The organism is Methylomarinovum caldicuralii (genome assembly GCF_033126985.1).
GTDB classification, from domain to species: domain Bacteria; phylum Pseudomonadota; class Gammaproteobacteria; order Methylococcales; family Methylothermaceae; genus Methylohalobius; species Methylohalobius caldicuralii.
In genome coordinates this window covers 2,457,703-2,566,680 of sequence record NZ_AP024714.1, presented here as the reverse complement: position 1 = coordinate 2,566,680, position 108,978 = coordinate 2,457,703, and the positions used below count along the sequence as shown (strand labels likewise).

At 65.0% G+C, this 108,978-nt stretch carries 104 protein-coding genes and 3 pseudogenes (2 of these 107 cut by a window edge); 46 read left to right on the top strand and 61 right to left on the bottom strand.

Annotation, left to right across the window (positions count from 1 at the left end; all coding sequences use genetic code 11):
• Positions 1 to 153 carry the 5' portion of a hypothetical protein gene (locus tag MCIT9_RS12960; protein ID WP_317705292.1) on the bottom strand. 72 nt of this gene lie to the left of the window's left edge, so only the first 153 of its 225 coding nucleotides appear in the window; its start codon is at positions 151 to 153; its stop codon lies beyond the left edge, outside the window.
• Positions 150 to 899, bottom strand: coding sequence for a HesA/MoeB/ThiF family protein (locus MCIT9_RS12955; RefSeq protein ID WP_317705291.1), 750 nt, complete (start codon positions 897 to 899; stop codon positions 150 to 152). Before MCIT9_RS12955 ends, MCIT9_RS12960 begins: the two co-directional genes overlap by 4 nt.
• Before the next feature lie 136 nt (positions 900 to 1,035).
• Here MCIT9_RS12955 and groES point away from each other — a divergent pair, with 136 nt between their 5' ends.
• The 3 genes from groES to MCIT9_RS12940 all read left to right on the top strand — a co-directional run bounded on the left by groES (position 1,036) and on the right by MCIT9_RS12940 (position 3,383).
• A complete protein-coding gene (gene groES / locus MCIT9_RS12950) occupies positions 1,036 to 1,326 on the top strand; it encodes a co-chaperone GroES (protein ID WP_286292619.1) in 291 nt (96 codons plus the stop codon).
• A gap of 54 nt (positions 1,327 to 1,380) precedes the next feature.
• Positions 1,381 to 3,018: a chaperonin GroEL gene (groL, locus tag MCIT9_RS12945; protein WP_317705290.1), complete on the top strand. Its 1,638-nt coding sequence runs from the start codon at positions 1,381 to 1,383 to the stop codon at positions 3,016 to 3,018.
• Between the two features lie 83 nt (positions 3,019 to 3,101).
• Entirely contained in the window at positions 3,102 to 3,383 is a 282-nt protein-coding gene (locus MCIT9_RS12940) for an acylphosphatase (protein ID WP_317705289.1), read from the top strand.
• On the opposite strand, the gene purM is transcribed toward MCIT9_RS12940, so the two are convergent.
• A complete protein-coding gene (gene purM, locus MCIT9_RS12935) occupies positions 3,359 to 4,408 on the bottom strand; it encodes a phosphoribosylformylglycinamidine cyclo-ligase (protein WP_317705288.1) in 1,050 nt (349 codons plus the stop codon). The genes MCIT9_RS12940 and purM overlap by 25 nt on opposite strands.
• Before the next feature lie 80 nt (positions 4,409 to 4,488).
• On the opposite strand from purM, the gene MCIT9_RS12930 reads away from it, so the two are divergent.
• Genes MCIT9_RS12930 through bufB form a run of 3 tightly spaced genes read left to right on the top strand, consistent with a single transcriptional unit; the run spans position 4,489 to position 6,400 of the window.
• Complete coding sequence (locus tag MCIT9_RS12930; RefSeq protein ID WP_317705287.1) at positions 4,489 to 5,043, top strand: CDP-alcohol phosphatidyltransferase family protein; 555 nt, start codon at positions 4,489 to 4,491, stop codon at positions 5,041 to 5,043.
• A 57-nt stretch (positions 5,044 to 5,100) separates the two neighbouring features.
• Positions 5,101 to 5,526, top strand: coding sequence for a BufA2 family periplasmic bufferin-type metallophore (bufA2, locus tag MCIT9_RS12925; RefSeq protein ID WP_317705286.1), 426 nt, complete (start codon positions 5,101 to 5,103; stop codon positions 5,524 to 5,526).
• A gap of 37 nt (positions 5,527 to 5,563) precedes the next feature.
• The gene (bufB, locus tag MCIT9_RS12920) at positions 5,564 to 6,400 is read left to right on the top strand and encodes an MNIO family bufferin maturase (RefSeq protein ID WP_317705285.1); all 837 of its coding nucleotides are present in this window, start codon (positions 5,564 to 5,566) and stop codon (positions 6,398 to 6,400) included.
• A 9-nt stretch (positions 6,401 to 6,409) separates the two neighbouring features.
• On the opposite strand, the gene MCIT9_RS12915 is transcribed toward bufB, so the two are convergent.
• Both MCIT9_RS12915 and MCIT9_RS12910 read right to left on the bottom strand, forming a co-directional pair.
• A complete protein-coding gene (locus MCIT9_RS12915; protein WP_317705284.1) occupies positions 6,410 to 6,763 on the bottom strand; it encodes a helix-turn-helix domain-containing protein in 354 nt (117 codons plus the stop codon).
• The gene (locus MCIT9_RS12910) at positions 6,747 to 7,001 is read right to left on the bottom strand and encodes a type II toxin-antitoxin system RelE family toxin (RefSeq protein WP_317705283.1); all 255 of its coding nucleotides are present in this window, start codon (positions 6,999 to 7,001) and stop codon (positions 6,747 to 6,749) included. The genes MCIT9_RS12915 and MCIT9_RS12910 overlap by 17 nt, the downstream gene beginning before the upstream one ends.
• Before the next feature lie 203 nt (positions 7,002 to 7,204).
• Between MCIT9_RS12910 and MCIT9_RS12905 the strand changes: the two genes are divergently transcribed.
• Positions 7,205 to 7,933 (top strand): HvfC/BufC family peptide modification chaperone, encoded by a 729-nt coding sequence (locus tag MCIT9_RS12905; protein WP_317705282.1) that lies wholly within the window; start codon positions 7,205 to 7,207, stop codon positions 7,931 to 7,933.
• A 75-nt stretch (positions 7,934 to 8,008) separates the two neighbouring features.
• On the top strand, positions 8,009 to 8,668 hold the full coding sequence (locus MCIT9_RS12900; RefSeq protein ID WP_317705281.1) for a hypothetical protein: 660 nt from the start codon (positions 8,009 to 8,011) through the stop codon (positions 8,666 to 8,668).
• 5 nt (positions 8,669 to 8,673) lie between these two features.
• Here MCIT9_RS12900 and MCIT9_RS12895 read toward each other — a convergent pair.
• Positions 8,674 to 9,440, bottom strand: a pseudogene (locus MCIT9_RS12895) (IS5 family transposase).
• A gap of 194 nt (positions 9,441 to 9,634) precedes the next feature.
• On the opposite strand from MCIT9_RS12895, the gene MCIT9_RS12890 reads away from it, so the two are divergent.
• Together MCIT9_RS12890 and MCIT9_RS12885 are read left to right on the top strand one after the other, a co-directional pair.
• The gene (locus MCIT9_RS12890) at positions 9,635 to 10,417 is read left to right on the top strand and encodes a hypothetical protein (protein ID WP_317705280.1); all 783 of its coding nucleotides are present in this window, start codon (positions 9,635 to 9,637) and stop codon (positions 10,415 to 10,417) included.
• Between the two features lie 76 nt (positions 10,418 to 10,493).
• Positions 10,494 to 11,852 carry a Na+/H+ antiporter NhaC family protein gene (locus MCIT9_RS12885; protein WP_317705279.1) on the top strand — a complete coding sequence of 453 codons (1,359 nt, stop codon included), beginning with the start codon at positions 10,494 to 10,496 and terminating at the stop codon, positions 11,850 to 11,852.
• 126 nt (positions 11,853 to 11,978) lie between these two features.
• On the opposite strand, the pseudogene MCIT9_RS12880 reads toward MCIT9_RS12885, so the two are convergent.
• Positions 11,979 to 12,623: pseudogene (locus MCIT9_RS12880) on the bottom strand (fatty acid desaturase); the annotation flags it as partial.
• A gap of 73 nt (positions 12,624 to 12,696) precedes the next feature.
• Between MCIT9_RS12880 and MCIT9_RS12875 the strand changes: the two are divergent.
• Positions 12,697 to 13,815, top strand: a complete 1,119-nt coding sequence (locus tag MCIT9_RS12875; RefSeq protein WP_317705278.1) for a carbamoyltransferase C-terminal domain-containing protein — start codon at positions 12,697 to 12,699, stop codon at positions 13,813 to 13,815.
• Positions 13,787 to 15,586 carry an iron-containing redox enzyme family protein gene (locus tag MCIT9_RS12870; RefSeq protein ID WP_317705277.1) on the top strand — a complete coding sequence of 600 codons (1,800 nt, stop codon included), beginning with the start codon at positions 13,787 to 13,789 and terminating at the stop codon, positions 15,584 to 15,586. The genes MCIT9_RS12875 and MCIT9_RS12870 overlap by 29 nt, the downstream gene beginning before the upstream one ends.
• Here the strand turns inward: MCIT9_RS12870 and MCIT9_RS12865 are convergent.
• On the bottom strand, positions 15,565 to 16,608 hold the full coding sequence (locus tag MCIT9_RS12865) for an NADP(H)-dependent aldo-keto reductase (RefSeq protein ID WP_317705276.1): 1,044 nt from the start codon (positions 16,606 to 16,608) through the stop codon (positions 15,565 to 15,567). The genes MCIT9_RS12870 and MCIT9_RS12865 overlap by 22 nt on opposite strands.
• A gap of 66 nt (positions 16,609 to 16,674) precedes the next feature.
• Between MCIT9_RS12865 and MCIT9_RS12860 the strand changes: the two genes are divergently transcribed.
• Positions 16,675 to 17,712: an AI-2E family transporter gene (locus MCIT9_RS12860; protein WP_317705275.1), complete on the top strand. Its 1,038-nt coding sequence runs from the start codon at positions 16,675 to 16,677 to the stop codon at positions 17,710 to 17,712.
• Between the two features lie 55 nt (positions 17,713 to 17,767).
• A complete protein-coding gene (locus tag MCIT9_RS12855; protein ID WP_317705274.1) occupies positions 17,768 to 19,336 on the top strand; it encodes a helicase HerA-like domain-containing protein in 1,569 nt (522 codons plus the stop codon).
• Here the strand turns inward: MCIT9_RS12855 and MCIT9_RS12850 are convergent.
• The 3 genes from MCIT9_RS12850 to MCIT9_RS12840 form a co-directional block, all read right to left on the bottom strand.
• Positions 19,330 to 20,220, bottom strand: coding sequence for a hydroxylamine oxidation protein HaoB (locus tag MCIT9_RS12850; protein WP_317705273.1), 891 nt, complete (start codon positions 20,218 to 20,220; stop codon positions 19,330 to 19,332). The two genes, MCIT9_RS12855 and MCIT9_RS12850, sit on opposite strands and share 7 nt — an antisense overlap.
• Positions 20,217 to 21,788, bottom strand: coding sequence for a multiheme c-type cytochrome (locus tag MCIT9_RS12845; RefSeq protein ID WP_317705272.1), 1,572 nt, complete (start codon positions 21,786 to 21,788; stop codon positions 20,217 to 20,219). The genes MCIT9_RS12850 and MCIT9_RS12845 overlap by 4 nt, the downstream gene beginning before the upstream one ends.
• 78 nt (positions 21,789 to 21,866) lie before the next feature.
• Entirely contained in the window at positions 21,867 to 23,504 is a 1,638-nt protein-coding gene (locus MCIT9_RS12840; protein ID WP_317705271.1) for an alpha-D-glucose phosphate-specific phosphoglucomutase, read from the bottom strand.
• Positions 23,505 to 23,574: 70 nt separating this feature from the next.
• Here MCIT9_RS12840 and MCIT9_RS12835 point away from each other — a divergent pair, with 70 nt between their 5' ends.
• Together MCIT9_RS12835 and MCIT9_RS12830 are read left to right on the top strand one after the other, a co-directional pair.
• Positions 23,575 to 24,126, top strand: coding sequence for a L,D-transpeptidase family protein (locus MCIT9_RS12835; RefSeq protein ID WP_317705270.1), 552 nt, complete (start codon positions 23,575 to 23,577; stop codon positions 24,124 to 24,126).
• A 71-nt stretch (positions 24,127 to 24,197) separates the two neighbouring features.
• Complete coding sequence (locus tag MCIT9_RS12830) at positions 24,198 to 24,479, top strand: Lpp/OprI family alanine-zipper lipoprotein (protein ID WP_317705269.1); 282 nt, start codon at positions 24,198 to 24,200, stop codon at positions 24,477 to 24,479.
• 48 nt (positions 24,480 to 24,527) lie between these two features.
• Here the strand turns inward: MCIT9_RS12830 and MCIT9_RS12825 are convergent, their stop codons facing one another.
• Positions 24,528 to 25,475: a L,D-transpeptidase family protein gene (locus MCIT9_RS12825; protein WP_317705268.1), complete on the bottom strand. Its 948-nt coding sequence runs from the start codon at positions 25,473 to 25,475 to the stop codon at positions 24,528 to 24,530.
• A gap of 65 nt (positions 25,476 to 25,540) precedes the next feature.
• Here MCIT9_RS12825 and MCIT9_RS12820 point away from each other — a divergent pair, with 65 nt between their 5' ends.
• The 3 genes from MCIT9_RS12820 to MCIT9_RS12810 all read left to right on the top strand — a co-directional run bounded on the left by MCIT9_RS12820 (position 25,541) and on the right by MCIT9_RS12810 (position 28,030).
• Positions 25,541 to 26,257: a BON domain-containing protein gene (locus MCIT9_RS12820; protein ID WP_317705267.1), complete on the top strand. Its 717-nt coding sequence runs from the start codon at positions 25,541 to 25,543 to the stop codon at positions 26,255 to 26,257.
• Positions 26,257 to 26,970, top strand: coding sequence for a DNA/RNA nuclease SfsA (gene sfsA, locus MCIT9_RS12815; RefSeq protein WP_317705266.1), 714 nt, complete (start codon positions 26,257 to 26,259; stop codon positions 26,968 to 26,970). The genes MCIT9_RS12820 and sfsA overlap by 1 nt, the downstream gene beginning before the upstream one ends.
• An 85-nt stretch (positions 26,971 to 27,055) precedes the next feature.
• Positions 27,056 to 28,030, top strand: coding sequence for a GGDEF domain-containing response regulator (locus tag MCIT9_RS12810; protein WP_317705265.1), 975 nt, complete (start codon positions 27,056 to 27,058; stop codon positions 28,028 to 28,030).
• Here the strand turns inward: MCIT9_RS12810 and MCIT9_RS12805 are convergent.
• From MCIT9_RS12805 to MCIT9_RS12795, 3 genes are read right to left on the bottom strand one after another with little or no spacing between them, the layout of a single operon-like run.
• Complete coding sequence (locus MCIT9_RS12805; RefSeq protein WP_317705264.1) at positions 28,014 to 28,367, bottom strand: HopJ type III effector protein; 354 nt, start codon at positions 28,365 to 28,367, stop codon at positions 28,014 to 28,016. The two genes, MCIT9_RS12810 and MCIT9_RS12805, sit on opposite strands and share 17 nt — an antisense overlap.
• Positions 28,364 to 28,927 carry an isochorismatase family protein gene (locus tag MCIT9_RS12800; protein WP_317705263.1) on the bottom strand — a complete coding sequence of 188 codons (564 nt, stop codon included), beginning with the start codon at positions 28,925 to 28,927 and terminating at the stop codon, positions 28,364 to 28,366. The genes MCIT9_RS12805 and MCIT9_RS12800 overlap by 4 nt, the downstream gene beginning before the upstream one ends.
• 30 nt (positions 28,928 to 28,957) lie before the next feature.
• Positions 28,958 to 29,557, bottom strand: a complete 600-nt coding sequence (locus MCIT9_RS12795; protein ID WP_317705262.1) for an arylesterase — start codon at positions 29,555 to 29,557, stop codon at positions 28,958 to 28,960.
• Here MCIT9_RS12795 and MCIT9_RS12790 point away from each other — a divergent pair.
• Positions 29,556 to 30,242 (top strand): ABC transporter ATP-binding protein, encoded by a 687-nt coding sequence (locus MCIT9_RS12790; protein ID WP_479724323.1) that lies wholly within the window; start codon positions 29,556 to 29,558, stop codon positions 30,240 to 30,242. The two genes, MCIT9_RS12795 and MCIT9_RS12790, sit on opposite strands and share 2 nt — an antisense overlap.
• Positions 30,239 to 32,716: an ABC transporter permease gene (locus MCIT9_RS12785; RefSeq protein WP_317705261.1), complete on the top strand. Its 2,478-nt coding sequence runs from the start codon at positions 30,239 to 30,241 to the stop codon at positions 32,714 to 32,716. The genes MCIT9_RS12790 and MCIT9_RS12785 overlap by 4 nt, the downstream gene beginning before the upstream one ends.
• 54 nt (positions 32,717 to 32,770) lie before the next feature.
• Here MCIT9_RS12785 and MCIT9_RS12780 read toward each other — a convergent pair whose 3' ends face one another.
• From MCIT9_RS12780 to MCIT9_RS12770, 3 genes are all read right to left on the bottom strand, one after another.
• Positions 32,771 to 33,310, bottom strand: a complete 540-nt coding sequence (locus tag MCIT9_RS12780) for a hypothetical protein (RefSeq protein WP_317705260.1) — start codon at positions 33,308 to 33,310, stop codon at positions 32,771 to 32,773.
• A gap of 72 nt (positions 33,311 to 33,382) precedes the next feature.
• Positions 33,383 to 34,288: a (2E,6E)-farnesyl diphosphate synthase gene (ispA, locus tag MCIT9_RS12775; RefSeq protein ID WP_317705259.1), complete on the bottom strand. Its 906-nt coding sequence runs from the start codon at positions 34,286 to 34,288 to the stop codon at positions 33,383 to 33,385.
• Complete coding sequence (locus MCIT9_RS12770; RefSeq protein ID WP_317705258.1) at positions 34,278 to 34,514, bottom strand: exodeoxyribonuclease VII small subunit; 237 nt, start codon at positions 34,512 to 34,514, stop codon at positions 34,278 to 34,280. The genes ispA and MCIT9_RS12770 overlap by 11 nt, the downstream gene beginning before the upstream one ends.
• 70 nt (positions 34,515 to 34,584) lie before the next feature.
• Here MCIT9_RS12770 and MCIT9_RS12765 point away from each other — a divergent pair, with 70 nt between their 5' ends.
• Both MCIT9_RS12765 and MCIT9_RS12760 read left to right on the top strand, forming a co-directional pair.
• Complete coding sequence (locus MCIT9_RS12765) at positions 34,585 to 34,860, top strand: transcriptional regulator (protein WP_317705257.1); 276 nt, start codon at positions 34,585 to 34,587, stop codon at positions 34,858 to 34,860.
• Entirely contained in the window at positions 34,845 to 36,170 is a 1,326-nt protein-coding gene (locus MCIT9_RS12760) for an MATE family efflux transporter (protein ID WP_317705256.1), read from the top strand. The genes MCIT9_RS12765 and MCIT9_RS12760 overlap by 16 nt, the downstream gene beginning before the upstream one ends.
• A gap of 135 nt (positions 36,171 to 36,305) precedes the next feature.
• Here the strand turns inward: MCIT9_RS12760 and MCIT9_RS12755 are convergent, their stop codons facing one another.
• The 5 genes from MCIT9_RS12755 to arsC are packed head-to-tail and all read right to left on the bottom strand — an operon-like array spanning position 36,306 to position 39,217.
• On the bottom strand, positions 36,306 to 36,650 hold the full coding sequence (locus MCIT9_RS12755; protein ID WP_317705255.1) for a VanZ family protein: 345 nt from the start codon (positions 36,648 to 36,650) through the stop codon (positions 36,306 to 36,308).
• Entirely contained in the window at positions 36,647 to 37,573 is a 927-nt protein-coding gene (locus tag MCIT9_RS12750) for a ketopantoate reductase family protein (RefSeq protein WP_317705254.1), read from the bottom strand. Before MCIT9_RS12750 ends, MCIT9_RS12755 begins: the two co-directional genes overlap by 4 nt.
• On the bottom strand, positions 37,570 to 38,262 hold the full coding sequence (gene hda / locus MCIT9_RS12745; protein ID WP_317705253.1) for a DnaA regulatory inactivator Hda: 693 nt from the start codon (positions 38,260 to 38,262) through the stop codon (positions 37,570 to 37,572). Before hda ends, MCIT9_RS12750 begins: the two co-directional genes overlap by 4 nt.
• Positions 38,263 to 38,264: 2 nt before the next feature.
• The gene (gene wrbA / locus MCIT9_RS12740) at positions 38,265 to 38,864 is read right to left on the bottom strand and encodes an NAD(P)H:quinone oxidoreductase (RefSeq protein ID WP_317705252.1); all 600 of its coding nucleotides are present in this window, start codon (positions 38,862 to 38,864) and stop codon (positions 38,265 to 38,267) included.
• On the bottom strand, positions 38,861 to 39,217 hold the full coding sequence (gene arsC, locus MCIT9_RS12735) for an arsenate reductase (glutaredoxin) (RefSeq protein WP_317705251.1): 357 nt from the start codon (positions 39,215 to 39,217) through the stop codon (positions 38,861 to 38,863). Before arsC ends, wrbA begins: the two co-directional genes overlap by 4 nt.
• Positions 39,218 to 39,326: 109 nt before the next feature.
• Here arsC and dnaB point away from each other — a divergent pair, with 109 nt between their 5' ends.
• The 3 genes from dnaB to radA are packed head-to-tail and all read left to right on the top strand — an operon-like array spanning position 39,327 to position 43,118.
• Complete coding sequence (gene dnaB / locus MCIT9_RS12730) at positions 39,327 to 40,703, top strand: replicative DNA helicase (RefSeq protein WP_317705250.1); 1,377 nt, start codon at positions 39,327 to 39,329, stop codon at positions 40,701 to 40,703.
• On the top strand, positions 40,700 to 41,782 hold the full coding sequence (gene alr / locus MCIT9_RS12725; protein WP_317705249.1) for an alanine racemase: 1,083 nt from the start codon (positions 40,700 to 40,702) through the stop codon (positions 41,780 to 41,782). Before dnaB ends, alr begins: the two co-directional genes overlap by 4 nt.
• Positions 41,757 to 43,118: a DNA repair protein RadA gene (gene radA, locus MCIT9_RS12720; protein ID WP_317705248.1), complete on the top strand. Its 1,362-nt coding sequence runs from the start codon at positions 41,757 to 41,759 to the stop codon at positions 43,116 to 43,118. The genes alr and radA overlap by 26 nt, the downstream gene beginning before the upstream one ends.
• Before the next feature lie 48 nt (positions 43,119 to 43,166).
• Here radA and MCIT9_RS12715 read toward each other — a convergent pair whose 3' ends face one another.
• Positions 43,167 to 43,751: a DJ-1/PfpI family protein gene (locus tag MCIT9_RS12715; RefSeq protein ID WP_317705247.1), complete on the bottom strand. Its 585-nt coding sequence runs from the start codon at positions 43,749 to 43,751 to the stop codon at positions 43,167 to 43,169.
• Between the two features lie 134 nt (positions 43,752 to 43,885).
• On the opposite strand from MCIT9_RS12715, the gene MCIT9_RS12710 reads away from it, so the two are divergent.
• A complete protein-coding gene (locus MCIT9_RS12710) occupies positions 43,886 to 44,314 on the top strand; it encodes a DUF2267 domain-containing protein (RefSeq protein WP_317705246.1) in 429 nt (142 codons plus the stop codon).
• A gap of 141 nt (positions 44,315 to 44,455) precedes the next feature.
• Positions 44,456 to 45,475 (top strand): AI-2E family transporter, encoded by a 1,020-nt coding sequence (locus MCIT9_RS12705; protein WP_317705245.1) that lies wholly within the window; start codon positions 44,456 to 44,458, stop codon positions 45,473 to 45,475.
• Here the strand turns inward: MCIT9_RS12705 and MCIT9_RS12700 are convergent.
• The 5 genes from MCIT9_RS12700 to MCIT9_RS12680 all read right to left on the bottom strand — a co-directional run bounded on the left by MCIT9_RS12700 (position 45,472) and on the right by MCIT9_RS12680 (position 50,763).
• On the bottom strand, positions 45,472 to 46,965 hold the full coding sequence (locus tag MCIT9_RS12700) for a SpoVR family protein (protein ID WP_317705244.1): 1,494 nt from the start codon (positions 46,963 to 46,965) through the stop codon (positions 45,472 to 45,474). The genes MCIT9_RS12705 and MCIT9_RS12700 overlap by 4 nt on opposite strands.
• Positions 46,966 to 47,107: 142 nt before the next feature.
• Positions 47,108 to 48,370: a YeaH/YhbH family protein gene (locus MCIT9_RS12695; protein WP_317705243.1), complete on the bottom strand. Its 1,263-nt coding sequence runs from the start codon at positions 48,368 to 48,370 to the stop codon at positions 47,108 to 47,110.
• Between the two features lie 2 nt (positions 48,371 to 48,372).
• Positions 48,373 to 48,597, bottom strand: a complete 225-nt coding sequence (locus MCIT9_RS12690; protein WP_317705242.1) for a hypothetical protein — start codon at positions 48,595 to 48,597, stop codon at positions 48,373 to 48,375.
• Between the two features lie 5 nt (positions 48,598 to 48,602).
• Positions 48,603 to 48,836 carry a hypothetical protein gene (locus MCIT9_RS12685; protein ID WP_317705241.1) on the bottom strand — a complete coding sequence of 78 codons (234 nt, stop codon included), beginning with the start codon at positions 48,834 to 48,836 and terminating at the stop codon, positions 48,603 to 48,605.
• 4 nt (positions 48,837 to 48,840) lie between these two features.
• A complete protein-coding gene (locus MCIT9_RS12680; RefSeq protein ID WP_317705240.1) occupies positions 48,841 to 50,763 on the bottom strand; it encodes a PrkA family serine protein kinase in 1,923 nt (640 codons plus the stop codon).
• 126 nt (positions 50,764 to 50,889) lie between these two features.
• Between MCIT9_RS12680 and MCIT9_RS12675 the strand changes: the two genes are divergently transcribed.
• Positions 50,890 to 51,714: a DUF72 domain-containing protein gene (locus MCIT9_RS12675; RefSeq protein WP_317705239.1), complete on the top strand. Its 825-nt coding sequence runs from the start codon at positions 50,890 to 50,892 to the stop codon at positions 51,712 to 51,714.
• A gap of 14 nt (positions 51,715 to 51,728) precedes the next feature.
• Positions 51,729 to 52,739: a choice-of-anchor A family protein gene (locus tag MCIT9_RS12670; protein ID WP_317705238.1), complete on the top strand. Its 1,011-nt coding sequence runs from the start codon at positions 51,729 to 51,731 to the stop codon at positions 52,737 to 52,739.
• Here the strand turns inward: MCIT9_RS12670 and MCIT9_RS12665 are convergent.
• The 5 genes from MCIT9_RS12665 to MCIT9_RS12645 form a co-directional block, all read right to left on the bottom strand.
• Positions 52,696 to 55,053: a cellulose synthase subunit BcsC-related outer membrane protein gene (locus MCIT9_RS12665; protein WP_317705237.1), complete on the bottom strand. Its 2,358-nt coding sequence runs from the start codon at positions 55,051 to 55,053 to the stop codon at positions 52,696 to 52,698. The genes MCIT9_RS12670 and MCIT9_RS12665 overlap by 44 nt on opposite strands.
• The gene (locus MCIT9_RS12660; protein ID WP_317705236.1) at positions 55,050 to 56,075 is read right to left on the bottom strand and encodes a family 8 glycosyl hydrolase; all 1,026 of its coding nucleotides are present in this window, start codon (positions 56,073 to 56,075) and stop codon (positions 55,050 to 55,052) included. The genes MCIT9_RS12665 and MCIT9_RS12660 overlap by 4 nt, the downstream gene beginning before the upstream one ends.
• Entirely contained in the window at positions 56,053 to 59,580 is a 3,528-nt protein-coding gene (locus MCIT9_RS12655) for a cellulose biosynthesis cyclic di-GMP-binding regulatory protein BcsB (protein WP_340681277.1), read from the bottom strand. The genes MCIT9_RS12660 and MCIT9_RS12655 overlap by 23 nt, the downstream gene beginning before the upstream one ends.
• 122 nt (positions 59,581 to 59,702) lie before the next feature.
• On the bottom strand, positions 59,703 to 61,022 hold the full coding sequence (locus tag MCIT9_RS12650; RefSeq protein WP_317706674.1) for an IS4 family transposase: 1,320 nt from the start codon (positions 61,020 to 61,022) through the stop codon (positions 59,703 to 59,705).
• 56 nt (positions 61,023 to 61,078) lie between these two features.
• Positions 61,079 to 61,882, bottom strand: a complete 804-nt coding sequence (locus tag MCIT9_RS12645; protein ID WP_317705234.1) for a glycosyltransferase — start codon at positions 61,880 to 61,882, stop codon at positions 61,079 to 61,081.
• A 108-nt stretch (positions 61,883 to 61,990) separates the two neighbouring features.
• On the opposite strand from MCIT9_RS12645, the gene MCIT9_RS12640 reads away from it, so the two are divergent.
• Complete coding sequence (locus MCIT9_RS12640) at positions 61,991 to 62,170, top strand: STAS domain-containing protein (protein WP_317705233.1); 180 nt, start codon at positions 61,991 to 61,993, stop codon at positions 62,168 to 62,170.
• Here the strand turns inward: MCIT9_RS12640 and MCIT9_RS12635 are convergent.
• Positions 62,149 to 62,328 (bottom strand): annotated as a pseudogene (locus MCIT9_RS12635) (ISAs1 family transposase); the annotation flags it as partial. The gene MCIT9_RS12640 and the pseudogene MCIT9_RS12635 overlap by 22 nt on opposite strands.
• Before the next feature lie 577 nt (positions 62,329 to 62,905).
• Between MCIT9_RS12635 and ltrA the strand changes: the two are divergent.
• Positions 62,906 to 63,931 (top strand): group II intron reverse transcriptase/maturase, encoded by a 1,026-nt coding sequence (gene ltrA, locus MCIT9_RS12630; protein ID WP_317705232.1) that lies wholly within the window; start codon positions 62,906 to 62,908, stop codon positions 63,929 to 63,931.
• Here the strand turns inward: ltrA and MCIT9_RS12625 are convergent.
• Complete coding sequence (locus tag MCIT9_RS12625; protein WP_317706748.1) at positions 63,907 to 65,226, bottom strand: IS4 family transposase; 1,320 nt, start codon at positions 65,224 to 65,226, stop codon at positions 63,907 to 63,909. The genes ltrA and MCIT9_RS12625 overlap by 25 nt on opposite strands.
• A gap of 215 nt (positions 65,227 to 65,441) precedes the next feature.
• Between MCIT9_RS12625 and MCIT9_RS12620 the strand changes: the two genes are divergently transcribed.
• Entirely contained in the window at positions 65,442 to 65,705 is a 264-nt protein-coding gene (locus MCIT9_RS12620) for a hypothetical protein (RefSeq protein ID WP_317705231.1), read from the top strand.
• A 71-nt stretch (positions 65,706 to 65,776) separates the two neighbouring features.
• Here MCIT9_RS12620 and tnpC read toward each other — a convergent pair whose 3' ends face one another.
• Positions 65,777 to 67,243 carry an IS66 family transposase gene (gene tnpC / locus MCIT9_RS12615; protein WP_317705230.1) on the bottom strand — a complete coding sequence of 489 codons (1,467 nt, stop codon included), beginning with the start codon at positions 67,241 to 67,243 and terminating at the stop codon, positions 65,777 to 65,779.
• A gap of 193 nt (positions 67,244 to 67,436) precedes the next feature.
• On the opposite strand from tnpC, the gene MCIT9_RS12610 reads away from it, so the two are divergent.
• From MCIT9_RS12610 to MCIT9_RS12595, 4 genes are all read left to right on the top strand, one after another.
• Positions 67,437 to 67,862, top strand: coding sequence for a hypothetical protein (locus MCIT9_RS12610; RefSeq protein ID WP_317705229.1), 426 nt, complete (start codon positions 67,437 to 67,439; stop codon positions 67,860 to 67,862).
• 5 nt (positions 67,863 to 67,867) lie between these two features.
• Positions 67,868 to 68,260, top strand: coding sequence for an MMPL family transporter (locus tag MCIT9_RS12605; protein WP_317705228.1), 393 nt, complete (start codon positions 67,868 to 67,870; stop codon positions 68,258 to 68,260).
• A gap of 22 nt (positions 68,261 to 68,282) precedes the next feature.
• Positions 68,283 to 69,068: an outer membrane lipoprotein-sorting protein gene (locus tag MCIT9_RS12600; protein ID WP_317705227.1), complete on the top strand. Its 786-nt coding sequence runs from the start codon at positions 68,283 to 68,285 to the stop codon at positions 69,066 to 69,068.
• A 68-nt stretch (positions 69,069 to 69,136) separates the two neighbouring features.
• Positions 69,137 to 71,479: an efflux RND transporter permease subunit gene (locus MCIT9_RS12595; RefSeq protein ID WP_317705226.1), complete on the top strand. Its 2,343-nt coding sequence runs from the start codon at positions 69,137 to 69,139 to the stop codon at positions 71,477 to 71,479.
• A gap of 3 nt (positions 71,480 to 71,482) precedes the next feature.
• On the opposite strand, the gene MCIT9_RS12590 is transcribed toward MCIT9_RS12595, so the two are convergent.
• The 3 genes from MCIT9_RS12590 to MCIT9_RS12580 all read right to left on the bottom strand — a co-directional run bounded on the left by MCIT9_RS12590 (position 71,483) and on the right by MCIT9_RS12580 (position 76,366).
• Positions 71,483 to 72,526, bottom strand: a complete 1,044-nt coding sequence (locus MCIT9_RS12590; protein WP_317705225.1) for a PEP-CTERM sorting domain-containing protein — start codon at positions 72,524 to 72,526, stop codon at positions 71,483 to 71,485.
• A gap of 175 nt (positions 72,527 to 72,701) precedes the next feature.
• Positions 72,702 to 75,497 carry an XrtA/PEP-CTERM system TPR-repeat protein PrsT gene (prsT, locus tag MCIT9_RS12585; RefSeq protein WP_317705224.1) on the bottom strand — a complete coding sequence of 932 codons (2,796 nt, stop codon included), beginning with the start codon at positions 75,495 to 75,497 and terminating at the stop codon, positions 72,702 to 72,704.
• Positions 75,497 to 76,366: a ThiF family adenylyltransferase gene (locus MCIT9_RS12580; protein ID WP_317705223.1), complete on the bottom strand. Its 870-nt coding sequence runs from the start codon at positions 76,364 to 76,366 to the stop codon at positions 75,497 to 75,499. The genes prsT and MCIT9_RS12580 overlap by 1 nt, the downstream gene beginning before the upstream one ends.
• 127 nt (positions 76,367 to 76,493) lie before the next feature.
• Between MCIT9_RS12580 and MCIT9_RS12575 the strand changes: the two genes are divergently transcribed.
• The gene (locus tag MCIT9_RS12575; protein ID WP_317705222.1) at positions 76,494 to 77,282 is read left to right on the top strand and encodes a PEP-CTERM/exosortase system-associated acyltransferase; all 789 of its coding nucleotides are present in this window, start codon (positions 76,494 to 76,496) and stop codon (positions 77,280 to 77,282) included.
• Here MCIT9_RS12575 and MCIT9_RS12570 read toward each other — a convergent pair.
• Positions 77,279 to 77,539, bottom strand: coding sequence for a hypothetical protein (locus MCIT9_RS12570; RefSeq protein WP_317705221.1), 261 nt, complete (start codon positions 77,537 to 77,539; stop codon positions 77,279 to 77,281). The two genes, MCIT9_RS12575 and MCIT9_RS12570, sit on opposite strands and share 4 nt — an antisense overlap.
• Positions 77,539 to 77,877, bottom strand: coding sequence for a CCDC90 family protein (locus tag MCIT9_RS12565; protein ID WP_317705220.1), 339 nt, complete (start codon positions 77,875 to 77,877; stop codon positions 77,539 to 77,541). The genes MCIT9_RS12570 and MCIT9_RS12565 overlap by 1 nt, the downstream gene beginning before the upstream one ends.
• Positions 77,878 to 77,968: 91 nt before the next feature.
• On the opposite strand from MCIT9_RS12565, the gene hemC reads away from it, so the two are divergent.
• From hemC to MCIT9_RS12545, 4 genes are read left to right on the top strand one after another with little or no spacing between them, the layout of a single operon-like run.
• Positions 77,969 to 78,892 (top strand): hydroxymethylbilane synthase, encoded by a 924-nt coding sequence (hemC, locus tag MCIT9_RS12560; RefSeq protein ID WP_317705219.1) that lies wholly within the window; start codon positions 77,969 to 77,971, stop codon positions 78,890 to 78,892.
• A complete protein-coding gene (locus MCIT9_RS12555; RefSeq protein ID WP_317705218.1) occupies positions 78,885 to 79,619 on the top strand; it encodes a uroporphyrinogen-III synthase in 735 nt (244 codons plus the stop codon). Before hemC ends, MCIT9_RS12555 begins: the two co-directional genes overlap by 8 nt.
• An 11-nt stretch (positions 79,620 to 79,630) precedes the next feature.
• Positions 79,631 to 80,770: a uroporphyrinogen-III C-methyltransferase gene (locus MCIT9_RS12550; protein WP_317705217.1), complete on the top strand. Its 1,140-nt coding sequence runs from the start codon at positions 79,631 to 79,633 to the stop codon at positions 80,768 to 80,770.
• 16 nt (positions 80,771 to 80,786) lie between these two features.
• Positions 80,787 to 82,034 carry a heme biosynthesis HemY N-terminal domain-containing protein gene (locus MCIT9_RS12545; protein WP_317705216.1) on the top strand — a complete coding sequence of 416 codons (1,248 nt, stop codon included), beginning with the start codon at positions 80,787 to 80,789 and terminating at the stop codon, positions 82,032 to 82,034.
• Here the strand turns inward: MCIT9_RS12545 and ubiD are convergent, their stop codons facing one another.
• From ubiD to MCIT9_RS12515, 6 genes are read right to left on the bottom strand one after another with little or no spacing between them, the layout of a single operon-like run.
• A complete protein-coding gene (gene ubiD, locus MCIT9_RS12540) occupies positions 82,035 to 83,501 on the bottom strand; it encodes a 4-hydroxy-3-polyprenylbenzoate decarboxylase (protein WP_317705215.1) in 1,467 nt (488 codons plus the stop codon).
• Positions 83,498 to 84,262, bottom strand: coding sequence for an endonuclease/exonuclease/phosphatase family protein (locus tag MCIT9_RS12535; protein ID WP_317705214.1), 765 nt, complete (start codon positions 84,260 to 84,262; stop codon positions 83,498 to 83,500). The genes ubiD and MCIT9_RS12535 overlap by 4 nt, the downstream gene beginning before the upstream one ends.
• Positions 84,259 to 85,896: an alkaline phosphatase family protein gene (locus tag MCIT9_RS12530; protein ID WP_317705213.1), complete on the bottom strand. Its 1,638-nt coding sequence runs from the start codon at positions 85,894 to 85,896 to the stop codon at positions 84,259 to 84,261. The genes MCIT9_RS12535 and MCIT9_RS12530 overlap by 4 nt, the downstream gene beginning before the upstream one ends.
• A complete protein-coding gene (locus MCIT9_RS12525; RefSeq protein WP_317705212.1) occupies positions 85,880 to 87,172 on the bottom strand; it encodes a glycosyltransferase in 1,293 nt (430 codons plus the stop codon). The genes MCIT9_RS12530 and MCIT9_RS12525 overlap by 17 nt, the downstream gene beginning before the upstream one ends.
• Complete coding sequence (locus MCIT9_RS12520) at positions 87,169 to 89,379, bottom strand: glycoside hydrolase family 15 protein (protein ID WP_317705211.1); 2,211 nt, start codon at positions 89,377 to 89,379, stop codon at positions 87,169 to 87,171. The genes MCIT9_RS12525 and MCIT9_RS12520 overlap by 4 nt, the downstream gene beginning before the upstream one ends.
• Position 89,380: 1 nt before the next feature.
• The gene (locus tag MCIT9_RS12515; RefSeq protein WP_317705210.1) at positions 89,381 to 90,103 is read right to left on the bottom strand and encodes a TVP38/TMEM64 family protein; all 723 of its coding nucleotides are present in this window, start codon (positions 90,101 to 90,103) and stop codon (positions 89,381 to 89,383) included.
• On the opposite strand from MCIT9_RS12515, the gene MCIT9_RS12510 reads away from it, so the two are divergent.
• Positions 90,102 to 90,557 carry a hypothetical protein gene (locus MCIT9_RS12510; protein WP_317705209.1) on the top strand — a complete coding sequence of 152 codons (456 nt, stop codon included), beginning with the start codon at positions 90,102 to 90,104 and terminating at the stop codon, positions 90,555 to 90,557. The two genes, MCIT9_RS12515 and MCIT9_RS12510, sit on opposite strands and share 2 nt — an antisense overlap.
• On the opposite strand, the gene MCIT9_RS12505 is transcribed toward MCIT9_RS12510, so the two are convergent.
• The 8 genes from MCIT9_RS12505 to MCIT9_RS12470 all read right to left on the bottom strand — a co-directional run bounded on the left by MCIT9_RS12505 (position 90,523) and on the right by MCIT9_RS12470 (position 99,930).
• Positions 90,523 to 92,448: a DCC1-like thiol-disulfide oxidoreductase family protein gene (locus MCIT9_RS12505; protein WP_317705208.1), complete on the bottom strand. Its 1,926-nt coding sequence runs from the start codon at positions 92,446 to 92,448 to the stop codon at positions 90,523 to 90,525. The two genes, MCIT9_RS12510 and MCIT9_RS12505, sit on opposite strands and share 35 nt — an antisense overlap.
• Positions 92,449 to 92,542: 94 nt before the next feature.
• Positions 92,543 to 93,001 carry an Hsp20/alpha crystallin family protein gene (locus MCIT9_RS12500; protein WP_317705207.1) on the bottom strand — a complete coding sequence of 153 codons (459 nt, stop codon included), beginning with the start codon at positions 92,999 to 93,001 and terminating at the stop codon, positions 92,543 to 92,545.
• 368 nt (positions 93,002 to 93,369) lie between these two features.
• The gene (gene gloA, locus MCIT9_RS12495; protein WP_317705206.1) at positions 93,370 to 93,762 is read right to left on the bottom strand and encodes a lactoylglutathione lyase; all 393 of its coding nucleotides are present in this window, start codon (positions 93,760 to 93,762) and stop codon (positions 93,370 to 93,372) included.
• A gap of 10 nt (positions 93,763 to 93,772) precedes the next feature.
• Positions 93,773 to 94,183 carry a putative periplasmic lipoprotein gene (locus tag MCIT9_RS12490; protein ID WP_317705205.1) on the bottom strand — a complete coding sequence of 137 codons (411 nt, stop codon included), beginning with the start codon at positions 94,181 to 94,183 and terminating at the stop codon, positions 93,773 to 93,775.
• Positions 94,184 to 94,217: 34 nt separating this feature from the next.
• Positions 94,218 to 95,021, bottom strand: coding sequence for a 16S rRNA (adenine(1518)-N(6)/adenine(1519)-N(6))-dimethyltransferase RsmA (gene rsmA, locus MCIT9_RS12485; protein WP_317705204.1), 804 nt, complete (start codon positions 95,019 to 95,021; stop codon positions 94,218 to 94,220).
• Positions 95,005 to 96,012, bottom strand: a complete 1,008-nt coding sequence (gene pdxA, locus MCIT9_RS12480; RefSeq protein WP_422880182.1) for a 4-hydroxythreonine-4-phosphate dehydrogenase PdxA — start codon at positions 96,010 to 96,012, stop codon at positions 95,005 to 95,007. Before pdxA ends, rsmA begins: the two co-directional genes overlap by 17 nt.
• Before the next feature lie 92 nt (positions 96,013 to 96,104).
• Complete coding sequence (locus MCIT9_RS12475; protein WP_317705202.1) at positions 96,105 to 97,397, bottom strand: peptidylprolyl isomerase; 1,293 nt, start codon at positions 97,395 to 97,397, stop codon at positions 96,105 to 96,107.
• A complete protein-coding gene (locus MCIT9_RS12470; protein WP_317705201.1) occupies positions 97,381 to 99,930 on the bottom strand; it encodes an LPS-assembly protein LptD in 2,550 nt (849 codons plus the stop codon). The genes MCIT9_RS12475 and MCIT9_RS12470 overlap by 17 nt, the downstream gene beginning before the upstream one ends.
• Before the next feature lie 100 nt (positions 99,931 to 100,030).
• On the opposite strand from MCIT9_RS12470, the gene MCIT9_RS12465 reads away from it, so the two are divergent.
• The 3 genes from MCIT9_RS12465 to MCIT9_RS12455 are packed head-to-tail and all read left to right on the top strand — an operon-like array spanning position 100,031 to position 102,068.
• Positions 100,031 to 101,041 (top strand): aminoglycoside phosphotransferase family protein, encoded by a 1,011-nt coding sequence (locus tag MCIT9_RS12465; protein ID WP_317705200.1) that lies wholly within the window; start codon positions 100,031 to 100,033, stop codon positions 101,039 to 101,041.
• Positions 101,038 to 101,721 carry an N-acetylmuramate alpha-1-phosphate uridylyltransferase MurU gene (murU, locus tag MCIT9_RS12460; protein WP_317705199.1) on the top strand — a complete coding sequence of 228 codons (684 nt, stop codon included), beginning with the start codon at positions 101,038 to 101,040 and terminating at the stop codon, positions 101,719 to 101,721. Before MCIT9_RS12465 ends, murU begins: the two co-directional genes overlap by 4 nt.
• Positions 101,718 to 102,068 carry a hypothetical protein gene (locus MCIT9_RS12455; protein ID WP_317705198.1) on the top strand — a complete coding sequence of 117 codons (351 nt, stop codon included), beginning with the start codon at positions 101,718 to 101,720 and terminating at the stop codon, positions 102,066 to 102,068. The genes murU and MCIT9_RS12455 overlap by 4 nt, the downstream gene beginning before the upstream one ends.
• On the opposite strand, the gene MCIT9_RS12450 is transcribed toward MCIT9_RS12455, so the two are convergent.
• The 5 genes from MCIT9_RS12450 to MCIT9_RS12430 form a co-directional block, all read right to left on the bottom strand.
• On the bottom strand, positions 102,056 to 104,146 hold the full coding sequence (locus MCIT9_RS12450; RefSeq protein ID WP_317705197.1) for a putative bifunctional diguanylate cyclase/phosphodiesterase: 2,091 nt from the start codon (positions 104,144 to 104,146) through the stop codon (positions 102,056 to 102,058). The two genes, MCIT9_RS12455 and MCIT9_RS12450, sit on opposite strands and share 13 nt — an antisense overlap.
• The gene (locus MCIT9_RS12445) at positions 104,143 to 105,012 is read right to left on the bottom strand and encodes an ABC transporter substrate binding protein (protein ID WP_317705196.1); all 870 of its coding nucleotides are present in this window, start codon (positions 105,010 to 105,012) and stop codon (positions 104,143 to 104,145) included. The genes MCIT9_RS12450 and MCIT9_RS12445 overlap by 4 nt, the downstream gene beginning before the upstream one ends.
• Entirely contained in the window at positions 105,009 to 106,928 is a 1,920-nt protein-coding gene (locus MCIT9_RS12440) for a TonB-dependent receptor plug domain-containing protein (RefSeq protein ID WP_317705195.1), read from the bottom strand. Before MCIT9_RS12440 ends, MCIT9_RS12445 begins: the two co-directional genes overlap by 4 nt.
• Positions 106,929 to 106,999: 71 nt before the next feature.
• Complete coding sequence (gene can / locus MCIT9_RS12435) at positions 107,000 to 107,638, bottom strand: carbonate dehydratase (RefSeq protein ID WP_317705194.1); 639 nt, start codon at positions 107,636 to 107,638, stop codon at positions 107,000 to 107,002.
• Positions 107,613 to 108,978, bottom strand: the 3' portion of a protein-coding gene (locus tag MCIT9_RS12430; protein ID WP_317705193.1) for a SulP family inorganic anion transporter. Its footprint extends 251 nt past the window's final position; only the last 1,366 of its 1,617 coding nucleotides appear in the window; its start codon lies beyond the right edge, outside the window — the gene reads right to left on this strand; the stop codon is at positions 107,613 to 107,615. Before MCIT9_RS12430 ends, can begins: the two co-directional genes overlap by 26 nt.

Genomic DNA, 108,978 nt, shown 5'->3' with positions numbered 1-108,978 from the left:
GATGACGACGGCGTTGCCGACAAACCACTGATAGACCGCATCGGCGGCGCCGAAGATCTTCTCCAGGGTTTCCTCGTCCAGATGCCAGTGGCCGGCGTGGGCGAATGCGGCGGTCGGCAGCATCAGGAGCCATGCGGTGATGATCGTTCTCATGAGGACGCTCCACAGGTTGGACAGGAAGGGTTGCGGGGCAGGTTAACGCAGTGCCAGCTCATCTGCAATCCGTCCAGAATCAGCAGACGGCCGGTGAGGGGGCGGCCGATGCCGGCGAGAACCTTGATCGCCTCCAGCGCCTGGACGCTGCCGACGATGCCGGTGACGGGGGCGATGACCCCGTTCCGGCTGCAGCGTTCCTCCAGTTCGCCCTGGTCGGGATAGAGGCAGTGATAGCAGGGGCTGTCCGGCTGGCGCGGATCGAACACCGCCACCTGGCCCTCGAAACGGATCGCCGCCCCCGACACCAAAGGCCTGCCAGCCTGGACGCAGGCGCGGTTGACGGCGAAGCGGGTGGCGAAGTTGTCGCTGCAGTCGAGCACCAGATCGGCCCCGGCCACCTGTGCGGCCAGGGCTTCCCCCTCGAGACGGCGGCACAGCGCCTCGACCTTGACGTTGGGGTTGAGGGCGCTCAGGGTGGCGGCGGTCGATTCGGCCTTGGGCCGGCCGATGTCTTCGGTGTGATGGGCGATCTGGCGCTGGAGGTTGGACAGTTCCACGGTGTCGTCGTCGGCGATGGTGAGATGCCCGACGCCGGCGGCCGCCAGATACATGGCCGCAGGACACCCCAGCCCACCGGCGCCGACGATCAGCACCCGGGCTTGAATTAATTTTTCCTGTCCCCATATGTCGAGCTGAGGCAACAGGATCTGACGGCTGTAGCGAAGCAGGAGTTCGTCGTTCATAAGGCTCCGGAAGGGAAAATGCGGGAAAGCACTTGACAGCCGTCCTGGGACGACTATTATTAGCACTCAAACAAAGTGAGTGCTAACAAGTTCCACGGCAATCCGAGTTCAACAACGTAGATAAGGAGTGAAGCCCATGAAACTGCGTCCTTTGCACGACCGAGTCATCGTCAAGCGTCTGGAAGAGGAAAAGACCTCGCCGGGCGGTATTGTAATTCCCGACACTGCCAAGGAAAAACCGATCAAGGGCGAGGTGCTCGCCGTCGGTAACGGCAAGATCCTCGAAAACGGCGATGTGCGTCCCCTCGACGTCAAGGTTGGTGACAAGGTGCTGTTCGGCAAGTACGCCGGCACCGAGGTCATCATCGACGACGAAGAACTGCTGGTGATGCGCGAAGACGACATCATGGCGATCCTGGAAGGCTGATTTCCAGCTTCTGACAAACAAATTTCCATTTCTTTCAAATTCTGAGGAACAGCAATGGCAGCAAAACAGATCAAATTCAGTGATGACGCCCGTCACAAGATGGCCGAAGGCGTCAACATCTTGGCGCAGGCGGTGAAGGTGACCCTGGGTCCCAAGGGCCGCAACGTGGTGCTGGAAAAGAGCTTCGGCGCCCCGACCGTCACCAAGGATGGCGTCTCCGTAGCCAAGGAGCTCGAGCTGAAGGACAAGTTCGAGAACATGGGGGCGCAGATGGTCAAGGAAGTTGCCTCCCAGACCTCCGACGTGGCCGGTGACGGTACCACCACCGCCACGGTGCTGGCCCAGGCCATCCTCAACGAAGGCCTGAAGGGCGTGGCCGCCGGCATGAACCCGATGGACCTGAAGCGCGGCATCGACAAGGCTGTGCACGCCGCTGTCGAGGAGCTGCAGAAGCTTTCCGTCCCCTGCACCGACACCAAGGCCATCTCCCAAGTGGGCGCCATCTCCGCCAACAACGACGAGGCGATCGGCAAGCTGATCGCCGAGGCGATGGAAAAGGTCGGCAAGGAAGGGGTGATCACCGTCGAGGAAGGCTCCGGCCTGGAGAACGAGCTCGACGTGGTGGAAGGGATGCAGTTCGACCGCGGCTATCTGTCGCCGTACTTCATCACCAACCAGGAAACCATGAGCGTGGAGCTGGAGAATCCTTTCATCCTGATCCATGACAAGAAGATCTCCAGCATCCGCGACCTGCTGCCGGTGCTTGAAGCGGTGGCCAAGGCCGGCCGTCCGCTGCTGATCATCGCCGAGGACGTGGAAGGCGAGGCCCTGGCGACCCTGGTGGTCAACAACATGCGCGGCATCCTCAAGGCCTGTGCGGTCAAGGCGCCGGGATTCGGCGACCGCCGCAAGGCCATGCTGGAAGACATCGCCATCCTCACCGGCGGCACCGTGATTTCCGAGGAACTGGGCATGAGCTTGGACAAGGCCACCCTGGATCAGATGGGTACCGCCAAGAAGGTCGTGGTCACCAAGGAAGACACCACCATCATCGACGGCGCCGGCAGCAAGGAGCAGATCGAAGCCCGGATCAAGCAGATCCGCGCCCAGATCGACGAGGCCACTTCCGACTACGACCGTGAGAAGCTGCAGGAACGCCTGGCCAAGCTGGCCGGCGGGGTGGCGGTGATCAAGGTCGGGGCGGCCACCGAAGTGGAGATGAAGGAAAAGAAGGCACGCGTGGAAGACGCCCTGCACGCCACCCGCGCTGCGGTGGAAGAAGGCATCGTGCCCGGCGGTGGCGTGGCCCTGGTGCGGATCCAGCAGAAGATCAAGGATCTCAAGGGCGCCAATCACGATCAGGAGGTGGGCATCCAGATCGCCCTCAAGGCGATGGAAGCCCCGCTGCGTCAGATTGTCGAGAACGCCGGCGAGGAAGGCTCGGTGGTCTACAACAAGGTCGCCGAAGGCAGCGGCAACTTCGGTTACAACGCCGCCACCGGCGAATACGGCGACATGATCGAGATGGGCATTCTCGATCCGGCCAAGGTGACCCGGACCGCGCTGCAGAACGCCGCTTCCGTGTCCGGACTGATGATCACCACCGAAGCCATGGTGGCCGAAGAGCCCAAGGAAGAATCCGCGGGTGCCGGCGCCGGCGGTGGCATGCCCGACATGGGCGGCATGATGTAACCGCCCTGCGGCGATCCATGCCAGGCATCGAGGCCCTGTCCGGTTTCCGGGCGGGGCTTCGGTCTTTTTGGAGGAAAGGAAACATGGCACAGAAACGTTGGCACATCTGGGTGTCCGGCCGGGTTCAGGGGGTGTTTTACCGCGCCCACACGGTGGAGGAGGCGCGGCGGCTGGGCCTGACCGGCTGGGTCAGGAACCTGCCCGACGGCCGGGTGGAAATCGTCGCCGAAGGCGAAGAGAAAGCGTTACAGGCGCTTTTGGACTGGTGCCGGGAAGGCCCGCCGCTGGCCCAGGTGACCGAGGTGGTCTGGCGGGACGAAGGGCCGGCGACGGGGGAATTTCACGGTTTCGGCGTGCTGCGATAGCGGACCTGCTTCGCCGCTGCCGCCTTGATGTGGCCGATGACCCAGGCGTTTTCGCCCGATTCCCGGAGCGTCTCCAGGGCGGCGGTCTGGGTTTCAGGCGGGACGCAGGCGATCATGCCCACCCCGCAATTGAATGTCCGCAGCATTTCCGCCGTGTCGATATGGCCCTGCCGTTGCAGCCAGCGGAAGACCGGTGGCCATTCCCAGCTCGACAGGTCGATCTCCGCCGCCAGGCCTTCCGGCAGCACCCGCGGCAGGTTTTCGGTGATGCCGCCGCCGGTGATGTGGGCGAGGGCGTGGACCGGCTGGGCCTCGAGCAGCCGGAGCAGCGGTTTGACATAGATCCGGGTCGGCTCCAGCAGCCAGTCCGCCAGCGGCCGTCCCTCCAAAGGCTGGGACAGATCGGCGTCGCTGACCTCGAGAACCCTGCGGATCAGCGAGTAGCCGTTGGAATGGGGGCCGGAGGAGGCGAGGGCGATGAGGACGTCGCCCGCCTGCACCCGGCTGCCGTCGATGATCCGGTCCTTCTCGACAATGCCGACGCTGAAGCCGGCCACGTCGTACTCGCCACCACCGTAGAAACCGGGCATCTCCGCCGTCTCGCCGCCGATCAGGGCGCAGCCGGCGAGCTCGCAGCCCCGGGCGATGCCGCTGATGACCCGGGCGGCCACATCCACATCCAGCTGGCCGGTGGCGTAGTAGTCGAGGAAAAACAGCGGTTCGGCCCCCTGCACCACGATGTCGTTGACGCACATGGCCACCAGGTCGATGCCGATGGTGTCGTGGCGGTCCAGCTCCAGGGCCAGCTTGAGCTTGGTGCCGACGCCGTCGGTGCCGGCCACCAGCACGGGACGGCGGTAGCGCGCCAGGGGCAGCTCGAACAGGGCGCCGAAGCCACCGAGGCCGGCGAGGACCTCGGGGCGGAAGGTTCTTTTGACCAGCGGCTTGATGCGTTCCACCAGGGTGTTGCCGGCCTCGATGTCGACGCCGGCGGATTTGTAGTCGAGGGGCGCTTGATCTGCCAAGGGGATGCCTCCACTTTGTTCGATTGAAAGATGCAATGCTGCTATTGTACGGGACGAGCAGGGGTGAGAGGGAACCGACGATGACCTGGTTGACGCCGCGCAATCTTCCCAATTTCATCACCATCTGCCGGATCCTGCTGGTGGGGCCGACGGTATGGGCCATTCTGCGGCAGCGCTTCGATCTGGCCCTGGCGCTGTTTTTCATCGCCGGGGTTTCCGACGGTATCGACGGGTTCCTGGCCAAGCACTTCGGCTGGACCTCGCGGCTGGGCTCGCTGCTGGACCCGCTCGCCGACAAGCTGCTGATGGTGTCGAGCTATGCCGCCTGCGCCTGGACCGGCTTGCTGCCGCTCTGGCTGGTGGTGCTGGTTATCGGCCGCGATATTCTCATTCTGGTGGGGGCGACGGCCTATTATTTCCTCCTGCACCCCTTCGAAGGGCAGCCCTCCTGGATCAGCAAACTGAACACCCTGCTGCAAATCCTGCTGCTGCTGGCGGTATTGTGGCATCATGGCCTGAGGCCACTGCCGGTTTCGCTGACGCACGTATTGATTTACGCGGTGGCGGCGACGACAATAGTCAGCGGCCTGCATTATCTCTGGTCCTGGGGAAGGCATTTGCTGCGGCAGCTGTAAGGATTTCCCCCGCAGGCCGACTCATGGGTCGATCTAATTCGTCAAGGAGTTTTTGTGATGAGCAAGTACCAATTTTCCCGGGGCGCGGTCCTGGCGACGGCGGCCGCGGCCATCTTCAGCGCCGGCTGCACCTCGCAGAATCAGGCGGAGCAGGAAGGCAAGGCGGCTGCCGGCCAGCCGCAGGCGGCCCAGCCCGGTCAGGCGCCGATGCAGCAGCAGGGCCAAGAGGCCATGCAGGGCATGGAAGGCAAGGCCAAGGGCATGATGGAGGGCATGAAACAGCAGATGCAGGGCGCCGTGGATCAGGCGACCGAAGTCAAGGTGGCCTGTTTCGGCATCAACGACTGCAAGGGCCAGTCCGAGTGCGCCACCCCCAACAACGCCTGCAAGGGCATGAATGCGTGTAAAGGCAAGGGATTCCTGTACGTCAGCATGAAGGAATGCGAGGCCAAGGGCGGCAAGGTCATCACCCCCAGCATGTGAACCGGCGGCCCGCCGTCAGGCGGGCTGTGCAGATGCCATGACGTCCCGCCCCTTTCCCGGCTTCGGCCTCGGCCTGCGCAAGGAGCACTACGAAGCCGTATTGGCGCAACAGCCGGCGCTCGGCTGGTTCGAGATCCTCACCGAGAACTACCTGGTCGATGGCGGCAAACCGCTGCACTATCTCGACCGCATCCGCGCCGACTACCCGCTGGCCATGCACGGGGTGTCCCTCTCCATCGGCGGCACCGACCCCCTGAACCGGGAGTACCTCGCCCGTCTCAAGGCCCTGATAGCGCGGGTCGAGCCCCTGTGGGTGTCCGACCACCTGTGCTGGACCGGGGTGGACGGCCTCAACCTCCACGACCTGCTGCCGCTGCCCTACACCGAAGAGGCGCTCGGCCACGTGGTCGCCCGGGTCGGGCAGGTGCAGGATTTCCTGGGGCGGCGCATTCTGCTGGAGAACGTCTCCAGCTATCTCAGCTATCCCGAATCGGCAATGCCCGAGTGGGAATTTTTGGCCCAGGTGGCCGAACGGGCCGACTGCCTGATCCTGCTCGACATCAACAACATCTACGTCAGCGCCCGCAATCACGGTTTCGATCCCGACGCCTATCTGGCGGCGATTCCGCCCGAGCGGGTGTGGCAGTTCCACCTCGCCGGCCACACCGACCTGGGGGAGGTGGTCATCGATACCCACGATCACCCCGTCCGCCGGGAGGTGTGGAACCTTTTCGCCCGGGCCGCGGCCCGCTTCGGGCCGGTGGCCACCATGATCGAGCGCGACGATCACATTCCGCCGCTGGAAACCCTGCTGCAGGAACTGGACCAGGCCCGCCGCATCGCCGAGCCCTTGTGGACCCATGAAGCTGCGTGAACGGTCGCTTTATTCCTCCAGCAGCAGTTGGTCGGGATGCAGTCCCATCGCGTTGGCCAGGCGACGCAGCGTGGTTCTGCGCGGTCTTGATCCTTGGCGTTCCAGACGGGCGATGGCGGATTGCTTCATACCCGCCAGGTCGGCCAACTGCGCCTGAGTCAGCCCCAAATGTTCACGCCAGGCAGCCACCAGGGAGACGCCATCAATCACATGCCGCTCCACCACATCCTGTGGAATGCCATGCTCGCGAACCTGCGTGGCGCGCCAAGCCTTGAGCATTTCCTGGAAGCGGTCCCACGGAACCACGGCAAAAACAGGTCTGCCGTTTTTCTCGATCACTTGGAAATCAATAGGTGCGGGCATCGCGTTTTTTCACCTCTTCGATACTGACAATGTGGGCGTGATCCAACACATCGAACAACACCCGGTAATCGCCGACGCGCAAACGGTAGCCGTAGTGGTGATTCTTCAATGCTTTGATGCCGGGCACGTTCGGAAACGCAGACAGATTGCGGGCAGCCTGGACGATCCGAACCCGGGTTTGTTGGTCCTTCAGCTTGACCAATTGCTTCAATGCCTTGGGCGTCCAGATCACTTCCATGCGGGATATTATAACAAAATATAACAATGGTGGGCGGCATTTCCAGCTGTCCGGATAACAGTTCGATTGGTGATCTATGTGATTGAGGAAGCAAGCGAGAGGGGGGATGTATTATTTTTTGTATGAAAAGAGGCGGTGGCTACCGGAAACCCTGTTGCAGGTGCCGGACCAGGCCCGCCGCATCGCCGAGCTCCTGTGGACCCATGAAGCTGCGTGAGCGCCAGCGGCAGTTGCAGCAGGACATCGTCGCGGGTCGGAAGTCGGACTGGCCGGGGCTGGCGGTCTACCAGAACGCCTACCGCCTGCGCCTGGCCGAGGCCCTGGCGGTGGATTATCCGCTGCTGCGGTGCTGGCTGGGGGAGGCGGCTTTTACCCGCCTGGCCCGGGATTATCTCGCCGCCTGCCCGTCGCGGCATTTTTCCATCCGCTGGATCGGCCACCGCCTGCCCGAATTCCTCGCCCGGCGGGGAGAGGCGGCGCTGGCGGAGTTCGCCGCCTTCGAATGGGCCCTGGGGCTGGCCTTCGACTGCTCCGACGCCAAACCGCTGACCGCCGACGATCTGATCGCGGTGCCCCCCCAGGACTGGCCGGGGCTGCGCTTCCGCTTCCATCCCAGTGTGCAGCTCCTCTGGCAGTGCCACGCCATCCTGCCCCTCTGGCGAGCCCTGCAGGCCGGCGCCCCCCCGCCCCCCTGCCCACCCCTGGAAGCGCCGGTGCCGGTGTTGATCTGGCGGCGGGAACTGCGACAGTTCTTCCGCTCCCTGACGCCGGAAGAGGCCGGCGCCTTGGAACGGCTGCAGCAGGGGGAAGATTTCGCCGCCTGTTGCGAATGGCTGGCGCGACAACCTGCCGTGGATGACGCCGCCCAGCGCATCGTGTCTTGGTTACAATGTTGGCTAGGAGAGGGGCTGATCGTCGGATTTTGCGTTTGAACAGGCGAAAGCGGATCCTGCCCAGCGGTTCGGTTGTCAGACCACAATAGACAAACTCAACACGATTACTTTGCCATGACCCAAGAAGCAGACACCCGTTTCGATGTCATCCTGCTGGATTCGCCAAGCGTTGAAATGCTGATGGAAAAACTGAATCTTTCCCGGCAGCAGGCGGAACGTTTGGCCAGCAAGCGACTTGCCCGGCGCAATATCCCCCTTGAGGAAGCCAAACAGGTTTGCGCCAAGCTACGGGCCTTGGGATTGACATGCAATTATCGCCCCACGCTGTTCAGTGGCGCCAAGCTTGAGTTGGTGCCCCTTGATGAGCGGCCCGCTGAGGAAAAATTTGTTTGTCCTGCTTGTGGCCATGAACAAGCGGTCGGTGACGGTACCTTCCACCAATGTGAGAAATGCGGCGTCGTCAAGGAAAAATGGGAGAAGGTACAAGCCGAGAAGTTGGAGCGGGAACGCATCAAACGGGCGCTCCTCAGACGACACGAGGAAGAGCGCCGCCGCTGCGAAGAAGAAGCGGCCTGGGAGGAGGAGAGAAGGCGCCGCGAGGCATTGGAGGAAGAGATCCGGAAGCAGCTGGGGCTGCCGAAGTTCATGCACAGCCGTACCGCCCTGTTCAGCTCAGCCTCCTTGATTCTGTTGGGAGGCGTGCTTGCCGGTGCTGTGGGCATGATGGTTTACAACAACAGTGGCTCTGAGCAGCCACCTCCTCCACCTAGATAGTGTCGTCACAATATTGATGCCCAAATGGCGATACAGCGGATATGCACGGCGGCAAGGAAGGAAGCCGTATTTTTGGCATAACGGGTGGCGATACCCCGCCAGCGCTTGAGATGCAAAAAGGCGTTCTCGACCAGATGGCGCAGACGATACAAATGCTTGTCGTATTCACGCCGATGCCTGCGATTCCTGCGGGAAGGGGTGACAGGCTCCATCCCTTGCTCTTTGGCCTGGGCGATGAGGGCATCACTGTCGTAACCTTTGTCTGCCAACAGGTACTGGGCGTCGATTCCCTCGATCAGGGTTGCAGCCTGGCTGCAATCCGCTGTGGGACCTGCTGTGACAACCATTCGGACCGGCAGACACAGCGCTGTCACGGCCAGATGTATCTTGGTGTTGAGCCCCCTTTTGTGCGCCCCATGTCCTGGTTGCCGCCTTTGGCGCCGGCCGCATGAGGGTGTACCTTCACATGGCTGGCATCGATCATCAGCCATTCGTAATCCGGCTCATCGATCAGCTGCTCGAGAACCTTCTCCCACACCCCCTTGTCCCGCCAGCGGCAGAACCTTCGATGGACGTTCTTCCAATCCCCGTAATCCGGTGGCAGATCCCGCCAGGGGGCGCCGGTGCGCAGAATCCAAAACACCGCATTGATGAACTGCCGGTTGTCTCTGGCCACCCCGCCCCAGGCGCCTCGGCGCCCGGGAAGATGCGGTTCCAACAGCTCCCAAACCCGGTCGGAAATATCGTGGCGGCGGTGTGCAGGTGTCGTCATGGCGCAGGTCCTGTGATAAAGTCCAAACAGACGTTCAGTATCTCACAAACTCGTGACGACAGCATCTAGGGTGGCGCCAGGAAGCGGATACGACGACAGCCTATCTTCAGCAACTAGCTGCAACTTCCTCCGCGCCTGAAGTACAGGTCAAGGCGCTTGCGGCCCTTGCGGTGGCCAAATTCCGACAGCGGGATATGGAAGCAGCCAGCAATGCCTTGAACCGCTTGCAACAACGACTCGCCGGCCTGCCGGAGATTGACGGAATCCGTCTGCAAGCGGAACTGGCCGAATCCTATCGAGCGCTTGGCCAGTTGGCGCTGCTTTTCTCCGCCTTGGAGCGGGGCATTGAATTGGGCCGCCTGCGTCACGACAACGCATTGCTGCGTCTGACCGCCTTGGGATTTGCCGCCGCCGGCGCGCTTGATCGCGCTTTGGGAATACCCGGGTTGATCCGAGACGTGCAAAAAGCAGATCGCTTGAGGCTGACCCTGTTCGAGCGCACCCTGTACGATGACCGCGACCCGGCGGAGGGATATCGCTTGCTGGAACGCCTGGACGTTTTCCGGCTTCCCGGTTACCGCCTCCGTGCCGCACTCATGTTGTTTCAATTCGCCACGGCACACGAACTGGCGGCGAAACGTGCAGACTATTTGCATGTTGTAACGAGAACGCTTGGAGAATTTCGCGATCAACCCGAAGATTACGCCATCGCGCAAGCGGTTGTCGGCCGCTGGCTGTTGCGTAGCGGGGAAAACACCTTAGCCCGCCAGGCGTTCAATGAAGCCCAAATGGGCGCTATGTCTCTTGCCGGGGAAACAGGGGACAAGACCCGCCAGGTCGTCGCGCTTCAGCTGGCGAAAGCCGGTCTGACTGCGGAAGCCAAGACGCTGGCCGGTCTGATAAGCGCCGAAGCGCTGCGGCAGGAGACGACAACGACAATACAAACGCTCGAAAAAATCTGGCTGACAGACCGTTAGGACGCCGAGGTTGACGCCGGCCGGGCAGGGGGGAAAATAGGACCCTTTTGGCAACAACAAGGATAGGACTTCCACCATGTTGACCTGGCTGTCCCTGCTTCCCGCCCTGGTGGCGATTCCAGTGGCGATGATCACCCGCCGCGTGCTGCTGGCCCTCGGCCTCTACATCTTCCTCGGCGCCTTGATCTTGGAGGGGGGCTGGCTGCCGGACGCCTCGGCGCGGATGGTGAGGACCGTCTGGCAGGTGGCCACCGACCGCGACAACGTCCTCATCATCGTCTTCAGCCTGTTGATCGGGGGACTGATCGGCCTGATCCAGCGCTCCGGCGGCATTCAGGGCTTCATCCACTGGGCCGAAGAGCGCTGGTTGAACCACGATCCACGCAAGGTCAGCGGCCTGGCTTTCCTCACCAGCATGGCGCTGTTCATCGAAACCTATTTCGGCGTGCTCATCGCTGGTCTGGTGGCGCTGCCCCTGTTCGACCGCTACAAGCTGCCGCGGCTGCGCCTGAGCTACATTCTCGACACCACCTGTTCTCCCAAGTGCATGCTGATTCCGGTGAACGCCTGGGGCGCCTACATCATCACCCTGCTGGCCGATCAGGGAGTGGCAAGCCCCGCCTGGGTGCTGGTGAAATCCCTGGGGTTCATCTTCTACGGCTGGGTCGCCATCGCCCTGGTGGCGGTGGTAGCGCTCACCGGCTGGGAACTGCCCTGGCGGTTGCCGGTTTCGGAAAAGATCGTCGGCGACCTGCCCCACTTCGGTACCGCCATCGAGCCTTATCCCCAGTCTCCTGCCCATCCGCGCTATCTGTGGTGGCCCATCGCCGGGCTGGTGGGCAGCGCCCTGCTCCTGCTGCTGGTCACCGGCGATGCCCCGCTGGCCATCTTCAGCGCGGTGCTGGTGACGCTGATCGCCACGGTGATCTATTTCCGCCTTGACGACGTCCTGCCCTGGCGGGAGATGGCGGCCCCGGTGCGCGAAGGGGTGCGGGTCATCCTGCCGTTGATGTATCTGCTGATCTTCGCTTTCTCGGTGGGGGCGACCACCCACGCCCTCGGGACCGGCGAATACCTGGCCGGCACCCTGCGGGGGGAGCTCGATCCCCTGTGGCTGCCGTTCCTGGTGTTCGGTATCGGCTGTCTGATCTCCTTCGCCACCGGCACCTCCTGGGGCACCTTCGCCATCCTCATCCCCGCCGTGGTGCCGATGGCGGAGGCTTTCGAGGTTTCCACCGCGCTGCTGGTCGGCGCCGCCCTCAGCGGCGGGTTGTTCGGCGACCACTGCTCACCGGTATCCGACACCACCATGATTGCCTCCCTCGCCGCCGGGGTGGAGCCCATCGAACACATCCGCCACCAGTTCCCCTACGCCCTGCTGGGGGCCGGGGTGGCCCTGGTCCTCTATCTGATCGTGGGTTTGGCGATGGTCTGACCGCAGGCCGCAACGCCGCAGCTCCGCCAGCGCCAGGGACTGGAAGCGGCGGTTGCGGTAGGCGATCAGGAAGGCCAGGGCGAAATAGCCGTAGGGCAGGCGGGGGCTGTCCGGCAGCGCCTGCAGTTCGGTATAGGGGCGGGCCGGCGCCAGGTGATGGTGGGCGTGGCGGCTCAGTCCCAGCACCAGGCAGGTGGAGCACCAGGTGTCGGTGTGCCAGGCGTGGTGCGCGTCGGGGGGCGTGCCGGGACGGCGGCTCAGGCCCCAGTGCTGGATGTAGTTGATCGCCTCCAGGTTGCGCATCGCCATGAACGCCTGTAGCGCCACCGCGACGGCGCCCGCCGCGCCGTAGAACCAGACGACCAGCCCCAGGAGCGCGCCTTCGGCGGCCAGTCCCTGCAGGACCCGGTGGTGATGCCAGCCCAGATGTTTGCGCCGCAGCCGCCGGCATTCCAGCTGCCAGGCGCCGCGGAACTGGCCTCTCAGGCTGCGGCGCCAGAAGTCGGCATAACTTTCCCCCGGGCGGGCGGTGGCAGGGTCTTTCGCCAGCCCCACGCGGCGGTGATGGCCGCGGCGGTGTTCGACATAGAAATGGTCGTGGCCGCACAGGATCAGGAGCAACCGTCCCAGCCGGCGGGGCAACGGGTGGCGGCGGTGGATCAGTTCGTGGGCCACCAGGATGCCGGAGAGCGCGGCGTTGCTGCCCGCCAGGAACTTGACCGCCGCCAGCTCCGCCAGGCTGTCGAGATTCCAGCTCCAATGGCGGGTCATCTCCAGCAGCAGCCAGGTGTCCGCCCGGAACAGGCCGGCCAGCAGACCGGGGACCAGGCCGGGCTTCTTCTACATGTGGCTGACCGAGCTGTGCGGCTTCGACTGGCTCGCCGGCGAGGAGTGTAAGGTCATGGGGCTGGCGGCCTACGGCCGCTTCGATCCGGAGATCGCCCGCCGCCTGGAACCGCTGCTGTGGGTCGAAGGGCTGACGCTGAAACAGAATCTGCGCGCCATCCTGGACACCCTGCTGTGGCTGCAGGCCTACGGCCGCGTCCCCGGAGACGACCCCCTCAAGGCCGCCAACCTGGCCTGCACCGGCCAGCGTTTCTTCCGCGACCGCCTGCTGGAACTGATCGCCAACCTGCACCACGTCTGTCCCCAGGCGGATCTGGTCCTGGGAGGCGGCTGCGCCCTCAATTCCGCCGCCAACGGGGAGATCGTGGCCAACGGCCCGTTCCGTCGCCTCTACGTGCCCAGCGCCCCCGCCGCCGACGGCACTGCCCTGGGAGCCGCCTGGCTGGCCTGGCGCCACGATCATCCGCAGCAGCCGTTGCCATCCGGTCCCTTGAGCCCCTACCTCGGCAGCGCCATCGATCGCGGGCGGCTGGAAGCGTTGCTGCGCCACAGCGGCCTGGCGGCCCGCCGTCACCCGGACGATCTAGCGGCGACCGTGGCCGCCGAACTGGCCGCCGGCCGTATCGTCGCCTGGATGCAGGGCCGGGCCGAGTTCGGTCCCCGGGCCCTTGGCAACCGCTCCATCCTCGCCTATCCCCGCGACGCCGACATGCCCCGCCGCCTCAACGCCGAAGTCAAATTCCGCGAGGCGTTCCGCCCCTTCGCCCCGGCGGTGCTCGACGAATGCGGCCCGGACTGGTTCGAGGACTACCAGTTCAGCCCCTGCATGGAGCGGGCCCTGCGCTTCCGCCCCGAATGCCGCGACCGGGTCCCGGCGGTGGTCCACGCCGACGGCACCGGGCGGCTGCAGAGCGTGCGCCGGGATCTCAACCCCCGCTTCCACGCCCTGATCGGCGCGTTCCGGGATCGCACCGGGGTGCTGCTGCTGCTCAACACCAGCCTCAACCGCATGGGAAAGCCCATGGTCCATTCGGTGGAGGATGCCCTGGCGCTGCTTTTGACTTCGGGGATCGACCTGTTGGTGATCGATGACTGGCTGGTGCGCAAACCCGCTTGAGTCCTGGCTCGACCGGCTCCTGGCCCAGGCGCCGGAGGTGGACGCCGAAACGGTGCTGGCGCAAGCGGCCGGCTCCCTGCAGGATGCGGCGCTGTGCCGCCGCTGGCAACGATGGCTCGCGCCGCTGGCCGCGTGGGAAGGGGGATGGCTCGACGGCATGGCGACCGTCGCCAGCGGCGGCAGCGAATTCGGGGCGGCGTTGCTGCGGCTGCAATTGTCCTTCCCGGATGCGGAGGAGCGGTTGCCGGCATCCGGGCTCTGGGACGACGATCTGGCCTGGATCCGGGCGCTGGCCGAAGGCGGCAGCGCCCGGACCGCGGTCGTCCTGGGCATGACCCTGGCGCATGTGGAACTGGAAGGCGGGGTGTTTGGCCTCGGCCGGCCGCCGCGGCCGCGCCTGCGGCAGGCGTTCGGAGAGGCGTTGCGCCTGAGCGGCGTCAGCCGCCGCGACAAGGACTTTCAGGCCGGCCGGCGCTTCTACCGCTGGCGCACCTGGCTCTGGTGCCGCCGGTGGCTGGGGGAAACCACGCCCCAGGGGCGTCTGCTGCTGCGGCTGCGGGCCAAGGCCCGTTACGGGCGCGGTTTCCATGCCGGAGTCCGGATCGGGGGGCGGTGTCTGGACGACTGGCTGGCCGGGGAACTGGACAGCCGTTTCCTGCAGGCCCTGCGGGACTCGCCTGTCATCAATTGCGGCCGGCCGCAGTGCAGCCGCCTGCTGCGGGCGCTGGATCTCGGTGGCCCCATGTTCGGGGTTTTCGACGCCGACGACCGTCGGGCCCTGGAAGACTGGCTGGCGGCCGGGATGCCGGTGGCGGAACCGGACATTCCCGCGCTGTCTTTGCCGTCCCCGCCCCGCGAGTGGCATCCAGGGCCGGTAGTGCTGGACCCGCCCGGGCTCTACCACACCCTGCTCGATCCCCGCCGCGAGGCCCGCGCCGCCGCGCGCCGTTACGTGGAGACGGTGCTGGCCCGGGCCCGGCGTCGGCATCGGGGTTTCGCGCCCGCCCCCGGGCGGCTTGCGGCCTGGCTCGAAGCGCAGTATCGCCACGCCTGCGAGGACCTGAACGCCGGTCCCTGGCCGTGGCTGTCGCGGGCCGCCTGCCGCTGGGGCATCGAACAGCTGGCGCCGGCGATTCTGGTCGACGGCGCCTGGCTGCAGCACAGCGCCCGTTTGCGGCGGCGGTGGCCGGCGGTGGGGCGGCCGTTGTGGCGCATCTACCGCGACGAACTGGGGGACGGAGCGCCCGCGCGCCATCACGGCAACGTCTACCGGCGGCTGTTGCGCCAGGCGGGAATCGATCTGGCGGATTTCCGCAGCGAGGCGTTCATCCATCATCCGGGCTTCATCCGCGGCGCCTTCGATCTGCCGGCCTTTCTCCTCGCCGTCGATGCCGTGGCCGAGGACTATCTGCCGGAAATCCTGGGGCTCAACCTGGCCATCGAATTCAGCGGCCTGGGACGGTTGTACCAGCGCCTGGCGGCGACCCTGGAGTCCCACGGTTTCGATGTCACCATCGTGCGCCTGCACCAGTCCATCGACACCCTCGCCGGCGGTCATGCCGCCCTGGCCCGGGAAGCCGTTGCCGCCTATCTGGTCGCCTTCGAATCCGGCGGCCCTGCGGCGGTGTCGAGCCAATGGCGCCGCATCGCCAGCGGCTGGCACGCTCTGACGATAGCCAGCCGCCGCTTCGCCCGGCACCTGCTCTGGGGCTGGTTTTGGCGTTTCGGCCTGCCGGAACGCCTTCGCTTTCAGGGTGCTACGTTGGGATAACAGCGGTGGACCGCCTCGATTTCCTGCAGCACCGCCTCCGGCAGTTCCAGCGCGATGCTGGCGATGTCGGCCTCCAGCTGTTCCAGGGTGGTGGCGCCGATGATGTTGGCGAGCAGGAACGGGCGGGTGTTGACGAAAGCCAGAGCCATCTGCGCCGGGTCGAGCCGGTGGCGGCGGGCGATCTCCACGTAGCGGCGCACCGCCGGTTCCACGTGGGGGCCGCTGTAGCGACGGTAGCCCGGGAACAGCGCCAGCCGGGAGCGGGGTGGCAGGCGGCCGTCAAGGTACTTGCCGCTCAGGACCCCGAAGGCCAGGGGCGAATAGGCCAGCAGACCCACGTTCTCGCGGTGGGCGATCTCCGCCAGGCCGATCTCGAAGCTGCGGTTGAGGAGGTTGTAAGGGTTCTGGATGCTGACGATCCGCGGCCAGCCGTGTTTCTCCGCCAGTCGCAGATACTGCATGACGCCCCAGGGGGTTTCGTTGGAGACGCCGATGGCGCGCACCTTCCCTTCTTCCACCAGCCGGGCCAGGACCGCCAGGGTTTCCTCGATGGGAATGCCGTCGGTCCCGGGCTGGTGCCGATAGCCGAGACGGCCGAAGAAGTTGGTGCGACGCCCGGGCCAATGGACCTGATACAGGTCGATGTAGTCGGTGCGCAGGCGCCGCAGGCTGCCTTCGACGGCCTGACGGATGTGCTTTTCGTTGAGGCAGGGGCCGCCGCGGATATGGGCGATCCAGTCGCCGGGGCCGGCCACCTTGGTGGCGAGGACGATGCGGTCGCGGCGGCCGGTCCTGGCCAGCCAGTTGCCGATGTAGGTTTCGGTACGCCCTTGGGTTTCGGCCTTGGGCGGAATGGGATACATCTCGGCGGTGTCGAAGCAGTTGACGCCGCGCTCGAAGGCCAGATCCATCTGGGCATGGGCCTCGGTTTCGGTGTTCTGCTCGCCGAAGGTCATGGTGCCGAGGCAGATGCGGCTGACTTCCAGACCGGTGTCCCCAAGGGGCTGACAGGGCATTTTCATGGAATTGTGCTGCGGGAAAGTTGGCTTCGGGCTATTTTATAGCCGTTTTCAGCTTTCGGAGTCACCATGTCCTCATCCAATGAAGCCCATACCTGGTGGCTGAGTATCGCCGCAGGCGTCGTCGTCGTCGCCGGCGTGCAGGCGGCGGCCGACATCCTGGCGCCGCTGCTGCTGTCGCTGTTCATCGCCATGATCTGCTGGCCGCTGGTGGATTGGCTTTACCAGCGCAAGGTGCCGGCGTGGGGGGCGATCGCCATCGTCATGCTGGGGCTGATCGTGGCCATGACCCTGATCGGCCTGTTTCTGGGCCAGTCCATCAACCACTTCATTGACAACCTGCCCTATTACCAGAGCCGGCTGCAGGCCAGCCTCGGGGTGCTGGTGGAGTGGCTGCAGCGTCTCGGCATCGACGTGTCCCGGGAGGAGTTCGAGCAGACCATCAATGCCGGGCGCCTGATGGGCTTCGCCGGCACCCTGCTGACCACCCTGACCAATGCCTTCGCCAACACGGCGCTGATCCTGTTCTACGTGACCTTCATGTTCATGGAGGCTTTCATCCTTCCGGCCAAGCTGCAGGCGGCCTTCTCCGTCTCCAGCCGGGCGTTCCGTTTCGAGCGCTTTTTCGCCAACCTGCGCCGTTATCTGCGGCTCAAGACCCTCGTCAGCCTGGCCACCGGGGCGGCGGTGGCCCTGTGGCTGACGTTCCTGGGGGTGGACTATCCGATCCTCTGGGGTTCGGTGGCCTTCGTCCTCAACTTCATTCCCAACATCGGCTCCTTCATCGCCGCCATTCCCGGCATTCTCCTGGCCCTGGTGCAGCTGGGGCCGGAGGGGGCCTTCTATACCGCCCTCGGCTATCTGGTGGTCAACACCGTCATCGGCGGTTTGATCGATCCGCGGGTGGTGGGCAGCGGGCTGGGGCTGTCCACTCTGGTGGTGTTTCTGTCGCTGATCTTCTGGGGCTGGATTCTGGGGCCGGTGGGAATGTTCCTGTCGGTGCCGATCACCGTGGTGGGAAAGATGCTGCTGGAGGAGCATCCCCAGACCCGCTGGATCGCCGCCCTGTTGGGGGACGGGCGCAGCCGTACCGGCCTGCCGGACTGAAGCGGATTTTCGGCTACCTTTAATCGTAACGGTCACTCTTTCAGGGAGCCGACGGATGACGGGAAATCGTTTGTTGCAGGTGGCGCCCAGCCGTTTCGAGGCCTGGGTGGACGAGGAGGCGCTGGCCCGGCTGGGGCAGTTCGTGGTGATCGATGGCCGCGGCGTCCGGGTGCTGGGGCTGGTCAACTGGAGCCGGGCCGAGGACGGCGGTTTCCGGGTGGGGCTGCTGCCGCTGGGCGAGCTTGACGAGCGCCGCCGTTTCCAGCGCGGAGTGCGCCGTTATCCGACGCCGGGCGCCGGCATCGCCGCGGTGGACGAGGACGATCTGTGCCAGATGTTCGCCACCTTCAGCGCTTTCGGTTTCGGCATCGGCGAGGTCAGCGGCCGCACTGGGCAGACCGCCTACCTGAATCCCAGCGCCCTGTTCGGGCGCAGCTTCACCATCCTGGGGCAGTCCGGCGCCGGCAAGTCCTGGACCGTGGCCAGCCTGCTGCAGCAGGCGGTGGCGGCGATGCCCAAAGCCCACATCATTCTCCTCGATCTTCACGGAGAATACTGCTGGCGCGACGATGAGGGCACCCTGCACGCCGCTTTCCCGGAGGGGACCTACCGCCACGTGGACGCCCGCCGCCTGGAGATTCCCTACTGGCTGATGACCTTCAGCGAGCTGATCGATCTGCTCATCGACCGCAGCGACGAAGGCGCCTCGGTCCAGACCGCCTTCCTGCGCGACACCCTGCACCGGCTCAAGAAGCGGGAGGCCGAGCGCCTCAACATCGGCTTCGTCTCCATCGACGCGCCTATCTGGTTCTCCATCGAAGAACTGTACCGCGAGTTCAAGGCCGCCAACGAGCAGCGCACCGACTTCGGCAAGACCAAAGGCCCCCTGTTCGGTCAGTTCGATGAGTTCCTGGTCAAGCTCCAGAGTCGCTTCAACGACGTGCGCTACGACTTTCTCCTCAAGCCCCGGCGGCGCAACGATTCCGAATCCCTGGCCGGGCTGCTGCGGGATTTCGTCGGTCTCGGCGATCCCAGGTGCCAGATCACCGTCATCGACCTCAGCGGCGTGCCCTTCGACGTGCGTCCGGCGGTGTCGGCCCAGATCGGCCGGCTGGCGTTCGAGTTCAACTACTGGAACCCGCGCCGGCGCGAGTTCCCGCTGGTGTTGATGTGCGAGGAGGCCCACGCCTACATCCCCCGCGCCGGCGGCAGCCGGTTCGAGGGCACCCGGCGGTCGATGGAGCGGATCGCCAAGGAAGGACGCAAATACGGTGTCGGCCTCGGGGTCATCAGTCAGCGTCCCCACGAATTGTCGGAGACGGTGCTGGCCCAGTGCAGCACCTTCATCTGCCTGCGCCTGACCAATCCGGACGACCAGGCCTATGTGCGCGACCTGGTGCCCGACGCCGAAAGCGACCTGGTGGACGTGCTCTCCACTCTCGGCCGCGGTGAGGCGATGGTGATGGGGGAGGCGGTGCCGCTGCCCACCCGGGTCCGCATCCGCCGTCCCGATCCGGCGCCCCACAGCCAGGATGTCAATTACCACGCCGCCTGGCGCGGGGGGGCGGAGGATCTCAATGTGGAAGCCATCGCCGAGCGCTGGCAGCGCCAGGGGCGTTACTGAAGCCGGAACAGCTGCAGCTGCCGTCCCGGCGTCTGGAAGACCGGCGTCAGTCCCGCAGGAGGTGGCGGGTTGCCGATGAAGGGCAGCAGGCGCAGCAGCAGGGCATCGGCGGGGGCCGTCAGACGCCAGGCGGCGATGCCGGCGGGGATCTTCCGGGGCAGGTAGCCGAGGCCGGTTTCCCCGGCCCAGCGCTGGACCGAGGCGATCTGGGCGTGGAGGTTGTCGCCCGGCGGGAAGATCCTCACTTCCAGCGGCAATTTCACCCCCGTCAGCCGTTCGACTTCGTCCACCCGGCTCAGCAAACCGGCGTTCACCAGCAGATAGCGGGGTCGCGGCGGCGTGTTGCGGCGCAGCGCGGCCAGCCCCTCCACGGCCGGGGCGGTCAGCCAGCGGGCCAGTCGCCGCAGACGTTCTTTGTCGGCACTGAAACCGCCGCTGAGCAGGCGCCACAGTTCCCGCGCTTCTTCCGGGAAGGCGTCCGCTGGCGGCTGCCTGACCCAAACCTTCCGCCCGCTGAGAAGATCGACCCGGTGGGCGTCGTCCCACCAGGCCAGAATCAGGGCGTCCGGTTCCAGCTGGCCCAGGGTTTCCCCCAGGGCCTGCCAGTGTCCCCAGGCGGGTGAGTCCGGCGCGGGCACGAGGGCCTGGCGGGATTGGCCGTCGTCGCCCCGATAGCGGGCCACGTACAGGGTCAGGCGGCGCCCGTCGGGGTGCTGCATCCGCCAGCGGCTGAGGGCGTCGATGGGATGGCGGCCGTGGTAGCTGGCCGGTACCGGGACCGGTTCGGTGGTCACCTGCCACGGTGACGGGCGGGGCCAGAAGAAGCTGGCGATGAGGACGGCGCCCGCCAGCAGCAGGGCGCCGCCCAGCCAGAGGCGTCTCACCTGCGCCGGCCCAGCACCACCAGGCCGCCCACCAGCAGCGCCGTGCCCAGGGGCAGGCGCAGATCGGCGCCCGCCAGCCGCAGGGAGTCGGGCAGGAAGGCGAGCCGGGTCTTGGCCTCAGCCCGCAGGCGGGTGTTCTCGTCCATGATCTCGGTGTAGTCGCGCAGCAGCGGCGACCAGCCCTCGCTGTAGGTGTAACCACCGGGATTGGCGTGCACCAGACCCTTGTAGAGCTTGATCAGATCGTGCTCCCACATCTCGGCATAGATCCGCTCCACCCGGGAGGGGTTGTTGCCCTTGGCCCAGAACAGCTGGAAGAAGCCGCCGGGGGCGTCCTTCTCCGGCGCCGGCGGGGCCGGGCGGTTGGTCTTCTGTCCCGGCAGCAGGCCGTCGTCGTAGAGCTTCTGCACCACCTGTTTGGCCGCCTGTTCCACCTTCAGCCCGGCGAGGATGCCCTTGTCGGCGGTTTTCAGCCAGGTACGGCCGAAGCGGGGCGAGTGGCACTGGCTGCAGGTGCCGACCCAGGCGTCCAGACGCTCCTGGAACCAGGGGTGGTCCAGGTTTTCCGCGATCGCCGGGGTGGGGTTGAAGCCCCAGCGCACCTTGCGCACCAGGTTGTGGGAGAACTCACCCTGGTACTCGAAGTGGCACAGCTGGCAGGTGGGCGCGGTGTAGCCGCCCCGGGCGATGGCGTCCTTGAGGGGCGCCTCGAAGTTCCACTGCTGCTTGTGGGTCTGATAGACGGTGCCGTGCTTGGACAGCAGGTAGTTCTCGAACTCGTTGTGGTCGACGCCGTTGTGGCAGGTGGCGCAGGCCTCCGGCTGCCTGGCCTCGGCGGCGGAGAAGCTGTGACGGGTGTGGCAGCCGTCGCATTTGTTCTGCTGGTAGTGGCACTGGTCACAGCCCTGGGCGATCTCCCGTTCGGCCATGGCGGCCCAGACGGCGGTCTCCACGTTGGCCTTCCAGTCCACCGCGTGGGAGGGATGGCCTTTGGGCCACTGTCCCTGGGGCCAGGTCTGTTCCTTCTCCGATTCGGCCTCGGCGAACTGTTGCACGTGACAGGTGCCGCACACCGCCCGGTCCGGCAGGCGCAGGTCCTTGTCGTGGCGGATCTTGTCCTTGCCGACGCCGCCGTGGCAGTCGATGCAGCCTACCTGCTGCAGGTGCTCGCCCTGCTTCAGCAGGCCCTGTTCGACCAGGTTGGCCTCCACCTCGGCCAGCAACTTTTTCTTGTAGGCGCGCACATCGGAATCGGGCAGGGTGCGGATGCGCCCGAGATGGGCGTGGGTGCTGTCCTGCCAGGCCTTGACGAAGCCCGGGGTGACCCCTTGGTGGCAGGCGACGCACTGGTCGCGGCTGACTTCCCCCTGGACGGTCCTGGGAGGTTCATAGAAATCCACCGGATTCCAGTAGCGCTGGATGGGAATGGGCTGCCAGTGGTCGGCGAACTTGCCCTTGCCGGGATGATCGCGGTGATATTGTTCGATCATGGCCTTGGGGTCGGTGGCGGCGACGGCCGGCAGTGCGAGCGCCAGCAGCAGCGTCAGACGCAGGAACGTGGCGAACATGGCTTTCTTCTCGTGGCTTATGGTTTTTTGTCGCTATCTTACCGCAGGATTTTGGTGCATCCCAGCGCTCCACGCCGTTCAGGTGATGACCGTGGGCCCGTCGCGGCCGGTGCGCTGTTTCACCTGGCTCAGGGTTTCCGCCAGTTCGATCAGCTCCGCCAGGGTTTCCTGGGTGTCGAGATCGAGGCGGGTGGGGTCGGGTTCGTAGCGTTCCATGTAGATGCGGAAGGTCGCGCCCTCGGTGCCGGTGCCGGAGAGACGGAAGATCAGCCGCGCCTCCGGTTCCAGCAGGATGCGGATGCCCTGGCCGGTGGTAACGCTGCCATCCACCGGGTCGGTGTAGCTGAAGTCGTCGGCGGCGCGGGCGGTGAAGCTGCCGAAGCGCTGCCCGGGCAGCTCGGGAAGCTTGCGGCGCAGGTCATCCATGATGGCGTGACCGGTGTCACTGGGGATGGCTTCGTAGTCGTGGCGGGTGTAGTAATTGCGGCCAAAACGGCGCCAGTGGTCTTTCACCAGGGTTGCCACCTCCTGGCCGGAGGCGACCACGATGTTGAGCCAGAACAGCACCGCCCACAGGCCGTCCTTCTCACGCACGTGGTCGGAGCCGGTGCCGAAGCTCTCCTCGCCGCAGAGGGTGATCTTGCCGGCGTCGAGCAGGTTGCCGAAGAACTTCCAGCCGGTGGGGGTTTCGTAGCAGGGGATGCCGAGGGCGTCGGCGACCCGGTCCACCGCCCGGCTGGTGGGCATGGAGCGGGCCACGCCGCGCAGGCCGGCGCGGTAGCCGGGGGCGCGGTGGGCGTTGGCGGCCAGCAGCGCCAGGCTGTCGCTGGGGGTGACGAAGAAACCGCGGCCCAGGATCATGTTGCGGTCGCCGTCGCCGTCGGAGGCGGCGCCCAGGGTGGGGGCGTCGGGGCCGTACATTTTCTCCACCAGTTCCCGGGCGTAGGTGAGATTGGGGTCGGGATGGCCGCCGCCGAAGTCCTCCAGGGGCACGGCATTGATGACCGAGCCTTGCGGGGCGCCGAGCTGTCCTTCGAGGATGCGTTTGGCGTAGGGGCCGGTGACCGCGTGCATGGCGTCGAAGCAGATGGACACCTTGCCGGAGGTGAGTGCCTGGCGCATGCGGTCGAAGTCGAACAGCTGCGCCATCAGTTCGGCATAGTCGCTGACCGGATCGATGATGCGGAGGGTGGCGCCGTCGAGCTGGTGTTCGCCCAGGGTGTCGAGGTCGATGTCGTCCATGACCGCGATGCGGTATTCGCTGATTTCTTGGCTGCGGCGGTAGAACGCCTCGGTGTATTTTTCCGGCGCCGGGCCGCCGTTGTCGATGTTGTACTTGATGCCGAAGTCGCCGTCGGGGCCGCCGGGGTTGTGGCTGGCGGACAGGATGATGCCGCCGAGGGCGTGATACTTGCGGATCAGGTGGGAGGCGGCCGGGGTTGAAAGCAGCCCGCCCTGGCCCACCAGCAGGGTGCCGAAGCCGTTGGCCAGCGCCATCTTGATGATGGTCTGCAGCGCCTTACGGTTGTGATAACGACCGTCGCCGCCGAGCACCAGGGTCTTGCCCGCTTTGTCGGGCAGGCAGTCGAAGATGGCTTGGACAAAGTTCTCCAGATAGGTGGGGTTCTCCAGAAACACGCGGGTCTTCTTGCGCAGGCCGGAAGTGCCGGGTTTCTGATCCGGATAGGGCCGGGTTTGACGGACTTCGATTCGCATGGCGGTCTTCCCCCTGTTTGCCTATAGTATTTTGTAACCACGAGTTTACCACCGGGATGAGGGAGGAACCATGCGCAGTCAGTGGCTTTGGGGCATCGTGCTGCTGGGGCTCTCATGTCTGGCCTGGGGTCAGGCGGAAGAACGCCCCTGGGTGCTGGTGGACACCCGTGCCCACCGCCTCGAGGTGAGGCAGGGCGAGCGGGCGGTGGTGGTGTTCGAGCACATCGCCATCGGCCGCGCCGGGGTGACGCTGGACAAGCACGCCGGAGACAACAAGACCCCGCTGGGGGTGTTCCACATCGGCTGGATCAACCGCAAGAGCAAGTATCATCTATTCTTCGGTCTCGACTATCCCACGCTGCCCTACGCCCGGCGCGGCTGGCGCGCCGGTCTGATCGACGACCCCACCTTCCGCGACGTGATTCTGGCCAGTTTCGAGAACACCGTCCCACCCCAGGACACCCCGCTGGGCGGCTACATCGGCATTCACGGCCTGGGCCGGGCCGACCCCCGCATCCACCGCCGCTTCGACTGGACCCGCGGCTGCATCGCCCTGACTAACGAGGAAATCGAGCGGCTGGCCCGCTGGGTCGGCGTGGGCACGACGGTGGTGATCCGCTGAACTTTTGACTTGGCGCGGGTTCCTGTGCAATGATTCGCCGGGAATGGACCACAACAAAAAGGGGGATATCCATGAAAACGCTGACCAAGATTTTTGCCATCACTGCCGCCATGGCGCTGATGACCGGTTGCGCGACCCAGAAGTCTGCACTCGAGCATCTGCGCAGCGAAGTGCACGAGCTCGACGCCAAGATTTCCATGGCTTCCGACACGGCCAACAAAGCCCTGAGCGAAGCCACCGCCGCCCACGAGCATGCCGCCGAAGCCGAGGCGCTGGCCAAGGAGTGCAAGCAGATCTGCGCCGCCCACGGGGCCCATATGGAAAAGATGTTCCAGAAATCGATGATGAAATAACGGCAGCCTACGACCGTTATCCGACCGGGCCCCGCCGTTTGGCGGGGCTCAGTCTTTTGTGGCGGTCAGCAACGGCGGGGATATCCCATCGCGGGAGATTCTGACGGGAATCCCCCGACGCTCCTCCAGGGCGGTCCGCAGCGCCGCGCCGTCGATCCGAACTTTCAGGCCTTGGGTTTTCCTGGCGATCAGCGCCAGCGCCTGTTCCAGCAGGGCATCGTAGCTGTTATCGGCTTCCTCCAGCGGTGGATGCACCTCGATGTACAACGCCCCTGCCAGCCAGCCTACCTTGACCGGCTGGTTGACCAAAGTCACCGGGGTGCCCACCGGCACTTCCGGAAACAGCCTTTCGATATCCTCCGGGTACATGCGCACGCAGCCGTGGGTGACGCGCATGCCGATCCCCAGGGGCTTGTTGGTGCTATGGATCAGGTAGCCGGGGATTCCAAGCCGCATCGCATACCGCCCCAGGGGATTGTCCGGCCCGGCGGGGACCACGTCGGGCAGCGGGTCGCCCTTCTCGGCGTGTTCCTTCTTGATCGATTCCGGCGGGCGCCAGACCGGGTCCTTCACCTTGGCCACCACGCGGGTGGTGCCGATGGGGGTGGACCAGTCCATGCGGCCGATGCTGACCGGATGGGTGACCACTTGCGGGAGTTCTCCGGGGCGGGGCCTGGGAAAATAGTACAGCCGCATTTCCGGCACGTTGAGCACGATGCCGCGCCGGGGGGCGTCGGGAAGGATGAAGCGCTTGGGGATGACCACCTCCGCCCCCGGCGGCGGTGCCCAGCGGCTCAGACCCGGATTGGCGAGGCGGATCTCGTTCTGCCCCAGATCGAAGCGGCGGGCGATGTCGAGCAGGGTGTCGCCCTCTTCGACCTTGGCGACGGTGACCCGGCCTACCAGATCCTCGTCGGGCGGCGGCAGGACGAACGTGTCGGCCCGGGCGGTCAGGGACAGGAGCAGCCCTGCCAGAAGCGGTAATTTTTTCAGCATGGCGGCGCAAACCGGTAACATTGCAATTAGAATAACACCGAAATCCATTCAACAACGGAGGTATGATGAACAACGAACTGGCCAAGGCGGTTTATGCGGCATTCGAAGTGGATCCCTGGGTCAACCCGCACCGCGATCAGATCGCCATCGACTGTCAGGGCGGCGTCGTCACCTTGACCTCGGAAGTGGCGGAAATCTCCGCCAAGCGCCGCGCGCCCCTGGTGGCGAGGGACGTGGCGGGGGTGACCGCCGTGGACGACCGGCTCACGGTCAAGCCGGCGGAGACGATGGGCGACGATGAAATCCTCGTCCATCTGCGCAAGATGATTCTCGACGACCTGGCCTTGGCCCATTACGATCTCGTCACCCTCAATCACAAGGGCGAGGAAGAACTCTGGCGGGAGAATCCCGAGCATCCGGGGCGGATCGTCCTGCACGTGGAGGACGGGACCGTCTATCTGGAGGGCCGGGCCCGTTCCCTCTGTGACCGCCGTCTGGTCGAGGTGATGGCCTGGTGGGTGCCGGGCAGCCGCAACGTGGTCAACGACCTCGAAGTGGTGCCGCCGGAGGAGGACAACGACGACCAGCTCAAGGAGGCCATCGTGCTGGTGCTCGACATCGATCCCTTCGTCGATCATGAGGAAATCCTCTTTACCTGCAGGAACGGCGAGGTGACCCTCAAAGGCCGGGTGCCGGTGCCGGAGCAGATCAAGCTGGCCGAGCACGACTGCTGGTACATCGACGGCGTCAGGAAAGTGGAGAATCAGCTCGAGCTGCCCTGATGCGGCTCGAGGGGCCCTGGCTGGAAGGGCGGTTGCTGCGGCGCTACAAGCGCTTTCTCGCCGACGTGGAACTGAGCGACGGTCGCCGCATCACCGCCCACACGCCCAACACCGGCTCCCTCAAGGGCTGCGCCGAGCCCGGCATGCGGGTGTGGCTGCGCGATACCGGCGATCCGAAGCGCAAATACCGCCATTCCTGGGAGCTGGTCGAGGTGCGGCCGGGCGTGCTCGTAGGGATTCACACCGGCCTGAGCAACCGGCTGGTGCGCGAGGCCATCGCCGCCGGCCGCGTCGCTTCCCTGCAGGGTTATGACAGCATCCGCAGCGAAGTCCGCTACGGGCGCGAGCGCAGCCGGATCGATCTGCTGCTGGAGGCCGAAGGGCGCCCGCCCTGCTACGTGGAGGTGAAGAACGTCACCCTGGTCGAGGACGGTATCGCCGCCTTTCCCGATGCGGTCAGCACCCGGGGCCAGAAGCACCTGCGCGAGCTGGCGGAAATGGCGCGCCAGGGTCGGCGGGCGGTGATCTTTTTTTGCATCCAGCGCCGCGATGCCCGGGAAATGCGGCCGGCCGACGCCATCGACCCGGTCTATGGCAGGACGCTGCGGGAGGCGCTGGCCGCCGGGATCGAGGCGGTGGCGATGACGGCGGTGGTTTCTCCGGAGCGCATCGAGCTGCAGGCCGAGGTGCCGGTCGTCTGTCCGCCGCTGTGATCCCGGTAGCAGATTCGCTCCTCCGCCCGAACGAATCCGGGCGACGGCCGTCTTTAGTTACATAGCGCGCCGTGGAGAGACTCGTATGGCAATTCTGATCGTGGATGACGACCCCCATCTTGGCGGACTGCTTTCCCTGCGTCTGGGAGCCGAAGGTTATCAGACCTGCACGGCCCGCAGCGCCGAGGAGGTCTTCGTGCTGCTGGGGCTGGAGGCGGGCGTGGCCGCCGACCCGCCTGTCAAGCTGGTGATCCTCGACGTCTTCCTGCCGGACATGTCCGGCATCGAGGCCTGCCGCCGTATCAAGGCCGACGTCCGGACCGCCGACCTCCCCGTTATCATGGTCACCGGCAGCACCGAGGAGGAGCACCTGCGCCAGGCCTTCGAGGCCGGGGCCACCGACTACATCGAAAAGCCCTTCAAGGGAGTCGAGGTGGTGGCGCGGATCCGGGCGGCTTTGCGGCTGCGCCGGGAAATCGAGGAACGCAAGCGCCACGCCCAGGCGCTCGAGCAGTTGGCCGAGCAGTTGCGCCGTGCCAACGAGCGCCTGCAGGCGCTGTCGTTTCAGGATGCCCTGACCGGCCTTTACAACCGCCGTTATTTCGACGACTTCCTGGAACGGGAATTCCGGCGGGCGGTGCGCAATCAGGGCGTGCTGGCGCTGAGCATGATCGACGTGGATCATTTCAAAGCCTATAACGACCGCTTCGGCCACCAGGCCGGGGACGACTGTCTGCGCCGGGTGGCGGCGGCCCTGACGTTGGTGATCCATCGCTCCTCCGATCTGATCGCCCGCTACGGCGGGGAGGAATTCGCCGCGGTGCTGCCGGAGACGCTGCTGGACGGTGCCCTCGAAGTGGCCGAGAAACTGCGCGCTAGAGTGGCGGCGCTGCAACTGCCCCATCCCGATTCCCCCTGCGGAATCGTCACCATCAGCGCTGGGGTGGCCGCCTGCCGGCCCGAGCCCGGCGACCATCCGGAGTCTCTGATCGAGGCGGCCGACGCGGCCCTCTATCACGCCAAGCGTGCCGGGCGCAACCGCGTCAGCGCCGCGGCCTGAGCGCTTCGCCGAAGAATTCGATTCCCGCCCAGCCGTCCGCCATGAAGGTGCGGATGTTGCGGTGATCCGTGCCCGTCGGGGTGTCGAGGACGTGGCGGTAATGCTCGCCGAACAACGCCAGGGTTTCCGCCTCGTTCAGGCCGTGCAGCCGGGCGAATGCGAATATCTTGCAGGAGCCCTCGTTCTCGCCGGCGGCGTTGACGAAGCGCCGCGCACCGAGGCCGTTGGCGAAGGCGGTGGGGGTGTAATGGTAATGGGCGGCGATGGTTTCGAGCACGTCGGCGAAGGTCACCCCGTCGCCCCGGCGGATGCGGTCGATGAGTTGTCGCGGCGTCATCGGATCAGACGGGCCAGTTCCTTGAAGCGGGGATGCTTGGCGTCGCGCAGCCATTCGAACAGGACCGATTCCCCCGACACGACCACCACGCCGGCCTGGCGCATGCGTTCGAGAGCGTAGATCTTGTGTTCCGGGCGGCGCGAGCAGACCGCGTCCTCCACCAAGAACACTTGATACGGTCCCTGGAGGGCGAAGGCGGTCTGGAGCACGCACACGTGGGCTTCTTGGCCCGTGAGGATGATCTGGGAGCGGCTGGCGGCCGCCAGCGCCTGGCGGAACGGTGCGGCGCAGGTGCAGGAAAAGCCGGTCTTGGAGAGGGGGGTGACGCCCGGAGGCAGCACCGCGGCGATCTCCTCACAGGTGGCGCCCAGCCCTTCGGGGTACTGTTCGGTGACCTGCACCGGCACGTTCAGGGCCGCGGCGGCCTGGATCAGCATCGTCGTGGTGGCCAGCATCCGTTCCCGTTCGGCCTCCGGCATGGCTTCGAGCAGGCGCGGCTGGATGTCCACCACCACCAGCTGGCTTTGGTCGGCATCGCACAACATCGGCGACAGGGGCATGTAAAAGAATCCTCGCTGACAAACGGTCGATCAGTTTAACATGGCCGCGAGCGCCGGCCAGACCCGCGCCAGCATCTCATCCTGGGCCTCGGCGTTGGGATGGATGCCGTCGGCCTGCATCAGCCCGGGGCGCAGGGCCACGTCCTGGAGGAAGAAGGGCACGAAGGCGACCTGCTTGTCCCTGGCCAGGCGCTGGAAAACCACCTCGAACTGGCGCCGGTAACGGGGGCCGTAGTTGGCCGGGATCTTCATCCCCAGCAGCAGCACCCTGGCGCCAGCCTGGCGGGCCTGGTCGATCATCGCCGCCAGATTGGCCGCCATCCGCTGCGGCGGAATGCCGCGCAGGCCGTCGTTGCCGCCCAGTTCCAGGATGACGATGTTCGGCCGGTGACGGGCCAGCAGGGCGGGCAGGCGCCGGCGGCCGCCGGCGGTGGTCTCGCCGCTGATGCTGGCGTTGACAACGCGCGCGTCTTTGTGTTCTTTTTGCAGGCGCTGTTCCAGCAGCGCGACCCAGCCCCGTTCCACTTCGATGCCGTAGCCGGCGCTGAGGCTGTCTCCCAGCACCAGCACGGTGACCGCCCAGCCGGCCGGCGACAGCAGCCACAACAGCAGGATACCCGCGATACGCATGACCATTCCCTCTCCGATTCTCGCAGCGGAAGACGTGTGCAAATCCGTCCCTTACGGGGACGGCCGTCTCGACATTCTCTCTAACATCGATCTGACCGTCGAGGCCGGCGAAAGTGTCGCCATCGTGGGCGTTTCCGGTTCCGGCAAATCGACCCTGCTGGGGCTTCTGGCCGGGCTCGATCTGCCCACGGCCGGCCGCATCCACCTGGCCGGCGCCTGCCTCAACGATCTGGACGAGGACGGTCGGGCGGCGCTGCGGGGCGAGTGGGTGGGCTTCGTGTTCCAGAACTTCCAGCTGCTGCCCAGCCTGACCGCCCTGGAAAATGTGATGCTGCCGCTGGAACTCAAGGGCGGCCGCCACCCGCGGCAGCGGGCCCAGGCGCTGCTGGAGCGGGTGGGGCTGGGCCACCGCCTCCATCACCTGCCGCGCCACCTCTCCGGCGGCGAGCAGCAGCGCGTCGCCCTGGCGCGGGCCTTCGTCACCGAGCCGGCACTGCTGTTCGCCGACGAACCCACCGGCAACCTCGACCGCCACACCGGCGCCCAGGTGATCGAGCAGTTGTTCGAGCTCAACCGGGCCCACGGCACCACCCTGGTGCTGGTGACCCATGACGAGGCCCTGGCCGGCCGCTGCCGGCGCACCCTGGTGCTCGACGGCGGCCGTATCGTCCGGGGGACGCCATGAACGATCTGCGTCTGGCCTGGCGCCTGCTCAAACGCGACTGGCGCGGCGGCGAGCTGGGGATCCTGCTGCTGGCGCTGCTGATCGCGGTCACCGCCTCCACCGCCATCGTGCTGGCCGGCGGCCGCCTGAGCCGGACCATGAGCCTGCAGGCGGCCGACTTCCTCGCCGCCGATCTGGTGGTTTCCGGCCATCACCCCCTGCCGCGGGCGTGGTTGGAGCGGGGCCGGGCACTGGGGCTGGAAACCGCCGAGACGGTGGCGTTCGCCACCATGCTGGTGGAAGGCGAGCGGCTGCTGCTGGCAGGGGTCAAGGCAGTCAGCGCCGGTTATCCCCTGCGCGGCCGCCTCAAGGTCCGCCGCGGCGGGATCGAGGCCGAGGTCCGGCATCCGCCGCCGCGGGGCCGCGTCTGGGTGGCGCGGCGCATCCTCGGCGAACTGGGGCTCGAGGTGGGCGATGTCCTCCACGTGGGGGAGGCCGGATTGGCCATCGATGGCGTTCTGACCTTCGAGCCGGACGTGCGCGGCGGTTTCTCCCGTTTCGCGCCGCGGGTGCTGATGCGCCTGGAGGATCTTCCCGCCACCGGGGTGCTCGGTCCCGGCAGCCGGGCCCATTACTACTATCTTTTCGCCGGTGACGAGGCCCGGATCCGCCGCTTGCGCGCCTGGCTCGAAGATCGCCTGCAGCCGGGGCAGCGCCTGCTCGACATCTATCAGGACCGTCCCGACATCGGCCGCGCGCTGCGCCGTGCCGAACGCTTCCTGGGGCTGGCGAGCGTGGTGGTGGTGGTGATCGCCGGGGTGGCGGTGGCGATGGCGGCCCGGCGCTACAGCGAGCGCCATTTCGACGCCGTGGCGGTGCTCAAGTGCCTGGGGGCGGGTTCTGGGCGGGTGTTGCGGCTCCATCTCCATCAGTTCCTGCTGCTGGGAGGCGGCGCAGGGCTTGTGGGCTGCGGGACGGGCTGGGCGCTGCAGGAGGGGTTGGTCCGGTTGCTGCGGGCGCTGCTGCCCCCCCATCTGGTCGCGCCCCGCTGGCAGGATTTCGGCTTCGGTCCCCTGGTGGCCGGGGTGCTGCTGCTGGGGTTCGCTCTGCCGCCGCTGTTGCGGCTGCGCCGGGTGGCGCCACTGCGGGTGCTGCGGCGTGACCTGCTGCCGACCCCGGTCGGCGCCTGGCTGGTCTATGGCGCGGCACTGCTGGCGGTGGGCGGCCTGTTGTGGCGTTTCAGCGGCGAGCCCCGCCTGACCGCCTGGATTCTGGGAGGCGGTTCGGCCGCGCTGCTGCTGCTGGCGCTCCTGACCCTGGCGCTGTTGTGGGGACTGCGCCGCTGGGCCGACCGCTGGCCCCTCGCCGGCCGCTTGGCGCTGCTGGGGCTGACCCGCCATCCCGGCGCCGCCCTGGGGCAGATCCTCGCCTTCGCCGTCACCCTGGCGGCCATGGCGCTGGGGACGCGGGTGCAGGGGGATCTGCTGGAAACCTGGCGGGCGCAGCTGCCGGCCGACGCCCCCAACTATTTCGTCATCAACCTGTTTCCCGGCGAGGTGGCGGATTTCGAGCGCACCCTGCGGCAGATCGGCGCCAGGCCCAGCGCCTTCTATCCCGTGGTTCGCGGCCGCCTGCTGGCCATCGACGGCGAGGACGTCAAACGACGCGCCCGTCCCGACAGCGTCGGCGAGGCCGCGGTCAACCGGGAACTGAACCTGACCTGGGCCGACCGTCTGCCCCGGGGCAACCGGCTGCTGGCGGGGCGCTGGTGGCCCAGGCGGCCGGGCCCGCAGGTGTCGGTCGAGCGCGATCTGGCCCAAAGCCTGGGGATCGAACTCGGCAGCCGGCTGGCATTCTTCATCGAAGGCCGTCATCTCGAAGCGGTGGTGACCAGCATCCGCCAGGTGCAGTGGGATTCCATGACCCCCAACTTTTACGTCATCTTCGCGCCCGGCGACCTCGACGGCTTCGCCGCCACCTACATGAGCAGCTTCTATCTGCCCCCCGACCGTCAGGCGCAGCTGGCCACGCTGCTGCGGGACTTCTCCAACGCCACCCTGATCGACGTGGACATGATCCTGCAACACCTGCGCCAGATCCTGCGCCAGGTCAGTTTTGCGGTCCAGGCCATGCTCGGTTTCGCCCTCCTGGCCGGGGTGGTGGTGCTGCTGGCGGCGGTGCGCAGCGCCCTCGACGCCCGGATTAGGCAGGGGGCGCTGCTGAGGACCCTGGGGGCACGGCAGCGCTTGTTGTGCCGCAGTCAGTGGTTGGAATTTGCGCTGCTGGGGGGTATCGCCGGGGTGCTGGCGGTGGCGATCAGTGAGGCGCTGGCCTGGGGCTTGTATGCTTGGGTGTTTCATCTGGACTTCCGCCTCCAGGCGGCGGTCTGGTGGGGATTGCCGCTGGCCGGAGCGGCCTTGACCTCGGCGGCGGGGATGTGGAGCTGCCGCGGGGTGTTGCGCGCCAGCCCCCTGACGCTGCTGCGGGAACTGTAAAAAGCGAAAGGCGCAGCCGGGGCTGCGCCTTTCAGCGGATGGTGCAGAGGGGCGCTACTGCTTCAGATTGATCACTGGCGTCCAGCCCTGTTTGCCGGCGCAGTCGCCTTCCAGCGGCTCGACCTTGGCGTACTTCACGTAGTTGACCAGGGTCTGCTCCAGCAGTTTGGCCGGGGTGCCGGATTTGACCACGCAGACCTGCTCCTTTTCGCGCAGTTCGGGATCGGTGGCGCCCATGCGGCCGGGGGCCTGGAGCAGCAGCACGTCGCCGCCGCCGGTGACGTTGGGATTGACCAGCGTGTAGGTCTGGCCGATCTGCAGCGCCGGCACCTGAACCTGCTGCACGCCACCGCCGCCGCCCATCAGCAGCAACAGCAGAATGACCACGACCACGGCGCCGATGCCGCCGTAGAAGAGCAGCGGTTTTTCGGTGCGCAGCCTGGTCAGGGTTTCCGCCAGTTTGCCGGCCTGCTCCTCGGCCTCCTCTTTGATTTCCTCGACTTTCTCTTCGACCTCTTCCTTGATTTCCTCGGCCTTCTCCTTCAGGCCTTCCTCCTCGTTCGGCGGCGTGGTGTTTTCGTTTTCGTTGCTCATTCTGTTACCTCCTCGTTGTCGTCGGCCCGGGGTCGTTGCGATCCGAAATCTCATGCCCCCCGGGCGATTATACTAATTGCGCCTCTGAATGATAAACAGCGACAGGGCCCGCAGCAAATCGGCCTGTTCCCCCAGTGGCTCCAGGGCGGCGACGGCCTGTTCGTGCATCTCCCCCGCTTTCTGCTTGGCCCCGGCCAGCCCCAGCAGGGCCGGATAGGTGGGTTTGTTCTGGGCCCGGTCCTTGCCCTGGGTCTTGCCCAGGGTTGCGGTGTCGCTTTCCTCGTCGAGGATGTCGTCCTGAATCTGGAACGCCAGGCCGATGCACTTGGCGTAATGGTCCAGGCGCTCGCCGATTTCGGGGTCGAGGCCGGGCTTGGCCAGCGCCGCCAGGCGCACGCTGGCGCGGATCAGGGCGCCGGTCTTGTGGATGTGCATCAGCTCCAGGGCCGGCAGGTCCAGCTGCAGCCCCACCGAGGCCAGGTCGATGGCCTGTCCGCCCACCATGCCCCCGGCGCCGGCGGCCTTGGCCAGACAGTCGATCATCGCCACCCGCTGGGCCGGGGAAACATCCAGCTGGGGGTCGCTGGCCAGCACCTCGAAGGCCAGGGCCTGCAGGGCGTCGCCGGCGAGGATCGCGGTGGCTTCGTCGAACCGGACGTGACAGGTGGGTTTGCCGCGGCGCAGTTCGTCGTCGTCCATGGCCGGCAGGTCGTCGTGGATCAGGGAATAGACGTGGATGAACTCCACCGCGCAGGCCGGGGGGTCGAGGGTGTCGAGGGGCACGTCCAGGGCCCGGCCGGTGGCGTAGGTGAGCAGGGGGCGCAGGCGTTTGCCGCCTTCCAGGGTGGCGTAGCGCATCGCCTGGTGCAGCCGGGCCGGCAATTTGTCGGCCGGCGGCAGGCGGCGGTCGAGGGCCTGTTCCACCCGCACCTGGCAGGCGCTCATGAAGTCCTTGAGTCGGTTCAGTTCAGTCGTCATCGGTTTGGAAGGGTTGCAGTTGAAAGTCGTCGTCATCGTCCCGGGTGAGGATCTGGACCTTCTGTTCAGCCTCCTGCAGCGCCTTCTGGCACTGGCGCGTCAGCTTGACGCCCTGTTCGAACAGTTTGAGGGACGCCTCGAGACTCACGTCCCCCTGCTCCAGCTGGGTGACGATTTCCTCGAGCTGTTTGAGCTGGTCTTCGAAAGACGGTTTGCGTCGGGCCATCGCGGTCGGGCGGCAAAAGCCGTTACCATAAGGCGTTTGTTCCTGCCTGTCAAAACCGCCGGAGGTCCCCGTGTTCAGAAAGGAATTGGCCCGGTGGCTGCGCCAGCGGCCCTACACCCTGAGCGAGCTGGCGCAGTTGTGTGAATGCAAGCCCCGCGACGTGGAGGACGATCTGCGCCATCTGGAACGCAGCCTGGCCCGCGAGGGGCTGAAGCTGCAGGTCGAGCCGGCGCGCTGCCGCCACTGCGGTTTCGTCTTTTCCCGGGACAAGCTGCGCAAGCCGGGGAAATGCCCCAAATGCCGCCATACCTGGATCGAGGAACCGCGGGTGTGGATCGAGGATTGAAACCCTCGCCGGTCACCGTCGGCCAGGTGTTCGCCCTGGCCTGGCCGGCGGCGGTGTCGGTGCTGCTCAACAACGCCTTCAAGGTCATCGATCAGTACGCGGTCCAGTGGCTCGGGGTGGCGGCCCAGGCGGCGGTGGGGGCCTGCACCTTCGTCCTCATCGCCCTCTATGCCCTCTACAGTCTCGTTGCCGCCGGCGCCGGCCCCCTGGCGGCGCGCGCCACCGGCGCCCGGGACGACCGCTGGCGCCGCCGCGTGGTGGGCAACGGTCTGACCGGTTCTCTGCTGATCGGCGCCCTGACGCTGGCGGGGCTGGGGCTGGGGAGCGAACGGATCGCCGCCCTGCTGGGGCTGGCTCCGGCGGTGCGGGCGCAGGCGGCCGAATACCTGTTCTGGCTTGCCTGCGCCGGTCTCCCCCTGACCCTGGCGCCGCTGATCGATTCGGTGTTCATCGCCATGGGGCGGACGCGGCTGGTGATGGGGCTTCAGGTGATCGCCACCGTCCTCAATGCTGTTCTCAACCCGCTGTTCATCTATCGCCTCGATCTGGGCATCGGCGGGGCGGCTCTGGCCACCGGCTTGAGCCGGGGGGTGGCGGTGGCGCTGGGGTTGGTCTGGCTGGTGCGCCTGACCGGGCTGCGCGGGGGCGATCTGATTCCCGACAACGTATTGCGCTGGATTGTGTCCATCGGCGCGCCGGTGGCCTGGGGCACCGCGCTGTATGCCCTGGCCTACTGGGGCCTTCTGGCGTGGGTGATTTCTCCCCTGGGGCCGGCGGTCAACGCCGCCCTCGGCATCGGCTATTCCGCTTTGGAGGGTTTTACCTGGCCGCTGTTCTGGGGGTTGGCGGCGGCTGCCGCCAGCCTCACCGGCCGCCACCTGGGGGCCGCCGACCTGACCCGGGTGCGCCAGACCATCCGCAGCGCCGCGTGGCTGGCCCTGGGATTCGGCACTCTCTCCAGCCTGGTGTTCTGGTTTGGCGCGGAACGGCTCACCGCCCTTTTCAGCGACGATCCCGAAGTCCACCGGGAAGCGGTGCTTTACGCCCGCCTGCTGGCCTTCTCCCAGTGGTGCGTGGCCTTCGAGGCGCTGGCCGGCGGGGTGCTGGAGGGGGGTGGGGCGACCCGGGCGGCCTTCTGGTGGAGCGCCCCCTTCAACCTGCTGCGGATTCCCCTGGCGGGGTATCTCACTTTTCGCCTCGGCTGGGGTAGCGCCGGGGTGTGGTGGGCGATCAACCTCACCACCTATGTCAAGGCCGCCGGCCTCTGGTGGCAGTTGTGGCGGGTGCGCTGGCCCAGGCTGCGTTTTTGACGAAAGTTGAAAGGATGGGCGCGGTGCCGTCTGTGTTCGAAGGGCGTAGTCGGCCTGGATGGCCGAGTTTCGAGTCTCCAGGGATGGATTCACGGCGTCCCGGAGAACGCAGACGGTACTGCGCCCCGCCCCGCTTCATTTCGTTTTTATCCGCCCCAACCACCGTCCCCGGACCAGGCCGTAAAGCCCCAAGCCGGCGGCGTCCGCGGCCAGATCGGCCAGGGAGGCGGCGCGGTAGCCGGTAGGGTACTGGACCGCCTCGATCAGTACTCCGAGGGTGAACAGGGCCAGCAGGTTGGCCCAGTCGTAGCGCCGCCCCGGCAGGGCCAGGTCGGCCAGCAGGGCGAGGCCGAAGAAGGCGCCGGCGTGCAGCAGCTTGTCGTTGACATGGAAGCCGCCGGCCGGGGTCTCCGGCAGCAGGGCGCCGACAGGAAGCAGCAGCAGGTAGGCCGTCAGCGCCAGCCGCCAGAGCCAGATCATGGGCAGCCGTACCTTTCCAGCTGCAGTTCCCGCAGTTTCATCAGCGCGTACACCGATTCCAGGTGCGGCACCGCCACCCCCTCGCGGCGGGCGGCGCGCACGGCGTTGCCGAGGATGGCCTCGGTTTCCATGGGGCGGCCGGCCTCGAAGTCCAGCAGCATGCTGGTCTTGTAGGGAGGCATCTTGTAGGTGTCGTCGATGTTGCGGTCGATGACGGCGTCCGGCAGGGGGTGGCCGCAGGCGGCGGCGATGGCGCAGACCTCCTGCATCAGGGTGCGGACGAAGCCTTCCTGGGATTCGAGGATGTCGGCGGTGTAGAGACCGCCGGAGAGCACCGACAGGGGGTTGAACGGCGCGTTCCAGACGCACTTGCGCCAGCGGGCGGCGACCACTTCGGCCACCGCCTTGGCGCGGATGCCGCTGCGGTTGAAGGCGTCCGCCAGGGTCTCGACCCGGGGGCCGATGCCGGCGGGAAAATCCCCCAGCATCAGATTGCCGTAGGCCTGATGCCACACCTGGCCCGGCCCGGTGCGGCTGACGCAGACGAAGGCCAGGCCGGAGATCAGTGCGTTTTCCGGGAAGGCCGCGGCCACCTCGGCCTCGATCTCCACGCCGTTCTGGATCAGGACGATGGTGGTGTCGGGGCCGACGGCGCCCCGGATCAACGCAGTGCGGTCGATGTCCGGCAGGACCTTGGTACAGAGAATCACGTAGTCTGGCGGGGTTTCGGCCTCGTCGGCCTTGCGGTACACCGCCGCTGGCCGGAAGGTCCATTCCCCCAGGGTGCTGCGGATGTGGATGCCGTTTGCGGCCACAGTGTCGTGATCGGAGCGGCTCACCACCGCCACCTCCCAGCCGGCCTTGGCCAGGAGGGCGCCGTAGAAGCCGCCGACGGCGCCGGTGCCGACGATCAGGGCTTTCATGACTGCTCCTCCAGAAATTGCTTCAGAAACGGGATGGTCAGTTTGCGCTTGGCCGCCAGGGTGGCGTGGTCGAGCCGTTCCAGCAGCCGCCACAGGGAAGGCAGGTCGCGGGGGAAGCGGGTCAGCAGGAAGCGGCCCACCCGGGGGGTCAGTTCCAGTCCCAGCTGACGGGCGCGCAGCTGCAGGGCGGTGAGCTTGTCGGCATCGCTCAGGGGTTTGAGCTGCAGGGTCAGCCCCCAGGCCAGGCGGGTCTGCAGATCGGGCAGGCGGACCGGCAACCGCGCCGGCGGGCAGGCGGCGGTCACCAGCAGTTGCCGGCGCTGTTCGTGCAGGCGGTTGAAACAGTGGAACAGCGCCGTCTCCCAGTCCGGGTCGCCGCCGATGGCGTCGATGTCGTCGAGGCAGACCAGATCCACCCGCTCCAGGCCCTCGAGCAGGGCCGGGGAGCGGTCGCGCAGTTGCCCCAGGGGCAGGTAGGCCGCCCGCCTGCCGCCTTCGTGGGCCTCGCGGCAGGTGGCCTGGAGCAGATGGGTCTTGCCGCTGGCGGTCTCGCCCCAGAGATACAGATACACCTCCCCTTCGCCGCGGGCGAAGGCACGCAGCGCGGCCACCGCCTCCCGGTTGGCGCCGTCGTGATACTGGGCGAAACTGCGTTGCTCGGGGAAACCGAGGGGCAACGGCAGTTGCACGCTCAGATCTGCGCCTCCTTCAGGGCGGCGGCGGCTTTGGCAAGACGGAGTCCCAGGCACAGGCACAGGCGCTTTTCCTCCTCGCTGAGGGTGGGGTTGTCCTCGCCGGACAGATGGCTGGGGCCGTAGGGGGTGCCACCGGTCCGGGTTTCCAGCAGGGCGGTTTCCTGGGAGGGAATGCCGACGATCACCATACCGTGGTGCAGCAGCGGCATCATCATCGAGATCAGGGTGGTCTCGTGGCCGCCGTGCATGCTGGAGGTGGTGGTGAACACCCCCGCCGGTTTGCCCGCCAGCCCGCCGGAGAACCAGATCGAACTGGTCTGGTCGATGAAGTACTTGAGCGGGGCGGCCATGTTGCCGAAGTGGGTGGGGCTGCCCAGGGCGAGGCCGTCGCATCGGGCCAGATCCTCCACGGTGGCGTAGGGCGGGCCGTTTTCAGGAATGACGTCCTCCACCGCCTTGCACACCGGCGATACCTCCGGCACCGTGCGCACCTTGGCGACCGCGCCCTCGACGCTTTCCACCCCGCGGGCGATCATGTCGGCCATACGGGCGGTGGCCCCGTAGCGGCTGTAATAGAGCACCAGGATTTCGGTCATGACGGCAGGATCTCCAGGACGTTTTCCGGCGGCCGGCCGATGGCGGCCTTCCGGCCCGCGACGACGATGGGGCGTTCGATCAGGATCGGGTTGGCCAGCATGGCTTCGAGCAGGCGGTCGCGGTCCGCATCCGGTGCGTCCAGCTGCAGTTCTTTGTAAACCTTTTCCTTGGTGCGCATCAGCCGGCGCGGGTCAGAGAAGCCGAGTTTGTCCAGGATGGCTTCCAATTCCTCGCGCGACGGTGGCTGTTTCAGGTATTCGACGATGCGCGGCTCGATGCCGTGTTCGCGCAGCAGCGCCAGGGTGGCCCTGGATTTGCTGCAGCGGGGATTGTGATAGATGACGACGTCCATAAGGGTTTTTCCCGTTCGCTGAAAAAGGGGCTTATGGTAAACTGTTTTTCCCCGTTTGGACACCCGCCCCGCCTCTAATTCCTTGATTCTCCTGGACTAAAGCCATCCCATGAGCCGGCCCGCCGAAATCGCCCTGCCACCCAAGGCGCCTCCCCATTCCCTCCAGGCCGAGCAGTCGGTCCTCGGCGGCCTGATGCTCGACGCCGACGCCTGGGAGAAGGTGGCCGACCGCCTCAATGAGGCCGATTTCTATCGCAAGGAGCACCGCCTCATCTTCCGCGCCATCCGCGACCTGGCCGAAGGCGACAAACCCTGCGACGTGGTCACGGTGTCGGAGCTGCTGGAGCAGCGCGGCGAACTGCAGGACGCGGGCGGGCTGGCTTACCTCACCGCCCTGGCGGAGGCCACCCCCAGCGCCGCCAACATCACCGCCTATGCCGACATCGTCCGCGAACGCGCCATCCTGCGCCAGCTGGCCCACGTGGGCACCGAGATCGCCGACGCCGCCTTCAATCCCGAAGGCCGCAAGGTGGACGAGCTGCTCGAGGTGGCAGAGCAGAAGGTATTCCAGATCTCCGACCAGCGTCAGCGCGGCGACGGCGGCTTCAAGCCGATCAAGGGGGTGCTGGCCATGGCGGTGGACCGGATCCAGGAGCTGTACGAAAAGGGCGGCAGCGTCACCGGCGTCAGCACCGGCTTCACCGACCTGGATCAGATGACCGCAGGTCTGCAGCCGGCCGATCTCATCATCATCGCCGGGCGGCCGTCGATGGGGAAGACAAGTTTTGCGATGAATATCGCCGAGAACGTCGCCATCAAGGAGCAAAGGCCGGTGGCGGTGTTCAGCATGGAGATGCCGGCCGACCATCTGGCGATGCGGATGATGTCGTCCCTGGGGCGCATCGACCAGCATCGCCTGCGCATCGGTCAGCTGGAGGACGACGAATGGCCGAGGATGACCTCGGCCATCAACATCCTGGCCGGCACCCAGCTGTTCATCGACGACACCCCGGCCCTGTCTCCCACTGAACTTCGGGCCCGCTGCCGCCGGCTGGTGCGCGAACACGGCGAACTGGGGCTGGTGGTGATCGACTATCTCCAGCTGATGCAGTGCCCGGGGGCGGGGGAGAACCGCACCGCCGAAATCTCGGAAATCTCCCGCGGCCTGAAAGCCCTGGCCAAGGAGCTCAACGTGCCGGTCATCGCCCTGTCCCAGCTCAACCGCAACCTGGAGCAGCGCCCCAACAAGCGGCCGGTGATGTCGGATCTGCGGGAATCGGGGTCCATAGAACAGGATGCCGACGTCATCGTCTTCATCTACCGCGACGAGGTGTACAACGAGGACAGTCCCGACAAGGGCACCGCCGAGATCATCATCGCCAAGCAGCGCAACGGTCCCATCGGCACCGTGCGCCTGACCTTCCTGGGGCAGTACACCCGCTTCGAGAATTTCGCTCCCGACCCTTACGCCGAGGACGATTATTGAGCGCCAATCCCCGCATCCTCCTCGATGCCGACGCCCTGCGGGCCAATCTGGCCCGGGTGCGGGCCCTGGCGCCGCGGGCCAAAGTGCTGGCGGTGGTCAAGGCAGACGCTTACGGTCACGGACTGGTGCCGGTGGCGCGGGCGCTGGCGGGGGCCGACGGTTTCGCGGTGGCGCGGGTGGCGGAGGGAATTGCACTGCGCCGGGCCGGAATCGGTCACCCTGTCGTGGTGCTGGGCGGATTCTTCGACCGCGGGGAGGCCGAGGCCTGTGGCCGTCACCGCCTGGATCCGGTGATCCACGATCCCGACCAGTTGCCCTGGCTGCCGGAAGACGTCCGTCCCTGGATCAAGTTCGACAGCGGCATGCACCGCCTGGGACTGGGCGAGGCGGCCTTCCGCAAAATCGTCTCCCGTCTGGCGCCGCGCCGTCCGGTGCTGATGACCCATCTGGCCTGCGCCGACGAGACCGACAACCCGGCCACGGCGGAACAACTGCGCCATTTCGGCCGTCTCTGCGAGGGAACGGCCTTCGAGCGCAGCTGCGCCAATTCCGCCGCCATCCTCGCCTGGCCCCAGAGCCACGGGGACTGGGTGCGACCGGGGCTGATGCTCTACGGGATTTCCCCGTTCCCCGGCCGCAGCGGCGCCGAGCTGGGGCTGCGGCCGGCGATGGCCTTCCGCGCCCGCCTGATCGCCGTGCGCGAGCTGCCGACCGGGGAGGCGGTGGGCTACGGCGGCGCCTGGGTGGCCCGGCGGCCCACCCGCCTGGGGGTGGTCGCCGCCGGTTACGGGGACGGCTATCCGCGCGAGGTGCAGCCCGAAACTTCGGTGTGGATCGGCGGGCGGCGGGCGCCGGTCGTCGGCCGGGTGTCGATGGATCTGCTCACTGTGGATCTGACCGACCATCCTGGCATCGCCCCGGGGGCGGAGGTGGAGCTGTGGGGGCCGAACCTGCCGGTCGAGGAGATCGCCGCCTGCGCCGGCACCATTCCCTACACCCTGGTCTGCGGCGTCACCGCCAGGGTGGCGCGGATCGAAACCGAACGGAGCGAGGATGGCGCGCGCCAAGGTTGTCTATAGCTGCAGCGAATGCGGCCACACCCAGCCCAAGTGGGCCGGGCGTTGCCCCGCCTGCGGGGCCTGGAGCACGCTGGTGGAGACGGTGGCCGAAGCCAAACCGGCCGCCGGTCGCTTCGCCGGCTATGCCGGTGCCGCCGGCGAGGGCCGCATTGTCCCCCTGGGCGAGGTGGAGGCCGCCGAGGTGGCGCGGATCGCCACCGGCCTCGGCGAGCTCGACCGGGTGCTGGGGGGCGGGCTGGTGAAGGGATCGGCGGTGCTGATCGGCGGCGATCCCGGCATCGGCAAGTCCACCCTGCTGCTGCAGGCGGCGGCGACGTTGAGCCGGAGTGTCAGGATTCTTTACACCACCGGCGAGGAGTCGGTGCAGCAAGTGGGACTGCGGGCCGAGCGCCTGGCCGCCGACTGCCGCCGGGTGCCGGTGCTGGCGGAGACCGCCCTGGAACGCATCGCGGCCATCGCCGAACGCGAGCGCCCGGAAGTGCTGGTGATCGACTCGATCCAGACGGTCTACAGCGAACAGCTCAGCTCCGCCCCCGGCTCGGTGGCCCAGGTGCGCGAATGCGCCGCCCAGCTGGTGCGCCAGGCCAAGGCCCGGCAGATGGCCCTGTTTCTGGTGGGCCACGTCACCAAGGAGGGGGCGCTCGCCGGCCCGCGGGTGCTGGAACACATGGTGGACACGGTGCTGTATTTCGAGGGCGAGGCCGGCAGCCGCTTCCGGGTGCTGCGGGCGGTCAAGAACCGCTTCGGCGCCACCGGCGAGCTGGGGGTGTTCGCCATGACCGAGGGTGGGCTGAAGGAAGTCAGGAATCCTTCGGCGATCTTCCTGTCGCGCCAGATCGACGACGCCCCCGGCAGCGCCGTGTGCGTCATCCGCGAAGGCAGCCGGCCGCTGCTGATCGAGGTCCAGGCCCTGGTGGACGACAGCCCCCTGGGCAATCCCCGCCGCATCACCGTGGGGATGGAACACAACCGTCTGGCGATGCTGCTGGCGGTGCTGCACCGCCACGGCGGTGTCCCCCTGGCGGGGCAGGACGTGTTCGTCAACGTGGTCGGCGGGGTGCGCCTGGCGGAGACCGCCGGCGACCTGGCGGTGGTGGCGGCGGTGCTGTCGAGCCTCAAGGATCGCCCCCTGCCGCGGGACTGGGTGATCTTCGGCGAGATCGGCCTCACCGGCGAGGTCCGCCCCGTGCCCCACGGCGAGGAACGCCTGCGCGAGGCCGCCAAGCACGGCTTCAAGCGCGCCATCGTCCCCAAGGCCAACGTGCCCAAAAAGGGCATCGAAGGCATGGAGATCGCGGCGGTGCGGACCCTGCAGGAGGCGCTGGAAGCGCTGTGATCCTCAGCTGTTCACCGCGCAGCATCTGGGCCAGCTGTTCCTCGGGCGTCACGTCTCGATCCGTGTTCCCAAAAGTTCCAGAAAGGCGCGCATCCACGCCGGATGGGCCGGCCAGGCCGGGGCGGTGACGAAGTTGCGGTCCACGTGGGCGTTGCTGTAGTCGGCGTTGGGGCCGATGTATTTGGCGCCGGCCAGTTCCACCTCCGGGGCCACCGCCGGATAGCAGCTGATCTCACGGCCCTCGATCATCCGGGCGGCGCTGAGCAGCTGGGCGCCGTGGCAGATGGCGGCGATGGGCTTTTCGGCTTCGGCGAAGTGGCGCACCACCTCCAGCACCTTCGGCTCCAGGCGCAGGTATTCGGGGGCGCGGCCGCCGGGGATCACCAGGCCGTCGTAACCGGCCGGGTCGATGGCGTCGAAGTCGGCGTTGAGGGCGAAGCAGTGGCCGGGTTTTTCGGTGTAGGTCTGGTCGCCCTCGAAGTCGTGGACCGCGGTCTTGACCGTATCCCCCGCCTTCCTGCCGGGGCAGACCGCATCCACCCGGTGGCCGGCCATCACCAGCATCTGGAACGGCACCATGACCTCGTAGTCCTCCACGAAGTCGCCCGCCAGCAACAGGATCTTTTTCGCCATGTCGTCCTCCTCGTCCGTTGACATCGTTGCGGGCATGTTACCCAGCCGGCGGCGGTTTGCAAAGCCGGCTTGAAATCGGCGCGGTCGGTCCCCATAACTTTCACGATGGCAATCACGTCAAGTGGAGGTGGATCATGACTGCAGGCACAGGTTTCGATCCCATCGACCGGACCGTTCAGAAAACTTTCGAATGGCTCAAGGAGATCGAACAGGATCTGGGCAGCGACGACCGTTACCGGGCCTATCACGCCCTGCGTTCGGTGCTCCATCATCTGCGCGACCGCCTGACCGTGAACGAGGCGGCCGACCTGGCGGCGGAGCTGCCGCTGCTGATCCGCGGCATTTTCTACGAGGGCTGGAATCCGGCCAAGGTACCGGTGAAGATCCGCCACCGGGACGAGTTTCTGGGGTTGATCGCCAGGGATTTTCCCGAGGAGCCGGAGGAGAATGCGGAAAAAATCGCCCGCGCCGTGTTCAATGTGTTGCGCCGCCACGTGGCGGCGGGCGAGATCGAGGACGTGTTGAACGCCCTGCCGAAGGAACTTCGGGAGCTGGTCACCTAGGCGCTCCCTGCCTCGGGTGAAACGCCCCGGCGGGACTGCCCGCCGGGGCATTTTGGTTGCGCCCCTGTCGCCGTGCCGTTACATTGGCCGGAAAAACGGCGCCGATCCATGCAGAATACGTCATTTTCCTGTTGGTGGCTGGTGATACCGGCCGCAGTGGCCGGGCTGGTCTATCTGCTCGCCCCGGTGCTCATGCCCTTCGTCATCGGCGCGCTGCTGGCCTATCTGGCCGATCCGCTGGCCGACCGCCTGGAGGCATGGAAACTGGGGCGCACCACGGCGGTGGTGATCGTGTTCGGCCTGCTGCTGTTGCTCCTGATCGTGGTGCTGCTGATTGTGATTCCCGCCCTGGAGCGCCAGGTTTCCCGGTTTCTCGCCGATCTTCCCCGCTATCTGGGGTGGATCCGGGACACCCTGATTCCCTGGCTCGAGGCGCGGCTGGGGATCGATCTGGCCGAATACGATCCGCGGGCGGTGGTCGAGCTGCTGCAGCAGGACTGGCAGCGGGCCGGCGGTATCGCCGCCGCGGTCGCCGGTTCCCTCACCCGTTCGGGGGCGGTGATTCTCGGCTGGCTGATGAACGCGCTGCTGATTCCGGTGGTGACCTTCTACCTGCTGCGGGACTGGGACCGGCTGGTGGCCGGGGTCGCCGGTCTGTTGCCCCGGCGGACGCTGCCGACGGCGGCCCGGCTGGCGCGGGAGGCAGACGAGGTGCTGGGGGTGTTTCTGCGCGGTCAGCTGTCGGTGATGGTGGCCCTGGGGGTGATCTACAGCGTGGGGCTGGCGCTGGTGGGCCTGAACACGGCAATGGTGATCGGCATGATCGCCGGAATCATCAGTTTCATCCCCTATCTGGGGACCTTCGTCGGCGTGGTGCTGGGGGTGCTGGCGGCCCTGGTGCAGTTCCACGACCTGTGGCACGCAGGGCTGGTGCTGGCGGTGTTCGGGGTGGGGCAGCTGCTCGAGGGCATGATCCTGACCCCCCTGCTGGTGGGCGACCGCATCGGCCTGAATCCGGTGACGGTGATCTTCGCGGTGATGGCCGGCGGCCAGCTGTTCGGGTTTCTCGGAGTACTGCTGGCCCTGCCGGCGGCCTCGGTGATCATGGTGCTGCTGCGCCACGCCCACGAGCTATACAAGGCCAGCGCCTGGTATGCCTAGCCGCACTCGTAGCACCACTTGACCCGTCCGCGCTCGTCAACCGTCTCCAGGCGCACGGTGAAGCCCCACAGGCGGTGGACGTGCCTGAGCGCTTCCTCGGCGCTGTCGGCCAGGGGGCGGCGGTTGTGCTGGAAGTGGCGCAGGGTGAGGGAGCGGTCGCCGCGGGTGTCCACCGACCACACCTGGATGTCCGGCTCCAGGCTGCCCAGGTTGTACTGTTCGGCCAGTTTCTCGCGGATGGCGCGATAACCGGCCTCGTCGTGGATGGCGCTGATCTCCAGCTCCTCCTCCTGGTCGTCGTCGAGAACGGCGAACAGATGAAAGTCGCGGATCACCCGGGGGGAGAGGTACTGGGCGATGAAGCTTTCGTCCTTGAAATTGCGCATGGCGAAGTCCAGGGTTTCCAGCCAGTCGCTGCCGGCGATCTCCGGGAACCAGCGCCGGTCTTCTTCGCTGGGATGCTCGCAGATGCGCCTGAGGTCGCGGAACATGGCGAACCCGAGGGCGTAGGGATTGATGCCGTTGTAGAAGTCGTGGTCGAAGGGAGGCTGGGCGATGACGGCGGTGTGGGTTTCGAGGAATTCGAGCATGAAGCCGTCGCTCACCAGCCCCTCGTCGTAAAGCCGGTTCAACAGGGTGTAGTGCCAGAAGGTGGCCCAGCCTTCATTCATCACCTTGGTGTGGCGCTGGGGGTAGAGGTACTGGGCGATCTTGCGGACGATGCGGACGATCTCCCGCTGCCAGGGTTCCAGCAGGGGGGCGTTCTTCTCGATGAAGTAGAGCAGGTTTTCCTCCGGTTCCGGCGGGAAGCGCTCCTCGCGGAACTCCCGCCGCCGCGGGCTTTCGGGGACGGTGAGGCGCCATAGGTCGTTGATCTGGCTCTGGAGGTAGGCTTCCCGTTCCTTCTGGCGCTGCTGTTCCTCCCGCAGCGACAGGGGCGGGGGCTTGCGGTAGCGGTCCACGCCGTAGTTCATCAGGGCGTGGCAGGCGTCGAGGATCTCCTCCACCGCTTCCTCGCCATAGCGTTCCTCGCACTCGGTGATGTAGTTCTTGGCGAACACCAGATAATCGACGATGGCGTCGGCGGCGGTGAAGGTGCGGAACAGGTAGTTGTTCTTGAAGAAGGAGTTGTGGCCGTAGCAGGCGTGGGCGATCACCAGCGCCTGCATGGTCATGGTGTTCTCCTCCATGAGATAGGCGATGCAGGGATTGGAGTTGATCACCAGCTCGTAGGCCAGCCCCATCTGCCCGCGTTTGTAGTGCTTTTCGATGGAGAGAAACTGCTTGCCGAAGGACCAGTGGTGGTAATAGACCGGCAGGCCGCAGCTGGCGTAGGCGTCCATCATCTGTTCCGAGGAGATGACCTCGATCTGGTTGGGATAGGTGTCGAGGCCGAATTCCGCCGCCAGGCGGGCGATCTCGGTGTCGTATCTTTCCAGCAGTTCGAAGGTCCACTCGGAGCCGGTGGAGAGGGGTTTTCGCTCACTCATGCCAACTTCCATAGGTCAGTGTGGGGCGGGTGGAGCCGGGGCCACAGGGCGTACCCGGCCTGGATGGCCGGATCCGAGCCTCCAGGGAAGGATTTACGGCGTCCCTGTGGACCCGGCTTCACCCGCCCCCGGCCACCTGCGGTCATTGATCAACCCCCTTCTTACGGAACAGCTCCCGGAACACCGGATAGATGTCCGCCGGCGAGTCGATGGCCTGCATGGCGAAATTGGGCCAGCGCTGCGCCACCTTTTCGTATTCCTGCCACAGCCCCAGCGGATAGTCGTTGTCGATCTCCACGTAGGCGTAATACCGCAGCCAGGGCATGATTTCCTCGTCCAGCAGGCGGCGGCAGTTGCCCGAATCTTCCGGCCAGTTGTCACCGTCGGAGGCCTGGGCGGCGTAGATGTTCCAGTCCTGGGTGGGGTAACGGGCGCGGATGATGTCGCGCATCAGCACCAGGGCGCTGGAGACCACGGTGCCGCCGGTCTCGCGGGAGTAGAAGAATTCCTCCTCATCCACTTCCTTGGCGATGGTGTGGTGACGGATGAAGACCACGTCGGTGCGTTCGTAGTTGCGCGACAGGAACAGGTACAGCAGCAGGAAGAAACGCTTGGCCAGGCTCTTCTTGTACTGGTCCATGGAGCCGGAGACGTCCATGAGGCAGAACATCACCGCCTGGGTGGTGGGCCTGGGGATCTGGATGCGGTTGCGGTAGCGCAGATCCAGGGTGTCGATGAAGGGGACGGTGGCGATGCGCCGTTTGAGCAGCTCGATTTCCTGCGCCAGCGCTTCGATGTCCCTTTCCGGGGCGTTTTCGGCTTTGAGGGCGGCCAGTTCCGCCTCCAGTTCCCCAAGGCGGCGGCGCTTGCCCGCGGTCAAGGCGATGCGGCGGGCGTGGGCCTCGCGCAGGGATCTTATCACGTGCAAATTGGGGGGAATGCCGTCCTTGCTGAAGCCGGCCGGAACGGATTGGTGGGCCACTTCCCGGGCCAGCCTGGTCTTGACCAGGTCCGGCAGCTCCAGGTCCTCGAAGAAGAATTCCAGGAACTCGTCCCGCGACAGCTCGAAGACGAAGTCGTCCATGCCTTCGCCCTGGTTGCTGGCCCGGTTGCCGCGCCCGGCGCCGCCCTCGGGGCGGGGGATGCGGTCGCCGGTGACGAAATCCCGGTTGCCGGGGTGGACGATCTCGCGCCGCCCGCCGGGGCCGTGCTGGAACACCGGCTCGGCCAGGTCCTTGGTTGGGATGGTGACCTGTTCGCCGCTGTCGGTGTCGGTGACCGAGCGCCCGTCCACTGCGTCGGAAACCGCCTTTCTGATCTGCCTGCGGAAACGTTTGAGAAAACGCTGGCGGTTGACGGCGCTTTTGTGCTTGGGATTGAGGCGGCGGTCGATGATCTGGGACATGGTCAGGCTGCCTCCTCATCGAAGGCGGCTTCCGCCGCTTCGGGTAGTTCGATGGCGACGAAACAGGGATCCGGATACAGGTAATCCTCACCCGACTCATCCACGACCCGCAGGCAATGGTGCCGCTGTGCCTCCGGGTCGGGGACGACCTGATAGACCTTGCGCTTTTCCAGGGCCGCCGGGTAAGCGGAATTGTCGATGCAGAGGACGAAACGGGTATCGTTCATGATGTTCAGTCCAGAAAACGTTTGATTTTGAACTCTCTTCTGCCGATGCCGCTGGCTTCGTACCAGTGGATTTCCGCCAATCTCACCGTGCCATCGGGAAGGCGGATCTCGGCGACCCCCTTGCGCTTGCGCCAGTTGCCGCGGCCATAAACCTTCTGCAGGCGGGCCGGTTCCCGAATGCCTCGGCCACTGGCGAAGGTTTCGACGCCTTGGATGTCGCCGAGGATCTCGAACCACATCGCCTCAAGTGGATTTTCTCACCCGCAGGTACCATTCGCACAGCAGCCGCACCTGTTTCGGAGTGTAGCCCTTCTCCACCATGCGGTTGACGAAGTCCTCGTGCTTTTTCTTGTCCTCCGCCGAGGCCTTGGCGTTGAAGGAGATCACCGGCAGCAGTTCCTCGGTGTTGGCGAACATCTTCTTCTCGATCACCCGCCGCAGCTTTTCGTAGCTGGTCCAGGAGGGATTCTGGCCGCCGTTCTTGGCCCGGGCCCGCAGCACGAAGTTGACCACCTCGTTGCGGAAGTCCTTGGGATTGGAGATGCCGGCGGGTTTTTCGATTTTCTCCAGTTCCTCGTTGAGGGCGCGGCGGTCGAAGATCTCGCCGGTGTCCGGATCGCGGTATTCCTGATCCTGGATCCAGTAATCGGCGTAGGTGACGTAGCGGTCGAAGATGTTCTGACCGTACTCGGCATAGGATTCCAGGTAGGCGGTCTGGATCTCCTTGCCGATGAAGTCGATGTAGCGCGGGATCAGGAATTCCTTGATGTAGCGCAGGTATTTCTCCTCGGTTTCCGGCGGGAACTGCTCCTGGACGATCTGCTGCTCGAGGACGTAGAGCAGATGCACCGGATTGGCGGCCACCTCGCTGTGATCGAAGTTGAACACCTTGGAGAGGATCTTGAAGGCGAAGCGGGTGGAAAGTCCCTCCATGCCCTCGTCGACGCCGGCGAAATCCCTGTATTCCTGGTAGGACTTGGCGCAGGGATCGGTGTCCTTGAGGTTCTCGCCGTCATAGACCCGAATCTTGGAGTAGATGCTGGAGTTCTCCGGCTCCTTCAGGCGCGACAGCACCGCGAACTGGGCCAGCATCTCCAGGGTGTGGGGGGCGCAGGGGGCGTCCTTCAGGGAGCTGTGGCGCAGCAGCTTGTCGTAGATCTTGACCTCTTCCGACACCCGCAGGCAGTAGGGCACCTTGACCACGTAGATGCGGTCGAGGAAGGCCTCGTTGTTCTTGTTGTTCTTGAACTGCTGCCATTCCGATTCGTTGGAGTGGGCCAGGATGATGCCCTCGAAGGGGATCGCCGGCAGCCCCTCGGTGCCCTTGTAGTTGCCCTCCTGGGTGGCGGTCAACAGAGGATGGAGCACCTTGATGGGGGCCTTGAACATCTCCACGAACTCCATGATCCCGCGGTTGCCGCGGCACAGGCCTCCGGAGTAGCTGTAGGCGTCGGGGTCGTCCTGGGAATAGTGCTCCAGCTGGCGGATGTCCACCTTGCCCACCAGGGAGGAGATGTCCTGGTTGTTCTCGTCCCCCGGTTCGGTTTTGGCGATGGCGCGCTGGTCGAGGATGGAAGGATAGAGCTTGACGACCTTGAACCGGGTGATGTCGCCGCCGAACTCGTGCAGGCGCTTGCTGGCCCAGGGGGACATGATGGGCTTGAGATAGCGGCGCGGGATCCCATATTCGTCTTCGAGGATGGGGCCGTCCTCTTCGGGATCGAACAGTCCGAGGGGGTTTTCGTGAATCGGTGAGCCCTTGATGGCGTAGAAAGGCACTTTTTCCATCAGGGACTTGAGCTTTTCCGCCAGGGACGATTTGCCCCCGCCCACCGGTCCCAGCAGGTAGAGGATCTGCTTGGCCTCCTCCAGACCCTGGGCGGCATGGCGGAAGTAGGCGACGATCTGCTCGATAGTCTCCTCCATGCCGTAGAATTCGTCGAAGGCGGGATAGCGCTTGAGGACCTTGTTGGCGAAAATCCGCGACAGGCGCGGGTCGAGGCGGGTATCCACCAGCTCCGGCTCGCCGATGGCCAGCAGCATGCGCTCGGCGGGGGTGGCGTAGGCGGACGGATCGTCGCGGCAGATTTCCAGGTATTCCTGGAGCGTGTATTCCTCCTCCTGTGTGGCTTCGTAACGGTCGCGGTAATGGTCAAAGATCCCCATGAAATCCTCCTCAAGGCAAACGACAAGCGGACGTGACGCACGCGTCCCGGTTTCCGGGACGCAGATTCCGTACCAGGGAAAGAGCGGGCAAAGAGCTGGCGGGCACGAAGGCATTCGTGTCCTACTGTGACGCGAAGAAAAGTGCGGAGGTTCCTCAAAATCGGCAAAAAAACCGACGGCAATCCGGCGCCCGAAGTCCCGGAGCGCCGCAACGCCTTGAGAATCGGCACTTCCGGCTGGCATTATCCCCATTGGCGCGGGCGTTATTATCCGCAGGACCTGCCGGCTGCCAAATGGCTGGCTTGGCATGCCCGCGACTTCGACTGCGTCGAGGTCAACAACAGCTTCTACCGCCTGCCCTCAGTGGAGACGGTACGGCAGTGGTGCGCCCAGGTGCCGGAAAGCTTCCGGTTCGCCGTCAAGGCCAGCCGTCTCATCACCCATCTCAAAAAGCTGAGACAGTGCGAGGCGGCGCTACAGGCCTTTCTGGACGTGGCCGACGCCTTCGGTGCCAGGCTGGGCCCGATCCTGTTCCAGCTGCCGCCGCGCTGGCATGTCAATCCCCGCCGCCTGGCCGAATTCCTCGCCCTGCTGCCGCCCTGGTACGAATACGCCTTCGAATTCCGCGATCCCAGTTGGCACTGTCAGGAAATTTATCAGCTGCTGGAAAGGTATCAGGCCGCTTTCTGCCTCTTCGACCTCGCTGGGCACCAGTCTCCGATGGTGGTCACCGCGAGGCTGATCTATATCCGCCTGCACGGCCCGGCGCGGCAGGCCTATCATGGTTGTTATACCGAGGCGCAGCTGGAGGCGTGGGCGGGGCGGGTTCGCCGCTGGGTCCATGGAGAAGGGCATAAGGTTTGCCTGTTTTTTGACAACGACGCATGTGCCTATGCGGTGAAAAATGCCCTGGCACTGAAACGAAAACTCGGACTCAGTTCGAACATGTAAGGGGTGATCATCCTATGAATCGCATCGTCTGCCTGCTTTGGTTGTTCTTGCTGCCGTTGACGGTGCAGGCCATCTCCCTCGGTGTCGCCGGCCGTTACAATCTGGTAGTGCTTGGGGACATGATCGGGGAGTATTCCGATGTGGAGGGACGGGTGGCGGTCGGTGGCGATGCCACCTTGAGCCATTACGCTGTCGGACAATTGTTGTCCGATTCTGACAATTTTTCCGCCACCCTGGTGGTCGGCGGCGATCTCATCTTCCACGACGGTCGCGTCTATCACGGCAACGCCTACTATGGCGGTTCCGCTGACATCCAGCACGTCGGCTTCTACGCCGACGATCCCGCCGTTCCCACCGGGCGGCCGGTGGCGGGAGCGCCGTTGAACTTTACCGCATTGACCCAGGATCTGTACGACCGTTCCAGCGCCTGGGCCGGGCTGGCAGCCAACGGTTCCGCCTGGCGGGACGGTTCCGGAACGGGTTGGGCGCTCCATCTTGCCGGTAGCGATCCCTGGCTCAACGTATTTGACATCAATGCCTCCTGGTTGGGAGGTGCCTATGGTCTGTGGCTGGATGTACCCCTGGCCTCCACGGTGTTGATCAATGTGGACGGGATCATGGCGGAGCTGGACAATTTCGGCTTTTTCCGCAAAGTGGACGGTGGCTGGTTGCGGGTGCCCGATAATCCGGCCGACCGACACGACGGCAGTCTCACCCGCCGGGTGTTGTTCAACTTTTTCGAAGCCCAAGACCTGAGCATCCACAATATCGGCGTCAAGGGGAGCATTCTGGCGCCGTGGGCGGAGTTGTCCTTTTACGATGCCCACATCGATGGCAACCTGATTGTAAGATCACTCCAAGCCCCGCCTGTGGGGAAGTGTGGCAATGCCTCGGCGGACCGCTGTTCCGGTCAGGTGAACCATTACCTGTTCATTCCGGAGCCAGAATCGCTGGCTTTGCTTCTGGCCGGTTTGGGAGTTCTCATTCGATGGCGCCGAACAGAAGTGCCGGCAGGTCGCTGCTGAAGACCGCCCGCCGGGGTTCGAACAGCAGGCGGATGAAGAGGCCGACGCCCACTTCCCTGAAGTCCCCGCTCTTGCGGGCGTAAACGCCGCCCCCCAGCTGCACCAGCGGATTAACCTGTCCCACCATGCGGACACGCAGATCCGGGGCGAATCGGGTGGTGCGGCTGGATGGGTAACGGCCGTCGCAGCGGGCGAAAGGGCAACCGATGGGAAACCACGGTGCCGTGGCCTCGTAAAAGTGCTGGATGCCCAGCGCCATGCGCCCCTCTATCAGAAATCGCCGGCCTTCCTGAGTTTGAAGATTCAGCTGCAAGCCCTCGCCATAGAAGCGCTGGGGGCTGAAATAGCCGCCGTGGCCCAAGCGGAAGTGATTCTGGTTGTTGCCGTAATGCTGGAAGTCGAAGTAGGGGCCAAGGGTCAAATAATCGAATCCAGCCAGGCGGATGTTGTAACCGGGTGCGATAGTGTACTGAATGGCCCAGTTGTCCTTGGTGCGCCGGCCGTCCAGAAAAGCGACATCAAAATTTTGATAAACGCTCCAGTGCTCCCCCAGATTCAAAATATTGCGGGTCTGAATGCCGCTGCGCAATACCCGCCCCCATTTTTTCCCCAAAGCCTTCCAGCCCGTGTAGGAAAGCAGGCTGAGCCGAACCGGCTGGGAATACAACTCTACATTCCAGTTGAGTTTCCGCCAGTGATCCTGTAAACCCAGGCGCAAGGTGGGACGGGGAGTGATGAGATCATTGATGGGAGTATGGCCCAGGGTCAAATAAGGATTGAAACCGCCTTCCCGGCGGTAGGACAGTTCCAGCCAGGCGGCCTGGAGGGCATGGATCGGAGGATCGTTTTGAAGCTGCTGTGCCTGGGTCGCATTGGCAGCCAGACGGGAGACATTGTTGAGTTCGCCGCTGGCAAGGTCGATCCGCCCCAGAGACAGCCCAAAACGCTGGCTGCCGTGAACATATTTGCCCGAAAATAAAGGGACCATCAGGATTTCCAGGCGGTCCAGCCCTTTGTCACCCGATTTAAACCGGTACAGAGCGGAGGTTTCCAGACCCGGGCTGTCAATATTTTCCAGTTGTGGCACTGCTCCGGGATCGGTTTGGCGGGCGAGCAGGAACCGCTTGCGGGCATAGTACAGTTCCGCCTTGCGGCGCCGGATGATCCGGTCCAGCACGGGTGATCGCCGCAAGTGCGCAGGCTCAAGGCCACTGTCCAAATAGGCCTGTATCATGGCCTCGGCATAGTCCGCCCTGTCGGGATGGTCTTGATACAGGGGCTGGAAATATTGCAGCGCCGCCTGCGGATTGCCGGTTTTCATTTCGATCCAGCCCAACAAGTATCTGGCTTCGTCACTTTGTTGCAGCCAGGGCAGAGCGTGCTGAACCAGATGGCGGCTGCGGCTGTAGTCCCCATTCTGATAGGCCTGCCAGGCCTGCAACAGCAAATGGTCCCCCGTCAGATGGCGGATACGTGCCGACTCCCGGCCAAAACGGCTGGCCAATTCCAGCAGACGCTTGTTGTCTCCAAGCTGCCGGTATGTCAAGGACAGCCCATAGGCCAGCTCCTCTTCCCTGGGAGCCAGTTTAAGACCCTGTTCGAACCAGAATGCCGCCGCCTGCCAATCTTGCTGTCGGTAGGCTGCCCATCCCAATAGCCGGATGAGATCCAGGTCGCGTCGGGCCACGATGGTTTCTGCAATTTCCTTGGTCTCGCTCAGCAGGCGTGACTGGTTTTTGTCATGATGAAGCTGCAGCAGTCTTCGACGCTGATTTTGATAGTGCAGATTTTTCCAGGTGGCTGTATTCAGCTTCCCACGGGCATCGTGAAGCAGTTGCCCGAAGACGGGGGGAGGCAGTTGCCACAGGGCCCTTTGCAACAGATCTTCAGGTTGAACCGATGGGCAAGCGAGCAAGCGCCGGTAGCTGTCCAAAGACCTTTGGAGTTCGCCAGCCTTGCCATAGGCCAATGCCAGGGTTTCCAAGTGGCCGGGATGCCGACAGCTGAAAAGGGATGGATACCGCCTTGCCAGTTGCAGCAAGCCAGGCCAATCCTGTTTTTTGACGGCCGCAGCAATGCGACGGTGGCGCCTCTGCCAGACCTGCCGTTGCCGCAGCCTGCCCATTTCCTGAAGCAGTTGCGGCGGCGGTTGCCAGCTGGGATAGTTGTGCCGCCATTCTTTAATCACCCGGGCCAGCGTTTCCAGCTTGTGCGCCTGAAACAGTTGCCAAAGAATCCGTTCATCCGGTGCGCTTGGCTGGGCCGGCAGGCTCAGGGGAAGCATTATCACAATCAGGGTGATCCAGCGCTTCATGGAATTCTGCGGGCAGCCAGATGGCTCAGGAGGATGAGACTGGTGGAGTAATAGGCGTCTTTCGGCGTGGGGCTGGGCAGATACAGCCACCAGCTTTTGCCGATGGCAAAGCGGCTCAGATTGTAAATGGCCCGGGTCCCACCCGATGCCGGATAGGCTCCCACGCAACCGAGTTCCAGGTCCAGCCAAGGGGGAAGGAAGCCGCCAAACGCCTTCCAGAAATCCACAAAGGGACTGAGCAGTTCGCGATTGTGGTAACCGCCCCAAACCAGATACAGGGGAATGCGAACGGCGTCATAGCCAAAGCGGGGTGGGTGCTTGGGGTCCGGTTGCAGGGTTTCTGCCGCCTCAACCCAGTCGCTTGGCAGTTTCCAGGTTCCGAACCGCGCCTGTCTAATCAGTGCCAGTCCGCCATTGACCAGTTCCCGCCAGACCGGATCGGAATCGGCGGCGGCAAAACGCCGCAGGGCCGGAAACACCCAGTAGGACAGGTTGAGTGTCAGGCGGCCCTGATGCTCAAATCCATAGGCTCCGGGCAGTAACACCGTATGAGAGTGCCAGCGACGGACGATCTTGGGCTTCAAATCTGCCAGGATGGCTCGGGCTTCCCGTTCCCATATCGGCTCATTCCAACGGCCGGCGGCCTCCAAAAGCGCCCAGGCGATCAGCAGGTCGCCGTCGGTGGCATTGTTGGGGTCCTCCTGGCTCAGGGGTACGTGGGGCCGGTGGCGCCACATGAACAGGTGATCCCCGCGGACCTGAAGGTTGGCCCGGGTCCATTGCCACAGGGATTCAAAGGTGGGTCGGTCCCCGGCGGCCACTGCCAGCAACATGCCATAGCCCTGTCCCTCAGAGTGGGTGACACCCTGGTTGCCGGTGTCCACCACCCGGCCGTTCTGGATGAACCTGGTCTTGTAGCTTTCCCAAAGGGATTCCAGCGGAGCCACAAAAGCGCAGGACGGCAGCAGGGCGATGCAGAGGAGAGCCGCAAAAATGCCCTTAGGGCGTAAAATCTCTGGCATCGGGATGGAGGCGGTGCTTGAAGCGCCGCAGCAACCGGTGGATGATCCAGGAAAGCAGCAGTACCATAACCAGGACAGCGGTCAGCCATTGCCAGGGATGACGGGCGAAGTGGAAAATCAGCCGGGAGTTTAGTTTGGCGTCGCCAATGTAGAATGTCGGGCTGATTTTTTGCCAATGCAGGGTTTTATCATCGGGCCGCCACAAGATGAGATCGCCCCGCATCTGGGCCCAGAGGGAAGGTCCGGTCAGGGTGCGCATGGCAGGATACAGGCGTTCCTTTGCAGTGAACAAGGTGATCAGTCTCTGCTTCTCCGTGGGAAAAGACATGCCCAGGGCCCAGGAGCCGATGCCTCCGGTCTGCGGAATACGGGCGTGACGTGGTTCCAAAGGTATTTGGCCGGGTTCAGTAAACAGTTTCCTCCATAAGCGCTCTTTCCAGTCCCGGGTTCGGGCAGTTGCCTGTCCCAGAGAGTAAAACCAGGTTTTCCAATGAGCTGTTGGATTGACCGGTGCGGTTTTAAACAAGCCTGGATTCAGGTGATCAAGGGGGCCAACCGCAAACAGGTGGCGTGCATCGTCGATGGCGGCAAAGGAAAGCCGGGCCTTGGTCAGGGGCAGGCCGTTGAGGCGGGCAAGCCTGCCCATCAGGTGCCAGGCCGAGAGGATGCTGTCGCGGCTGGCGTCCAGGACCCGGACTCCCAGCATGGCACCACTGCCCTGTAAGTAGGGAAAGCCCGTACGGGACAGCAGGGCCAGATCCGGAAGCTCGGCGTAATGGTCCACAGCGGGAAATTCAATGGTGGAATCATCGTACAGGGTGAGGGCCAGGTGATCGGTGTGGAAGAACAGGCACTCCCCGGTGACCGCAGGCACCAGTCGGGGGAGGAAGCTGATGCGGTTGCGGCCGGGTTTCAGGGTGCGGAGCGGCACTGCGACGTAATAGTCCTGGTATTGGCTGCCTGTTTCAGCGGGCAGGGGAACGGCGCGTTCGAAAATCCCGTTGATGCGCATTTCCAGAAGCGAGTCGCGCCGCATGCCGGCACTGTAGGACAGGTGCAGTTTGAGAATCACTTCAGCAGTCTCCGGCGCATACCAGTCCGCCGGCATGAAGAATTCTATCTCCAGTGGCCTGGGTTTGAGGCCGCGGACTGCCCGGGTGGCAAAGCCCAGCTGCGAGAAGCTGTAAGTTGCTTCCGGCACCACTGCCGTGAGACCTTGATGGGGATTGACAGGGTCGAGGTTTGGCTCCCGGATCAAAGTGGCCGCCGAATCCGGCAAGGGAAAGTTCAAAAGGGAAAAGGCTTCGGCAGCCCGGTGCACTTCATCAGGAGTGATTCCCGAGATCACCAGCACAAAATGTTCCGGTTGTTGGGGGGCGGGGAAAATGCCCAGATAGGCCCCTTGGATGGCCCGCAGAGGCGCATCTCCCAGCAATGGTCGCAATTGCCTCCGGGTGCCAATCAACACTGTGTCCCCATCGGTCGGACCTGGCAGCAGAATTTGTGCCGCCGGCGCGACAGCCGGTGGGGCGATTGCTTGAGTCAGGTCCAGGGTGAACGGGGCATGGCGCCGGCGCAAGGCGATACCTTGTGCAATCAGGCTGCCCCATGCCAACTGATCATCGTCGAAATCAGCCGTGGGGATCAGGAAATGGATGCGATAGTCCGGCAGTGTCGGATCTATTAACCTTGACAAAGCGGACAAGCCTGCCTCAATCGGGCGCGGATGTTGCAGCAGGTCCAGGTGGGAGTGAACGGTGTCGATTTCTGTCCACAACTCCGGGCTGGTGGGGTCTTCGCACTGGGATTCAGTGTAATGCTGGACGGTGATGAAACGCAATTCGTTGTAACCGCTCACCAGTAATTCGGCAGGAATCGGTATATCGACAATCCTGTGAGGATTAGTGGGGGACAGACGCCACTGACTGACAGTGACCCCGTTGATTTTGATCCGCAGTTGCGATCTGGATGCCACCAGGGCGGCAGAATGGAAGAAATCGAGGTGCAGCCGGGCTGAGCGAACCTGTCGGCGTGGGGATATCGGGAAATGCAGGACGTAATCGTCACTGACATTGCGGAGGACGACCCGCTCCGGCCTGGCCATCATTTCCGCCAGCGGCAGGTGGACAGGCTGTGGCCCTTCGGTCTCTTCAGCCCGGAGCCCGAAAGCCAGCACCAGCAGCACCAGCGCCAGCCCGGGGAGCAACCACCTTTGAAGCGGATACCGCCGCCTTTCCGGCAACAGGGAGGCTAAGTGTTCCCATGCCTGCAGCAGCCCGTTGGCCACCAGGGTCAGAAAGGCTCTGAGAATGCCCACATCCCGATCCCGTTGCCGGAGGATCCTCTCCCAGCGGCGGCTGTCACCGTGGACAAGCAGGACCACGTCACGATAGTCCTGCAGCGAAAGCGGCGAGAAATGAACACCCGCCAGGGGTTGCCTGGAAGCGGGATGGCGGCTGATGATTTCCACACGAAGCTGCATTGTTTTATTCCGAACAGGATGAATGAATTCCAAAGTGCCACGACGACTGTCATCGGGAAGCGCCTGGCTGAGTTTCAAGGCGGCACCGCCAATGGAAAAATCCTGAATCTGCGCGGCAATCCTGTATCCCCCCACATTAAGGGTGGCGGACATCCGGTCGGCCGGAAGGCGGGGGCTGTGTCGTCGCTGTCTGCGCTCGTAAAGCGCCCCCAGAGCGGCGGTGAGAATGAGCAAATTGAAAATGGCCCACAACATAGTGATCAGGATCAGCTCCCGCTGATCCGGAAACGCCTGCCAGCGCCACCAGCCAGAGAGAATGCCTCCCGCGGTCAGAAACATGAGAATATAGAAAGGCCGGGCCAGAGGGGAGATGAAATCGGTCTGCAGTCGCTCACCTTTGGGTGTGACAACAAAACGGGGTGACTGAGGATTGCGGAGGGTTTCAAACACCGCCTGCAAGGTGAACAGGGACTGCATGCTTTCATAAATTTCGGACAGCAAAAACCAGCGCACCCGCCCGAACAGATAATTGGTCGTCAGAATCAATGCTAGCAGGTAAGGAATGGTATAAGCCGCTATTTGTGCCAATCCGGCATCATAGATATGGAGGCCAAAATACAAGTAAAACAACGGAGCCAGCAGAAAAATGACCCGGGCAAAGGGAAAGAACCAGAACAGCATGCAATTAAAGTAGCCGAGCCGCTGCCACAGCTTCAGGCCCTTGAGAAACAGGGGGTTTTTGAGCACAAACAGCTGTACCATCCCTTGGGCCCAACGCATGCGCTGCCTGACGAAGCTGGTGAAGGTTTCCGGCTGCAGGCCGGAAATCATTGGCTTGAGCAGATATGCGGAATCCCAGCCGCGGGCATGAAGGTCGAGGGAGGTGGCTGCATCTTCGGTCACCGACAGGGTGGAGAATCCCCCGATCTCCTCAAGGGCACCTCGTCGCAGCACTGCCGCCGAGCCGCAGAAAAAGGAAGACTGCCAGAAATCAAGACCCGGCTGGATGGCTTCGTAAAACATATCGTTTTCCGACGGCATGCGGTTAAAAAGTCCCAGGTTTTTCTCAATGGGATCGGGGGTGACAAAAAAATGAGGGGTCTGGAGCCACCCTATTACCCGTATCTTCCCCCTTCTCATAGGAATCAATGTCTTATCCGTTTTCTCTGAGGGAACTTGATCTCGGCCGCCCGGATGGCGGTCACGGCCTCCACGTAGGCGCTCAGTTTGGTCATGCCCTGCCACAGGGCTTTGGGACCGGGCGGGGGATCGTTCTTGCGCCCCAGCCAGCCGCCAAAGCCGGCCACGATGCGGACGATGGTGCCCAAATCCGGCGGCGTCGCGGGCGGCGGGGTGCGATGGTGGATGGCCCAGGCGGTCTGCCATTCTTCGACAGAGAACACCACTTCACAGCACCACTCGGGATGTTCCCGCCCGAGCGTCATCAGCATCAGGATGCGCCAGGCGACGATCAGATACAGCACCAGGGCCCGTTCCAGGCGTTCCCGGGTGCGAAGTTGCAGGGCTTCGATGCGGCAGCCGCTTTTGAGGATGCGGAAGTAGACCTCGATCCACCACCGTTTGCGGTACCATTCGATGCGCGCTCTGGCCTGTTCCAGGGTGGTGATTTCTTCGTTGGTGATCAGGCACCATTCGACCGCTTCCTGGCCTTCGGGGGGCGCCTCTTCCCGGGCCAGGATGACGGTGACTTGGGGACCCGGGCCGCTTCGGGTCTTCAGTTCGAGCCGGGCGAGCCGGATTGTTTGTGTGACCTGCCGGGCCGGGCGGTTGCCGCCGGCCGGCAGGTCAAAGGCGATCGTCCCCAACACCGGCTGGGCTTCGACCGCGGCCCGCAGTTTGCCATCGAGGGGGTCATTGAGCTTACGGTCGTGCTGCACCCGGATCAGGTAATCGGCGGCAAAGCCCAGCTGTTCGGCCCGGTCGATCAGGGCCCGAAGGTCACCTTCGCGGTCGGCGACATACACCAGCCGGGTCTCGGGCGCCAGGGCGGCCATCTCGGCCACCCGCTCATAACCTTCCACCCAACGCAGGCTTTCGGCCAGGTCCGGTTCCCCCTTGGGCAAACGCGCCCAGTGCCAGCAGTCGGTCACCCCCAGGGCCACGCCCGCCTCACTGATCACCAGCGTCGGATGCAGGTACAACCCCTGACGCTGCTCGTAATTCAGCCGTCCCAACCCCGCCATCGACGGCCGCCCGGAATAATCCAGCTCGGTGGTGTCCTGCAGGCACAGCACCCGCGACTGCTGCCGGATCCGTTCCAGGGTCGGCACACTGTGGGCCCGCAACACCTCCCGAAAATCCAGCCTGGCATTGTCCAGCAGCCGGTAGGCCGCCTTGGTCTCCGCCCAGCCACCCCCGCAAACGTTGGGAACGCTCGCCATCGGATCGTTTGCCATCGCTTCTATCACCCGGCACAGCCGCCGGTTCAGGCGGGCATCGCCCAGCGCCAGGGAAAAAATTCTTGTTCAGCCCAGCTCATGTCAACGCCTATCCAAAGAAATCAATATCTTACTACAGGGGCGAGAGATGTGGGTAATAGGGTGGTCTGGAGCAGAAACAATCTCGGATTGGCAACGAACCAGCCTGTGGCGGACCGCAGAAAATCCACGGTCGGGATGTGGTCGCAGTCCAGCACGGCAACAAGATCGCCATCGGTTTTCAGCAAGGCGGCGTTGAGGTTGCCTGCCTTGGCGTGGCGGTTGTCGTAACGGGTGAGATAGCTGGCACCGACCGCAGTGCATAAATTCCGGAGTTGTCGATGGCGCTGCCGCGCCTGGTGTGCTGTTTCAGGATCGTTGGCATGACGCCTTTTCCAGGTGGCGCCATCATCAAGCAAATAGACCCTGAAGTCACCAGGGTAGTCCATGGACGTGGCGGCAACCAGGGTGGCCTTGACCACTTCGAAGGGTTCCTCGTAAGTGGGAATCAGTACGTCCACTGAGGGCCAGGGGCTTTCAGTGCCGGCGGGATCACGGCGGATCGGAGCGGCGCTGACGAAGTTGCTGAGGCCAAACATCAGGATGCCATAGAGTTCAGCACCGTAGAGAGCCAGAGAAGCGACGAAGCTGGCAGGGCCATCGTAACCTAAGGTATTGAAGGTGCGCCAAAAAAGATAGCGGCTTACCAGAAAGGCCGCCAGCAGCAAAAACAGCAGCCGCAACCATCCCTGGCGGGGAAGGGGGCGCAGCAACAGCAGCCAAGCAATCAGGCCGACGGCCAAAAGCTCCTGCAGCTCAAGGTCAACGGCAAGCTGGGACAGATAAAGAAAAAGTCCTCCCGTGGGCCAAAGCAGCCACTTTAGCAAAATGCTTCATCCTTATTGTTTTGGAGTTTCTTGAATAACGCGGCCGTGTTTGCGCTTCCCGGAGATCTTTAATATGCTCAAGCTTTCCTTGGAGACTTGGACCTAGCCATGCAAATCCAAACGGTAACGCGTAACAGCGACCTGGTGATCCAGATCCTTGAGTCCCGCCTGGATGCCCACAATTCGGATGAATTGAAGGATTATATCGGCAAACTGCTGGAAAACAACGGAAAAAGGTTCATTGTTGCAGGGCAATCGCATGAACGCTACGTCCATCCAAGCAACTGAGCCCGGTAGTGGTCACTGGAGGCGGCCAGGAGCCGTCTTGCCTTGATACCCCCGCGGCGTTTGGTGGAGTCGAGGCGAAAGAGATTGAGCACCATCTGTTTGAGCAGCGCCAGGTTATGAGCCGCATGTCGGGTTCGAAGGCGCATCTGATCGTTACCGTTCATTGCGCCAGGCCAAGCCTGGAGAAGGAGGAAGTTATGTAGAAGGAAAGACATCGCTGAAACCTTCAGAGCGACCTGACAGGTGCAAGTCCTGTCCGGCCAAGGCTGGCCACCAGCCGGAACCGAGTGTTGCGTGGTCGAGGAGCGATCCCGACTGCGAAGCGTACACAGGGGGCCTGTAGGCCGCGTGATGGAGCCTCGAAAGTACGGAATGCGGAGCCGACGTTGTTGAACGGACGGAAGGCAACAGGGGTGGTGCTGTACTGGCCTGGCATCATCCCTCCGCCGGGGTCGAAGAGCGGGGCATGCAGGGCAAGGGTCGCCCAGGAACCTGGGAGGGCTCGATCACTCCCTGCGGGAAGAGCGGTGCGGGCGCCGTGTGAGAAAAGGCCCAGGCCCATCGGAGCGGTGTCCGGCCGATGGGAGCGAACGGGACACGAAGCAGGGTACCGGCGCGCGAAGGCGACGAAGCGCGCTGGGAAGGTGATCGAGCAATCGGAGCCTGCCGATAGTACCTGGGAAGTCGGGGAACCTGCCCCAAGGGACCCGATGGAGGGAAGCGGCAGGTCGGACGATGGGGCTTTCGGAGGGACAGATGGCCGGGACATCGAGCCAGGAGAACATCTCAACACGACAACGGAAGCTAGTGGAACTGGCCCGGATCGAACCGAAGCTGGAACTGACCACGATTGCCCACCACATCGACGTGGTGTGGCTGGAAGAAGCCTGGCGGCGCACCCGCAAGGACGGGGCCGCCGGGGTGGACGGCGTGACTGCATCCCAATACGCAGCCAACTTAGAGGAGAACCTGACGCGCCTGCTGGAACGGTTCAAGACCGGCCGGTATCGGGCGCCTGCGGTACGGCGCGTCCACCTGCCCAAGCCGGGAACGGGAAAGACCCGCCCGATCGGCATTCCCACGCTGGAAGACAAGGTGCTGCAACGGGCGGTGCTGATGGCGCTGGAACCCATCTTCGAGCAGGACTTTCTCGACTGCTCCTACGGGTTCCGGCCCGGACGCAGTGCCCACCAGGCCCTGGAGAGGCTATGGGGCGGGCTGATGGCCATGGGCGGTGGCTGGGTCATCGACCTGGACATCCAAAACTTCTTCGACGACGTGGACCGGGACCGGCTGCGGAACTTTCTGGGGCAGAGGGTGCGCGACGGCGTGATCTGCCGCGTGATCGGTAAATGGCTGAATGCCGGCGTCATGGAGAGCGGACAGCTTCACTACCCCGAACAAGGGACACCGCAAGGTGGGGTGATCTCCCCACTGCTGGCCAACCTCTACCTGCATCACGTGCTCGACCTGTGGTTCGAGCAGACGGTCAAACCGCGACTGCAAGGCAGCGCCTTCGAAGTCCGGTTCGCCGACGATGCGGTCCTGGTGTTCGAACGGGAAGAAGACGCCCGGCGGGTATTGGCCGTTCTGGGCAAGCGCCTGGCCAAATACGGCCTGCGCCTGCACCCGGACAAAACCCGCCTGCTCGACTTCAGAAAACCCGGACGGAAAGGCCAGAGCTTCCAATACCTGGGATTCACCCTATTACCCACATCTTCCCCCTTCTATAGGAATCAATGTCTTATCCGTTTTCTCTGAGGGAACTTGATCTCGGCCGCCCGGATGGCGGTCACGGCCTCCACGTAGGCGCTCAGTTTGGTCATGCCCTGCCACAGGGCTTTGGGGCCGGGTGGGGGATCGTTCTTGCGCCCCAGCCAGCCGCCAAAGCCGGCCACAATGCGGACGATGGCGCCCAAATCCGGCGGCGTCGCGGGCGGCGGGGTGCGATGGTGGATGGCCCAGGCGGTCTGCCATTCTTCGACAGAGAACACCACTTCACAGCACCACTCGGGATGTTCCCGCCCGAGCGTCATCAGCATCAGGATGCGCCAGGCGACGATCAGATAAAGCACCAGGGCCCGTTCCAGGCGTTCCCGGGTGCGAAGTTGCAGGGCTTCGATGCGGCAGCCGCTTTTGAGGATGCGGAAGTAGACCTCGATCCACCAGCGTTTGCGGTACCATTCGATGCGCGCTCTGGCCTGTTCCAGGGTGGTGATTTCTTCGTTGGTGATCAGACACCATTCGACCGCTTCCTGGCCTTCGGGGGGCGCCTCTTCCCGGGCCAGGATGACGGTGACTTGGGGACCCGGGCCGCTGCGGGTCTTCAGTTCGACCCGGGCGAGACGGATTGTTTGTGTGACCTGCCGGGCCGGGCGGTTGCCGCCGGCCGGCAGGTCAAAGGCGATCGTCCCCAGCACCGGCTGGGCTTCGACCGCGGCCCGCAGTTTGCCATCGAGGGGGTCATTGAGCTTACGGTCGTGTCGTACCCGGATCAGGTAATCGGCGGCAAAGCCCAGCTGTTCGGCCCGGTCGATCAGGGCCCGAAGGTCACCTTCGCGGTCGGCGACATACACCAGCCGGGTGTCGGGCGCCAGGGCGGCCATCTCGGCCACCCGCTCATAACCTTCCACCCAACGCAGGCTTTCGGCCAGGTCCGGTTCCCCCTTGGGCAAACGCGCCCAGTGCCAGCAGTCGGTCACCCCCAGGGCCACGCCCGCCTCACTGATCACCAGCGTCGGATGCAGGTACAACCCCTGACGCTGCTCGTAATTCAGCCGTCCCAACCCCGCCATCGACGGCCGCCCGGAATAATCCAGCTCGGTGGTATCCTGCAGGCACAGCACCCGCGACTGCTGCCGGATCCGTTCCAGGGTCGGCACACTGTGGGCCCGCAACACCTCCCGAAAATCCAGCCTGGCATTGTCCAGCAGCCGGTAGGCCGCCTTGGTCTCCGCCCAGCCACCCCCGCAAACGTTGGGAACGCTCGCCATCGGATCGCTTGCCATCGCTTCTATCACCCGGCACAGCCGCCGGTTCAGGCGGGCATTGCCCAGCGCCAGGGAAAAAATTCTTGTTCAGCCCAGCTCATGTCAACGCCTATCCAAAGAAATCAATATCTTACTACAGGGGCGAGAGATGTGGGTAATAGGGTGACCTGGGATTCACCCACTACTGGGGACGCTCAAGGAAAGGGCGTTGGGTCGTCAAACGCAAGACCGCCCAAGCCCGGCTCAGCCGCTCCCTGCAGGCGATCAACCACGGGTGCCGGATGCACCGCCACTGGCCGGTTGCAGACCAACAAGCGGCCCTGAGCCGCAAACTCAAGGGGCATTATGCCTACTATGGGATCGTCGGCAACAGCCAATCGCTGGCCCGCTTCCTGTACGAGGTCAGACGGCGCTGGTACAAAGGGTTGTCCCGCCGCAACCGGGAACGGATGAACTGGGACCATTTTGGGCGGCTGTACAAACGATACCCACTCCCCCCACCGCGCGTGGTTCACGGAATTGCCCGTTGCGTAGCGACGCCATAGTCCGAGGAGCCGGATGCCTTAATCGGGCACGTCCGGATCTGAGGGAACCGCGGGTGAGCAATCGCCCGCGGTCACCCGGCCGGGCTTGCCACTGGAAGTGGTTGAGGTTCCGGCAGGGGCAGGCGGAAGGTGACCTCGCCCTCTGCCATGCCCTGGGCGCAGATGGTCCGCAGGGTCTGATAGACGCCGATCTTGAGGCGCTTGCAGGTTTCGACCAGCGACAGGATCATGGGTCGGAAGCAGTCACCGCGATGCGACTGGCTGAAGAAACTGGTCTTGCGCCAGATGACATAGGGGCGTAGGGCACGCTCTGCCGTGTTGTTGGTCATCGGTACCCCGGGATGGTCCAGGAAGGTCCAGAACCTGGGAAAATCGTCCAACAACTTGCGGCAGCTGCGACCGGTTTTGTTGTCGCCATGTCTTTGGGCGGCCTGTTCCAGTTCGCGCCGGAAGAGGGCTTTGAGGCGTTCCAATCGCCTTCGGTAGCGGTCGGATGGGTAATGGCTCTGTTGCCAGAGCTTGCCGTAGTGAACCGTCAGGCGGGCGGCCCGGAGCAGGCGTTCGCCATCTTCGCCGGCCTGTCCCTTGCGCCCGGCGATCCGTTCCAGGTTGCGGATGAGATGCGCCCAGCAGTATTGGTGTGAGTCCTGGGGATGGTCGTTGTAGGCCCCGTGGCGGTCGGTCACCAGGATTCCCTGGAAATCCCCCAACAGCTCACCGGCCGCACCCTTGCCGCGGGAATAATGGGTCAGGAAATACGCCATCTGATCGGTCGTCAGCGCCCACAGCCAATAGATGCTGCGGCCCCGGTAGTGGCGGGTCTCGTCGGCATGGGCGATCAGCGCTTTTCTGACCGCTTCGCCAATCTGGTTGTAGACCGGACCCAGCCACGCCTGCAGCGGGATCTGGCTCTGGCTGATCGCCCCCAGGCTGAATTTCAGACCCCATTGTTCTTCCAGCAGCGCTTCGACTTCCCGCAGCGACAGGTGATAGCGCCCCGTCATCAAGCCAATCCACGCCACCAGCCCAGGTCCCATCTGGCCGCGGGGCACCTCATCCGGTAGCCGCCCCTGGTGCTTCTCACCACACCACCCACAGCGGCCTTCATACACCCGGTGTTCGACCACCCGGTAACGAATCTCGGGCAGGTCGAACACCTGATGGGGACGGAATCCCCGCACCGCCACCGACCCACCGCACTCGCAGCGGCCATGGGGAAAGTAATGCCGGACCTCGTCCACTGCTTCTGCCGGAACCAGAGCCCGCTCGTGCCCGGGATGTCCCACCTGCGCCCCTTTCTTGCGTCCCGTCGGTCGCTTGCCCTTGCGCTCGGCGCGCTTCTTCGGGCTGTCCTGGGAAGGTGGTTGGGAGGAATTGTCGGACCCCAAGGCCAACTGTTCCTCCAGTTCTTCCACTCGCGCCTGGATCTGCTGAAATTCTCCCAGCGCCCGCCAAAGCGCTTCGATCACCCGGTGGCATTCCTCCACCGTCCCGGGCAAGGGAGGTGGGCGGCTCAGGTCCAGATCAAGTCTTTCCATGGCCCGCATTCTCCTGAATCTTCAGGCACTTGGCAAGACCGTGAACGGGTACTGCGGCAGCGCTACCTGGAACTGGCCCGCCGCGCCCGCGAGGAAATCAGGAAGCGCAGGGAAGGCGAATGAGGGGCACCTTTGTGCCGGTCAAGCGTCTGTATTTGCTATAGTTGATTAGGATATTCAGGCTTATCTTCCCATGGCCCAGGAAGACATTGAAGAGATCCGCCGTTTGATCCGGGAGGAACTGGCCGTCCGCCAGCCGGAGGCGCTGGTGCGCCATGACCTGGAGCTGCGCGAAAGCCTGGTCCGGGTCGAGGAGGAACTCAAGCACCAGCGAGCTGATGGAGCAGTCATGGAAAAGGGCTTTGAGCAGATCGACAAACGTTCCGAGATTGAAACCCTGAATACCCGTTTCGAGCAGGTGGACCGGCATTTCGAGGAGATGCGCGAGGACATGAGTAAGCGCCTCGAACAGGTCGATAAGCACTTCGAGGCCATCGAAACGAGCATGGACGTCCGTTTCTACGAACTCACACGCCGCATCGGCCGCTTCATGGTCTGGTCGTTTGCCACCACGCTGACCATTGGGGGACTGGTGGCGGCCGCCATCAAACTGTTGTGACAGGGGTGTCGCCGATCTATTTGGGTTTCCTGACCCGCTGGCGCTGGTGGATCGTCGCCGTCACTGTGATCCTGGTGACGACCATGACCATGGGCATCGTGGTGGACGACACCGTCCACTTCCTCAGCAAGTGGCTCCACGCCCGCCGCCGGCTGCGGCTGGATGCGGAAGCGGGCGTCGAATACGCCTTCGCCGGGGTGGGGGTGGCGATGTGGATCACCTCCCTGGTGCTGGCGGCCGGTTTCGCCATCCTGATCTGGTCGGACTTCGAGGTCAACGCCCAGATGGGGCTGATGACGGCGATCACCATCCTGTTCGCGCTGGCCGCCGACTTCCTGCTGCTGCCGTCGCTGCTGCTGGGCTGGCGGGAAAAGTGTCAGAAAATTTTACAAACCTGAGAGGTGGGTTTTGGAGATGATGATGCCGAACGCAACCGTCCGTCTGCTCTGTTTGCTCCTCCTGGTCTGGTCCGCCCTGGCGCCGGCGCAGACCCCCGGGGAACGGGGCCTGGAGATCGCCCGCGAGGCCGACCGCCGCGACCAGGGCTGGCAGACCTTCAGCGCCGACCTGACCATGGTGCTCAGGAACCGGGAGGGGGAAACCAGCGTCCGCCGCATCAGGGCCTACAACCTGGAGGTGCCGGGGGACGGCGACCGGGGCCTTCTGGTCTTCCACAGCCCCGCCGACGTGGCCGGTACCAAGTTCCTAACCTTCTCCCACAAGCGCGGCGACGACGACCAGTGGCTGTATCTGCCCGCCCTCAAGCGGGTCAAGCGCATCTCGGCGGCCAACAAGGGCGGTTCCTTCATGGGCAGCGAGTTCGCCTACGAGGACATGAGCCCCCCGGAGCTGGAAAAGTTCAGCTACAGATACCTGCGCGACGACGACTACAAGGGGCGTAAGGTGTTCGTCATCGAGCGCTATCCTCTCGACGAACGTTCTCTATACAGTCGCCAAGTCGTATGGCTGGATAAGGAATTCTACATTCCTTGGAAGATCGAGTATTACAACCGCAGTGGCGAACACATAAAGACGCTGACTCATTATAAATACAAACGCTACCTTGGAAAGTACTGGCGTGCAGGCTATATGCTCATGTCGAACCATAGAAATGGCAAATCCACGGAGCTGAAATGGACTGGGTTTCATTTCCATGATCCCGATATCAGTGAGGCCAGTTTTGATCCCCAGGCATTGACCCGGTAGTAGGTTTGTTGTTATTACGGTTTTCGTGGCTTTCCTGATATGGAGAAAAGCTGCGGTATGGGCGGTTTATGAAAAAATATCTGAGCCTAATCGAAAATCATTCTTATTGGGTCGTTTTCTCTATTGCCGCATTGGTGCTCGTTTTGGGGAGTGGGGCGCGGTTTCTCAAGTTTACTACAGATTACCGGATATTCTTTTCGCCCGACGACCCGCTGCTGCTGGAGCTCAACAAGCTCCACAATACCTATTCCAAAGATGACAATGTCCTGTTTGTGATAACGCCTAGGGATAAGGCCGTTTTTACTCCCAGGACGTTGGAAAGCATCGAATGGCTCACCCAGGAGGGGTGGAAATTTCCCTATGTGCAGCGGGTCGATTCCTTGAAAAATTTTCAATATACCTATGCTCAAGGGAACGAGTTGATCGTTCGTGATCTTTATTCTAATCCGCAGGCTTTATCTCCAGAAGAAATTTCCAGGATAAAACGGGTCGCGCTACATGAACCACTGCTGGTCAATCGTCTCGTGTCTCCCCAGGGGGATGTGACTGGGGTGAATGTTACCCTGGTCTTGCCTGGAGTCGACGAAGCCCAAGAAGTGCCAAGAGTCGTAGGATATGCCCGTCATTTAGCCAACGAACTGATGCGTCGTGACCCTAACTTGGAGGTTCGCCTGACGGGCGGGCTGGTAATGAGCAACGCATTCCCGGAGGCATCACAGCATGACATGCAGACGCTCGTGCCCCTGATGTTCCTCATCGTTTTTGTCCTGATGGGATTGTTGTTGCGCTCCTGGGTGGCTTCAGCATGGGTTTTCATTACCCTGCTGTTCACCATCGTTTCCACCATGGGGTTGGCGGGCTGGCTCGGTTTCACGCTCTCCCCGCCTTCGGCCGCAGCGCCGAACATTATTCTCACCGTGGCGGTGGCGGATTGTATCCATCTGCTTACGGCTTTCCATGCCCGGCTCCAAGCCGGCTGGTTGAGTCCGGCAACGTGGGACAAATCACGTTGGTGGGCAGTACGGGCATCTTTACTCCAGAACTGGCGTCCCGTATTTGTAACCAGTCTGACCACGGCGTTGGGTTTCCTCACCCTCAATTTTAGTGATTCCCCTCCCTTCCGTGATCTTGGCAACATCGCCGCCATGGGGGTGGGTTTCGCCTTTTTTTATACGCTGACATTGTTGCCTGCTCTTTTGAGAGTGTGCCCGGCGCTCCCCTCCCAGAACAGCAGAAAGCTCCAGCCGGGCATGAATGCGCTGGCGGATTTCGTCATACGCAGGCGAACCGGATTGTTGGCGGTGATGGGCATATTGGCAATGGGACTTGCAGCACAGGCGCCCAAAAATGAATTGAACGACGACCTTCTGGAATACTTTTCCGAAAAGACGAAGTTTCGCCAGGATACGGAATATGCCATCTCCCATTTGACCGGTATTTATATGATGGAATACAATTTTCCGGCTAATTCCCCGGGAGGTATTGCCGATCCCGGGTATTTGCAAATCCTGGATAACTTTGCCGGCTGGTTCCGGAGACAGCCCGAAGTGGTTCATGTCCTGAGTATCGCGGACATTCTAAAGCGTCTCAATAGCAACATGCATGAGGATGATCCCCTCTGGTACCGGATTCCCTCATCCCGTCAGCTCGCCGCACAATATCTGTTGCTGTATGAAATGTCGTTGCCCCAGGGGCTGGAGCTGACCGATCGGATCGATGTGGCCAAATCCGCCTCGCGTTTCACGGTCACCTTGAAGGATGTCTCCAGCAACGAACTGCTCTCCCTCGAACAACGCGCGCACCGTTGGCTGCTGCAGCATGCCCCACCCTCAATGCAGGTGGCGGCGACCGGTCCCAATGTCATCATGGCCCATATCGGCCGAAGCAACATTGGCAGCATGGTGTTGGGCACAGGCGTGGCTTTCTGTGTCATCGCCGTGGTGTTGGTTGTCGTGTTGCGTTCTCCCGCCATCGGTGTGCTGAGCTTGCTTCCCAACGCCATTCCGGCCCTGATGGCGTTCGGTCTGTGGGCCCTGCTCCACGGCAAGGTCAACATGGGCCTGTCCGTGGTGGCGGGGATGACGATGGGCATCGTGGTGGACGATACCGTCCACTTCCTGGAAAAATGGCTTCGTGCCTGCCGTTCAGGGCAGGACAGGTGTCAGGCGGTTCGGTACGCCTTCGGGCAGGTGGGTGCCGCCATGGCGATTACCTCGATGGTGCTGGCGGCGGGCTTCGGCATTCTGATGTTGTCGGATTTTGCCGTCAATGCGCAGATGGGGGCGATGGTGGTATTGATCGTGAGCTTCGCGCTGCTGGCGGATCTGTTGTTGTTGCCGGCTTTGTTGCTGTTGGGAAAAGAAAGGCCGCTCCTCAGAGCGGCCTTCCGGGGTTCACGGAAAGATCAGTAAGAGTTAGGCTGCTTCGCGCTGACGCCGCATCAAACCCATGCCGAGCAGCCCGCTCCCCAGCAGCAGGAGAATGCCGGGTTCCGGTACATTGAAGCGGACGCTGCCGTCCAAGGTGGTCTGGCGAATCCAGTACTTTTTGCCATCTGTACCCGTGAACTCAACCAATTGGTCAGCCGTTGGAATCGGCGGGTTGACATTGGTATCCAGCGTCATAGAGATATTCATCCCCTTGCCTGCCAAGGAATAGAAGTCGGTCGGTGTCGAGGTCTGGAAATTGAAAAAATCCTGACACAAGGTGGTGGTGCAGTCGTTGGTCCCGTCGCCGAGGCTGGGCAGACCGTAAATGTCGTTGCCGCCCCCGGTCCAGTCGAAAGTGACTTCGCCAAAGACGTTCAGGTTGGCCATATTGAGTGTGGAGTCGGTCACATTGATGCGCAGCACCTGTTCTGTGGTGGTTGTCGTCCAATCCTGGAAGAAGAAGTCGATGTAACCGTCGGTGAAATGGGTGCCGGTGCCCGTCCACGTGCCTTCGAAGAAGTAGTTGTAGGTCAGGCCCCAGCCGACATTACCGAAGCTATTGTTGGCATCGAAGTTTTCCGTGTCTGGGGAAGAAGGCCCGTTCAAGCTATCGATATTTGTTTCACCTGCAAAATCCGGGGTGTCTTTGAGAGACTGCACCGTGGTGCCGTCAATCGCTGTGTAATTGGTTGGTCCACCGGCTAGGCCGTAATAATTCAGCACTTCCTTGATGTTGGTATCGATGACCTTCGATCCGACCGGAATATTAACAGGAGGATAGCTGCCGGCTGTGTAGATCGACGTGGCCAGCGTGCCGGTGTAGCCCAGTTCGTAGAATGCCGAGGTGCTGGAACCTGGATCAGCGCCATTGAAGCTGGTACCCACGTCGAAAAAGACGCATTTGTAGTCGGCGGCAGGATCGCTCGTTTCCGGACAGGTGGGCGCGCTGATGCCGGCGGTGCTGTAACCGAGCAGCGTCCCGGCCAGCGCCAGACCGGTGGCCAGCTTGTTGTGCTTGAAGTGTTTCATGGTGAATCCTCCAAATGGTTGTTGCGAATGTTTTTGAAACCAGGTCTGAGACCCTCGCCAATATTCCAGCATGAACCGTGCCTATTTTTGTACTCAATTGAAATTAAAGGGGTTGTCCGGGGTCCCGTGGTTACCCGGGCAAAGGAAACACGGGAGTTGTAAAAAAAACTGACAGTTATCGGCCGAGGCGCTCAAGCAGGGCCTGGGCCTGAGGCCGTTCGGCGAAGCCCATCTTCGAGGCCAACGCCTGCCTCAGATTGACGCGCGCCTCGTCGTTCAGCCCCTGGCGGTATTGGGCGAGCGCCAGGTGATAGCGGATCATGGGGTTTTGCGGGGCCCGTTCGGCCGCCTCCTGCAGCACCCGCAGCGCCCGCTCGTCTTCGTGGTTCTCCAGCAGGACGGCGCCCAGGGTGTCAGCGATCCAGGCCGCGCCGGGGGCAATCCGGGCGGCGCGTTCGGCGTATTCCATCGCCTGCCTGGGTGCCGTCCGCCGCAGCCGCCAGGCCAGATCGTTGAGCGCCAGCACGTGATTTGGGGCCGCCTGGAGCGTCCGTTGCAATGCCTGGCGGGATTTGGCTTCATCCCCGGCCTGCTGATACATGAGTGCCAGCAGATACAGGGCGTCGGCATCCCGGGGGCGGTCATGGGTCCAGGTTTCCAGGCGGGCGATAGCTTCGGCTGGCTTTCCGGCCTGCCACAGGGCTTTGGCCAGATTGCGGACGGTTTCGGAGGACGGCTGCCGCTGCAGCAGCTTCTCATAAAGGGCTACCGCCTGGCGGGGATGGTGTTGGCGCATGGCCCACCAGGCTTGCAGGGCTAACACCTGGGGGTTGTCAGGATATTTTGCGGCGAGCTGGCTCAGTTCCCGCTCGACAGCCTTGGTCTTCCCTTCCATGGCAAGCAATTTGATCCAGGCATGGCGGGCCGGCAGAAAATCCGGCGCCAATTTCAGCGAGGTTTGCAGTGCCTGGCGGAATGCTTCGTGATCGCCTGTTTGAAGGTGGGCCTGGGCGAGAAGATAGTATCCCATCGGCGAGTCCGGATCGGTCTTGGTCAGGTGTTTCGCCGTCTCCAGAGCGCGGTGGGGGAGCCTTGCCGCCAGTTGGGCTTTGGCCAGCAGGCTCAGCAGGGCCGGGTCGTCGGGATGGCGGGAGCGGATCGCCGCCAGTAGGGTCTGGGCCCGTTGCGGCTGGCCGAACTGGAGATAGTATTTCGCCAGTAACAGGCGGGCTTCCAGGGCCTCGGGGTGTTTGTCCACCACTGCCTGCAGATTTTCCACCATGGCGTCGAAACGCCGGTCCTCCAGATCCAGTTTTGCCAGCGCCAGTCGTAGCTTGGCGTCGTCGGGATGGGCCGCCGCCAGGGACTCCAAAAGCCGTCGGGCTTTTTGCCGCTGGTTCCGTTGCAGGAGCAGGCGGACCAGGTGTTCACCGGTGACAGGATCGTTCGGGGCGATCGCCAAGGCTTTTTCCAGTGCCCTGATGGCTTCGGCATCGTTCCCCTGGGCTTCATGCCACATGGCCTCCAGGTTCAGCGGCAGGGGATGCTCCGCCAGCTTGTTTTTGAGACGGTTGATCACCTCCGTCGCCTCAGCGAACTTCTTTTCCTTGAGATAAGCCAGGGTCAGGGCGATCTCCGGTTGGGGAGCATCGGAAGGGGCTTCGGAGGCTGCCTGCTGCAGGACCTTGAGCCCCGCTTCGCTTTGGCCGACCGCCAGCAGCGTTATGCCCAGGCGGGTCTGGACGAGCGAATCTGAGGGCGCAAGGGAGGCGAGTTGTTTGCGATAGCGCAGTGCCTCCTGCAGGTTGCCGGCAGCGGTTTCGATATCGGCCAGCAGCTTCAGGGCGAAACGGTCATCAGGGTTGCTAAGAACCACCGGCATCAGCAGTCGGCGGGCGGATGAATACTCCTTTTGGCGGAATTTGACCAGGGCAAGGAATTTGTTTCCCTGGGGATCGTTCGGCCTCAGGTGCCGGAACCGGGTGAACTGCCGTTCGGCCTGTTCCAGCTCCCCATTCGTCAAGTAAACAAGGCCAAGATAGAAGAGGGTAGGCGGGTAGTCAGGTTTTAGCTCCAATGCCCGCTCCAAGGGTGCCCGGGCGTCCTTGGGGCGGTTTTGGGCGATTCGCAGATAGCCTTCGGCAAAGTGGGTCAGATAAAACTTGGGGGCGGCCTGCTTGAGATGCTTGATCTCCTGTTCCGCGCGTTCCAGTTCTTTCAGCTGGATGTGGATGAGCGTTCTGTTGGCCCAGTCTTCCGCGTCGAAGGCAAGAAGGCCAATGGCCTTGTCGTAGGCGGCCTCGGCGGCCTTTAATTCGCCGCGGTGTTGAAGCAATTTGGCCTTGTAGCGCCACAGGTGGCCATCCTGCGGGTCGGTGGCAAGGCCTTCGTCGAGTAGTTTCAAGGCCTCATCCAGGTTTTTGGGTGCGGCAAGATAGGCCATTCCAAGTTTGCCGCGGGGAGATTGTGGATCCAGGGTAAGCGCGCGTTGATATTCGGCCTGCGCCTTTTCCCTTTCTCCGAGGGCCAGCCACGCATCGCCTCGATATGCAGCCAACGCGGCCTGATCTTTGGGCGGTAAAGAAGCCGGGACGTCTATTTCATCCAGGATCTTTTGATTTCTTCCTTGAAGCTGCAATGCCTCTGCCAGGGGAAGGAGGATGGCTTCGCGCGCCAATCCCAGATCGACAGCACGCCGTAGTTCTTTTTCTGCGGCTGCGCCGTTCCCCAGGGCAAGATAAATGGTCCCCAGCAGGCGACGGGCCTCGATGTTGTTTGGGTTTTGTTGCAATGCTTCTTTGAGTTCGATCATGCTGGTGCGCAGTTCGCCCTTTTCCCGGAACTGCTTGGCGCGTGCCAGATGTTCCGTATCAGTCAAAGACTGGGAGCAGCTGCAGAGAAGAAACAACAGGGCAACTGGGAGTAGCTTTCCGTGGTGTTGGTTCAGCGTGGAGCCTAATCTTGAAAGCATCAGCATTTTTTCACCGTCATGAATTGTCTTCTGGCGATGGCCAGGGCCAGTTTCTGCAAGGGATTGCGGTTGCCACCGGGACGCCAGGTTGTCACCAGTCTGCCCCGGTAGGCGTCGAACTGCAAGCCCCAGGGGGCGGCCTTGACCGGACCGCGGTTCAGCAGGATCTTCAGTGCCTCGGTGGCGGCAAGGCCGGCGCACAGTTCGCAGGCCATCGGGGTGGAGGGGCCGCGGTGGTTTTGGAGATCGACAAAGGCGGGATCGACCAGATAGCCGCTCTGCAGCATCCTTGGCGAAAGACCGAGGAGAAAGCGCAGGATCTGCTCGTCCTCGCTCTGCCCCTCCAGCTGGAAATACTCTTCGAAAGACATACTTCCGGGCAGGAAATTCAGCAGCGCCGTCCCCATCCCCAAGGGGGCTGCGGTAATGGCCGGAATGCCCTGCTCGGCGCAGTGGGCGAACACCATCCGCCGGGCCTTGAAGGCGAAGAAGTCCAGCCCGTCCACATACAGGTCCACGCCTGTAAAAAATTCTGACAGATTGTCCCGGGCCACCCCTTTGGGGAAGGTGCGGATTTCCAGTTCCGGGTTGATGTCCAGGGCCATCTCCCGGAGCACCTCAACCTTCGGCCGTCCCAGCGTGGAGAGGAAGGCGCCGGCCTGGCGGTTGAAGTTGGCCGGCTCGAAGACGTCGAAGTCGGCGATGTGGAAACGGCCGACGCCGAGGCGGGTCAGGGTCAAAAGGTGGCTGCCGCCGACTCCGCCCATGCCGGCGATGGCGATGCGTTTGTGGCGCAGGATCTGCTGCTCGGCCTCGGTGAGCCAGCCGAGATTGCGGGCGAAGGCCAAGGCGTAGTCGAATGCGGGCATGATATGACCGGGTGGATGGTTTCCTCAATCTGCAAGGATAGTCCGGAATGCGACCGGCTGCAGCACCGGCGGTTCCGGAGATTATGGACTAGACTTCAAGTATATTGAGGATTGTTCAGGCTAAACCATGACGAACGGCAAGGATGGTGCACTGGCAGCCGCCGATCCGCGGCAGGCCGATCTGCATCGGGTCTTCTACCGGTATTTCGATATCCTCCCGGCCGACACCGAGGCGCTGCGGCGCGAGGTTTACAAGCTGCGGTTCCAGGTCTACTGCGTGGAGACCGGGTTCGAGCGCGCCGAGGACTGTCCGGAAGTGATCGAGGACGGCCGGTCGGTGAAGCTGGAGATCGATGAATATGACGCCCGTTCGGCCCACTATCTGGTGCGCCACCGCCGTACCGGGCTGTATGCCGCCACCGTGCGCCTGGTGTTGCCCGATCCGGTGGATGTCATGGCACCGTATCCCATCGAGGCGCACTGCCCCCTGGACGAACCGGTCACCGATCCTGCGGTGCGCCGTCATCTGGCGGAGATCTCCCGTTTCGCCGTCTCCAAGGCGTTCAAGCGCCGCCGCGGCGAGCAGAAGACCCTGGCGGGCATCGCCCCCGATCCGGAGGTCTATTTCGCGCCGGACGAGCGCCGCCTGCTGCCCCACATGACCGTGGGGCTGTTCGCCGGCATCCTGCGCATGACCCGGGCCCATGACATCACCCACTGGTATGCGGTGATGGAACCGGCGCTGCTGCGGTTGCTGCGCCTGTTCGGCATCCGCTTTCTGCCCATCGGCCCGGATGTGGACTACCACGGCCTGCGCCGTCCCTGCCTGGCCGAGCCGGACAAGGTGCTGCCGATGATACGGAAGATCAACCGGCCGGTGTGGGAGCTGATTACCGACCGGGGCAGGTACGCCTAGATGAAGAACGCCTTCAGCACCAGCGAAATGACGCCGGCCAGCAGCAGAGACAGCATCCAGTGATGCAGCCGTAACTGGGATTCGATCTGACCGAAGCGTTTCTCGAAGCGCTTTTCCAGATCCGTCAGACGGCTATCGAAGCGCTTTTCAAGGTCCACTATTCGGGCATCGAAGCGCTTTTCCAAATCCACCAGGCGGGCATCGAAGCGCTTTTCCAGATCCACCAGGCGGGCATCGAAGCGCTTTTCCAGATCCATCAGCCGGGCATCGATCGGGCATCGATACGGCTCTCCAGCTCGACGAATTTCTGTTCGTACTTGGCGTCGAATTCCACCAGCCGCTGTTCGAACTTGCGTTCCATCTGCTCGAAGCGGATCTGCATGTGGGCTTCGAGGCGGTCGATGTGGTTGTCGAGCTTCTCGAAGCGCAGGTTAATTTCCTGCTCCAGCCGCTCGAGATCGCGGATGGTGGCCACATCGGAGGTGGTCAGGGCTGACGCCAGCGCCTCCGCCATGACCTTGGCCTGGGCCTCGGGCACGCTGGCGGCCTTGAGCTGTTCCACGAACTTGAGGGTGTCGAAGTGCACGCTGGCCATGGCCGCAGTATAGCGCAGCGTCGCCGCTCCATCCAACCGCCGGCCGAAGTTCTGCTACAATGCCGGGCTGGCAAACCCCAGAGCAGTTCCCGTGACCGATATCGTCCGCATCGCCACCCGCAGAAGTCCCCTGGCCCTGTGGCAGGCCGAACACGTGGCCGGCCTGTTGCGCCGCCACCATCCCGGCCTGGAGGTGGAACTGGTGAAGATGGTGACCCAGGGGGACCGGATTCTCGACGCCCCGCTGGCCAAGGTCGGCGGCAAGGGGCTGTTTGTCAAGGAGCTGGAACAGGGGCTGCTGGACGGCCGCGCCGATCTCGCCGTCCATTCCATGAAGGACGTGCTGGTGGAACTGCCGCCGGGACTGCACATCGGCGCCGTCCTGGCGCGGGAGGATCCCCGCGACGCCCTGGTCAGCCTGAATTTCCCCGATCTCGAGGCGCTGCCGCCGGACGCCCGCATCGGCACCTCCAGTCTGCGGCGTCAATGCCAGCTGCGGCAGCGCTTTCCCGGCTGGCGCATCGCCTCGCTGCGCGGCAACGTCGGCACCCGTCTGGACAGGCTGGCGGCGGGCGGGTTCGACGCTATCATTCTCGCCGCCGCAGGTCTGGTGCGGCTGGGCGAGGAAGGCCGCATCACCCAATGGCTCGATCCCGACCTGTGTCTGCCGGCCATCGGTCAGGGCGCCATCGGTATCGAGTGTCGCCGAGATGATGCCCGCATCCAGGCGCTGATCGCCCCGCTGCACCATGCCGATACCGCCGTTTGCGTCGCCGCCGAACGGGCCCTCAACGCGCGCCTGCAGGGGGGCTGCCAGGTGCCGATCGCCGGGTTCGCGGTGCTGGAGGGGGGGCGGCTGTGGCTGCGCGGTCGGGTTGGGCGCCCGGACGGTACCTTGTTGCTAAAAGCGGAGATCGAAGGGGAGCCGGCTGCGGCCGAGGCGCTGGGAACGGCGCTGGCGGAGACGCTCCTGGCCCAGGGTGCCGATGCCATCCTGCGGGCGGTCTATGGCTGAGCCGCTGGCCGGCAGGCGGGTGCTGGTGACCCGCCCCGAACACCAGGCGGAAAACCTCTGTCGCCTGCTGCGCGCCCGCGACGCCGAGCCCTGGCCGTGTCCGATGCTGAGGCTGGCGCCGCTGCCGCCGCCGTCCCCGGCGTGGTGGCAGGGTTATGACTGGCTGATCTTCGTCAGCGCCAATGCGGTGCGTTTCGCACGCGGGGCAGGGCTGCCGGCGGGGATTCCGGCCAAGGCGGCGGCCATCGGCCGGGCCACCGCGGCCGCCCTGGAAAAGTCCGGGGTGACGGTAGCCTGTCAGGCGCCGCCGCCGTATACTTCCGAAAGTTTGCTGACGCTGCCCGTGTGGGATGCCATCGGCGGCCGGCGGGTGCTCATCGTCCGCGGCCGCGGCGGGCGCCCCAAACTGGGAGAAGCCCTGGCCCGGCGCGGGGCCGGGGTGGCCTATGCGGAACTGTACCGCCGCCTGCCGCCGGATCAGGAGAGTGTGGCCCGGCTGCGCCAGGGGCTTGCGGCCGGTCTCGATGCTGTCCTGGTCAGCAGCGGTGAGGTGCTGGCCAACCTGATCGCGGCGGCGGGGATGCGGCTTCGGGAGCTTCCGCTGGTGGTGCCCGGCGAGCGGGTGGCGGCGCAGGCCCGGCAGGCGGGTTTCGAAGATGTGACCGTCGCCGCCTCGGCCCTGGACGAGGCCATGGTGGCGGCGTTGCAACGGCGATTGATTGAGTAGGTGGAAGCGATATGGCGGATCTGGTTCCGGAAGACGAGTTCGAAGACGAAGGCCTGGGGAAACTGGGTCTGTGGATCACCATCGTCGTGGTCCTGCTGATCCTGGCGCTCGGCGGCGGCGGTTACTACCTGTTTCAGAAATTGCGCAGCGAGCAGGCGGGCCTGGGCGGGGCGGTCGGCAAGGAATCCCAGCGGGTGCTGGAGCTGACCCATCAGGTGACCACGCTGCAGAAGGAGATCGCCCTGATCCACCGTCAGCTCACCGACCTCGACGCCAGGCAGGCCGCCCAGCAGCAGCGCTGGCGCCAGATGCGCGACGAGCAGGCCAAGGTGTTCGACGCCAAGCTCGAGGCCCTGGAGAAGAAGCTGGAAAACAGCCACGCCAAGCTCGTCACCCAGATTCAGGCCCTGGGGCGGCAGATCAGCCGCACCCGTGCCGACGTGATGCTGGCCGATGCCGAATATCTCCTCAGCGCCGCCAACCAGAAGCTGCGTCTGACCGGCGACGTGCAGGCGGCCCTGCGGGCGATGGAGGCGGCCGACGAACTGCTGCGCCAGAGCGGCGATCCGGCGGTGTTCAAAGTGCGCGAGGCCCTGGTGAAGGAGATCGCCGCGCTCCGCAAGGTGAAACAGCCCGACGTGGTCGGGGTGTCGGCGCAGCTGCTGGCCCTGGAGGAACAGGTCAATCAGCTGCCCCTCTACCTGCCGCACATGGGCAAGGTGACCGGAGGTCAAAAGAAAGCCCATCCCAGCGATCAGGACATCATCGAACAGTGGAAGGATGTGCTTACCATCCGCCGCCGCAAGACCGAGCGTCCGGTGGAGGCGATCCTGACCCCGGAAGAAGTGGAGGCCATCCGCCACGCCCTGATCCTCAAACTGGAGACCGCCCGTTTCGCCGCAATCCGCGGCGAGCCCGGCCTCTATCGCAGCAGCCTGGAAGCGGCCAAACAGTGGGTCCGGCAGCATTTCGACACCCAGACCAGCCAGACTAAGGATTTCCTCGCCGCGCTCGACCGCCTCATGGAGCAGCCGGTGGCGGTGCAGCTGCCGGAGATCGGTCAGTCGCTCAAGCTGCTGCGCCATCTGCCGCAGCTGCGTCTGGATCTGGATCGTCTCGACAGTGCGGCGCCCGCCGCCCCGGCCCAGTAATCCGCGGAGGTTGAGGATGGAAGCGCTGAAGAAACAGCTTATCATTTGGTCGGCGGTGCTTCTGGCCGCCGTGGCGGCCGCTTTCCTGCTGCCGCGGCTGAAGCTGCTCCAGGACGCCGGTTATGTACTCATCGGCTGGGGACGGTGGGAAATCGAGCTGACCGCTCTCACCCTGATCCTGATCTTCATCGTCGGCTTCATCCTGTTCTATGCCGCCATCCGGCTTACCGCCCTGCTGATCCGCCTGCCGGTCCTGCTGCGCCAGCGCAAGGCGCAGGCCCAGGCCGACGCCGCCTTCCAGAGGCTGCTTCACGGCCTCAGGGAGGCGGCCGAGGGCAACTGGGAACAGGCCGAAAAGGTCCTGATCGAGGGGGCGGCGCTGAGCGGCCAGGCCCTGGTCCATTACCTCACCGCCGCCCGCGCCGCCCACCAGCGCGGGGCCCTGAGGCAGCGGGACGAATACCTGAAGAAGGCCCGCGAGGTCGAGCCCGACGCCGAGGTGGCGGTCAAGCTCACTGAAGCCGAGCTGCACGTGGCCAATGAGGATTTCGACAAGGCCCTCAAATCGCTGCAGCGGCTGGAGAAGATCGCGCCCGCCAACGCCCAGGCGCTGCGGCTGATGCACCAGGTCTATACCCGTCTGGGAAAGTGGGACGCTCTGACCAGGCTGCTGCCGCGCCTGCGCAAGAACCAGGCCCTCCTGGAGGCCGAGGTCCGCCTGATGGAGCTGGAGGCCTGCAGCGCCCTGCTGCGCGAGGCAGCCAGGGCGCACGATCCCAAGACCCTGGAGGAAGCCTGGCAGAAGATCCCCGAACCCCTGCGCAAGGAGGCCGATCTGCAGGCCATCTACTTCGCCGCCATGATCGAGGCCGGGGCCGGGGATGTCATCGAACCGGAATTGCGCCGCACCCTGACCCGCCACTGGAACGAAACCCTGCTGGTGCTCTACGGCACCCTGGAACTGCCGGACGCCGCCGCCCAGCTGGCCCACGCCGAAACCTGGCGCAAACGCCACGGCGACGACCCCATTCTGCTGCGGGTGCTGGGCAAGCTGGCCCTGCGCGCTGGCGAGCTGGACAAGGCTGAGGATTACCTCACCCGTAGCCTGGAGAAGCAGCCGGCGGCCGAAACCTACCGGCTCCTGGGCGACCTGTTTTTACGGCGGGGCGAGAGCGACAAGGCCGCCGAATGCTACCGCCGTGGCTTGATGCTGGCTTCCAAGGCGGTGATCGAGGAGGTCGAGGCCCATCCGGAGGGTGGGTGATCACTCGATCCCCAACGCCTCCCAGATCTCATCCACCCGTCGTTTCACTTCCGCATCCATGACGATGGGGCGGCCCCACTCGCGGCTCGTCTCTCCCGGCCACTTGTTGGTGGCGTCGAAACCGATCTTCGAACCCAATCCCGCCACCGGTGAGGCGAAGTCGAGATAGTCGATGGGGGTGTGCTCGATGACGGTGATGTCGCGGGCCGGGTCCATGCGGGTGGTCATGGCCCAGATCACGTCCTTCCAGTCGCGGATGTTGATGTCGTCATCGGTGACGATGACGAACTTGGTGTACATGAACTGGCGCAGGAACGACCACAGCCCCAGCATCACCCGCTTGGCGTGGCCGGGATACTGTTTCTTCATGCTGATGACGGCCAGGCGGTAGGAGCAGCCCTCCGGCGGCAGGTAGAAATCGGCGATCTCCGGAAACTGCTTCTGCAGCAGGGGTACGAACACCTCGTTGAGGGCTACCCCCAGCACCGCCGGTTCGTCCGGGGGGCGGCCGGTGTAGGTGCTGTGGTAGATGGGATCGCGGCGTTGGGTGATGCACTCAATGGTGAACACCGGGAAGGTTTCCACCTCGTTGTAATAGCCGGTGTGGTCGCCGAAGGGGCCTTCCGGGGCGGTTTCCCCCGGGTGGATGAAGCCCTCCAGGACGATCTCGGTACCGGCCGGCACCTGAAGGTCCGACAGTTTCGCTTTCGCCACCTCGGTCTTGCTGCCCCGCAACAGGCCGGCGAAGGCGTATTCCGACAGGGTGTCGGGCACCGGGGTCACCGCCCCCAGAATGGTGGCGGGATCCGCCCCCAGGGCCACGGCCACGGGGAACGGCTCGCCGGGATGCGCCTTCTGCCAGTCGGCGAAGTCCAAGGCGCCGCCGCGGTGGGCCAGCCAGCGCATGATAACCTTGTTGCGCCCCAGGATCTGCATGCGGTAGATGCCCAGATTCTGGCGATCCTTGAACGGTCCCCGGGTGATGACCAGGGGCCAGGTGATGAGTGGGCCGGCGTCCTGGGGCCAGCAGGTCTGGATCGGATAGCGGGCAAGGTCCACCTCGGCGCCTTCGAAGACCTCCTCCTGACAGGGAGCGTGGCGCACCACCTTCGGCGCCATGTTGAGCACCTGCCTGAAGATCGGCAGCTTGTCGAAGGCGTCCTTCATGCCCTTGGGGGGATCCGGCTCCTTGAGGAAGGCCAGCAGTTTGCCCACCTCCCGCAGGGCCGCCACCGACTCTTCCCCCATTCCCAGCGCCACCCGCTCCGGGGTGCCGAACAGATTGCCCAGCAGGGGGATGTTCGAGCCCTTGGGGTTCTCGAACAGCAGCGCCGGCCCCCCGCGCTTCAGGGTGCGGTCGCAGATTTCGGTGATTTCCAGGAACGGGTCCACCTCGAGGGCGATGCGTTTAAGTTCGCCCCGCTGTTCAAGCAGACGGAGGAAGTCGCGCAGGTCACGGTATTTCATGCCGCATGGTCGTCGGTTCGGGAAGGGGAAAGGATACCCGATTCGCCGCCTTCTAGCTCGGCCACCAGCGGCAGGTGGTCGGAGGCGATGCGGCTCAAGGGGGTGTCGCGCACTTCGGCCCGCCGCACCGCCACGTCGGGACTGACGAAGATGTGGTCCAGACGCACCAGCGGCAGGCGGCTGGGGAAGGTGGCGTGCACGTGGCGCTGGCGGGCCTGGCGGCTGGCGTCGCACAGGTGGCGGCGCAGGCGGCGGCACAGGCCGGAGCGGGGATGGGTGTTGAAGTCGCCGCAGAGGACGCTGCGGTGGCGGCAGGCCGGATCGGCGAGCCACTGGGTCAGCAGGGCGCGCAGCTGGCGCTGGCGTTCCGCCGGGGTCAGGCCCAGATGGGTGTTGAGCACCTGCCACGGCTCTCCCCGCCAGGTCACCTGCACCCACAGCACGCCGCGGGGTTCCAGGCGGCTGGGGAGCGGGCCAGCGGCCACCGGCTCCATCGGAAGGCGGCTGAGGATGGCGATGCCGTAGCGTTCCTCCTCCACCTGGACGGTGGTGTGGAAGTGGTGGGCCATCTGCAGGTGGTGGGCGATGTGGTGCGCCTGATCCAGCCGCTGGCTGCGGCGGCGGTTGACATCCACTTCCTGCAGCGCCACCACATCGGCGCGGCAGGCGGCGATGACGCGGGCGATACGCTCCGGCAGGTACTGGCCGTCGCCGCCGCGGCAGCTGTGGATGTTGTAGGTCATCATCCGCAGGCCGGTCATCGACACTGTAAGACCTCCTCCACGGCGCGGCGCAGCGCCTCTGCCGTCATCGCCCCTTCCGACAGGGGTGCAGCGGCGGGCAGACAGGCGAAGGCGGTGGTTTCGTCCGGCCCGGCGCCGGCGTGGGCGCCGTTCTCGACGGCGAAGGTCAGTGCCTCGCAGCCGGCACGCCAGCCCACCAGTACCAGATCGCCGGCCGCCGGATGGCGGCACAGGGCCGCCCAGTCTTCCCCCAGGCGGTCGCGCCAGGGATGATCGGCGCCGAACAGCGCCGGGGCCTGCGCCGGCAGCCGGAATTCGCCCTCGGCCGTCCAGGCGCGGACGCCGTCGCCGTCACAGGCCAGCACCAGGGGAATGCCGAGCCGCCCGGTCAGCGCCCGGGCCAGACGGCGGCGGGTCGCCGGGTCCGGTGCCTGTCCCAGATACAGGTGGCCGACCGGTCCCAGGGCCGCCAGGGCGTTTTCCCCGCTTCGCGGTTTCGCCTCGTTGACCGGGAACAGGCGCTGTACCCGCCGGCCGCCGAGCCAGCGCACCCGCAGGGTCTGGATGCCCCGGCCCACGTCCGCCTGCAGGCGCGCAGGCAAACCCAGCTCGGCGAGCAGTGCGGAGACGGCCTCGTCCAGATGGCGGCCGTGGCGTTTGACATAGGGGGTGACGCGCTCCTGGCCGTGGTCGGAATAGATCCACACCTGATAGTGCCGCCGCCGGCTGCGGCGGGCGCCGCGGTGGAGGCGGGCGATGGCGGCGTCGATGCCCTTGAGGGTCCAGTGGGCGAAGCGGGAGTCGGGGCCGCGGCGGTGGGCCTGTTCGTCGTAGCCGAGCAGGTTCAGGTGGATCACCGGCAGGCCGCGGGCGGCGTCGATGCGGGCGCCGATGACCGCCAGTTCCCGGAGCAGGATGACGATGCCGACCCGGGTGGGGATGAATTTCAGTTCCTTGAAAAAGTCCTCGCCGGCGACGATGCCGCGCAGGAAATCGGTCACCGCCAGGCCCAGCTCGACGGTCAGCAGAGCGGCGATCCGCACCAGGCTGGGAAGATGCAGCCCGGTGAACAGCGCCAGCTTCCAGCGCGAGATTCCCCTGAGCGGCGGCCCCCAGCCGAGGGCGGCGGGGCAGAAGTGGGCCTCGGCGGCGCCGCCGGTGAAATTGTCCACGTAGGCGCTGCCGCCGGACAGCAGCGGCGTCCCCCGTTCCCGCAGCTGTGCTTCCACTGCGGCCGCCGGCCCCGGTTCGTACATCCGCACCACCTCGCCGCTGGCCGGATCGCGGAAGCTGAACGCCGGCACGCAGCGGGGCACGCCGTAAAAGAGCAGGCCCTGGCAGGCCGGGGTGGTGGCCGGCAGGCCGGCGTACTGGCGGTGGAGGCAGTAGCCGCCCCGGGTCAGCAGCCGCTGCAGGAACGGCATCCGCCCTTGTTCCAGGGCGCGTTGGAGCTGGCGGTGGGCGAGGCCGTCGATCTGGATCAGAATCAGGCCGGGGGCATCGGCCGGGCCTTCGAAACAGGGCAGCTTCAGCAGGCGGATGAACCATTCGCTGCGGTCGAGATAGTGCCGCAGCCAGGCGAAGACAGGCGGCCATTTGAAGCGGAAGGGTCGTGGCCGGGGGGGCGCGGAGGTGTCAGCCTGCCGTTTCATCACGCAGAGGAGCTCCCGAGGCGATGGCCTTGCCCGCCGCCTCCATCATCTCCCGTACGATGTCCCACTCGGTCCTGAGGCGGCGCAGGGCCTGTTCCCATTCTTCGATTTCCGCCGCCGGATGGGGGCGGCGTTTGCCCGCCAGCAGGCGTTCATAGCAGCTCAGGGCCTTGTCGGCGGTGCGTTCCAGGGAAAAGCGTGCGGCGGTGCGGCGGGCGGCTTCTTCCAGCTGGCGGCGGCGTTCCGGCGGCAGGGCGAAGACCCAGTAGAGGGCGGCGGCGAATTCGGTGACGTCTTCCTTCGTCACCAGACGCCCGTTGACGCGGTCTTCCACCACCTCGCGCGCCCCTGGGGCGTCCAGGGCCACCACCGGGGTGCCGGCGGCCATGGCTTCGGTCAGCACCAGTCCCTGGGTTTCGCTCTTGGAGCTGAAGGCGAACACGTCCATGGCGTGATAGGCGTCCGCCAGCTGCTGTCCCACCAGCACCCCGACCCGGTGCATGCGGTCGGCGACGCCGCGGCGCTCGCAGGCCCGGCGGATGTCCGCCTCGCTCGGGCCGCGCCCGGCCACCAGGAAACGGGCGCCGGGATGGTGTTCTAGGAACAGGGCCACCGCTTCGGCGAGAAAGCCGAGGTTCTTTTCCGGCGCCAGCCGGCCCACGTGACCGACGACGAAGGCTTCTTCCGGGATGCCGTGGGTGCGGCGGAACCCGGCGCCGTCGCCGCGGGCGAACCGCTCGATGCGGATGCCCGTGGGAACCACCTCGACGGGCGCGGTCACGCCCCGTTCCCGGAGCAGCCGGGCGATGCTTTCGCTGGGGGCGAACACCAAGTCGCACAGGTTGGCGTAACGGGTCGCCAGCTCCACCACGAAGCGCTTGAGCACCGGTGAGTCGAGCACGTAGTGGGTGTAGTACTCGTAGCGGGTGTGGTGGGTGAACACCAGCGGCAGGTCGCGGGCGCGGGCCTCGCGCACGGCGGTCATGCCCAGAAGATAGGGGTGGTGGGCGTGGATCAGCTGGGGGCCGAAGGCGTCCAGGGCCTCGTCCAGGTCGGCGAACAGGGGCAGGGCGACGGCGAAGTCGCTGCCGTTGAAGTTCTGGATCGCCGGCACCCGCACCACGTCCACTTCGTTTTCCGGTGTGCCGGGGAATTCCGGTGCCACCACCAACACCCGGTGGCCGCGGCGGCGGTATTCCTCGGTGAAGGAGGAAACCGAGCGGGCGACCCCGCCCACGTGGGGCAGATAGGTGTTGGTCATCATGACGATGTTCACAGGCGGATCCTCCCGGTACGGGCATCGACCGCGACCGGATCGCGGCCGGGCAGATGGATGGTCAGGGGCGGGGGGCGGTGACGCCAGTCGGCCTCCCAGGCAATCCCGGTACGGCCCCGGGTGTCGGTTTCCAGCGTCAAGGAAATCGTACCGAAGGCCGTGGGGGCGGGGCCGAAGCGGAGCCGGTCGCCGGGCCGGCGCCAGGCGGCGGGGATGCCGCCGGCCAGAATCAGGCCTTCGCCCTCCTCGCGCACGAAGGCGTTGCGCAGCAGCAGCAGCCATTCCGCCGCCGCCCACACGTGCTGGCCGTCCCCCATGCAGCCGCCGAGGGTGCGGGGATGGATGGCCTCGGGCCACTGGCCGGTGGGGGAGGCCAGATCGGCCACCGCGCGCATCAATTCGAAGGCGCGGGGGTCGCCGGCCCGCAGCAGCACCTGGGCCACGTGCAGGGTCAGGTAGGCGTTGATGCCGGAATGGATCATGTCCTGGAAGAAGCCGCCCTTGACGAAGCAGCGTTCCAGCAGGAAGGCGGCGGTGTCGAGCAGGCGGGGGTCGTCGGCGGGAAACAGTTGCAGCGGATATCCGGCCGCCAGGGAGCCGATGGCGCCGGCATCCAGACGCCGGGTCGGGGCGGCGGGCATGGCGGGCCGCCCCAGGCGCCGGGCCGCCCGGGCCAGGCTGCGCTCAACCGCGGCACGCAGGTCGGCGGCCTCTCGGCGGAAGGTCTGGGCCAGGGCCGGGTCGCCGGCGTCGAGCAGACGTGCGGCCGCCTCCAGGCCGGCGATGCTCCAGAAGTCGTCCCAGTAGTAATAGTCGTTGGGCCCCAGGTGCTCGGCGCTGAAGCCGGCCGGCAGCAGCCCACCGTGAGGGGAGCCGTCGTCGGGCAGGCGTTTGGCGGCGATCCAGCGGGCGCCCTTGATAACCGCCTCTCGCCACCGGGGTTTGAGGGGGCGGCCGCTGAGCCGGCAGAAGCGTTCCATGATCCACAGGGCCTCGCCGTTGGCGTCCCATTCCCCTTCCTGGGAGTGGAAGTAACCGCGCAGGTCCTGGCGTTCGGGGAAGCGATCCAAGATCGCCTCGGCGCGCTCGAACAGGCCGGCGCACAGGAGCCCGTGGACGATGAAGGCGGCATCGCGGAACCAGAAGCGCCGGTAGGTGTAGGGGCCGGGGAAGGCATCGCCGGGACAGTGCAGGATGACGGTCGTCAGGGCCGCGTCGTAAAGGAAACCGATGCGCGCGTCCGGCACTTCCAGCCGGCAGGCGCCGGCGCTTTCGTCATCCCAGACGCTGGCCCTGAGCGTTCTGGGCTTCTCGGGCCGGAGGGGGATGCGCAGGCCGACCCGCCGTTCGCCTTCCAGGCGGTAGCGGGCCGCCGCCGTGGCCATGCCGACTTCGCAGCACACCTGCGTCCGTTCAGGGGCGTCGGACAGATGGAGGGCGACGTCCCCGGCGTGATAGTCGCTGACCTGGTGGCTTTCCGGGTGGGTTTCGAAATGGACTTCGGTTTCGTCGATGCGCCAGCGGCGTTTGTCGAGGCGGATGTCGTGGATGAAGCTGATCCCTTCCGGGTTGCAGGGGCGGGCGCTGATCACCAGCCAGGCGGGCCGCTCGCTGCGGCCCTGGACTTCGAGGCGGCAGACGGGATGCCCGTCTTCCAGTTCGACCCGGGCGCGGGTGGTCAGGGCCAGACCGCCCCGGGCGGTCGTGGTGGCCACCGCCGGTTGCGGTTCCAGCTCCAGGTGTTGCTCGGCCTCGCGGCAGTGGGAGGGCAGCAGGCGCTCGCCGTCGTCGGTGACGATCCAGCAGTCCAGCGACCAGCCGTCGTACAGCGGGGTCAGCAGTCCCCGGGGATCGACGATGGGGTACTGGTCCAGATCCGGCCAGCCCACCGCGGTCCAGTTGCGGTGGGTGAGGTTGACGTGGGTGATGGAAAAGGCGCGCGGGATGAAGGACTCGTCGTGGGGATCGAACTGGCGCACGATCCAGTAGGGCCAGACCCAGTCGAGATTGTGCTGGATCACCCGGCTGTTGATGAGGCCGCGGGCGTGGAACACCATCCCGGCGCGCAGCAGTTCGATGGGCTCGCCCACTTCCGAGGGCTGGGCGAAACCGCGCAGGCGCGCCAGCAGCGCCACCGGATCGATGAAGCCCTGGGCGCGGGCCAGGCGGCGGACAACGAAGCGCCAGGGGAACCATTTGCGCCACATGTCAGCGCGAACCCTCCTGTCGGTATTTTTCCAGGGCGTCGCGGGCGATGCGCTGGAGATGGAAGATCAAGGCCACGGTGGCGCCGAACCCGAGCAGGTACAGCCCCCACTGCAGCGGGCTGGTGACGCCCTTGAGTCCCAGGGCCGCCATCGCTCCCAGCCAGACGTTGTGGAGGCTGAAGGGCACGATGCCGATCAGGGTGCCGAGGACGAAATCCTTGAAGCGCACGCCGGTGAGGCCGAAGAAGTAATTGGCCAGCTTGCCGGGGAAAAAGGGCACCAGCCGGCTGAGCAGGACGATCTGGAAGCCGCGCTCGATCATCTCCTCGGCCATCAGCTTGAGGTGGAGACGCTGCGCCAGCCAGCGGGCGGCCCGTTCGCCGAAGAAGCGATGGGCGATGGCGTAGGCGATCGCCGCCCCCAGGGTGGTGCCGAGGACCACGTACACGGTGCCCTTGACCACCCCGAACACGAAGCCGGCGCCGATGGTGAAGAACACCCCGGGCAGCAGCAGGACCACCACCAGGGCCATCAACACGATGAACAGCAGCGGCGCCCACAGGCCCTGCCGGTCGATCCATTGCAGCCAGCGGATCACTTCGTCGTGCCAGTCGAAGGCCACCAGCAGGGCCACGATCAGTCCCACCGCCAGGGCGCTGCCGGCCAGCCCCAGCAGCAGGGGGTTCTGTCGCCGCAGCCAGGTTTTGAGGGTGTCCAGATCCATGGCGGTTCCTGTGTCGTCGTGCCTGCTGTTAAGAATGCGGGTCGGCGGCGCCGGAATCAAGGGGGAATTTCAGTGGTGGGCGCCAGTCGAAGTGACCATGATCGATTGTTGCAATTCCATGACGATTCCGCCATTATCGCCCGGCACGGCGGCGAGAATGGCGATGAAGGAACGGTTGCGAGGCTACTGGCGGGCGCTGCGCAAGCGTCTGTCCCTGAAAGTGCTGATCGGCGGCCCGGCGGGGATCTGCGCCTGGAGCCTGTCCGGGGCCGGCGCCCTGGCGGTGGTGATCTGGGGGCTCAAGACCATCGCCCTGCCGCTTTTGATGATCAAGACCGTCTCCTGGGGGATCTGGGGCGCCGGCGTCCTGCACCAGTCCCAGCAGCGCAAGAAACGCCTGGAGGAAGAGGGGGCCGAGGCTAAGGATTCCGGGGCGGCGAATAAGCGTTCCTGACCGGAAGCGGTTCCCACAGTTCCAGCCGGCCGCGGTCGTGCTTCCACACCAGCTCGCCGGCATCGTGCCACGGCTGGCGCAGATTCCAGTCCCGAAGCCCTTTCTCCCACCGGGCCGGCATGCGGATGGATTTGGCCTTGAGGCGGAAACGGGTGCGTTCCAGATCCAGCCCCAGCCGGGTGCCGTAGAAGGCGATCACCCTGGTGGCGAATTTCTCCAGCCGGTAAGCCGACAGGCGCGGGGTCACGGCCACATTGGCCCACATGGAGTGCACCCGGCCCCAGTTGGGGGTCAGGAGGCGGCCTTCCCGATTGACGAAGGGCAGCCAGTGCTCCCTCCCCTGGGCATCGAGCCAGGTGAGGGCGAAGAGGGTTTCGTAGCCCTTGAAGTGGTCGGCTAGATACAGGGCGTGGGGGGTGATGCCGAAAAAGGCGTGACTGAACGACAGCAGCAGGTTGCTCACCGGGGCTACCGGCCCCAGGATGCCCTCCCAGCCCAGGCGATGGAGCAGGCCGTAGTGGACCGTGCTGTTGAGCTGCAGCAGACCGAGGAACACCAAGACTCTGGCCAGGCGGGCCGCCTTCCTGCGGGGCGAGCCCAGGAAGTCCTGCCAGGCCTGGGCGAGCGGCCCCGGTTCCAGGTTGGGCGGGGCGAGACAGGCGGCATCGCAGCGGCGGCGGCTGTCGGCGATGCGGCGATAGAGGCGCCGGGCCAGCGGGTGGATCCCCGGCAGCCGCAGCAGCCATCCCAGGGGGCGGGTGTAACCCAGCGCCTCCAGAATCTGGATGTAAGTATCCACGCCCTGGTAACGCCGTCCCTGCGCGTCCACCGCGTACAGGTCGGTGAGCAGCTGATCTTCGCTCAGGTCCGCCAGCGCTGCTTCGGCGGCCGCATGGGTCTGGAGGTCGAGAAAGCGCACCGCCCGGCGGATGTCGAAGTGCTCCACCACGATCACCGTGCGCAGACACAGGGGGCAGAGGCCGTCGTAATAGACCTTCAGCCGTGGTTCCGGCAGCCGGATCCATTCCCCCAGCCTGCGCCACCACGAGAGCGGCACCATGAGGAAATAGTGCACCAGCATCCCCAGACCGAAGGGGTAGATGTTGAAGGAGATCGTGATGCCGCCGTGGAACAGCACCCCCAGCACCAGCAGCGGCACCCGGAAACGGGGGTGCCAGAACAGGAACGGGAACACGAACTGGAAGCCGATGACGGTGTAGCCGATGGCCTTCTGCAGCCATTCGAGGTCCAGTAGCCAGCTCAGATCCAGCGGCGAGATGTAGTAGGGGTGCGACGACGGCAGCCAGGGACCGAGGCCGTTGCGCCAGTGCTCGGAGAACAGCTTGTGGATGGCGGAATCGAAGTACAGCGGCGCCAGGGTGATGAGCAGGGGGGCGTAGTAGGCCCATACCGGCACTGTGCGCGGCGGCTCGTAACGATGGCCGGGGACGGAATAGCGGAGCGCCAGCCGCAGGCGGTCCAGGGACAGGGCCCGTTCCGAAGGCAGGAAGATCAGCAGCAGCCCGGAGGAGATCATCATCTGGTCGAAGCCGCCGTCGAAGTCCCGCCACATGGGGGTGAAAGCGGTGAAAAGGACCCAGAAGAGGTAATTGACCGCCGCGCACAGGCGGGTGTGCCAGCCCAGGGTCAACCCCAAGGCGGCCAGGGCCCAGAGGGGCAGAAAGAAGGCGATCATCGGCGGGCCCTGATCCAGATAGGGGAGCTCGTCGAAGATCAGCGGGCGGAAATGGATCAGAAACAGGATTTCCTGCAGCGCCACCAGCCCGTAGCCGATGCGAAACGCCCCCAGGCCGGTGGCGGGGACCTGACGTTCGAGCACGGACTGGAGCAGATCGGTAAGACGGGAAAGCGGCGAAGTCACGAAAGTCACGCTTTTCGGCAGAAAAAACGGGGAAATTATATACGAAAAAAGGCCGGCACCGCTTGGCAGTGCCGGCCTTTGTCTTTAAGCGAAAGGCGCTGGATCAGCCGCCGACTTTCACCTCGATTTTCTTCGGCGCTTCTTCTGCCTTTTTCGGAATCACCAGGGTGAGGACGCCGTTGTCGTATTGGGCTTCGATCTTTTCCTCATCCACGGTTTCCGGCAGCACGAAGCGGCGGAAGAAGCTGCCGTAGATGCGTTCGATCCGGCGGTAGTTTTCCTTCTCTTCCTTGGCTTCGGTCATACGCTGACCCTTGATGGTCAGGACGCCGTTTTCCAAGGTGACCTCGATGTCCTCCGGTTTGACGCCCGGCAGGTCAGCCTGGACGATGTAGCGGTCCTGTTCCTCCTTGATGTCGACGGCGGGGACCCATTCCACCTCGGCGGGAACCTCGCCTTCCGGCCGGGTCAGGCCGCCCGGAAGCGCGCCGAAGGTGCGTTCCAGTTCGCGCTGGAGTTGGTTCAGGAGTTGAAACGGTTCGTAACGGGGTACCAATGCCATGGTTTGCCTCCTTGGGTTTCAGGTTGTTCGTGGTGCGTGAACCTATATGGAGGCAGGCGGAATTTTTTCAAGGGGGCGGAAGGATGATCCTGCCACCTAACGATTGCTTTTCCGGGGGCTGGGAAGGGTCTGCCGGACCGAAATTCGTCCATGAATTTAGGCCCGGAGCGGCCCTCCCTGGCCGCTGCCAGACCCTTCCCAGCCCCCTCCCGCAGGATGACAGCGGATGATTGCGGCGCTTGTCAGGGTAGGCGGACGTGCTGCCAGCGGGTGCACTCGGCCTGGATGGCCGAGTATCAAGCGTCCATGGATGGATTCACAGCGTCCCGCTGGCAGCACGTCCGCCCGCCCTACCTCCTGATTTAGGATCAGTCCTGCCGCTGGGGACTGAGCAGCTCGATCTTGTAGCCGTCCGGGTCCTCGACGAAAGCCAGAATGGTGCTGCCGTGTTTCATCGGGCCCGGCTCGCGCACGATCTTGCCGCCCTTGGCACGGATTTCCTCCACCGCCTGATACACGTCATCCACCTCGATGGCGATGTGGCCGAAGCCGTTGCCCAGATCGTATTCGTGGGTGTCCCAGTTGTAGGTCAGTTCCAGCACCGTGTCGTGGGCCTCGTCGCCGTAGCCGACGAAGGCGAGGGTGAAGCGGCCTTCCGGATAATCCTTCCGGCGCAGCAGCTTCATCTTGAGCACCTCGGTGTAGAACTGCAGCGACCGCTCCAGGTCGCCGACCCGGATCATGGCATGCAGGATACGCATGGTTCCCTCCTTACGATTTGGGTTCTTCCGCCGGGTGGGCGGTTTCGATCAACTTGCCCATGCAGAACATGATGTACTGGGTGATCTCCATGGCCGCGGCGCTGGCCTTCTGCTCCGAACCGAAGACATCGGCATACTTTTTGATGGCCGCCAGGGCCTCGTCGCTGGTGCGGGCGCTCTCGAAGGCGGCATAGGCCTCCCAGTAGGGTTTGCGCGCCGCCGTGCCGCGGAAGCCCGGCAGGGTTTTGGCGATCTCGCTGGTGACGCATTCGGCCACCTCGTTGGGATCGAGGTTGTAGTCCTTGAGATCGGGGTCAGTCGCCAGGCGCGCGGCCAGTTGCTGCTCGAACCGGTTGCGTTCCTCGCTGGCGCAGCCGACCAGGAGCAACGCGGTCAGAAACGGGATCAGGATTTTCTTCATCGATGGGGGCCTGAAGCTGAATGACAGACTGCCATTATCGCTTAAGGGGGGCGAGGCTGTACAGGGTGCGGCTGAGGGCGGCGAAGGCCTCCAGGGGCAGGGTTTCGGCCCGGGCCGCAGGATCGACGCCGCAGGCGGCGATGGCGTCCGCTTCGAGCAGCCCGCGCAGGGCGTTGCGCAGGGTCTTGCGGCGCTGGCCGAAGGCTTTGGCGACGACGGTTTCGAAGACGCTGTAAGCGCCCACCCCGACCGGCGGCCGGGGGTGGGGCGTCAGGCGGACCACGGCCGACATTACCTTGGGCGGCGGCTGGAAGCAGGCCGGCTTGACGTTGAAGCACTTTTCGATGCGGCAGTGGTACTGGGTCATGACGCTGAGGCGGCCGTAGGTCTTGCTGCCCGGGACCGCGGCCAGACGTTCGACCACTTCCTTCTGCAGCATGAACAGCATTTGCGAGATCACCGCCTGCTGGCCGAAGAGGTGGAACAGCAGCGGGGTGGAGATGTTGTAAGGTAGATTGCCGACCACTTTGAGCTGCTCTCCTGGGGCGGCCAGGGCGCTGAAGTCGAAGGCGAGGGCGTCGGCCTCGTGAACGACCAGGTTGGCGGCGGTGGCGAATTTCTCCCGCAGCAGCGCCGCCAGATCGCGGTCGATCTCCACCACCTCAAGGCGGCGGCAGCGGTCCAGCAGGTGGCGGGTGAGGGCGCCGCGGCCGGGGCCAATCTCCACCACGTGGTCGTCGGCGCGGGGATCAAGGGCGGTGACGATGCGCTGAATGACCCGGCCGTCCTGGAGGAAATTCTGGCCGAAGCGCTTTCGCGGTCTAGGCGGGGCGTGCATGGCGGGCCAGATCGATGGCGCTGAGAACGGCCTGCCGGAGACTGCCGCAGTCGATGTCGCCGCCGCCGGCTTTGTCCAGGGCGGTGCCGTGGTCCACCGAGGTGCGGATGACCGGCAACCCCAGGGTGATGTTGACGGCCCGGCCGAAACCGGCGAATTTGAGCACCGGCAGCCCCTGGTCGTGGTACATGGCTAGGAAGGCGTCGCTGCGCGCCAGCCGTTCGGGGAGGAAGGCGGTGTCGGCCGGCAGGGGGCCGGTCAATTGCATGCCTTGGCCGCGCAGCTCGGCAAGCAGCGGTTCGATGACCTCGGTTTCCTCCCGCCCCAGGTGCCCCCCTTCCCCGGCGTGGGGGTTGAGGCCGAGGACGGTGATTTGCGGGGATTGGATGCCGAAGCGGGTGCGCAGGTCGTGGTGGAGCACGGTCAGCACCCGGCGCAGCCGCTCGTGGGTGATCGCCCGGGGCACCTCCTGCAGCGGCAGATGGGTGGTGGCCAGGGCGACCCGCAGGGGGCGGCCCGAGTCCTGCAGGGTCGTGGCCAACAACATTACCGGCTGGCCGCCGGTGAGGGCGGCGATGAATTCGGTATGACCGCTGAAGGGGATGCCGGCCTCGTTGATGACGCCCTTGTGAACCGGTGCGGTGACCAGGGCGTCGAAGCGGCCTTCCAGGCAGCCGCGGACGGCGGTTTCGATCAGCCCGAGGACGTGGCGGGCGTTGACCGGATTCAGCCGTCCCGGCGTCACCGGCGCGGCCGCGGCCTGCGGCAATACCTGCAGCCGACCGGGGCGGTGACGCCCGCCGGCTTGCCCTGCGTGGATCGTGACCTCGAGCCCCCGCTGCCGGGCGCGCCGGCGCAGCACCCCGGGGTCACCCAGCACCGTCAGGCGGCAGGGCAACGGTTGGTGGGCGAGGAGCAGGCACAGATCCGGGCCGATGCCCGCCGGCTCGCCATAGGTCAGGGCCAGATGGGGTTCACCGGGCATCGGCATACCGTTCCTGAGGCAGGAAAGGGGCTGCCGGGCCGAAATTCATCCCTGCATTCAGGCCCGGGGCGCCCCTCCCTGGCGTTAGACAAATGTTCTCAGTCAAGGTGGATTTCCACATAAGACTCGTCACGCAGCTTGCGCAGCCACAGTTCGGTGTCCTCCTCGATCTTGCGCCGGGTGAGGATCTCGCGGGCGCGCTGTTTGCGGTATTCCGGGGTGTCGTCGCGCTGCTTGCGGTCGAGCACCTGGATGAGGTGCCAGCCGAAGGGGGTCTGCACCGGTTCGGAGATTTCCCCCTTCTTGAGCCGGTTCATGGCCTCGGCGAAGGGCGGGACCACGGCATCGGCGGTGATCCAGCCCAGGTCGCCGCCCTTGACCGCCGAGGCGGTGTCGTCGGAATAGGCCTGGGCCAGGGCAGCGAAATCCTCACCGGCTTCGATGCGCTGGCGGATCAGGTTCAGGCGCCGTCTGGCCTCGGCGTCGTCGACGATTTCATTGGGCTTGATGAGGATGTGGCGCACGTGGGTCTCGATGACGAGATGCTTCTCGCCCCCCTTAAGATCCAGCAGTTTGATGATGTGAAAGCCGCTGGGGCTGCGAATCGGCCCGGCGATCTCGCCCTTCTGCATTTTGGGCACCAGCTCGGCGAACAGGGTGGGGATCTGGTCCAGCTTGCGCCAGCCCAGATCGCCGCCCTGGAGCGCCTGGGCGCCGTCGGACAGGGTGAGGGCGGCTTGGTGGAAATCCAGGCCCTGGCGCAGTTCCGCCACCAGGCGCTCGGCTTTTTCCCGTGCCTTCTGGATGACCTGCGGCGAGGCGGCTTCGGGGGTGGCGATGAGGATGTGGCCGAGGCGGTATTCGCTGGCCTGCAGCGGGTCGCTCTGGGCTTCGGTTTCCAGAAAGTGGGTGATCTCCCGTTCGCTCACTTGAATGCGGGAATTGACCTGGCTGGCCCGCAGACGCTTGAGCATCAGCTCTTCGCGCAGGTTCTCGACGAAGGCGGCATAGTCCATGCCCTCGTTCTCCACCGCCTGGCGGAAGGCGTCCAGATCCATGCCGTTGCGGCGGGCCAGATCCAGCAGGGCCTGGCGCAGGGTTTCGTCGTCCACCTCGATGCCGGCCTTCTTGGCCAGCTGCAATTGCAGGCTGCGGAGGATCATGCGTTCGAGCACCTGGCGCCGCAGGATCGAAGGCGGCGGCAACGGCGCCCCCTGGGCGCGCAGCTGGCGGACGATGGTGCCGGTTTGGCGTTCCAGTTCGCTTTCGAGGATCACGTCGTCCTCGGCGACGGCGACGATGCGGTCGAGAGGTTCGGCGTGGACCCCGGCGGTCCACAGCAGGAAAAAAAGAATCAAGAAATGGCGCATGGTGTCAGTCTTCGAAGCCATAGCCCCGGATGTTGCGTTGCAGGAAACGGTCGACGTGCTTGCCCAGGCTGATGAGCCCTTTCAGCTCCAGCTGGGCAAAGACCGCGGTTTCGGTCTTGCGGTTGACGTCGCGCACGAAGCGGCGGCCGATCACCCGCACCCGCCAGCAGCACGATTCGGCCTCCACCCCCAGGAAGCTTTCCAGGGTGATGGCGTTGCGCAGGGAGTACTGCCAGCGTCCGACCGCGTGCAGTCCCTGGAACAGCAGCCAGCGGAACGAGCCGTCGACGATCTTGAGGCGGTCGCGGCGGAAGCGGTAGCTCAGGTTGGCGATGTAGTCGTCGCTGTCCTTGTACTGGAGCATGGCCTCGCCGCGGTCCATCTGGTTGTCGTAAGGGTCCCACTGGATGCCGGAGCGCAGCGAGAACAGGCGGTTGGGAAACAGATCCAGTTCACCGACGATGTTGGAGGTGTTGCGGGTTTCTGTCGCCTGCCCCGGCAGGGTCACCTTGCGATCGCGGAAGTAGTAGATCTGACCGGCGCTGAGGCGCAAACGTTCCGCGCCTTCGTCGGCGGTGAGGAAACGGGAGGTGAGGGCGTAGGAAATCTGGTTGGCGTCGCCAAGGCGGTCCCAGCCGCTGAAGCGGTTCTCCCGGAACAGCTGGCTGAAGTTGAAGTCGTAGCGGCTGGTGTCGAAGACCGGGATGTCACGCTGATCGTCGAAGGGAATGTAGAGATAGAACAGCCGTGGCTCCAAGGTCTGGATCAGCGCCCCGCCCCAGTTCTTCTCCAAGAACAGGCCGGTATCCAGGGAGGCGACCGGCAGGGCGCGGGAAAGGGATCGGCCCTTCCCGGGCAGCCAGTAGCGGGTGTAGTCGAAGGCCAGGGAAGGGGTCGCGAAGGCGGCGGCATGACGCCACGGCATCTGTACCCGCGGGCGCAGATGCAGGCGGTGACCGTCGGTGCGGTCTTCGTGCTGGAAGAAGACGAATTCGCTCTGCCAGCCGGAGCGCAGCCACGGGGTGAAGCCGTGATCGTAGTTGAGGACAACCTGCGGCAGCCGCCGGTAGGGTTTGTCGCTGGAGCTGATGTTGGGATCGACGGTCTGCCAGTTGTCGGCGCGGGTCATGAAATACCAGTCCCCCTGGCGGTATTCGGTCTTGACCTCGCTGTGGAGCTGGCGGCTGGAGGCGATGGAGAGGTTGTTGCCCAGCTCGTTCAGGTAATGCTTGTCGGAGACGTAGCGCAGATCGGCCTGGGCGCTCCAGTGGGGGGTGAGCTGGGTACGGTTGTAGAAGGCAGCCTGGCCGCGGGCTTTGCCGAGCACCGGGTCGTAGGGCAGAATCTCGCCGGCCAGCCGTCCCTGGCTGTGGCGCAGCAGGTAACGGAATTCCAGCCCGCCTAGAAAGCCGCGTTTGGACAGGATCCGCGGTGTCAGGGTCAGGTCGTAGTTGGGGGCGAGATTGAAGTAATAGGGCAGGCTGAAATCGAAGCCGCGGGCGTTGGAGACGCCGATCCTGGGGGTCAGAAAGCCGCTGATGCGGCGGTCATCGATGGTGTGGGAAAAATAGGGCGAGTACAACAGCGGCACTCGCATGAATTCGAGCCAGACGTGGTGACCGGAGGCCTTGCCGGTTTCGCGGTTGAGCTTGAGATCGCGGGCGTGGATGACCCAGTCGTCGTTGCCGATGGGGCAGGTGGTGTAGGCCACCTGGTGGTGGCGCGACAGGGTTTCGCTCTCGAAGCGGCTGCGGGCGGTGGTGCCGCGGGCGGGGACCGGGCCGAGGATGAAGTGAGTATGATTCATGCGCGCCCGGCCCTGTTCCAGGTCCAGCCAGGCGTTGTCGCTGGCGAAGAGGTAACCGTTCTCCTCGTAGATCACGTTGCCCCAGGCGTTGACGATGCCGGCCTTGCCGTCGTAGAGCAACGCATCGGTCCACAAGTGCTGATCGCCGCGCTTTACCTTGACGTTGCCGGAGAAATAGACCAGGTCTTCCGCCAGGGAGCGGCTGAAGTCGGCTTCCAGATCCAGCGGCTGCCCCTCGGGGCGGGTCGGCGGGCGGTCGCCCAGGGCCGCCTTGCCGGTGGCGCAGTAACGCTGCCAGGGATCTTCCGGCAGCAGGCGCACCAGGGTCTTGAAGACGGATTCGTCGGCGGCGGAGAAAGCCGGACGCAGCCAGGGCCGGCGCGGTTGCTGCTGGACTTTCGCCAGACGGGGTTTGCCGGCCGGTTCGACGCCGACCAGTTTGCAGCGCCAGCCGCCGCGGTCGTCGGCCTGGCAGGTCCAGCCTTCGGGAACCTGTTGCGGTGCGATCTGCGGCGCAGGCGGCAGCTTCCCCACTTTGCCGACCCGCAGGGGCGGTAATTTCCGGGGCTGGGTGGAGGAAGAAGCGGCGCGGGCCGTCGCCGTGTCCGCCGGCGCTGTCCGTTCTTGCGGAGCGGACGGCAGGGGGGCCTGGGGCCGACCGCTGCAGACCCACTGGCCGTTGACGCTGCGGCAGTCCCATGTCGCCGCCCCTTCCTCCGCGGCGACCGCCGCTGTCAACAGTCCCAATGCCAGCGATGTGAATGAGAAGACGGGCTTTCCCTTGCGTTGACGTGGCATTTTGTTAGGGTGTGGCAGAAGCGAGTGGGACAAGCACGGGGTGCAGGCATTGAAAATTGCTCGTATTCTAGCACGGTCACCGGCGCAGACGGCCGATGCGCGTCTCGAGGCGCTGCTGGCCTGGGCGCCGGTGGCCTTCACCCACTGGACGCAGGTGGCGGGGGACGCCAGCCGGCGGCGCTATTTCCGCCTCCACGGCGACGGGCGGCGCTGGATCGTCATGGACGCGCCGCCGCCCGAATCGCCGCAGCGTTTCGCCGCGGTCGCCGGGCTGCTGGGCCGGGCCGGGGTGCGGGTGCCGCAGATCCTGGCGCAGGATTTCGAGCGCGGTTTCCTGCTGCTGGAGGACTTCGGCGACCGCACCTGCCTGCAGGCTCTCGACGCCGCATCGGTGGACGGACTGTACGGCGCCGCCCTCGCCACCCTGCTGCGGCTGCAGACCCGCCTCGATCCGAAGACGGCCGCTCTGCCCGGCTACGACCGGGCGTTGCTGCGGCGGGAACTGGCGATCTTCCCCGAGTGGCTGCTCAGACGCTGGCTCGATCTTCCCCTGGATACGGCGCTGTGGGAGCGGGCCTGCGAAGTGTTGGTCGAAAGCGCCCTGCAGCAGCCCCGGGTGGTCGTGCACCGGGACTATCACAGCCGCAACCTGATGGTGCTGGACGAAGGCGGCCTTGGGGTGCTGGACTTTCAGGACGCGGTTGTCGGCCCGGTGACCTACGATGCGGTGTCGCTGCTGCGGGACTGCTACGTGGCCTGGCCGCCCGAGCGGGTCGCCCTCTGGGCCGAGGATTACCGCCGCCGCCTGGCGCGCGCCGGGCTGGCGGTGGACGCCCCCACCTGGCGGTGCTGGTTCGACCGCATGGGGATCCAGCGTCATCTCAAGGCCGCCGGCATCTTCGTCCGCCTGTGGCTGCGCGACGGCAAGCCCGGCTATCTCAAGGACATTCCCCGCACCTTGCGCTATGTGGCGGCCGCCTGCCGGGGCGATGCGGCCCTGGCCCCCCTGGGCGATTTCGTTGCCGCCACTGTGCTGCCGCAGGTGGAGGCCCGGTTGTGAAGGCGATGATTCTCGCCGCCGGCCGGGGGGAAAGACTGCGGCCATTGACCGACCGCCTTCCCAAACCGCTGGTCGAGGTGGCGGGCAAGCCGTTGATCGTCCACCTCATCGAAGCGCTGGCCCGGGCCGGTTTCCGGGATCTGGTGGTCAATCTGGGGTATCGCGGCGCCCAGATCCGCGAGGCGCTGGGGGACGGGTCCGCCTTCGGGGTGGACATCGCCTATTCCCCCGAGCCTGAGGCCGCGCTGGAAACCGGCGGCGGCATTTTCCAGGCGCTGCCGCAGCTGTCGGATCCGTTCCTGGTGGTCAACGGCGATCTGGGCACCGATTATCCTTTCGCCCGCCTGAGCGCCCTTCCTGCCGGGGACGCTCTGGCCCACCTGGTGCTGGTGCCCAATCCCCCCCACCATCCGGCGGGGGATTTCGCCCTGGAGGCCGGGCGGGTCTTGCCGGAAGGGATGCGCCGTTATACCTTCAGCGGCATCGGGGTTTACCGTCAGGCTTTGTTCGCAGGCTGCCGTCCCGGTCGTTTCCCCCTCGCCCCGCTGCTGCGCCGCGCGGCGGCGGCAGGGCGGGTGAGCGGGGAAGTGTATCAGGGCGCCTGGTCCGACATCGGCACCCCCGGACGCCTTGCCGCCTGGCGCCGCCAACTGCGAAAACGAGGAGGAGAACCGTCATGAACCAACCCTTGGACACCCTCGACCCCAAGACCGCCGAGGCCCGCAAATGGGCCGCCATCGTCTATGCCCTGCAGGCCCTGGGCTTTCTCGTCGGCATCAGTTACATCGCAGCGGTGATCGTCGCCTATCTGAAACGCAATGAGGCCGAAGGTACCTGGGTGGCCGAGCATTTCCGCTGGCAGATCGCCACCTTCTGGTACAGCCTGCTCTGGGGCCTGCTGGGGGCGGCGGCGCTGGTGTGGATGGTGGGCTACATGATCCTCATCGCCGATCTTTTGTGGATGACCTACCGCATCGTCGTCGGCTGGGTGCGTCTGAGCGAGAACCGCTCGCCTTATTCCACCTGACAGGGGATCGCTTGTGTCTTGAGGAAACGCTCGAATTCCTCGGGGGGCATGGGACGGGCGAACAGATAGCCTTGATAGATCTGACAGTGCTGCCGCCGCAGGAATTCGACCTGGGCCTCGGTTTCGACTCCCTCGGCAACGACCGTCAATCCCAATCCCCGCGCCATGGCGCAGATCGCCGTCACCAGCGCGGCGTCGGCAGGATCCTCGATGCAGTCACGGACGAAAGACTGGTCGATTTTGATGGCGTCGAGGGGGAAGCGTTTGAGATAGGCGAGATTGGAATAGCCGGTGCCGAAATCGTCGATGGCGAAACGGACGCCGGCCGCTTTGAGTTGCTCGAAGCCGTCGAGCACTGCTTGACTCGGCTGCACCAGGGCGCTTTCCGTCAGCTCCAGCTCCAGGCCGAGCTCGCCGTCAGGGGAACACTCGCGGATGATCGCCAGCATGCGGGCGGTGAAATCCTCGCGCCACAGCTGGACCGGGGAGATGTTGACCGCCAGGTGGCGGAACCCCTTGCCGCACAAGCCCTGCTGCAACCAGCGGCGTTTCAGCGCTAACGCCTCGCGAACGAGCCATTCGCTCACCGGGACGATCAGGCCGGTCTCCTCCAAAAGGGGGATGAACTCCGCCGGCGATATCCAGGCGTCCTTGTGTCGCCAGCGCAGCAGGACTTCGGCGCCGCAGACGCAGCCGCCATCGGCCTGTATCTGGGGTTGGAGAAAGAATTGCAGACGCTGGCGTTCGACCGCTTCGGTCAGCGCCGCCTCCAGGGCCAGACGGCGCCGGCCGGTCTTGGCCTGCTCCGGGCGGAACAGGCGGAAAGTCTGGCGGCCGGCATCCTTGGCGGCGTACATGGCGATGTCGGCGAAGCGCAGCAGGGTATCGGCATCCTCGGCGTCATGGGGGGCGAGGGCGATGCCGATGCTGAAGCTGACGCGCAGCTGGTGACCGGCGATCCGCAGGGGCTGCTTCAACGCCTTGATGAGTTTGGCCGCGGCGCTTTTGGCCTGGTGTTCCGCCTTCTCCCGGGCGGACGCCAGATTGGGCAGCAGAATCAAAAATTCGTCGCCCCCCAGGCGCACCAGGATGTCGCGGTCGCGCAGGTGGCCTTGCAACCTGGCGGCAATGGTGTGCAGCAATTGGTCGCCGGTCGCATGGCCCAGGGTGTCGTTGACGAGTTTGAAGCGGTCCAGGTCGAGGAACAGCAGCGCCAGCGAGCCCTGTCCCTGGCAGGCCTCACGGAGCAGCGCCGGCAGCTGCTCTTGCAGCCAGGTGCGGTTGCGCAGCTGGGTGACGTGGTCGCGAAACGCCAGCCTTTCCAGATCCTGGTGGTATTCCGCCAGCTGCTGTTGCACCGCGTTGAAACGCGCCTCCAGAAGGCGGATTTCGGGAATGTCGGCGCTGACCTCGAGGGGCTGGGGTTTCGCTGCGGGCAGGTTCGCCAAAGCATCGTGGAGCCTCTCCAGGGGACGGGTCAGACGGCGGCTGCGGTAGGAGGAGATGGCCAGGATGGGGATCAGGAACGCCAGGGTCACGAACAGCGAATCCCGGGCGGAGGTCAGAAAGCGGGTGCGGAAGCCTTCGAGGTCGAAAACCAGCGCGACGTATCCCAGGGGCTGCGAGGCGGGCCCGGATTCGAGAAACAGCGCTTGTTCCCCCACGGCGGTGTTGGTCGGAATGGCCAGGGAAACTACCATGAAGGGATGCGCAGAGCGCCAGAGCTCGGACATCGCAGGGATGTAGCGGGACGGCGGGCAGCGGGAGGGGGCGGGATGGGGGGGCTGGAGCCAGAGACGGCAGCGGGCGTCGAAGACCTGAATGGCGGCCAGCTGGGGCAGGCCGCGGAAGCTTTCCAGCACCTCGGCGGCGTGGGTGCGGTCGCCGACGAGCAGGGGATAGCGGAGGTTGTCGGCGGCGAGCCGGGTCAGGATCCGGCCCTGGCGCTGCAGTTCCCGGTATTCCTGCCGCAGGTCTTTCCAGGTCAGTGCCAACGAGGTGCCCAGGCCGCTTACCAGGATGATGGCCGCCAGGAACAGGTTGAAACGGGTGGTGAAAGTAAGACAGAGACGTTTCATGGCAGCAGTACGGTTTCCGGGGGCAGGTTTTTCGGGATCCGGCGGCCAAGGTGGTGTAGAACCTCGCGGTTGAGCACGAGGATGGCGCGCCTGGGCGGCTGCGGCACTGGTGGATCGCTTTGGGGGGTGCGCCACCAGCGGGCGATCAGCGCGGCGATCTGCGCGCCCAGATCGCGGTAATCCCAGTCGAGGGCGAAAGCGGCGCCGGCTTCGACCCATTGGCGCGACAGACCCACGGCGGGGATGCGCCGCCGATAGGCGGCCATCAGGATCGCCCGGGCGATGTCCGGGGTGAAAGCCTGGCCGTCGATCCACAGAACGTCGGCGTCCGCCGGTAAGGATTGCAGCCTCGCAAAGTTCCCCTGCGGGACCTCCAGGGCCAGCAAGGTCAGCCGCAACCGGGCCTGGCGGACCAGGCGGGCGATGGCGGCGAGCCGCGCCGGATCGCTGTCGGCATGGAGCAGGACGATGTGACGCGCCGTGGGAAACAATAACCGCAGCCAATGCCAGAGCCGCTGCGGCGGGTGGGGGAGCAGGACGCCGGTGGCCGGTTGCGATGTCTGCAAGAGCCGGCGGTCGAGAATCAGGCCGGCGACCAGCGGGGTGTGGGCATCATAGCGGCGGACGGCGGTCACCGCCCGGCTGCCGAGGGCGGCCCAGAGTTTGGGGCAGACGCCGTTTTGCAGCGCTTCCGGCGGATGGATATGCGCGGCGATGCCCTGTTGCGCCAGGGCTGCCATCAAGGCTCCGGTGGTCTCCAGGTAAGGGGGGCGGTCGTGGGCGGGCACCACCGCCACCTCCTCTTGAGGGCAGGCGGCCATGGCGGCGCCCGCCCACAGCAGGCAGACGAAAAGCAGCGTCCTCAAAAGCGGTACCCTACCCGCACCCGGAAGGTGCGTCCGTTTTGGGGGATCTCCGCCGGGATGACCGGTGCGGCGGGGGGATCGCGGTAATGATCGTCGAGCAGATTGTACAGGGCGAAGTCCAAATCCAGCCCTGGCAGCAGGTCCTGGCTGCTCAGGGTCAGGTTCATCAAGACCACGTCCCCGGTGCTGCGGCCGTCGCCAACAGGGCGGGGGCCGGTGTAGTCGATTTCCAGGGCGCCGGACAGCTTCTCCCGCCACAAGGGCACCGCCAGGCGGCTTTTGAGCAGGTGGCGGGCGCTGTGGGGCCAGCGCCGGCCGTGGACGTCCTCCAGATTCTGGAAGCTGTAACCCACCATCGCGTCGAAGCCGGCGCGGCGGTAGCCGAGGCTGGCGTCGAAACCGGTGGCCACCGCCGTGCCGCCGTTGCGATACTGCACGACACTGCCACTGATTTCTTGTTGCTGAAGCAGGTCCTCGGCGCGGTAGAAATAGCCGGCCAGCCGGCTGCTCAACCCCTGGCCCCATTGCTGTTCCCAGATGCCCTCCAGGGTGTGGATATGCTCCGGCCTGAGATTCGGGTTGGGCAGCCAGATGCCTTGGCAGCAGGTATAGCTGGCTTCGAACCGACTCGGCGCCCGGTAGGCGCGGCCGTAGAGCAGCTTGAGGGCGGTTTCCGGGCGGGGGCGATAGATCAGACCGGCCCGGGGGCTTAAGGGGGTGTCGTCGGTGTGGGAATAGTGATCGACGCGCAGGCCCAACTGGAGGGTCAGGTCGGGGCCCAGGCGCCATTCGTCTTGGGCGAAAAAGCCGAAGAAGCTGCTGCGCAGGCGGTTTCTGGCCCAGACCGTCTTGGGGTTTTGGTCGAAGTTGTCCATCTGCTGCCGGTAGTTGCCGCGGAATTCCCCGCCCAGCAGCAGGTGATGGTCGGAGCCCAGATCCCTTTGCGCCAGGGCTTCGGCGCCGGCCCACTCGCCGTGCCACAGATCCCGGTTGGTCGGCGAGAAGGGGTAACGGCCGTTGAATTCGTAGCGGTCCCAGAACAGCCGCAGGGTGGTGTGCCAGCCCCCCAGGTCGTGTTCGCCCCGCAGGTCGGCATAGGCGCGGCGGTCCTTGTAGTCGCTGACCACCGGCGGGCGGAGGGTGTAGTCCGGGTGTTCCTCGTCGCGCTGCATGTAAGCGCCCGACAGGGTCCAGCCGCGCCACGCCAGCTTGGCGAACAGGCGGCGGCCGTCGGCGCCGTCGGCCTCCCGGATCTTGGGCAGGCCTGGGAAATCCAGCACCCGGCGGCCGTCCTCGCTCCAGCGGCTGGCGGAGAAATAGGCGCTCAGCGCCCGCTCCGGTGCCTGCACGGCGGCGCTGACGTAGCCTCCGTAACGCCCCAGGCTGGCGGCGCGCCCTTCGAGCCGGGCGGCGGGCGCCTCGGCGGCGCTGCGGGTGATGACGTTGATGACGGCGAAATAGGCGCTGCTGCCGTACAGGGCCGAGCCGGGGTCGCGCACCACTTCGATGTGGTCGATGTCGTTCAGGTCCAGCAGAAAGTCACTGCCGAGGCCGGCGTAGTCCTGCAGGCTTTCATTGACGCGATGGCCGTCGATCAGCAGCAGGATATGGGTGTTGTAGTCGCCCGGGGTAAAGAAACCGCGGCTCGCCAGGCGCTGATAGCTGCGGTTGAAGACCATCTGGAACCCCGGCAGACTGGCGAGTGCCTCGGCCAGGGTGCGGTAGCCGAAGCGGCGCAGCTGGCCAGCGTCGATGACGTCCACCGCCCCCAGTGCTTCGTTGGCCGGCTGGAGGTGGCGGGCCGCGGTCAAGACGCTGGGAATGTCGGCGAACAGCGTCTCATACTCGTCTTCCGCCGGCGGGGCGGCTAGAAGCGGCGGGGGCAGGAATAAGAGGGCTGCGAGCAATCTGCGCATCAGGGGCCACCTTGAGAGGGACACCTTTCAATAATAGCCAGATCGCCCGCCTTGTGCCATTGGCAGGCGCTTTAATCGATCCTGGCGCCCAGCTGGTAGATATGCGGCAGCTGCTGCGGGCCGCTGATGCAGACGTCCAGGTCCCGCAGCAGGCCGTCCTTGAGGTTGTAGATCCAGCCGTGGACGGTCAGCGGCTGGCCGCGGCGCCAGGCGTCCTGGACGATGCTGGTGTAGCAGACGTTGGCGGCCTGCTGGATGACGTTGAATTCGCACAGGCGGTCGGCCCGTTCCGCCGCCGGCAGAGCGTCGAGCAGCTCGGCGTTGTGCTGATAGACGTCTTTGATGTAGCGCAGCCAGTTGTCGATCAATCCCAAGGGTTCGCCCTGCATCGCCGCCAGCACGCCGCCGCAGCCGTAGTGGCCACAGACGATCACGTGCGTGATCTTGAGGGCGTCCACGGCGTACTGCAGCACCGACAGCAGGTTGATGTCGGAATGGACCACCAGGTTGGCGACGTTGCGGTGGACGAACAGTTCCCCCGGCATCAGCCCCACCACTTCGTTGGCGGGAATCCGGCTGTCGGAGCAGCCGATCCACAGGTACTCCGGCGCTTGTCCCTGGGCCAGGCGTTCGAAGAAACCGGGATTGGCATGCTCGATTTTCTGGACCCAGCGGCGATTGTTGTCAAACAGATGTTTCAGCAGTTGCATGGCGTTCCTCCGAGGTGTGTGGTTCGTCGCCTGCGCCAGGCAGGCCGATGAGGGTCAGCTTGATGTGTTTGGCGGCCGCTTCTGCGCTGAAGTTTTCGATGATCTCCAGGGCGTCGTGGTCGATGTAGCGGGTGGCCGAGGCGTCGATGATCACCTCGGCATGGGGCGGGATCCGATCCAGGGTGCGCAGCAGGTTGGCCTTGTTGAGGAAGGTGACCTGCTCCGACAGTCTCAGGACGATGCGGCCGTCCTCGTGGCTTTCGTGCAGATAGACGCCGCACTTGTAGTGTTCCAGCAGGATGAAGAACAGCGCCGTGACCATGCCGATGCCGACGCCGGTGAGCAGATCGGTGAACACCAGCCCCACCACGGTGACCGCGAAGGGCGCGAACTGGTACCATCCCCGGCGGTAGAACTGCAGGAACAGTTCCGGCTTGGCCAGCTTGTAGCCCACCACCAACAGGATCGCCGCCAGCGTCGCCAGGGGGATCTGGTTGAGCCAGTGGGGCAGCAGCAGCGCCGCCACCGCCAGACAGATGCCGTGGACCCAGGCGGAGGCCCGGGTCCTGGCGCCGGCGATGATGTTGGTGGAGCTGCGCACGATCACCTGGGTGATGGGCAGGCCGCCCACCAGGGCGGAGGCCATGTTGCCGACGCCCTGGGCGATCAGTTCCCGGTTGGTGGGGGTGACGCGCTTGAAGGGATCGAGCTTGTCGGTGGCTTCGACGCACAGCAGGGTTTCGATGCTGGCCACCACGGCGATGACGGCGGCGGTGGTGTAGATGGCCTTCTGATCGTAAGCGCCGAAATCCGGAAGGGTGAAAAATTCCCTCAGGCCCTCGATGCCGTTGGCCAGGGGAAGCTGCACCAGATGCCTGGGATCCAGGGCCAGATCCGGCGCCCAGTGGCGGAAGGCGAGGTGGAGCAGGGCGCCGGTGATCACCGCCACCAGGGGCCCTTGAATGAGCTGGAAGATGCGCTGGCGTTTCATGAATCCCTGTTCCCACAGGATCAGGATCCCCAAGGAGACCAGGGCGATGACGGTGGCACCCAGGTGGAAGGCGCCGAACATGTCCACCAGGGCGTGCAGCGTGGTTTCACCGCCGGGCTCCTGATAGGCGATGTCCCCTTCCCAGTCGCTGTCGTAACCGACGGCATGGGGGATCTGCTTGAGGATGATGATGAGGCCGATCCCCGCCAGCATCCCCGAGATCACCGCCGAGGGGAAGTAATAGCCGACGATGCCGGCCCGCAGCAATCCCAAGCCGATCTGCAGCACCCCGGCCAGGATCACCGCCAGCAGGAAAGGCTGGAAGCCCAGGTTCTGGATCGCCTCGTAC

What these genes read in the sequence shown, in the direction of transcription:
- MCIT9_RS12955 (WP_317705291.1), bottom strand. Translation starts at nt 899, where the DNA reads ATGAACGACGAACTCCTGCTTCGCTACAGCCGTCAGATCCTGTTGCCT.
- groES (WP_286292619.1), top strand. Translation starts at nt 1,036, where the DNA reads ATGAAACTGCGTCCTTTGCACGACCGAGTCATCGTCAAGCGTCTGGAA.
- groL (WP_317705290.1), top strand. Translation starts at nt 1,381, where the DNA reads ATGGCAGCAAAACAGATCAAATTCAGTGATGACGCCCGTCACAAGATG.
- MCIT9_RS12940 (WP_317705289.1), top strand. Translation starts at nt 3,102, where the DNA reads ATGGCACAGAAACGTTGGCACATCTGGGTGTCCGGCCGGGTTCAGGGG.
- MCIT9_RS12930 (WP_317705287.1), top strand. Translation starts at nt 4,489, where the DNA reads ATGACCTGGTTGACGCCGCGCAATCTTCCCAATTTCATCACCATCTGC.
- bufA2 (WP_317705286.1), top strand. Translation starts at nt 5,101, where the DNA reads ATGAGCAAGTACCAATTTTCCCGGGGCGCGGTCCTGGCGACGGCGGCC.
- bufB (WP_317705285.1), top strand. Translation starts at nt 5,564, where the DNA reads ATGACGTCCCGCCCCTTTCCCGGCTTCGGCCTCGGCCTGCGCAAGGAG.
- MCIT9_RS12915 (WP_317705284.1), bottom strand. Translation starts at nt 6,763, where the DNA reads ATGCCCGCACCTATTGATTTCCAAGTGATCGAGAAAAACGGCAGACCT.
- MCIT9_RS12910 (WP_317705283.1), bottom strand. Translation starts at nt 7,001, where the DNA reads ATGGAAGTGATCTGGACGCCCAAGGCATTGAAGCAATTGGTCAAGCTG.
- MCIT9_RS12905 (WP_317705282.1), top strand. Translation starts at nt 7,205, where the DNA reads ATGAAGCTGCGTGAGCGCCAGCGGCAGTTGCAGCAGGACATCGTCGCG.
- MCIT9_RS12900 (WP_317705281.1), top strand. Translation starts at nt 8,009, where the DNA reads ATGACCCAAGAAGCAGACACCCGTTTCGATGTCATCCTGCTGGATTCG.
- MCIT9_RS12890 (WP_317705280.1), top strand. Translation starts at nt 9,635, where the DNA reads ATGGAAGCAGCCAGCAATGCCTTGAACCGCTTGCAACAACGACTCGCC.
- MCIT9_RS12885 (WP_317705279.1), top strand. Translation starts at nt 10,494, where the DNA reads ATGTTGACCTGGCTGTCCCTGCTTCCCGCCCTGGTGGCGATTCCAGTG.
- MCIT9_RS12875 (WP_317705278.1), top strand. Translation starts at nt 12,697, where the DNA reads ATGTGGCTGACCGAGCTGTGCGGCTTCGACTGGCTCGCCGGCGAGGAG.
- MCIT9_RS12870 (WP_317705277.1), top strand. Translation starts at nt 13,787, where the DNA reads ATGACTGGCTGGTGCGCAAACCCGCTTGAGTCCTGGCTCGACCGGCTC.
- MCIT9_RS12865 (WP_317705276.1), bottom strand. Translation starts at nt 16,608, where the DNA reads ATGAAAATGCCCTGTCAGCCCCTTGGGGACACCGGTCTGGAAGTCAGC.
- MCIT9_RS12860 (WP_317705275.1), top strand. Translation starts at nt 16,675, where the DNA reads ATGTCCTCATCCAATGAAGCCCATACCTGGTGGCTGAGTATCGCCGCA.
- MCIT9_RS12855 (WP_317705274.1), top strand. Translation starts at nt 17,768, where the DNA reads ATGACGGGAAATCGTTTGTTGCAGGTGGCGCCCAGCCGTTTCGAGGCC.
- MCIT9_RS12845 (WP_317705272.1), bottom strand. Translation starts at nt 21,788, where the DNA reads ATGTTCGCCACGTTCCTGCGTCTGACGCTGCTGCTGGCGCTCGCACTG.
- MCIT9_RS12840 (WP_317705271.1), bottom strand. Translation starts at nt 23,504, where the DNA reads ATGCGAATCGAAGTCCGTCAAACCCGGCCCTATCCGGATCAGAAACCC.
- MCIT9_RS12835 (WP_317705270.1), top strand. Translation starts at nt 23,575, where the DNA reads ATGCGCAGTCAGTGGCTTTGGGGCATCGTGCTGCTGGGGCTCTCATGT.
- MCIT9_RS12830 (WP_317705269.1), top strand. Translation starts at nt 24,198, where the DNA reads ATGAAAACGCTGACCAAGATTTTTGCCATCACTGCCGCCATGGCGCTG.
- MCIT9_RS12825 (WP_317705268.1), bottom strand. Translation starts at nt 25,475, where the DNA reads ATGCTGAAAAAATTACCGCTTCTGGCAGGGCTGCTCCTGTCCCTGACC.
- MCIT9_RS12820 (WP_317705267.1), top strand. Translation starts at nt 25,541, where the DNA reads ATGAACAACGAACTGGCCAAGGCGGTTTATGCGGCATTCGAAGTGGAT.
- sfsA (WP_317705266.1), top strand. Translation starts at nt 26,257, where the DNA reads ATGCGGCTCGAGGGGCCCTGGCTGGAAGGGCGGTTGCTGCGGCGCTAC.
- MCIT9_RS12810 (WP_317705265.1), top strand. Translation starts at nt 27,056, where the DNA reads ATGGCAATTCTGATCGTGGATGACGACCCCCATCTTGGCGGACTGCTT.
- MCIT9_RS12805 (WP_317705264.1), bottom strand. Translation starts at nt 28,367, where the DNA reads ATGACGCCGCGACAACTCATCGACCGCATCCGCCGGGGCGACGGGGTG.
- MCIT9_RS12800 (WP_317705263.1), bottom strand. Translation starts at nt 28,927, where the DNA reads ATGCCCCTGTCGCCGATGTTGTGCGATGCCGACCAAAGCCAGCTGGTG.
- MCIT9_RS12790 (WP_479724323.1), top strand. Translation starts at nt 29,556, where the DNA reads ATGACCATTCCCTCTCCGATTCTCGCAGCGGAAGACGTGTGCAAATCC.
- MCIT9_RS12795 (WP_317705262.1), bottom strand. Translation starts at nt 29,557, where the DNA reads ATGCGTATCGCGGGTATCCTGCTGTTGTGGCTGCTGTCGCCGGCCGGC.
- MCIT9_RS12785 (WP_317705261.1), top strand. Translation starts at nt 30,239, where the DNA reads ATGAACGATCTGCGTCTGGCCTGGCGCCTGCTCAAACGCGACTGGCGC.
- MCIT9_RS12780 (WP_317705260.1), bottom strand. Translation starts at nt 33,310, where the DNA reads ATGAGCAACGAAAACGAAAACACCACGCCGCCGAACGAGGAGGAAGGC.
- ispA (WP_317705259.1), bottom strand. Translation starts at nt 34,288, where the DNA reads ATGACGACTGAACTGAACCGACTCAAGGACTTCATGAGCGCCTGCCAG.
- MCIT9_RS12770 (WP_317705258.1), bottom strand. Translation starts at nt 34,514, where the DNA reads ATGGCCCGACGCAAACCGTCTTTCGAAGACCAGCTCAAACAGCTCGAG.
- MCIT9_RS12755 (WP_317705255.1), bottom strand. Translation starts at nt 36,650, where the DNA reads ATGATCTGGCTCTGGCGGCTGGCGCTGACGGCCTACCTGCTGCTGCTT.
- MCIT9_RS12750 (WP_317705254.1), bottom strand. Translation starts at nt 37,573, where the DNA reads ATGAAAGCCCTGATCGTCGGCACCGGCGCCGTCGGCGGCTTCTACGGC.
- wrbA (WP_317705252.1), bottom strand. Translation starts at nt 38,864, where the DNA reads ATGACCGAAATCCTGGTGCTCTATTACAGCCGCTACGGGGCCACCGCC.
- arsC (WP_317705251.1), bottom strand. Translation starts at nt 39,217, where the DNA reads ATGGACGTCGTCATCTATCACAATCCCCGCTGCAGCAAATCCAGGGCC.
- dnaB (WP_317705250.1), top strand. Translation starts at nt 39,327, where the DNA reads ATGAGCCGGCCCGCCGAAATCGCCCTGCCACCCAAGGCGCCTCCCCAT.
- radA (WP_317705248.1), top strand. Translation starts at nt 41,757, where the DNA reads ATGGCGCGCGCCAAGGTTGTCTATAGCTGCAGCGAATGCGGCCACACC.
- MCIT9_RS12715 (WP_317705247.1), bottom strand. Translation starts at nt 43,751, where the DNA reads ATGGCGAAAAAGATCCTGTTGCTGGCGGGCGACTTCGTGGAGGACTAC.
- MCIT9_RS12710 (WP_317705246.1), top strand. Translation starts at nt 43,886, where the DNA reads ATGACTGCAGGCACAGGTTTCGATCCCATCGACCGGACCGTTCAGAAA.
- MCIT9_RS12700 (WP_317705244.1), bottom strand. Translation starts at nt 46,965, where the DNA reads ATGAGTGAGCGAAAACCCCTCTCCACCGGCTCCGAGTGGACCTTCGAA.
- MCIT9_RS12695 (WP_317705243.1), bottom strand. Translation starts at nt 48,370, where the DNA reads ATGTCCCAGATCATCGACCGCCGCCTCAATCCCAAGCACAAAAGCGCC.
- MCIT9_RS12690 (WP_317705242.1), bottom strand. Translation starts at nt 48,597, where the DNA reads ATGAACGATACCCGTTTCGTCCTCTGCATCGACAATTCCGCTTACCCG.
- MCIT9_RS12685 (WP_317705241.1), bottom strand. Translation starts at nt 48,836, where the DNA reads ATGTGGTTCGAGATCCTCGGCGACATCCAAGGCGTCGAAACCTTCGCC.
- MCIT9_RS12680 (WP_317705240.1), bottom strand. Translation starts at nt 50,763, where the DNA reads ATGGGGATCTTTGACCATTACCGCGACCGTTACGAAGCCACACAGGAG.
- MCIT9_RS12670 (WP_317705238.1), top strand. Translation starts at nt 51,729, where the DNA reads ATGAATCGCATCGTCTGCCTGCTTTGGTTGTTCTTGCTGCCGTTGACG.
- MCIT9_RS12665 (WP_317705237.1), bottom strand. Translation starts at nt 55,053, where the DNA reads ATGAAGCGCTGGATCACCCTGATTGTGATAATGCTTCCCCTGAGCCTG.
- MCIT9_RS12660 (WP_317705236.1), bottom strand. Translation starts at nt 56,075, where the DNA reads ATGCCAGAGATTTTACGCCCTAAGGGCATTTTTGCGGCTCTCCTCTGC.
- MCIT9_RS12655 (WP_340681277.1), bottom strand. Translation starts at nt 59,580, where the DNA reads ATGTTTTACGAAGCCATCCAGCCGGGTCTTGATTTCTGGCAGTCTTCC.
- MCIT9_RS12640 (WP_317705233.1), top strand. Translation starts at nt 61,991, where the DNA reads ATGCAAATCCAAACGGTAACGCGTAACAGCGACCTGGTGATCCAGATC.
- ltrA (WP_317705232.1), top strand. Translation starts at nt 62,906, where the DNA reads ATGGGGCTTTCGGAGGGACAGATGGCCGGGACATCGAGCCAGGAGAAC.
- MCIT9_RS12620 (WP_317705231.1), top strand. Translation starts at nt 65,442, where the DNA reads ATGCACCGCCACTGGCCGGTTGCAGACCAACAAGCGGCCCTGAGCCGC.
- tnpC (WP_317705230.1), bottom strand. Translation starts at nt 67,243, where the DNA reads ATGGAAAGACTTGATCTGGACCTGAGCCGCCCACCTCCCTTGCCCGGG.
- MCIT9_RS12610 (WP_317705229.1), top strand. Translation starts at nt 67,437, where the DNA reads ATGGCCCAGGAAGACATTGAAGAGATCCGCCGTTTGATCCGGGAGGAA.
- MCIT9_RS12600 (WP_317705227.1), top strand. Translation starts at nt 68,283, where the DNA reads ATGCCGAACGCAACCGTCCGTCTGCTCTGTTTGCTCCTCCTGGTCTGG.
- MCIT9_RS12595 (WP_317705226.1), top strand. Translation starts at nt 69,137, where the DNA reads ATGAAAAAATATCTGAGCCTAATCGAAAATCATTCTTATTGGGTCGTT.
- MCIT9_RS12590 (WP_317705225.1), bottom strand. Translation starts at nt 72,526, where the DNA reads ATGAAACACTTCAAGCACAACAAGCTGGCCACCGGTCTGGCGCTGGCC.
- prsT (WP_317705224.1), bottom strand. Translation starts at nt 75,497, where the DNA reads ATGCTTTCAAGATTAGGCTCCACGCTGAACCAACACCACGGAAAGCTA.
- MCIT9_RS12580 (WP_317705223.1), bottom strand. Translation starts at nt 76,366, where the DNA reads ATGCCCGCATTCGACTACGCCTTGGCCTTCGCCCGCAATCTCGGCTGG.
- MCIT9_RS12575 (WP_317705222.1), top strand. Translation starts at nt 76,494, where the DNA reads ATGACGAACGGCAAGGATGGTGCACTGGCAGCCGCCGATCCGCGGCAG.
- MCIT9_RS12570 (WP_317705221.1), bottom strand. Translation starts at nt 77,539, where the DNA reads ATGGATCTGGAAAAGCGCTTCGATGCCCGCCTGGTGGATCTGGAAAAG.
- MCIT9_RS12565 (WP_317705220.1), bottom strand. Translation starts at nt 77,877, where the DNA reads ATGGCCAGCGTGCACTTCGACACCCTCAAGTTCGTGGAACAGCTCAAG.
- MCIT9_RS12555 (WP_317705218.1), top strand. Translation starts at nt 78,885, where the DNA reads ATGGCTGAGCCGCTGGCCGGCAGGCGGGTGCTGGTGACCCGCCCCGAA.
- MCIT9_RS12550 (WP_317705217.1), top strand. Translation starts at nt 79,631, where the DNA reads ATGGCGGATCTGGTTCCGGAAGACGAGTTCGAAGACGAAGGCCTGGGG.
- MCIT9_RS12545 (WP_317705216.1), top strand. Translation starts at nt 80,787, where the DNA reads ATGGAAGCGCTGAAGAAACAGCTTATCATTTGGTCGGCGGTGCTTCTG.
- ubiD (WP_317705215.1), bottom strand. Translation starts at nt 83,501, where the DNA reads ATGAAATACCGTGACCTGCGCGACTTCCTCCGTCTGCTTGAACAGCGG.
- MCIT9_RS12535 (WP_317705214.1), bottom strand. Translation starts at nt 84,262, where the DNA reads ATGACCGGCCTGCGGATGATGACCTACAACATCCACAGCTGCCGCGGC.
- MCIT9_RS12530 (WP_317705213.1), bottom strand. Translation starts at nt 85,896, where the DNA reads ATGAAACGGCAGGCTGACACCTCCGCGCCCCCCCGGCCACGACCCTTC.
- MCIT9_RS12520 (WP_317705211.1), bottom strand. Translation starts at nt 89,379, where the DNA reads ATGTGGCGCAAATGGTTCCCCTGGCGCTTCGTTGTCCGCCGCCTGGCC.
- MCIT9_RS12510 (WP_317705209.1), top strand. Translation starts at nt 90,102, where the DNA reads ATGGCGGTTCCTGTGTCGTCGTGCCTGCTGTTAAGAATGCGGGTCGGC.
- MCIT9_RS12515 (WP_317705210.1), bottom strand. Translation starts at nt 90,103, where the DNA reads ATGGATCTGGACACCCTCAAAACCTGGCTGCGGCGACAGAACCCCCTG.
- MCIT9_RS12500 (WP_317705207.1), bottom strand. Translation starts at nt 93,001, where the DNA reads ATGGCATTGGTACCCCGTTACGAACCGTTTCAACTCCTGAACCAACTC.
- gloA (WP_317705206.1), bottom strand. Translation starts at nt 93,762, where the DNA reads ATGCGTATCCTGCATGCCATGATCCGGGTCGGCGACCTGGAGCGGTCG.
- MCIT9_RS12490 (WP_317705205.1), bottom strand. Translation starts at nt 94,183, where the DNA reads ATGAAGAAAATCCTGATCCCGTTTCTGACCGCGTTGCTCCTGGTCGGC.
- rsmA (WP_317705204.1), bottom strand. Translation starts at nt 95,021, where the DNA reads ATGCACGCCCCGCCTAGACCGCGAAAGCGCTTCGGCCAGAATTTCCTC.
- pdxA (WP_422880182.1), bottom strand. Translation starts at nt 96,012, where the DNA reads ATGCCGATGCCCGGTGAACCCCATCTGGCCCTGACCTATGGCGAGCCG.
- MCIT9_RS12475 (WP_317705202.1), bottom strand. Translation starts at nt 97,397, where the DNA reads ATGGCTTCGAAGACTGACACCATGCGCCATTTCTTGATTCTTTTTTTC.
- MCIT9_RS12455 (WP_317705198.1), top strand. Translation starts at nt 101,718, where the DNA reads ATGAACCAACCCTTGGACACCCTCGACCCCAAGACCGCCGAGGCCCGC.
- MCIT9_RS12450 (WP_317705197.1), bottom strand. Translation starts at nt 104,146, where the DNA reads ATGAAACGTCTCTGTCTTACTTTCACCACCCGTTTCAACCTGTTCCTG.
- MCIT9_RS12440 (WP_317705195.1), bottom strand. Translation starts at nt 106,928, where the DNA reads ATGCGCAGATTGCTCGCAGCCCTCTTATTCCTGCCCCCGCCGCTTCTA.
- can (WP_317705194.1), bottom strand. Translation starts at nt 107,638, where the DNA reads ATGCAACTGCTGAAACATCTGTTTGACAACAATCGCCGCTGGGTCCAG.